The organism is Legionella quinlivanii (assembly GCF_003265995.1).
Lineage (GTDB): Bacteria > Pseudomonadota > Gammaproteobacteria > Legionellales > Legionellaceae > Legionella_C > Legionella_C quinlivanii_A.
The window spans coordinates 173,015-288,357 of sequence record NZ_MVJN01000004.1 but is presented as its reverse complement, the minus strand read 5'-3'; the positions used below and the strand labels follow the sequence as shown (position 1 = coordinate 288,357).

Below are 115,343 nucleotides of genomic sequence, written 5' to 3'. Positions count from 1 at the left end.
GGAATTAATCTTGATAAGATTAGAAAACATGCGGTAGAGTCGGGCTTTTACAGTCAGAATGAAGTAAACAGCCTTGATGAAGAACAGCTTCTTGATTGTCTCTTTTTATCGGGATTTTCTTTACAAAAGCAAATAACAGAATTGTCCGGGCGCGGTGTGGGCCTGGATGTGGTTAAGAATGCCATCGAAAAAATCAAGGGAACGATTCAGGTTAAAACTACACCAGGTCATGGAACCTGTTTTATATTTAACTTGCCGCTAACTCTGGCGACTACCCGTGGTGTGTTTTTTAAAAGTAATGAGCAGACTTTCATGCTGCCTACGCTTTCGTTGGATGCGCTTTTTGAAATTGAGCCGGATAAGCTTCAGCAGGTTGATAACAAATCCGTCCTGATAGTAAATAACCGGCCTATTCCGATCAAAGTGTTGCAGGATCTCCTTTATGCTGAAAAGGCAGTTTTTGACCGCAATAGCATATACTATGGTCTCTTGCTTAATTTTAATAATAAGCCGCTGATTTTATTAGTGGATGCCATTCTCGATGAACAGGATTGTGTAGTCAAACCCCTGCCTTACCCTCTGAGCAAATTGGAACAGTTCATCGGAGTGACTTTAACCGGAGAAAGCGAATTGGTTCTGGTGCTTGATCCGATAAAATTAATGCAGCGAGCTCAGGCCGATGAACAAAGCTGGTTTAAACATGCCCCACAAAGCAAAGAGTCGCGAGAGGTCTCAAAAAAGAGAGTCTTGATAGTTGATGATTCATTAACAACCCGTAGTTTGTGTACTAATGCTCTCGAAGCAGCAGGTTATGAAACTGCTAGTGCGGATAATGGACAGAAAGCATGGCAACTTTTACAGAATAAATCCTTTGATGCAGTGATCACCGACATTGTTATGCCAAAAATGGATGGTTTTAAGCTGACAGAATTAATTAAAAAAAGTGAGAAGCTGTTTCATACCCCGGTAATTATTGTCTCATTACTTCATTCCGAGGAGGACAAGCGGCGAGGACTGGAAGCAGGTGCCAATGCTTTTCTGGTTAAAAGCGAATTTGACACGCATTCACTGATTGACGTCATGGAATCACTCTTATGAAAAAGCCTATCCGGGTTCTGATTGTGGATGATTGCAAAGTGACCACGCAATTATTGTACGCGATTCTCAGCGCTGAAACAGACATTGAGGTGGTTGGTTGCGCTCAAAATGGGCAAATTGCAATCAGACTCGTCAAAGAATTAAAGCCTGATTTAATCACTATGGATATTTATATGCCCGTTATGGATGGGGTTGAGGCAACTCGTGCCATCATGCAGCAATGTCCTACTCCAATCATTATCATCAGCTCTCATGTCAATGAGCACCAGACCGAATTAACATTTAGTGCCCTGCAGGCGGGTGCGCTTTCCATCATTGAAAAGCCGCAGCGGGTTCTCAATGAGGGCTTTGACAAGCTTCAAAAGCATATTGTCAATTCAGTGCGGGCATTATCCGAAGTAAAAGTGGTTTCCCGTCGTTCCCCACCACCTGCAGAGCCCAGAATTCAGTCACCAGGTTCTAATTTATCAGCTATCCGGATTATTGCGCTGGGTTCCTCGACGGGAGGCCCTGAGGCGCTCAATTATATTATTTCCGCGCTTCCTGCAAGTTTCCCTGTTCCATTGGTTATCACTCAGCATATTACTGAAGGATTTTTACCAGGTCTGGTTCATTGGCTGCAACATAAGACGTCACTGGTTTTGGAGATTGCTGAAAATAATCAAAAATTACTTCCAGGTCATGTCTATTTTGCACCGGATAATCATCATTTACTCATTAAGCGAGAAGTGGCACCCATCGCTATTTTAGAAAATTCGCCACCGATAGGGCATTTTCGACCATCCATTACTCCCTTATTTTCGTCTTTGGCAAAGAATTATCCTGAAACTGCCGTTGGCGGGCTATTAACCGGCATGGGAGGTGATGGTGCGCCAGGGCTTTTAGAAATGCGCCAGGCTAACTGTATTACATTTGCTCAATCAAAAGAAACATCTGTAGTATTTGGCATGCCTGCCGTCGCTCTTTCTATCAAGGCCACTGACCTCTCTATCGATTTGGAGAAAATTCCGGAATTTTTAACTAAACTTTTATAAGGGAGGGAAAATGTCATGGGTCAAAAAATTCTGATTGTTGATGACAGTGCCACAGCAAGAGCACTGTTTCGAGCCTGTCTTTTTGGCGATCCTGATTATGAAGTGATTCAGGCCAGCCAATGGGAGGATGCAGTTGAAAAAGCGGAGTCCGAACAGCCGTTTTTGATTGTGCTCGATTATAATATGCCAGAAAAATCCGGTAGTGAAATCGCTAAAATTATGATGGATCGTGGTATCGATACCCATTATGTTTTGCTAAGCGCCAATACCCAACAGGCTATAATTAATGAAGTAAAGGCTTTGGGCTTTTTTGATGTACTGGAAAAGCCTGTTTCAACGGAAGAAGTGCATGCGTTACTAGAGAGATTATCATGATAAGCCTGACAGCAGAGCAGGAAGACGCGCTGATTGAAATTGGTAATATTGGTATGAGTAAAGCAGCGAAACAATTGTCTCTGTTATTGAATTCAACGATTAAAATTTCCATTCCCAAAATTACGTTCATTAATATCAATGAATTAACAGAGGAAAATGATTTTAATGATGAACAAGTACTTTCTTATGTTTACCAAAATATCTCGCAGGATTTGGAAGGCTCTGCCGCTTTAGTATTCCAGCGCGAGCAGGCGAATGTATTGACTGTTACCGTTATAGGGGAAGCGCCCCAACTTACCCAGGAAGAAGTTCGGGCTTGTGAGCAGGAAGCCATGCTGGAAATTGGCAATATTATTATTAGTTCCTGTTTAAGCGTCATTATGAATATGCTGTCACAAACGGTAAAATTAAGTCTGCCTGTTTACAATGAAAATAATCTTTATAATTTATTACAAAATCTTTGCAGGCAAATTTCAAAATCAACTAGTAATATCATTGCAATCTCTACCAAACTGGAAACATCAAATGATAAGTTATCCGGCAGCTTATTTATAATTTTAACCGAAGACTCAGTAATCAAGCTGTTAAGGAGCATCAAGGAGTTGATTAATGATTAGTGAGAACGCAAATCGACTACTATTCAGAGAGGTTTTTGATGCTATTCCCATTGGATTAATTCTGTTTGGCCAGGATCGTCGAATTCATGCCTGGAATCAATGGATGGAACGGAAAACGAATATTGATTCTGAAAAAGCAATTGGCCAGACTCTTGAATCCTTCTATGAGGATCAAATCAGTGTTCGTTTCAATTGGGCCCTGGATCAAGTACTAAATTATGAACATCCCCAGGTTTTATCCAATATTCTTAACAAATTTATTATTCCAATTCCTTTAAATGAAGAGGCCTATCTTGATCTCGATATGATGCAGCAAAATGTTGAAATTTTACCGATTCATCAGGAAGAGGAGCAAATGGCGCTGGTGGTGATTCAGGATGTTTCAGCCAAAGCGCATTTGAATGCAACGCTGATGTCAATGGCCAGTAAATTTGAAAAAAACAGTTTAATTGACCTGCTAACTGGTTGCTACAATCGCCGCTTTCTGTGGAAGCACCTGGCGAACGAACTGGTCAGTGCGCAGCGCGAAAAATACAATGTGATTTGCTGTATTTATGATATCGACCATTTCAAGAGCATTAATGACAAATTCGGTCATCATGGCGGAGATGAGGTATTGCAGTCTTTCGCCAATATTGTTCGCTCAGAACTGCGTGCCAATGATTATTTTTTTCGTTACGGAGGAGAGGAATTCATTACCTTGTCAACGCATGTGCCGATTGATGATGCCGCACTCTTACCTAATCGAGTACGCAGCCGTCTGGCAGATACTCTCACGCATGGCTCGGTCAGGAATGTTGTGACCTGCAGCGGCGGCATTTCGTACTGGCAGCCGGATAATCCAGCCATTTCTCCGGAGAAACTGGTCAAATTGGCGGACATTCAACTCTACCAGGCTAAAGAAAGCGGTCGTAATTGTGTGGTAATGAATAATGCAATTCAGACTGAACGGTTTTAACCAGGCTATTCACACAGTTATCCACAGATTTTGTGGATAAATCAATAATAGGCAGGAGATGGACTCAAGTCCGAAACGCCTTTAAATACAAGGTGTTAAGATGAGAGTAAGCAATTATTGAAGAGCTTGAACCAAGATAGGAAATTAAACTTATCCACATACTTTATCATGGATATTTTTTGCAGAAAACGCATTTTACCTTCTTTTTTCCTGAAGAAACAGTCTTGACATTTAGGCGGTGTTATTTTCAAATCTATTTTTTGTTCTATCTATCTGATAATTAATTGGATTGGCTGTGTGCCGGGCAAAATACTTTTTGCCTGATCACATGATCAGGCATCTACTAGCAGAGGGATCTTCACCTCTTAATTTAAATAAAGTCGCTTCGATTAACTCCTGAGCAGCATCCAGATCATTGTTTTTCAGTTCCTGCTGGTAATTAGAATCTTTCCTGACTGAATTTAAAAACCTGCGGGTTGTTTCCAGATAGGACTGAGCTTCTTTCAGAACGGGCGCTGAAATTGAGTTTATAGTCAGATCATTCACATCCAGCGCAGAGAGGGTGCGAACAATTTCCAGTGCAAAACTGACGCGTCGGATCCGATAATTAAAGCGTTGAGGATCTTGAGAATGAAATCCTTTACTGTTAAATGTTCTTTGCCAATAAAGTTCATTTAATTGTCCGCCTTTTATTAAGCACTCCAGGCGTTCATTAGGCAGGTCCAGATTCTTATAGTAGTATTCGGCACGATCAAACTGCTTGCGCAGGCTCAGAAAATCAATATTTCCCTGGTTTACTTCAAAGGCTGAAAAATCAGCTTTTGATGCCTGCAAAATTTCATCTGCAGTTTTCTTTAAGGCTTCGCTGTTCATTCCCGCTTTAAATTGATGAAGCACGGTTTCATTGTTTCGCAGCACGATAGCGCCAGGAATAAAAGGTTCAGCCAGGACCCGATCTGCCGAAGTCAATGCGATTTTCTCGGTCAATTGGCCAAAAATCGTTAAATGGGCTTGATAGGGTTTCCAGTCAATCATCCGGATTTCGTTATTACCATACTTTTGGCTTAATTCAGCGACTATGTCTTTAAGATGAATGTAAATGGCCTCCAGGGCCTCATTACTGGCCTGCCTAAGTGGGTATCCAAAATAAAAATTATTAAACAATGCCGGCGCCTGAAGCGTTATTCTATCAGGAATCGCATTTTGCAAAACAGCTTCGGTTTTGCTGATAAATTCTGTAATTAATGCCTCATTCGCAGGATTATAATCGATGCAGGCGATCGATATATGCAAATTTTTCTCAGTATATCCCTGCATCAGTTTTACCTGAGCGTGCACATCCGGAGAGATGTTTCCCATGACATATGCTGGAACTTTTATCGACAATAAGGGCATAATATTCTCAAATAAATATTAGTTTTAATTATAGCTTTTTCTTTGATGCATATTAAGCATTTATCTAATTTGAGCCGCTGGGCTGTTTTCTGTTTCAATCTGGGCAGGAGTATTGTTACTGCGCAGACCTGGAAAGAAAAAATGGCAGTTGCCGCTTATAACTGCCTCTGTGTTGGTCAAGCAGTGGTGATCAAGCTAATGATCATGATTTTTATTAGTGCCTAGCTGCTCATTGCTTCGCTTCCGATTGAAAAAACAGCGGATTTAATGATAGATTTTACTGGCGTATCCAGCCCTTATTGAAAGCGGGGGCCCCTCTGATTTTAGCATTTTATGAGGATTCAAATGACAACGCGAATTATCGATTTATCCATTCCCATTGAGAATGATGTGAAATCCGATCCACCGGGATTTGAACCAAAGGTTCAGTACCTGGATCATCAGCAAACAGTAGGCGAGTTGACTCATTTTTTCCCGGGACTTAGCGGAGCTGATTTACCGCAAGGGGAAGCCTGGGCTTATGAGCGGGTTAATCTTATCACCCATAATGGCACTCATTTGGATGCACCCTATCACTTCTCAACACTGATGGATAAGGATAAACGGGCAATCACTATTGACGAGGTGCCTTTGGAATGGTGTTTTAAACCCGGTGTCAGGCTTGATTTCCGACATTTTCCAAATGGGTATGTGGTGAGTGCGAACGATGTGCGGGATGAACTTCGTCGTATTGAGTATGAACTTAAACCCTATGACATTGTGGTAATTAATACTTCTGCCGGCTGCCGTTATGGTTATGACGATTATGTCAGTTCTGGCTGCGGAATGGGGCGGGAAGCCACGCTTTATTTACTTAATCAGGGTGTAAAAATTACCGGCACCGATGGATGGAGTTGGGATGCGCCTTTCGTTCATACGCGCGAAAAGTATTTAGCAACTCAGGATGCCTCTTTAATTTGGGAAGGACATAAAGCAAGCCGGGAAATCAGTTATTGTCATTTGGAAAAATTACATAATCTGGAGGTTTTACCGGATTATGGTTTTCTAATTGCCTGTTTTCCAGTGAAAATCAAAAATGCTTCCGCAGGCTGGACCAGGGCTGTGGCTATATTGAATGAATGATGAGCTGGCTTTCCGTCTTCGCGAAAATGGCACTTGGGTTACGCAGATGCAGTTAATTGGGTCATGCGTATACCAATGTGCTCTATACTTGTAATACAAAAGGAACTTGCTATCTGGGGCATGTATGCTAGTCACTCTCTTAAATCAATCGGCAGCCAAATTTCCTGACAAGATCGCATTAATCACTGAACAGCAACAAGTTACTTATTCTGAATTACATCTATTATCAAATCGGCTGGCTAGCTCATTTCTGGCAGAAAATATAAAGAAAGGGGATTGTATCGCCTTTTTACTACCCAATTGCCTGGAAATCGTATTGAGTTATTATGCCTGTTTTACGATGGGCGCCATCGCACTGCCTGTAAATATTAATTTCGATGATGCGATGATTAATAATGTATTAAATTTCTGCAAGGCGCGGGTCTTAATCACGAACGCAGAATTTTATCAACGACTGATAAATAATAAGGATGCGCTTGAAGGTATTGAGCGCTGTTATCTAATTCGGGGTGCAAGTGATTATCCAGAAACGAAGGACTTCAAAAATCTCCTTATTAAATCACCATCCATTGAGTTTCCTGAGCCCTTGCAAGACGATGCGGCCTTGATATATTACACGTCTGGCACCACTGGCTTACCCAAAGCAGTATTGCACACACATCGAGGGTTGATGCAGGGCACGAACAATCAGATTGAACAGATTCAGATTAATGCCGATGATAGTACTCTGGTCATGTTTCCCTTATGTTATCTGATTGGACTAGGCTCGCAGATTCTTCCATTTCATAAAGTGGGAGCGACTATAGTATTGCTGTCAGCCTTTGAACCACTGCGGGCGTTGAAAAGTATTATAGAAAACAGAATTACTAAAGTGTATGGATTTCCAAAGCTGTATCTGGAATTGCTGGCTCAGGCTGATAAGGACTATGTTGCGAATAATGCTTTAAATTTTTGCTTTTCAGGAGGAGAGGCGATAGCCCCTGCCTTACAGAAACGATTTAAAGACATTTTTAATATTGAACTTACCGAAGGTTGCGGCATGTCTGAACTACAGATTTATTGTATGAATCCACCGTATGGGAAGAAAAAACTCGGCTCAATTGGTTTGCCGATTGTGAATGTTGAAATGCGGCTGATTGATGAAAAAGGGCTTACTGTGGTTGAACCCCATAGCATAGGAGAGATTATTGTTAAGACTGCCAGTATGACCGCCGGCTACTGGCACAATGAAGCACTTACTCAGCAAATGATTAAGCAGGGATGGTTTCACACCGGCGATTTGGCTTATCACGACGCCGATGGTTGCTATTGGTTTGTTAGCCGAAAAGCAGACATTATTAAACGCGGGAGCTTGCTGATATCTCCTCTGGAGATTGAAAATGTGTTTTATCAGAATCCTGAGATTAAAGAAGCGGCTGCAGTTGCTCTGAAAGGAGTCGAAAACGACAAAATTATTGTTTTTGTATTGTTGAAAGCCGGAGTTTCTGAGCATGCTGCCGACTCATTACTTGATTTTGCCAATCAAGGCCTACCCAAAGAAAAACAGGTTGACCATGTTCAGATTTTGAATCAGTTGCCCTATGGGGTTACAGGCAAAATTAATCGCAAAGAGCTGAGGCAGTGGGCTGAGGAATACAACAAGACTTAATTCGATTTCAACATTAAACATTCGCAGGAATAAGCGGTTTGTGTCTTTTTGCTCGCATAAATGTTATAATGACCATATTTTAATCTATATGGACAGAGTAAGTTAATGAAAGATCGCTATGGCAGACTATTTGAAGAGAATGAGATCCGGAATGCGGATTGTATCAGTTTTACAGACTTCAAAAGTTTACATGAGTTTGGCGAAGACGAGTTGGTTTTAATTACTGATACTGATGGAGGTAAAAGGGTTTATCTTTTCTCCGATCTTCAGGAACAGCTCAAATCAGGCCACTATTGCCGTTTGACCGATCCCATGACAAGACAGGATATTCTGAATCAGATTCCCGAGTTTAAGGCAGCGATACATTTTGAAGAAAATGCCGTTCATTATAATGCCTATATTTTGGACCAATATCCTCACTTGATACAGTTGTTAAAAACTTATGTAGAAGAGGTGTTAAATATTCAGGATGAGAAGGCTGGAAAAGGTACTTTATTAAATATAATTCAAGCCAATCATAGCCCGAGGCTTGCAGAGTTTTACCAGGAGGTGGCTGATCTTCCAGTTGAAGAACGAGATGCGCTTTATTCTTTATTCATTACTAACAGAACACTTTATAAAATGCGCAATCGCGATGGAAATTTCTTATATTTTCCAGCTAAATGGATACCCACAGTTGGCAATCCAAGGGAGCAGTTTGATTATAAGTCAATGATTGAGCGGGGTTATTATACTCCTTTCCCTCATAGAAATGTGCGGCTCTCTGATGTGATTAGTAATCCGGAAGATGCCTGCATGCACTCTTGGGGGATGGATATTCTGAATATGTTACTTGAATATCATGTGGGAAGTAATAAAGAATTCAAAATTTTCAATCCTGCAACCAATTGGATAGCGCATAGAATGGAACAGGATTTGCGTCATAGAGTCGAAAAATCTATCACCCAGCCTCTCCACCCCCAAAAAGGAAAATACGTTTTTGAGCAGGCTAAAAAAGTAACGGCTCCAGGTTTTTCCCTATCGTCGATGACTCCCGAGCACAGTACCGCTGAATCAGTTGCGATGCTTACGAAACTGAACAAAGCATGCGAAAAATACATGCAGCATCTTTTAAAGAAGATGAATGTTAATGGACTGTTTATTGATTATCCATTACCCGCTACTTTAGTTGCGCAAAACCGATGTTCGGAGAATAAGCTGATTAATAAATACAAAGCAGTTTATGAGTTGTATGAATCTTTGCACAGCAATGGTCCTGGTATTGATAACAATAGCCGTATTAATCAATTTGCCGAACGCTATAATGAAGAAAACCGGCAGAATACAATTGCTGAGCACAGGGATGGGGCCGGTATACGATTTTTAAATGTTTTATTTTCAATATTGACAGTGGGGATAAAAAATCTTGTAACGCATTGGATTAACGGCAGTTATTATGGATTCTGGGATTCCAGAGGCGCGTCTTTCAATAACGAAGCAGGCGATTGTTTGACGGCATATACTGCGGCTGTCTGACGAAATCGGCTGCAAAATCTATCGGACTGCAGCGGGAAGGAGAAAGCTAATCCGCCAGGTTCCTAAAACGGAGCTTTTGTTTCCTGCCACCATTTATCCATATAATAGGATTTACCATGTTCGAGATGACAGGGCATGGCATGACCCAGTTTGATGAAGACTCTCGCGAATAGATTTACTTTGCTCGGAATTCGGTGATTGACTAATCAAAATTTCTTATCACGTAATTGATTCTTTTCATTATTAGTAAGCGCTCTGATTTGCTTATTATTCTCTGGCGACATAAAAAAACAATAAGGAAAATATAATGGACGCATTTGAAAACAATAGTAATTTAGAAACGATCACCGTTTATAAAACCCTGGATAAAGACTATGGACGGACAAAGTTTGCGGGTCCTGGTTACGGCGAGTTTGATATGGAAAAGTATAAAGAGCTCGAGGAATTGTTAAATCCTGATACGGCTGATGAAACACTGTAAATTGTATATCCCGGGTGGGCCTGTAAGCCGCTGCCATTAAGTTAAGGACTTCTGTCATTCCCGCGAAAGGCGGGAATCTATTCCTCAGTTAGCATTATAGTGAACTCAGAGATGGCTCCCCGCCTTCGCGGGGAGGACAGTTTATATACAACTGCTGCGCGGTGGAGAGGGGATCAGATATTCTTAGCCTGACGGCTATGGGCAAGGGCCCAACCTGCTAATTTTTAGTTTAATGGGAGTACGCCCGTAAGCCAGGCTCACGGGGAATAAGGAAGTTATTATGAATAATTTACAGGTTGAACAGCGTGCTTACAACCTCGATGAGGCGTTATTAATTGGCCTTGATGAAGCCGAGAAAAATGAGATTACGCCGGCTTTTCAATGTATAGGCAATTTGAAACATGAGGGGATTCATTTAAGCACTTATCTTTGTGCTGCCAATAACAATCAGTTGAAACTATCCTCTCTGGGCGGAGCAAGCGGCAGTGAGCCACAGGCTAAAGTAAAAGCCTTGTTTGAATCATTAGAAAAATCAATTGGCATTAGTCTGTATAAAAATAATCTACTCAATCAGTATTTATTTTCCACCGCAAAGTCGCCATCCACAAGTTTTCTGACTAAGCATCAACTAATGCCCAAACTTTTACTGGAAGAAAGCTACCAGACAAAACCTTATCCCTGGGTTAAATTACACCATCTCAGCAACAAAAGCAGACTGTATTACCCATTGGCTTTAATTTATACTTTTATTGATGAGCACATCGCTTCACTTAGTAATGATATCGGGCTTGCTATTGGTGCGACCCGCGAAGAGGCAATCATTCACGGTATTAATCAATGGGTAGAGCGGGATGCCTATTCTTTGTTTCTGTTAAAAACAGTGCTTCATCACAATCCAGTTCCAGCAAGGGTGATCCGAAAGAATACCTTGCCTCCATCCATCACCGAAATCATAGCGGCTATTGAGCAGCATTATGATGAGAATATATTGGTGATGGATATCACAAGCGATAATTCTATTCCAGCCTTCGTTGTCAGTTTTACCCGGCAGACAATGCTGCTGCAACCACAGGGGTTTGGCGCTTCACTTTCCAAAGAGGCGGCATTGAAACAAGCCCTGTATGAATCAGTACAGTATAAAGAGCGATTTAATGACAATGCCAGGGCTTATCGTGAGCAAAATGCCAGATTTTTTGAGAATAGTCCTTTGCTGTTAAAGGCGATGATCGGCGATCTGCAAGTGCTGGTGGATAATAAAATCAGTGTAGAGATGGATTGGGATGAGGTTCCTTCCTATTGCTTGCCGAACAACTTGAGTCAGCAAATTCAATTGATGGTCGAACGTCTGGAGGCCTGTCAGGCGAATATTTATATCGCTGATCTTTACCAGTCATCCACCGGTGTGGCAATTACTTATACCTTAATTCCCGAGCTTGAAAATTTCAGTCTGATACGCGATGCAAAATGTGTGGCGATTAAGGAGCGGGCAAGGAGTATTTTAAATGAATTATGAAAGGCAAATGCCATCCAGAATGGCTTTGGAAAAAGCAAAGTCAACGCTTAATCTATTGAATTTACGAGTGGATTTCCAGCAATATGGGGCTGAGATTAAAACCTCTCATTGCAAATTAATTGATGATCAATCCCATTCCATCTTTTATGGTTGCGGTAAAGGAATCGGGATTCAATCGATGGTAAGCGCCTGTTTTGAGGCACTTGAACATTATGCGGTGTTCGATTTTTGTCAAAAACATCAGAATAACTATTTTTCCTTAAGTGATCCTCTGATTGCAGATCCCTTGAAAACGCATCAACTGTTATCTCCTCCGATATATCAGGAAACAGCAGAGATGCCCTTTGCCAGATTTGAGGAAATTTCAACTGGTGAAATACTGTATTACCCCTTGTATTTAATCGATCCGCGCTATGCCAAAAGCCCGGCTGCCAAGGATACATTTAATTACGAACCTTATTCCTGGCAAGCCTGTGATTCGGGCATCGCTTCGGGAACCAATGAGGAGGAGGCCAGTATTCATGCCCTGAATGAAGCGATAGAGCGTGACGCTTACTCTTTGTTCCTCATCCAGGCGTTTCTATTGCAAGGGCCTGTCTCGATCATCGACAAAAACTCAGTGCCTGAGTATTTAAAAGAAATGATCAATCAGATTGAGCAGGAATATAACGAGGAACTTCTTCTCGTGGACATTACCAGCGACCTAGGTATCCCAAGCGTTCTGGTCAGCCTGACTAAACAATCGATGCCTATTCAACCCATTGGTTGTGGTACTTCGCTTTATAAGGACTATGCTCTGGAGCGTGCGTTGTTGGAATCTTTACAGCCTTTGCATTTATTTAATGATCACTTGCTGGAAAATCAGCAGAAAACCCTGGATAATCTCGCAGAAAAACCATTATTGGCCCAATGTGCGAAGGCGGATATTGCCAGTCTGTCAGCTCAATTTCAAATAAAGCATTTTGATTCGCTTCCTGATTATAAGGGAGCTTCTTCGCTAAACCAGCAATTAGAGACCATTATTCAAAGTATTCGCAAGCAGAATTTTTCTATTTATAAGACTAATCTTGCTGAACTTGATAGCGGATTTCATTGTGTGAAGTATATTATTCCTGGCCTGGAGCAGTTTTATTTGGTAGAAATCGGGAAACATATTCTACCGAATACAAGAGGGATGAATTTTATTCGGAATAGACAAGCGACAATAAGCAAGCTTAAAGAGGTTAATTAAGAGAAAAGTATAAATGAAGTTACTGGATCCTCAACTACAGGTATTCCTTGCTGTCGCCCAGCATAAAAGTATGCATGCAGCAGCCAAGGCGGTGCACTTAAGCCAGACGGCGGTTACTCAACGTATACGCGCTTTGGAAACCAGATTACGGACGACCCTGTTTATACGCAGCCATCATGGCGTCTTGCTGACCTCGGAAGGTGAGGCTTTGCTCCGTTATTGTCAGGCTTCGTCCGAACTCGAAGGCATTGCTTTATCGAATATTCATGGGGCGGGAGTGGAGTCGACTGTTCGATTGTGCATCAGCGGCCCCACCAGTATCATGTCCTCACGGATAATTCCTGCCTGTCGGCCTTTATTAAAAAAGTATCCTCACTTACTTATTACCTTCCATATTAATGATTCTGAGCAGAGAATTGCCTCGCTGCAAACGGGCAGTAGTCATTTTGTAATTATTGAACCACAGCATCTTTTTAAAGAAATGCAAGTAAAAGCAATTCAGCCAGAGCGTTATGTCCTGGTGGCAACTTCGGCCTGGGCTGGACGTGATCTGAAAGATATTCTGAAAACAGAGCGAATTATCGATTTTGATGAGTCAGATCCTATGACGCTCAATTATCTGAAACACTATAATCTGCTTGAATACACACAATCAGAACGCCATTTTGTGAATATTAATGAATCATTGCTCTGTTTATTTACTGAGGGCTATGGTTATGGCGTTTTATCAGCTGAACTTTGTCAGCCTTTTCTGGAGAAAGAACAATTAATCGCTCTGAACTCAGGTCAGTATTATGAGAATAAACTCGTCCTTGCCTGGTATGCGAGGACAGAAGCACCGTCATATTTTGCGGATGTTATCGATTCCATAGTTTAAATTGACCATAATTCTTTCTGGAAACTTTTGTCATTCCTGAGGTGTAGCTGCGTAAATAAGATAGGTGAACAAAAAAACGTCTTTGCGAACGAAGTGAAGCAATCCAGATCCTGGGTTTGTTAAAGTTCCGATCTGGATTGCTTCACTTCGTTCGCAAAGACGACAGGCTAGGTGATTGATTCTATTGCGCAGCAACGCCTGCTTTCACGAGGATGACAGTTTAATATACAATTGAGTCTAACTTAGATTCGGCAAGCTATTCAGCACTGAATTATGAATGATTTGATTGAAAAACAAACAGAAGTGGCGGATGAAGCTATTTCTCCATTACTGCAGCTGCCTCTGGAGTCGTTTTTAATCAATACACCTCTGGATTGGGATGCGGCGCATAGTTTAAGCAGAAGTTGTCAATGGTTTGGGTTCTTCAGAGCGCATAGTCAGGGTGAAAACTCTGTTGGCCATGTTTATGAACTGCTTCATTGTTTTGAGCTTGGTGATTATGTTCGCGCTGATAAAATTGTTCACTCCTGTCCTTCTGCGATATTTCGTTCTGTTAATTACCGGTTTACCCTTTCTCAAAAAGAGCATTGCGTTCTGTATACCAGTCCTCTCCGATATGCTCTGGAAACCAATAATCAACGTATGCTAGCGCTATTTAAGCAAGTAGTAGAACCCGATTTGACTGAACAATTTAAATGCTTTGAGAGACAATATAAGGCAACAGACAGTTATCGGCTGATCGAACTGATTGCCGAATCGGATTACGACGGTGTTGAGAAGATAATTAAAGTCAATCCGGAGTTGATGTTTAAGCATGTGATTTATGACCCTGAGAATCAGCTAATTCTTCCGATAACTGGTGAGAAATACAAAGCAATTTATCAAGAGGTGTGTCCTGAGTATATCAGTCCATTAAAACTGGCGTTTAAAAATTATGACAGCCATATGTGGTCGATGTTTTATGAGCTGATAAAAGAGGATCCCAGGCGTCTGGAATTGTTTAAACGGCAAAAAGAAGAGCAAACCGAATTATATGACATAGGACCGCTCCTGAATGCTTATGATCAGTATTTGCTCATTTGTGAAGAAATACATAATAATCATTCCGAAACAGGGCAGATACAAGAGGATCGCTTAACGCAATCGTTTAATGAGGTGGGTCTGAAACAAAGAAACGCGCCGCGGCATCTTTTATTAGAAATATTTCGCCAGGATCCTCTTTGGGGACAAGTCCCAGATTCAGGGATAAAGACAAGCACAAGGCCCCCTTTGCAATATCTCAGTTATTTTGAGGAAGAAGGGGATATTAATATAAGCCGATTATTTGCCTTCCTTGGCCAGGATTTAAGTATTGTTCGCGGCGAGAGTGCTGTCGGCGCTTTGTTTATGCCCTGGACTCAGGCTTGTAATGCAAAAAAAGACCGCGATACCCTGGAGAATTTATTTCGTTTGAGACAACAGGAATTAGCGGAATTGCTGAACCTTCCTGCGCCGGAATGTAATACTATTAATCCCTAGAAGAGGGTGTAAAAAAAATCGTCTTCACTACGTAATATTTGTAAATTTTTGTAACCAAGTGTTACAGCACGCGGTGATTTTATATTTCCTATCTATACTTTAAAAGCAAATTGTCTTTTTGGAGATCGTGCAATGAGTATTTCTCTCTTGGAAGACAAGGATGTTGAAGTTATTTGTGGCGGAGCCCCAAGTCCTGGTATTATTTGGCAGCTAGAGAACAATGGAAACACACATAACGTCACCGCGTCTGTTCAGACAGCCACAGTTTTTGCAAAAGTAATTCAGCAAATTCCAGGCAATAATATTCCGGGTATTAATCTTACCCCTGTCGGTGTCAATCCCTAATTCAGCTTGAAAGCCAGTCCTGCCTAACTGGCCTTTAACACCCTGAATTTGTTAAACGCCTGCGAACTGCATAATTCCTCAAATCTTCCTGCATTATAAAGTTGTCCTTTCTCAAAAATATAAATTGTATCGGCTCCGCTTAAAAATTCGGGGCGATGGGTTATTACCAAACGGCTTATGCTCAGGGATTCAACACAGTGTTTGAGCAGGCTTAATGTCTCATCATCCATGCCGCTCATTGCCTCATCCAAAATCAAAACCCGTGGTTTTTTGGCTAAAGCGCGGGCAATTAAAATACGCTGCCGTTGGCCCAGGGATACAGCACCGCTGCGATCGGTAATTACGGTTCGCATCCCCATTGGCATTTTTTCTATATCGCTGGCAATATTTGCCAGCTGAGCTGCTCGCCAGGCATCTTCTTCTGTCAGGCTTGAATTAATGCCGATAATATTGCTGAGAATACTGCCAGGCATTAAGGCACTGGTTTGTAATATCACACCAAGCTGGCTGCGTAAATGCTGTAAATTCAAACGGCATAACTCCATATCATCAAACAAAACCTGTCCTTTTTGAGGTTTTTCAAATCCAAGAAGCAAACGCAGCAGGGTTGACTTGCCGACGCCTGATTTTCCCAGAATGCCGACGTATTCACCTTGCTCCATTTTAAAGGACAAGTCGTCACATATAGCGCCCTCATTTTTACTGTATTTAAATTGAATATCACGTAATTCAAGAGAACCTTTAAGATTGAGCTTACAATTTTCTTTTCGATAATTCTCGGTTTCAGTCTGAAAGACAGGCTTGGTTCGTTCAAATACAGGAATGATCCTCACCATTTGATTAATACTATTCCAGAGGCCGATGAATGCAAGGAACAGTTGTGAGAATGCCGCGTTATATAAAATAAAAAGGCCTAAATTTAGTGAACTGTCCATGTTCACCACAAAAAGATAAAGAAAAAAAGTACTGAATAAACTGAAAGCCAGATTAATAATTTTATCAATTACAGTCAATTTACTGCTTTTAAAAAAAAGGGTCATTTTTTCAATGAATTTACGCAGCCAAAGATTGAGAATTAACTCTTCACGATGGGCGCCTCGTATCTTATTGATGCTTGTAAAAATCTGTAACAATAAAGATTGATTTTCACCGCTGACATGAAAATAACCACGCAGAAAACGCAGTTGTTTCAGGGTGATAAAGAAGGAAACAGAGCTTGCTATCACCAGAAAAAGAATAAGCAAAAGGCTGAAAACTGGCAGGAGGTAACATAGAAGAATCAAACTAAAAACGAAAACCAAAGTATTTGAAAGCGAGACAAGCAGGCTAAGAGTTAATTCCTGCTGGATGATATCGATGGACGAGATACGATTGCTTAAATCACCAATCTGAAAGCGGCTAAAAAAATTCGCCGGAAATCGAAGGACGCGATCCCAGATAGCTGCCTGTATATTAGCATTGGCTTTTAATTTAATGCGAAATAAACTGATTATTTCTACGAGTTGTAAACTGGCAGTTATAAAGGCATTTATTATAAAAGCGATAATCACCTGGGTTACAGCCGAGGTATCGGCAAAAGGAATCGCTACAGAAAATAAATAGCCCGTACCCAGCGGAATAATCAAGGCGAGGGCGGCTAATACAATCTGTACCAGCAGCAAGCGTTTGAGATCGGAACCGCTTTGCTGATAGATATACTGAAGCACGTCTTTCACGCCTATCTTGCCGCCCGCCAGTGGCTTATAAAAATAGAAGGCCTGATTCAATACCATCGCTGCATTTTTTTCCTCAATCGCTAAAGCCTCCTGCCCCGGAATATGCAATTGATAACCCTTGCCTGTGGGTATTAGTGCACAGGCATTTCCTTCCACTGTAAACGCCAGCAATGGACCATTATCATATTTCCACCATTCTTCAGGTAACTGAATTTCACGAAAACGAAATTGTGAAAGATTGGCTATTTCAGACAGTAAATCAAACCTGGTTTTGCTTTCATCGCCAGTCTGTGCCGGAAACTTAAGTTTTATGTTGGCACTGTTGGCTACGATGGCGCAAACAGTCAAAAAATCATGCTGAGCGGTTTCGGCTTCTTTGTTTTCCAGCAACACCAGAATTTCTGAAATATCCAGTCTATTATGATCAGTCATATCAACTCTTTATCAATAGGAATCAATGAGCCTTGTTCAAGTTTGTAAATTTGCCTGCAATATTCAAGAGCACTTTCCCGATGAGTAATAATTAAAGTAGTTAAGCCTTTTTCGTGAATATTCTTAAGAATACGTTTTTCAGTTTCCGCCTCAAGATTGGACGTTGCCTCGTCCAGAATAAGAATTTTACTGTTCTGGGCCAGTGCCCTTGCAATTTCAATTCGATGCCGCTGACCACCGCTAAAATTCACGCCATTTTCCGAAACCACATAATCCAGACCGCCGCGTTGCATAATTTCCTCATAAATACAGGCGTCATGAAGCGCTTTTTCGATGGCCAGGTCACTAATCGCCGGGTTCCAGAACGAAATATTTTCTCTGATTGTTCCCGGGAAAAGGAAAACATCCTGCTCGACATAAGCGATTAAGCGGGCGGAGATTTCCGGGCTTATCTGCGATAAGGCAATGCCGCCAATATGAATGCTACCGCTTGCAGGCTGATATAAACCGGTGATTAAGCGGGCGATGGTGGATTTTCCTTCGCCAGATTTACCTAGTATCGCAATCATCTCCCCGGCAGGAATAAAAAGATTCAACTCCTTTAACATGGATTTGTTCGCAGTATAAGCAAAACATACCGAATCCAATCGAATGGACGCTTCCGGGCAGTGCTCGCCAGAGATTATATTAAAACGCGGATCGAGATCGTGATTCTGAATGTCATCCAGACGCGCCAAATCGCCCCTGATTTTTTGTAACTCTCCCCCTAAGCCAAGCAGGGTTTGCAGTGGTGCGAAAAACTGATACCAGAGCATCTGAAAGGCTATCAGACTGCCGATGGTTAATTGCCCATTAATAATCTGCCAACTGCCCAATCCGGTAATAATCGAATAAGCGACTAACTGGGTACAGGCCGGAATAACAGTTAATATTTGATTGTAAATAGCCTGTTTTTGCTGTAATGAAATAATTTCCGCATGTGCCGACGCCCAGCGCTGAAAAAAATCATTCTCCCGGCCATTGGCTTTTAAATCCTCTATTAAACCAAGCCCCTGCATCTGCAAACCAAGCAACTTTCCATTTTTTTGTAAAAAATTACGGCTGACATCTGCGAATTGGCGGCGTACATGACGATAGACAAGAAGGCTGAAACCCATAGCGGTAAAAGCGAACAGAGCCAGTGACCAGCTTAGAATACACATGACCGCAGCATACAAAACAATAGTTACCAGACTGACCAGAGAAGCCATTACTTCACTGGATAAGAGATTGGCTATTCGATCATTGGCAGAAACCCGCTCTGTAATATCCCCGGCAAAACGCTGTTGAAAAAACTGAATGGGAAGATACATAATCCGCCATAGAAAACCAATCGTACTAATCAGCGTTAATTTTAGTTTTATCAGCAACAGGAAATAATTTTGCAGGCTGCTTAATAAAACGATGGATACAATCATAACCAGAAAAATGCTAAAAAAAGGCAGTATCCAGAAGTTTAATTTTTCGACCAGAATATTATCGATAAAAATCTTGGCTAATGCCGTGATCATCAGGTTAGGCACAACTAAAGCAAGACTGGCAATGAACACAAAAAACAATTCTTTCTCCAGACCTTGCAGACGATTTCTTAAAGAAGAATAAAGGGAGGCGGGTCTGCCATGAGCCAGGAAGTCAGTGCCTGGCGATAACAATAAAAGTACGCCGGTAAAGGCGTGATCAAATTGCTGATAGCTGACAGTTCTTGGGCCGCAGGCGGGATCGTTAATATAAATCTTTTCTTTGGAAATTCCTTCAAGAACTACGAAGTGATTAAATTCCCAGAATAAAATAACAGGAGCTTTAAGTTCATGCAGGCTGGCAATAGAATCTACTTTAGCCGCCTGAGCAGTTAAGCCATGCTGGCGGGCTGCGGCTAGCATCATACTTGCATTGCAACCGTCGCGTGATACGCCACAGTCGACACGCATTTTTTCAAGAGGAATATGCCGCCCATAATAGGCAAGTATAATGGCTAAAGCCGCTGCTCCGCATTCGGTGGCTTCCATTTGCAATATGGTAGGGGTTTTTGCGCGCTTCATTCTAATCACTTCCGATTAATTGTTTCAAAGCAGGCAGAAACAAAGTCACCGGCGCTTGCTTGCGAACAATAATATTGATTTCTACCATTGTTCCGGCGGTGATGAGCTGAGGAGGGCCTGAGGCAGAGGTCCATTGAAAACCGCTAAGCGTCTCAGGGTCTTTTTCCAATAAAATTCTGATTTCAATGGGAAGGTTTTTTTCAGTGAGATGCTGTACCAGTTCAGTGTTTTTCAGAACAGCCTTCATGCTGTCTGAATTACTGGGATAGGGTGACACATACTGCACTTTACCGAGTATACTGCCGTATTCTTCTTTTTTAATCACCGTCGGGGTAATCAACGCCTTCATTCCGGTTGAAATTTTTTTACCCTGATCCGCAGGAACATAGGCAATGACCTCAAGCTGGTCTGGCGAAGGTGCGATACTCATAACCGGCATGCCGTCTTTGACCATATCGCCAAGCTGCACCTGGATATTAGTCACTGTTCCCTTCGTTGGACTGTATACGTGCAGGCCTGTTTCATATTGAGATTTCAATACATCGAGTTCCTGCTTTTTGTCCTTGATTTTTAAATCCAGTGCACGGATTTTTTCCTGCCATTCTTCGAGATAGGCTTTCTCGTTCATATCATTTTGTAATAACTCTTTTTTAGTCGTTTCGATATTTTTCTTTGTATCATAAAACTGCTGCCAGCTGGCAACCACTTCCTGCTTGGTGATCAGGCCTTTTTTGAACGCGGCTTTGCGAATTTCCAATAATTCCTGGGCATAAATCAGATTTTCACTCTGCTGTTTAATGACATTTTGTAAATAGTCATTCTGTTTTATAACCTGCTGGTGCCGGTTTTTGGTAGCCGTTTCCGCTTCTTTCAGCAGATTCTGATATTTTCGCTCGATAAGAGAGAGTGTTTGCTGCTGGGTTGCAATTTGCTCTTTTAAAGCGGGATTACTCAATGTAGCCAGCAGCTGACCGCTTGTCACTGAATCTCCCAGTTTGACCAGTAAATCACTGACATAAGCTTCACCGGCAGGTGCGGCAGCATTGTAAAGTCCTTCGTTATTAGGGAGGATAATGCCCTGGCCTTCAACCCGGGTGCTGATCGTTCCAAAAATGGACCAGAGTGCAATACCCAGTGCAAGCAGGCTCAAACTGCCTAATAAAATCCAGGATTTGCTGCCGGTTATTACAATTGCATGATTTAATTGCTCAGGAACTGAGAGATGGGTGAGGGCTTCTTTGCGAAATAAATTCCTGGGATTATCGGATGACACAGCTTGCAATCCTTTATCGATTGATAGACTCACAATTAACTATATCACAAATTTGTATAAAATTTGTTCGTTCTGTTCCTTTCATTGCTTACTGCTGTGAAATGCAATTCCAGGATCGAAAAAACTTCTTTCCAGATTGGTATATTCTCACAACTGCTCAAAATAAGTACAATTGTTTTATTGATTGAACGATGAGGAGTGGTAAATGAAATCTAAGAACACTGTAAGCAATATTGATAACGAATCAAGAAACCTTGCAAGTATTCGTTTGGCCCAAAGTTTATGGAACCGAGGAACGCCAATCACAGGAACACCCGCTGAAAGCTATCTGGTATCAACCAGAAAAATTCCTGCTAGTGTTGCCAGCCGCTTACAGTTTAAGTATGTGCAAGGCAAACTGGGAATCCCAAAGCTGGATCAATACGGCTTTAATGATTACCTTATTGCGCCCGTCTTTAACCTGAAAGATGAACTCATTGGTCTTCAGATTGTTCAGCTCGATGCCGAAGGCAACAAAGCGATGCCTGCTGACGCGGATAAGAGCTACTACTGCAAAATGTATTTGGGTCCGGTAAAGCCTGCTTTACCAGGTAAAGCAGCGGTAATTAATGAGGTTGAAAATCAGGATGCAGTGTTTATTGCCGAAGGAATTGAAACGGCTGCCAGTATTGCAGCAATTCCCGCTATTCGTGAGCAATACAGTATTTTGGCCTCGCTTGGAGTAACCGAATTACCTGCGACACTGAGCTATATCAGGACGCATTATTCCAGAGATACCACTATTATCCTGCTCAAAGATCATGACCAGCCTGGTTCGTCTGCAAGCAATGATTTTCAAAAAGCTCTGGAACTATTTGAAGGGGCAGGTTATCGCGTTATCGTCAAAGAACCTGTACAAATAGACAATGACTGGAATGATGTGCTTGCCCAGCACGGAAGTGTGGAACTTGAGCGGCAGTTGGCGGTTGATATTGATGCGCTGCAATCGCAAGGCCAGGCTATTATCCGCAACGAATTAAAAAATCTTTACGCCAGTTTATTGACCAGCGAAGCAAAAACCGACGAGCAAAATTTACTATTTTCCTTGTCTTTGGTAATTAATCATAAGATAGACAGGATGACTGCAATAATTCCTTCTATTGAAAACAGCATAAAAAGGCTGGCTGAATCAGATCAGCTTGCTCTGCAAGTAGAAACTGCCCATTTTAAGAAAAATGACGCCGAGTTGAAATTAGCCATGAGAGCGCTGGATTCAATTCGTAAGCGAGTCGAGCCTGTTCTGCAACTGCCGCCCCTTCCCGAAGCAGTGAAGGAATACGGAGATCAATGCCTGAAATTAGAAACCAGCAAAAAAAATCTGCCAGCAAATAACCAAAAAGCTCTCAGAGAGGAAATAACCGCTGCTTATGATAAAGCAATGAAGGATTATGTGAGTCTGAGCGCAGGGGCTGGTGCAGAACTTAAAAAGATAGCTTCAGACGATCACTACGCATTTTTCTTTAACCTGATTATTGAGAAGTCCAAAACACAGAGTTTTTCAGAAATGCGCCGTTCGCTTAGTCTCGAAATTAAAAATCGTGAGCAAGCGCAGAGAGAACAGTCTGAGAAAGCTCGGGCCGAAAAAGAGCAGGAGTATAAACACGAACTTCTTGACGCATCAATCAAACAAAACGAGCTGGCGATTGAGTTAGTTTCCTACATGAACAAGCTATCAGTGCTTATTGATTCAAGCAGGCTTAGTGTAGAGCGCGAAATTGAAGATATAGATTACCGCGCTTATCAGGATTTTTATGTCAAATTACATGAAGAAGCTCAGGCGAGCGATGAAGATTTAGAGAGCTTGCAGCACTGGCTTAATAATCTGGGTAATTTTAAAACGCTTTCACCCTTGAAATTTGAGCCTCCTAAAGGTGAAGATGTACGTCCGGTGAAGTTTATATTTGAAGAATATGATGAGCAGGAAACGCTTGAAAATATAACTGATGCGATGATGAATCATTTGCCACCAGCGACGCCTGCTCTGGATCCCCGTGATAAAGGAAAGGAGATTGACGATCAGGAAGCCGCGCCAGAACGGGATGATTTACTAACGCGAAGCATTTATGACTATGTGATTGAGTTGTCAGCAATTCTGTATAAGTCGTTTGAGGTAACTTCTCCAGATGGCAGGTTTACCCAGGAGTTTGACGGCTTGGTGGTTCGTGATAGACAATTAACTATCATGGAAAGAAAAGCGAATGATGGAACGGGCGTTAGTGTATTGCAGCGTAATTTTTGTCAGCAAAAAATTGGTTCAAAAGAACAGTTTGTGGATAAAAACTGGCTTCCCTCAATACTGGGTCATGCACAGCCGGAATCATTTATCAAAATTGATGCTCCAGAGTCTAAGGACTGGTATAGCCCGGCATTTGACGATGCAATGAAAAACCGGCTGATGACCGCTGCAAAGAAAACAGTTGTTGAGGCTTTAAGAGAGCTTCGTCTGGAATTTAACATGAACTTACCCAAACATTTTTCAGATGGTTATCAGGGGGTATTTTTCAGCTCCAGGCTGAACGATGTTAAAGTTCGCTTCTCAAGACAGGGGCTGGGCAATGAAACTATCGCTCACCGCCGGATAGACGATATTAAATCTGATATGGCTACTGAAGCAATGAAGAGGGTTTAACAAATTCCTCTTTAACTCTCACTGTCATTAAGAAAATTCTGTAAATACATAAAGTTGGGCCTTTGGCCCAATTTTCAGTTAAAGGATGTGGGAGTTAATGATAAATATTGTTGAAGTTCTGTTATTAGGTTTGATACTAAGTATTGATTCATTTTCGGCAGCTCTCGCAATGGGCCTCAAGCCCCATCGGACCCGAGATGCTATGAATTTTGCATCATTATCTGCGGGTGCAGAGTTAATTGCCGCTCTCATTGGCGCAATTGCCGGTGAGCAAATTATTCTGGTACTGGGGCCTGTGGCTCGCTGGATCGGATTTATCTTGCTTTCAGCCGTTTCCCTGCACATGTTATATGAGGGATTTATTGAATACAAAAATAGAAATGAAGCAGTCGCCGCTGTCAGGTTTCATGGGTTTTTTAAGTTATTGATCGTTGCCGTTGCAACCAGCCTCGATGCGCTTGCAGTGGGCGTCAGTGTAGGACTCTCGGGAAAAGCTTTATGGCCTTATCTGCTTTCAATCTGCGCCTGGGCCTTCATTATGACTATAATCGGGATGGGAATTGCCAAAAAAGCACCACAGCGATTATCGGCGGTTTTTAACGTGCTTGGGGCGATTATTCTTTTTGTGATTGCGGTGGAGATGTTGTACTGAAAAGTAATGCAGATGTTATGATTTCGAGAACAGATTCTGTTTGCTGAAACACCTCATTATTCCAAAAACGAAATACCCTAAATCCGTGTGCTCGTAACCAATCAGTGCGCTTGATATCATAAATCTGACTGTCCATGTGCTGGCCGCCATCAAGTTCGATAATCAATCGTCTTTCAAAGCAGAGAAAATCGACGATGTATGTACCTATTGGAGCTTGCCTCTTGAATTTAAATCCAAGTCTGTTAGCTCTGAGATAATACCAAAGATGCCTCTCGGCATCGGTGCTGTTTTTACGTAAATTGCGAGCTCGTTGTTTTAGCTTGGATTTGTTCATTTCCCTCTCCCCAACCCTCTCCCGGAAGGCGTCATCATACTATCAAAGTTCCTGGCGCGGGAGAGGGGGTTAATAATGTACCTAATTGCCCCCTCTCCCTCTGGGAGAGGGTTGGGGAGAGGGCTTTTAATTTAAATCTCAGCTGACGCTAATGCGCACCCGCTGCTGCTGAAGCAGAGGCACCTCCACCAACAGGCCGGGTTAACCAGACTAATGGAATCAAACACAGGAAAATGATGGAAGAAATCCAGAACACATCATTCAGACCCAGCATATCGGCCTGTGTGGAAAGGATTCGATTAAAAAGGGCGTAGCGTTGTTCTTCATCAATAGGCAAAATAGTTTTCACCTGAGATAAAAATTCAATGAAGTTAGGGGTATAGGCCGTGGCATGCTCATTGAGCTGAGAATGGTGCAGGATAGATCTGTTGTTCCAAACCGTGGTTGCGATTGATGTACCGATTGCGCCGAAAAAAATCCGCACAAAATTGGATACTCCAGCCGCTGCCGGAATTCGTTCCTGCGGCAATCCGGAAAGAATAATGACCGTCAATGGAATAAAAAACATCGCCATTGGAATTCCCTGCAGCAGAGTAGGGATAACCAATGCCCAGGTATCTACATCCGTGGTATAGAAAGAGCGCAGAAAAAAAACGAAGCTAAACAGAATAAAGGACATCGTTACTACTCTGCGCGGATCGATTTTGGGGAGAAACTTACCTATCAGGGGAGCTAAAATCACTGCGAATACACCCAGTGGAGCCATTACCAGACCCGAATTCAATGAAGGGTAGCCCAGGTCTTGCTGCATCCACTGCGGCAGTAAAACCAGGTTTCCGAAAAATACTCCATAAGCGACACTGATGGCGATAGTGCCATTGCTAAAATTTCGCAGCGTGAATAAACGTAAATCAATGACCGGATTGGGAATAGTTAGCTCCCAGACCAGAAAATAACAGAATGAAATGAAAGCAATTAACCCCAGACTTAAGATAACAGGCGAGTTAAACCAATCGAGATCCTTTCCTTTATCCAGCATAATTTGCAAGGCGCCTACCCATATAATCAATAAAATCAGCCCTGTTTTGTCAATAGGACTCTTTGTGGTCGGCGTTTCACGCTTGCGATAAATAAGCCAGGTAACACCTGCAGCAAACAAGCCAATCGGAACATTAATATTAAAAATCCATGACCAGCTGTAGCTGTCTGTAATCCAGCCGCCTAAACTGGGGCCGGCAATAGGGCCAACCGTCGCGGTCATGCCCCAAAGTGCTAAGGCAAATGAGCTTTTTTCTTTCGGATAGGAGCTGAGCAAAATAGCCTGCGACAAAGGAATGAGCGGTCCCGCCACCAATCCTTGCAGTACGCGAGCGGCTAACAGCATAGGCAGGGTTTCAGCAAATCCGCATAAAAAGGAGGCGAATACGAATAGCAAAATGGCAACCACGAACAAGCGAATCTGACCAAAGCGCTGGGTTAGCCAGCCGGTGAGCGGAATGGAAATCGCATTGGCGGCCGCAAACAGGGTGATGACCCAGGTGCCTTCATCCACAGAAACGCCGAGATCACCCGCTATAGTTGGAATAGCCACATTGGCAATCGAGGAGTCAAGAACAATCATAAAAGTAGCTAAAGCCACGGCAATAGTTGCCAAAACCAGACGACCGCCTGACAAGCACTTCATTCCTGATGGATTATTCATTGGATTGACTTAAGTGATTTACAGGCTCAGTTTGGTTTGGTTGAACGATGTTTTCCTGAATAATACGCTTGATTAATCGCTCAGCCCGTTTTTCCATATTATCGAAGATTGGGGTTCTATAACTGGCTTTATAGACTTCCATGGGTTGCCTCTTTTGCTTATGAGTATCAACAGTCACTTCCATTGACAAGCCGATCATTAAAGGATGGTTTCTGACTTCATCCGGGTTAAGAACTATACGTACTGGCAAGCGCTGGACCACCTTAATCCAGTTTCCCGTGGCATTTTGTGCAGGCAAAAGAGCAAAAGCGCTTCCGGTTCCTGGTGAAAATCCAACCACGCGTCCATGATAAACGACAGAGGAGCCGTAAATATCTGCTGTAACGGTTGCCGGTTGTCCAATGCGCACATCACGAAGCTGTTTTTCCTTAAAATTGGCATCAACCCAGATATCCTCAAGAGGTACTATTGCCATGAGCACCTGCCCGGGGGAAATACGCTCTCCAACCTGTACGGAGCGTTTAGAAATAATACCGCCTGCAGAAGCGCGAATACTGGTTCGCAGGTAGTCAAGATAGGCTTTTCTTAATGTTGCTATCGCCTGCAGAACCTGGGGGTGTTTTATTAATGTGGTATTTTCAGTGAGGCTTCTGTTAGCTTCCCAATTGGCCTGGGCCGTTGTTAGTGCGGCCTGGGCGGCAATATAATCTTCTCGTGCATGATTTAAATCTTCTTTTGAAACGCCGCCAAGCGATATCACCGCTTCGCGCCGCTTCAAATCCTTTTCTGCTTTCTGCAAATCGGATTGCCGGGATTTAACGATCGCCTGCAGGCCATTGTCGCTAATATAAATCTGTTGTGTCTGGCGAAGAGTCAGGGCCAGATTGGCCTTGGCTGCCTGCAAAGCAAGCCAGGTGTCGGTGGGGTCAAGTACAATGATGGGCTGATTGACTTTCACGAGTTCAGTGTTATCAACATTCACGTCCATGACGTTACCCGCGATCTGTGAAGTGACGGGAATGATGTTACCACTGACGTAGGCATTATCGGTGTAAACAAAAAAGCGTAAATCGACCCACCAATAAATCAGGTAGGCGACTGCAAGCAGGACAAACAGGCTTGTCAGCGAAATGAGCAAGCGTTTCTGCCTGGTTTTTGAAGGAGGCACCGGATCAATATCAGATAACGGATTGTCGTTCTTATCCATGTAACACCTTATTTAAATGACAGTGAGGGGTAGCAGTGGTTCTTGGAGTGCTTAAATAACATCCATAGAATCCTCCCCCGAGGGCTTTGATCAGGGCAATTTGCAAATCGCGGCGTGTACGAGCCAATTGCAATCGCTGCTGTTGTTCTTGCAGATAACGGGTTTCCGTATCTAAAACAACCAGTTGCGAGGTTAAACCTACGCTATACTGTTTGCGGGAAAGAGTATAGGCTTTTTCTGCAGAAATTAATGCAAGCTGTTGTTCCTGGAGTTGTTTCTCAATATAGTTGATGGAAGCCAATTGTTTGGCGACATCGCCAAAGGCCTGATTTAAGGTATCGTTGTAATTAGCGATTGATTCATCGAGACTGGCATATTGTTCGCGCAGCTCAGCGCGTAAAGCGCCTGCATCAAAAACAGGCAGGCTGATTGCGGCTTGCACCAGGACCGTTTTGCTGGCGTTACTGAATAACTTGTCCAATCCCAAAGACAGATAGCCATAATTGGCAAGCAAATTAACATCCGGATAAAATTTGGCTTTGACATGTTTTACCCCGTATAGGGCAGCCTCTGCCTGCCAGCGGGCTGCTACAATATCTGGCCGCCTGCCAAGGAGTCCCAGCGGTAAATTGTTGGGAAGTCTCGGAGCAATTGTGGCTTTTAATTGAGGACGGGTAATACTTAAACCGCGATCCGGGCCTGCTCCAAGCAGAATGCCCAATTGCTGTCTTGTAATCAGTAACTGGCCTTCAACATTCACCAGCAGCGTTCTGGCTGTTGCTTCCTGGGTTTGTGCCTGAAAGAGCTGCGTATCGGTATCAAGACCATTATCCACTCGCCTGCGGGTGACTGCAGTTAAGGATTTTCGTTGTTGTACGGTTCGAAGCAGCACATCTCTCAATGCAAATTCATAGGCGAGCTCATTATAAGTGGTTGCCACCGACGTAGCGATCATCAGACGAGAGGCTTGCAGGGCAGCCTCGCTGGCTTTTTCCTGAGATAAGGCTTGCGAGAGCAGCGATAGATTTTTGCCCCAGAAATCCAAATCATAAGAGAAGTTGAATTGCACCTGCCCCTGACTAAACCATCTGCCGCCAAATGGGGGCGGAAAATAGCTGTTGGCGCTGAATCGTTCAAGGGCAGGTACTCCCAGAAAGTCCACATGTGGTAACAGGCTTGAGTTTTGCCCTGCAGCCAAAGCACGTGCCTTATCCACCCGAGCGCCTGCCGCCTGAATCTGAGGGTTATCTCTTAAGGCTTCAGCAATTAGTAGCGGCAGTTGGGGGTCGCCAAACTGCCTGGCCCAACATAAATCAGGCCATTGGCCATTTTTTTCAGGCAGTGATTTTTTTGTTTGAAATGCGGCAGGACTGGCAAGTGTCTGTTTATTACGGATCCCTGAATAGTTGACGCAGCCTGGCATTACTAATGATATAAGCAGAAGCAATAACGACAGGGAAGTGTTAAACAAATTCTTTCTGGTGTACAGCATATTGTTTAATCACTCCTGTGAGGCGGCTGGTCAATTGCGATTAAGTTAAAAAGCACATTGTATTTAAATGTAAATTTATTTTAAAGTCTACTCCGTATTTTACTTGTATCAGACAGAGTAAGCGGGGTTCGCAACTGGATTTTGCAGATTATGCCTTCGGCGAGGTTTATAAAATAAATAACGGATGACTGTCAAAGTGAATGATTCCAGGAGGGTAATTAAAATATTACCATTTACTCATTCTGTTTAATTGTTCACTTTTTTGGAAATTGGCTGAGGCCAAAGGAGTGAAGTATCTGTTACGATAAGAGGCTCTTATTTCTTGCTCCCTGCTTGTTTTATATTCTGATTTAGCCCGTTTGATGTCGTTCATTTCAATTAAATCGAATTGTTTGAGAGTGTTTAGGAAAAGTTTGATATCGCGATAGCTTAAAGGCTTATTGTCTTTTCGTTCAAAATGGTAATGGGCATCATCGGAATAGCTGGAATCAATTCCCTGATGGTAGTGTATCTTATCGCTTTCGGAATCATGATCAAGAACATAAGTTAAAGGATGAGTGTCATCATTATGAATATTGTCTGCCAGATCCATAATGACAAGCAATTGGTCAAACGACTTAAAATACAAGCTGATATTATCTGGCTGGATAACAATATGATTAATTGTGTCAGAGTGGGGATAGGAGATGGGAATACACATTAACGCTTAGCCTTTTGAGTTTCTTCGCCCAAGCTGCAAAGAAGATTAACCCGGGCGATTATAATTGTCTAATTTACTCGTATCGGTATTGATTGTTTTAACTCAGTTATAGGTAAATTATCCTTCAGTTTTTCCAGCGCTATTAACGAGTTGGTTTTAATATCCTCTTTACTGGCGAAGAAGGTTCCATAGTAGCCGTTTTGTGATTTTGCTTTCACAATCAATGCCGGGATTACCGATATTGCTGCCAGAACGCCTGTAATTCGCCGCCAGAAAAGGGAATAGGTATGCCAGCCGCGATGTTCGGCCAACAGTGTTTTTGAGTTGTCAAACGCTTCTTTACATTTTGTTTCAAAGATATTAAATGAATCAATGCTGATCCCTAGTCTGTGATAGAGAAACTCATCTTTCGCTTGTCTTAAGTCGCGGACTAGCTTCAAAACGCATCGACTGTAGTTAATATCTTTGTTTGCATTCGACATGTTTTTTCTAATCTCTCGCGCAAAATCTTCTACTAACCTATCAAAGGGAGCGATGTGCTGTTGTATATTCCTTCGCAATACCATTTGCTGCTGCTGTCTTTCCTGCTCTTGTCTTCTCTGGGCCTCGTCTATTCTCGCTTGTTCTTCTCTTCTTTTCGCCTCTCGTTCCTGCTGTTCCCGCAGCTCAGCTTGTCGTCTTTCTTCTGCACGCTGCTCCCTCGCATTTAGAATTGGTTGTTCCCAGTCAAGCTGTTGCTGACGTTCCTGATCAAGCTGCTGCTGGCGTTCAAGTGCGAGCTGTACCTGGCGTTCACGAGCAAGTCGTTCCTGACGCTCGCGTTCCTCCTGCTCCAGACGTTGACGTTCAAGCTCTGCCTGGCGCTCGCGCTCCAACTGCTCCTGGCGTTCGCGCTCCAATTGTTCCTGGCGCTCTCTTTCCAATTCGTCGCGAAGCTCATTTATAGCGGTGGTAGTCGTATTATCCAGGCTCGCATTTAAGTCTGGATGGTTATCCAATATAAGATTAATTAATCGGAAATCCCTGTTTTCAACAGCCTGCCTGATATGATCACTAGTAAATCGGTCTTTATAAGAGGGATTGGTTCTGAAATTTTCTTCCAGGCGCGAGTAATAATTATCGAATAATGCCAATATGGCTACTGCGGATTCATGTAATTCTGTGTTCAGTACAGTTTCTGTCCATTCTCTGGCGCCTCTTCCGTTCAATGTGGCATAAGATGGATGGGTAGCTCCTAAGCTTGTTTTCGCATGAATATTAGCTCCTGCATCCAATAAATATTTCACAATCTCTGTGTTGCCGGAAATACAAGCAAAGATAAGGGATGGGTGAGCATGGGTGCCCCGAAATTCAATCAAATCCGGTCGATGGGAGACAATAAACTCGACAAGGTTTAAATTTCCTTTTTGAACAGATTTGATTAAAAGATTGCCATCTAAACGCTTGATTACCTCTGGCTTTTCTAATTTTGGTATTAGCAATACTAAAAGCTCGGTATCGTTAGCATCTATCGCAGTTTGAAGTTGTCTGAGGATCATCGAGTCTATATAGGGATCATTAATATTTAGAAATTGATTAATAATTTCTATATTGCGAGGTCTTTGATTTAGTGAAAGCTGGAAGTGCGCCAGGTTAAGAGGGGTATGTATAATTATATACTGGGCACATTGCAAAAAGCCTTTTTCAATCATTTTTGGAAAAAGGCTTGAGCGTTGATCAGGAGTCAAATTTTCCCAATTCTGATCAAGGCACTCAAATATTGAAGCCTCTTCAACGCTACGTTTTTTTAAAAGATCATTAATTGCGGAGAGTATTGAGTCTTGTAGACGAAGTGTTTCGAGATTATTATAAAAAATCTCAAAATGTTCTTCTGAAGCCTTTTTCTGTCCCTGCAAAGTATTGATATTACCTGATTCAGTTATGGGACTTGTACTCCAGCAAAGGCGCCCACCCATGACGAAGTAATGCGAGTTTTCCGGTTGTTGCGGCATGCAGGCGGTGCGCAATTCATCATAATGGTCAGCATGAATATGATAGAGCGAAATCTTATAGGCCGCATCAACCACTGAGTTCCATTCGGCGGGTGAAAGGGGGAGCTCAGGGATTTCGGCTGAGGTTTTACCTTCACATAAGGCCTCAACCAAGGTGTTCAGATTGTTTTGAGAGCGTATGAAATTGAGGAACTGTCTTGCCTGTTCTGTATCCTTCAAATGCAATTGAACGGTGCACAAATAGAGAAAAGTTTGCAAAATGAATAATTGATAACTTGAGGTTTTTCTCATGCGTGTTTCATATCCAGGTTCTTCCTTGATATATTGTTCAAAACAACGCTGAAAAATTTGTAAAAAATTAGTAACCGGCTGCTCTCCGATTTTAATAAAATCCTTTAATAGAGCATACGTCGGCGAGTCGATACCCTCAAGGTCCCATTTGTCAGCCGGATAGTCCTCCTCCGGGTACCCTAATTTAAAAGTTTCTGTCAAAGTTGCAAAGTCAATTGCCTCGCCTATTACCTCAGGATGTCTTTCAAGGATTAGTAAGTAGATGCCTTGAAAGAAAGCTTGGGTATTGCTAGTAATTTCTGAGAGATTATGGGTAATTTCCGGGGGATTATGGGGAGCGGTATAAAGGCGAACAGCCTCTGAAACCAGCGCTTGCACAGGGTCACCCTTGGTAAAGGGGATAATACCGAGACGATCTGAAATGGCATTAGAGGCTAAAATCTTCTCCAGGGGGCTGGCGGTTGGGTTCGACAGGGCCATGATATTAGGGAGGTCAAAATATCTTACGGTGTCGGGATTTTGCTTAACAACGAATTCGCCCTTGGATGCAAAATGCTTTTGTCCGAGCAGCAGATCTCTTCGTATGTTTTCGATGCCTGGATTAGAGGCTTGGAATTTCAGTGCTTTCTCTTTCGCTTCATTCAGGGTGGCTTCTATGATTGTAAGGTAGGAAAGCTCATTTTTTTTCGACTCTACCATCGACTTAATTTGGGATTGACCCAGGGTCTGTTCAAGAATTGAGCTTAGAGTCTGGTATGCGTTGATCTCGGTTTGTACCTTTACCTTGAGTGGCTGTAATTCCTCAATCAGTTTTTCACACTGCTTTTCAAAGGAGAGTTCCTTCTTGCGAGTGTTTGTTTCTGAATCGATTGGACCTTGAAAAAAGGTCTGGCGTTCTAAATCCGATTGGCAGGTATTATCACCAAACAGGTGGAGTGCAACTGGATTGTCGTTGTCTCCTGTGAAGTTTTCTGAAATTTGAGCCGAACCGGTTACTGGAACGATAATCGACAGGTTTCCCATTAAATCAAAGTGAACAAAATTGTATTTTTTGACTATTTGAAGTAATTCAGCTTTCATAACTTCTCACTGATAAATGAACTGTGACTATAGTACCATAATTTGTTCACGATGTGCAATAATTAATCTGTTTGTCAGGGTTTGAATTATTGCATAAAGACTGTCATTTCTAAGCTGGAAGGCGTTGTTGCATACATTAAGCTGGAAGGCGTTGTTGCATACATATAGGTGCACAAAAAAGTCTTTGCGAGCGTCAGCGAAGCAATCCGCCTCCTAACTTTGTTTGAGGTTTGGTCTGGATTGCTTCACTTCGTTCGCAAAGACGGCGGTTTGGGTTATTTGTTTTCAGTTGCAACAAAGCCGCGAGAAAATGACATGAATAATCACATCACTCGGACTTTAATCACATCCTCAATCTTCTGAATTTTATTATGAAGATGGCCGTCCATGCCATTTTGACAGGACACATCGATGAGATTAACCGCGGTCTCCCCCATGGACGTATTGACCATCTGTTCGATGTTATAGCCATCGGTTGACAATACATTGGTGACTTCGGCAATAATCCCTTTGATATTTCGATTGATAATTAAGATGCGTTTAATCCCGGCTTGTCCCAGTGAAGGCATAACGGTGGGAGGAAAATTAACCGCATTTTCAATAATACCCTGTTCAAGATAATGTTTAACACTTTGAACCACCATGCTGGCAGAGTTTTCTTCTGCCTCCACGGTGCTTGCTCCCAGATGCGGGAAGCAAAGAACCCGCGGGTGATTTGCCAGCTCTACCGTAGGAAAATCAGTGACATAACTCATTAATAAATCATTATTCAATTGTTTGAGAATCGCCTGTTCGCAAACCACTTTTTCGCGGGAAAAGTTCATCAGCATTGCGCTTTTCTTAAATAAATGAATATTGCTTTCATTGATTAAATAAGTCGTATTACTCATCAAAGGGACATGTAAAGTCACAATATCGGCAGCGCCCAGCAATTCGGGCAAACTTCTGACGATAGCGACACCCGGCATTAAAGCAAGTGCATTATTCACGGTGATAAAGGGATCGTAGGCAATGACTTTCATCCCTAAAGCAAGTGCCGCATTAGCTACTTTGACACCGATATTGCCTAAACCGACTACGCCCAGTGCTTTTCCATAGATTTCCCGCCCAACAAACTGCTTTTTGCGCGATTCAATTTCCTGGTGCATATCGCTTTGCCGATCATTTGCCAGGCTGCTTAAAAAGGAGTGGCTTTGCTCGAGATTTCGATAGCTGATTAAGAGGGCGGCAAGTACCAGCTCCTTGACTGCGTTTGAATTGGCACCAGGAGCAAAAAATACCGGGATCCCAAGTCTGGTGAGCTTGTCTACAGGAATATTATCCGTGCCTATTCCAGCCCGCCCGACCGCTTTTAGCTGTTCGGAAAATTGATAATCATGCAATTTGCTTGAACGTACCAGCATCGCATCCGGATTGTTAAAATCCTTCCCTAATTCATAGGTTTCCTGATTAAACAGTTCCAGACCCTTGGGGGAGATGTTATCGATAATTTGAATGCTATACATATCAAAACTCCTTAATCGAAATCTCTCCTAGCGCTTGCTGGCAGAGGCTTTCCTGGTAGTAGGTTTCATTGAAATACTTAATTTGCTGATGTTCCTGCACGGTTAAGCAGAGAAGAAGTAGCGGCATTAAATTGGGAGAGGCGAGAAAGAAATCCGCATTCTCTCTGACTCGTTCCTTGATGCTGAATCCGCCATAGCCGATAAAGCGATTAACCGCCTGTTTAGCCTCGAGATCGCTGACCCCATCACCAATGAGCGCACTGGTACCCGGTCGGAGACGATTAACGGCATTAATCTGGCGGCTTTTGCCGTCGGGATATACCATGTAAGATTCTTCATCAAACCACTTATACTGTTCATTCTCATCAAAAAATACGTCAACCGCTAAAATATTGGCTGCGGGAATTCCCAGAAAATGAGCAAAGGGCTGGATGGCGGCTTTAATGCCTGCGGAAATGATATAAACTTCTTTGTTTAAAAAATTCAGGCATTCAATAACTTCTCTGGCTCCAGGCGTAACATGCTCAATATACAGTGAGCCCAGATTGCGTATTTGTGCGGCAGTTGGTTTAACCAGATGCAAACGCTGTCGGTAAGCTTCGGGCAGCATACCGGTTTCGGACATACATTTCAGGGTAATATCTCCGACCTCTTTTCCCACACCGTTGAGTTCAGCGATAACATTAATGCCCTCAATTAATGCCAATGTGCCGTCACAATCAAAAAAAATTTTTTGTATAGGCTGAGCTGGATGCATGGATAATCGTCCTCGCTTAAGCATGATCTTTGGCAAATTGTTTTAAAAACTGAATAAGCTCTTTGACTTCCTCTAAAGTCATGGCGTTATAAATACTTGCCCGTGCGCCTCCCACACTGCGATGCCCCTGAAGATAGAGCAAGCCCTGTTCTTCTGCTGCTTTGAAAAAAGGTTTTTCCAGCTCGGCATTTTTTAAAATAAAAGGGACATTCATTCGGGAGCGGTAGCGTGGATCAATAAAATTTACATAAAAACCGCTGCTATCCAGGTAGTCGTATAATAATCTGGCCTTCTCGTGGTTTCGTTTCCCTATTTCCTCAACGCCGCCTTCTTTTTCCAGCCATTCAAGTACCAGAACGGCGACATACCAGGCGAAAGTGGTGGGGGTGCAAAGCATTGAATTATTTTTTTGCTGCACAGCATAATTGAAAACATCCGGTGTGGCAGGGTGGGCACGATCGAGCAAATCCTTGCGGACTATCACCACACTCATCCCGGCGATACCCAGATTTTTCTGAGCACAGGCATATATCACACCCATCCCTGTAAAATTCAGCGGCCGGGAAAAGAGATTGGAACTCATATCGCTAACCAAAGGCATGCCATCCACAACTGGAATTGCGTCGAACTCCAGACCACCGATAGTTTCATTATCAGTAAAATGTAAATAAGCCCCTTCTGGATTAATCTCCCATGTTTCACGTGCAGGAATGGTACAGAACTGCTGTTCTCTGCTGGAGGCAACGATATTCACCTCGGCATATTTTTTGGCTTCTTTGATTGCAGTGGCCGACCAGTGACCCGTTTCGACATAATTCAGCGTTTTGGCGGAACCAATCAAATTCATAGCGGCGATGGCAAACTGAATTTGAGCCCCACCTGGTAAAAACAGGATGGAATACTCTGCAGGAACCCTTAATAATCGTCGTACCAGGGCTTCCAGCCTCTCGCCTAAGGCTGCAAATTCTACCGTACGATGCCCCAGTTCAAGAATGGATACGCCGGTGTTTTGCCAATTAAAAAAGTGATTTTGAATCTGCTGAAGAACTGGCTGTGGAAGTTTGGCAGGACCCGCTCCGAAGTTTATCATCATAACGCCCTTATTCTATGAAACGCATATTGTCAAATCTTAGTACAAAATATCTGTTTCAAGATGAACTTATGGAATATGTTTCAAAATAATGAAGGAAATTTACTTTAGAGGGAACTGCTTCCTGACAAAATCAGTTGCCTGTGATCGTTTAAAGAGCACCACTATTAAATATAGCCCAAAGCGCAGGGAATATTTGATGACAGGCTTGATTTTATATGTCTCATAAACTAGCTTTTTATAAAAACGCTGTGGAATTTATATGTTTTACACACTTTATTTTTTAAGGCACCTGGCATGGAAATAACAACTATAAAAATAATTCCTGACTATGCTCAAGAATATGAAACGCTTTTAAGCAATGATGTAAAAAAATTCCTTTTTCTTTTAGAAACGGAATTTGGCCAGCAAAGAAAAAATTTATTGGAAATACGGCATAAGAAGCAAGCCGCTTATGATCAAGGGGTACTTCCCAATTTTCTGGATGAAACCAAATCAATACTCGAAGGTACATGGACTGCTGCTCACATCCCTGAAGATTTACTGGATAGACGTGTGGAGATCACAGGGCCTGTCGATCGTAAAATGATAATTAATGCACTCAATAGCGGTGCAAATGTATTCATGGCTGATTTTGAGGACTCCAATTCACCGACCTGGGAGAATTGCATTCAGGGGCAGTTGAATCTAATCGACGCGGTCAATGGAACAATCAACTATAAGGATGCGGTTTCGGGTAAGCAGTATCAACTTAAGGAAAAAACCGCGACCCTCATGGTCAGACCCCGTGGATGGCATTTGGATGAGGCCCATGTTCTGGTTAATAATCAACCCATTTCTGCCTCCTTATTCGATTTTGGCCTGTTTTTCTATCACAACGCCAAAACACTGCTTTCTAAAGGAAGCGGCCCCTATTTCTATTTGCCCAAAATGGAGTCTCATCTTGAGGCCAGGTTATGGAATCAAGTCTTCGTTTTTGCACAGAATTATATGGGTATTCCGCAAGGCAGTATCCGCGCTACGGTATTAATTGAAACCATTAGTGCGGCTTTTGAGATGGATGAAATCATTTATGAGCTTAAAGACCATTCAGCGGGTTTAAACTGTGGACGCTGGGATTATATTTTCAGTTTTATCAAAAAATTCAGAAATCGTCCTGATTTTGTATTGCCTGATCGACAGGAAGTCACCATGACCCAGCATTTCCTTAAATCCTATGTGGATTTGCTGATTGCTACCTGTCACAAGCGCGGGGTGCATGCAATGGGTGGGATGGCTGCGCAAATTCCTATCCGCAATGATGAAAAGGCCAATGAAGAGGCGATGAAAAAAGTGCTGGCGGACAAGCAGCGTGAAGTGCTGGCCGGGCATGATGGTACCTGGGTTGCGCATCCCGGTTTAATCCCGATTGCTTTGGAAGCATTCAATGCACATATGAAAACGCCCAATCAGATTGCCACTGCACAAAAAAAAGCAGACATAAAGCAAGAGGATCTGGTCACTATTCCCAAAGGCAATATTACTGAAAAAGGTATAAGAAATAACATCAGTGTGGGGATCCAATATATCACCGCCTGGTTGACTGGTAATGGCTGTGTGCCAATTAATAATTTAATGGAAGATGCGGCGACAGCGGAGATTTGCCGTGCGCAGTTATGGCAATGGCTGAAGTTTAACGCCTTGATCAATAATAATACTGTTTTTAAGAAAGACTTGTTTTTAAACATGGTTGATGAAGAATTTATCAGCTTGCAACAAACCGGTTTGCCCAGACATGCATTGGAAACGGCGACAAAATTGTTTACGGAAATGGTGTGCAAGCCTCATTTTGACGAGTTTCTAACCCTGCCAGCCTATAAAATCTTGACCGCACAGAAGGAATCCACTTATGAATAAGCATGATCAAATTATCGAACTCGAAACTGATTGGAAAAATAATTCTCGGTGGAAAGGAATTAAACGTCCCTATAGCGCCAAAGATGTCGTACAACTAAGACCATCTCTTCAGATTGAATATACTCTTGCCCGACATGGGGCGAATAAATTATGGGATTTATTGAATAGCAATAAACCAGTGACTGGTTTGGGCTGTCTTACAGGTAATCAGGCCGTGCAGGCCGTGCAGGCGGGGCTCCAGGTCATCTACTGTTCAGGCTGGCAAGTAGCCGGGGATAACAATAGTTCCGGCAGAATGTACCCTGATCAAAGCTTGTATCCTGTGGATTCTGTACCCCGTCTCGTTGAGACAATAAATAATGCCCTGAAACGCACCGACGAAATCCATTGTTTGAATGATGATCATTCTATCGACTGGTATGCCCCCATTATTGCCGATGCCGAGGCTGGCTTTGGCGGCAATCTGAATGCGTTTGAGCTGATGAAACATATGATCAGGGCAGGGGCCTCAGCCGTTCATTTTGAGGATCAGCTCTCTTCGGCTAAAAAATGCGGCCACATGGGCGGCAAGGTGCTGATTCCCAGCAGCGAAGCGGTTAATAAATTAATTGCCGCAAGACTTGCCACGGATGTAAAAGGGGTGCCGACTCTTATTATTGCGCGGACTGATGCCGATGCGGCCTCCTTATTGACCAGTGATCATGATGAGCGTGATATGGTGTTTTTGACGGGCAAGCGTTCAAGTGAGGGATTTTATTATGTTAAAAGCGGTATCGAACAAGCCATAAGCCGTGGTTTAACTTATGCACCCTATGCTGATGTGGTCTGGTGTGAAACCTCCAAACCCAATATTGCCGAAGCCAGAGAGTTTGCACAGGCGATTCATGAAAAATACCCTGGCAAGTTACTTTGCTACAATTGCTCTCCCTCATTTAACTGGAAAGCGAATTTAAGTGAACATGATTTACGCACATTCCGTGAACAGCTCTTCGAAATGGGTTATAAATATCAGTTTATTACCCTTGCTGGCTGGCATAGCCTGAACCTGGGCATGTTTGAAATTGCCAGAGCCTATGCTAAAGAGGGTATGTATGCCTACTCTCAAATGCAGCAGCGAGAAATAGCTCAGGAAGAACATGGGTTTAGAGCAACTAAACACCAGTCTTTTGTCGGAACCGGTTATTTTGATGCGGTACAAAATACCATTATGCAAAATCAGACGTCTACCACAGCGTTGGATGGTAGTACCGAAAAGGATCAGTTCTAAGCGATAATGCCCGCTTTACCCAAGCGGGCAGCTCTTCACTAAACAATCAATACCTTCGCACCAGGATTAGCTTTAACCCACTTCGCCACATATTCGATATAGTTATTTTTGCCAACCGCAATGCATCCGCGCGTTGAGAAAGGTAAGTTACCAAACCAACCCAATGCGCTGGCTGATTGAGCAGGCCCATGAATACCCACGTCACGGCCGGAGTACCCGGCTGCCCGCTGTCTTGAAGTAGGATAAAGAATAGGGATAAATACGTCGTATTTATTGGATTTTCTTGGATAAGCCAAGCCATATAAGCCCACCGGCGTTTTGTTATCTCCGGCTCGTTTTTTTCCTACCCCTTTGAAACCAAGCGCGACTTTAAAGGTTTTGACAACACTGCCATGTTCACAAATATTTAAAACGCGCTTGCTGGTGTTGACATTGATCCCGCTTGCTAAAGGGCAGGTTGAGCTGCCAGCAAATGAAGCAAAAGGAAGTGAGAGAAATATCATTAAAGAAAATGCTTTTATTTTCATATCCATAGACAAAAATTATTGAGTTTGGACAATAATTATTCCATAGTCTGCTTTTAATTCCTAGAGTCTTTCGGTTAAATTTTCACCAAAAGGCATTGCTGCGGGAATAAAGATACTCACAGGCCGCCGTCATCTCGAACGCAGTGAGAGATCTCCGAATGCTGGCACAAACCAAGACTCGGGAGATCTCTCACAGCGTTCGAGATGACGTGGCATGACACAGCTTGGTAAATAAAAAAAATCATAATTTTTCTATGTCAAGACTGTTGCTTCATAAAAAAATTGGTTAAAATGCTCGTCCGCTAAAAAATATCCGCTTATCTAATTTGTGGATAACTTTATTCTAGTTTTACTCACCAATTCGCTCAGCTTTTAATAAACAATTCCGTGCTCCTTGATATATATGGCTTTTTGTCTATTTATATTCGCCGTCGCGTCATTGATTTATTCACAAATTCTGTGGATAACTCTGTGTATAGCCTGTATTGAATGCGATAAATACACTGCTCTATTCAGATGATTGAATAGCTCACAGCCTGCGCTTTCTTATGCAAATTGATTTCAATGCTTTTTTATGTGCTAAATTTATACAAAGCTTGCAAAAGGATCCAATCATGTTAAAAAAGTTGCTTGTTGCTTCAAGTGGTGCTGCTCTGTTATTTGGAAGTGGTGCAGCACTGGCTGAAAATGGAATTATTGAATGTAAGGATTATGATGGAAAACCGCTGATGGTGAAGCCAAAAACGATTACCATATATAATAATACTGATAAAATTATCTACCCTGTACTGGCAACCAGCAAAAATGCAGTGAACGAATGGGTTCAAGGCTGTTTTCGCAGCAGCTCTCCTTATCCCACCAATTATGTTTATAAATTGTATGTCAATGAAAACAGTGGCATACCACCCGATTCCTCAGTGACGATTACTCTTCCCTTATACAGCGAATCCAAAGGAAGCTATATTACCTGGTGGAATGGCGGGCGTGTGGTTTTGGCGGATAGAAATGATCGCTTACACGAGGAGCAGGACAGCCCGATGACGGTTCCCTCAGAGGTAACCTGTGAAGGAAAGAATGTTCAATGTAATTTATATCTTTACTCCAGTAACGTTCAGTTTCCGGAAGATGTCTATGCGCAGTTATCAGAATATACCTTTGGAGATTCAATTGTCCCTCCCAAACAGACGCTTCGCTTACTAAAGCCTGAAAACGTGGGCTATAACATTTCCTATGTCGATCATGTGTACATGCCTATTGCCATTGGACCTAAAAACAATCCTTACATCGGTTACAGCGGTTCTATACAGTCTATCGAAACCTTTCGTGATCACCTGCAGGCTTTTTTGCAAAGCGCGATTGGCAAAGGCTGGCCGGTCTATAACTTAAGTGAATTGAAATTACCTGGGGGATATAATATTTTTGCCCAGCGTTCAGGAACGTTACCGCCTGATGATAATGTGCCGGTTAAACCTCAGGAGGGTTTTCCTCCCGTGCTAACGGTCATGAAATGTATTCAGGGGGGATGTACTGATGAGGAAAAGAGGTCACTGCATTTTGGTGAATCAGTGCAGAACATGCAGAATCTATGGGGATCATGTGTGGGCTGGGACGAAGATGTCAGTAAATATGTCACCGAAACTGTGAGCTGTCCTGATGATTTGAAAAAAGATCTGGAAACGATACAGAAATTTTTCAAACAAAACCATGCCCAGTATCTGCAGATGTATTCCGCTGGAAAATGCACATTAACGCCCAAGTCAGACCCTGTACAGTTTAATTACTGGGAAGCGATTAAACATATTTATGGCTGGGTACCTTTCAATGAAGGCTGTGGTGCTGCTGCGAATCCTTTGTCAGATACCAAAATTTCGGGATGGGATCATGCAAAAATACAATCCATGTACATTCATGATTTACAATATAACTATCAAAAACCCACAACCACAGCGGCTTTCATGTTCAATCCCTATGTCAAACTGATTCATGATGACAGTTATCTCTCAATGGATGCCTATGGTTTTTCAGTCGACGATGCTGTGGGCTTTATGAGTGAGCTTGGCGATGGTTTGATCTTTGCGGTAGGGGGAAGTAATGGTTTGGAAAATCAGCGGCAATTTAATTATCGGGATGGTTTTTCAGTCGCCATCGGTGTGCCGCAATCGATGCTGGATCAGATCAATACGCCCTTAATTAAAAAATACGGGGTTTGCGTGATGAATCAGGATCCTGATGATTTGGACTGTAAAAAAGACAAGCAGGATGTAACTATGCCTGATAACAGTCAGATAGCCGGATTCAGAGTAGGAACAGTCGCTGATTATCCAATCAAGGTTCGTTTTACGGATTTGAAAGATAATGTCTACACCTTCGTAGTCAACACCAAATTCGCGCCTTGCACCGATGATATGGATCCTTCTCAATGCCCAAGCAATAAATCAGACATTGTCAATAAACAATCCTGTCTGGTGACCGATAGCAAAGGGCAGAAACATCCTAAATCGAATGACTGGTGTCAGAATGCAAATCCTAATCAGCAAAAGGAAAAGCAATTGACAAAAAATTTCATCAGCTTTCCGCAACCGGTTGATTTTATGAATTAATCTTGGCATCTAGGTCCCTCGGCTTATCCGAGGGATCCCCTCATTATTTATATAGTCAGCGGATGACTTAACAATTGCTCAAACAGAGCTACTATCGTGTCGTTCCCGCGAAGGCGGGAATCTATTTCTCAAGGTAATTCCTAACTTTGTTTGCAAGATGGATTTCCGCCTACGCGGAAACGACACTATTTAAAGCCAAACAGATAATCCCGGGTTTGATATTCGCATCAGAATTGCGATAGATTAAAAGGATAGGTGTTAATCCGCGAATAAATAAGGGAAGTGATGCGTTTTCTTTTTGGGCTAGGCGTTTCAATAGCTGTTCTGTTCAACCAGACACTGGCTGCATCGACCCTTACCTTCAAGCAGGCTTTGGCGATTGCCTGTCGCAATAATCCAGAGTTACAGGTCGAAATTGATAAAGCCCATGCCATGCGAGGCTATTTTATTCAAAGCGGTTTATATCCCAATCCACAATTAACCCTGACTGCAGAAAATTTTGGCGGTTCTGGCAGTTACAGCAGTTACGAAGCTGCGGAAACCACGGCTTCGATCACCCAGCCTATTCCCTTGGGCGGCAGACTGAGCTATCTCAAGCAGGCAAGTTATGCGGACTATCTGGCTTCACTGGCGCAGATCAAAGTTCAGCAGGCTGTACTCTATGCCGCTGTCGGTGTGGCCTATGTGGATGCGCTCTATGCCAATCAATGGCATCAGGTAACCAAAAAACTGATTCGTCTGAATCAGAATATTGTCGATTCAATTGAACGGCGGGTAAAAGCAGGGGCAGGGGCGGAGCTTGATCTGCGTTTAGCGCAGATTCGCTTAGGAGAAACGATTATCCAGGAAAAAAAAGCCGGGAGGGAAACTTTAATACAGCGGGCCAAACTGGCGCGTTTGCTGGGTGAGCAGTTAAGAGTAGATCAGACTTTGGTGGACAAAGGCTTGCCCGGGATTACCCTGAATTGGGCGGATTTAAAGAAAAAGATCCCCCAGAGTCCGCAAATGATCCAGGTGAGGTTGCAGTTACAGGCCAAACGCGCCGGGATTACCGCGACTAAAAAATCGGTATGGCCTGATTTAAATGTTCAGTTAGGAGGACGTCATTTTTCTGATGACGGCAGCAATGCGGCGGTAATGTCTGTTTTTGCTGAAGCGCCGGTTTATAATCGTAATCAGGGAAAAATTGTCGCAGCGGAAGCGCAATACACGCAGGCGGCTCACCAGTATAAGGGAACGGGCCTGGACCTTCGTCAAAATGTGTACAACGCTTTTCTGCTGGCAGAGCAAAATCAATACGAGGCTGATGTCGTCACCCGCTCATTATTGCCTCTGGCGCGAAAATCGATCAAACTGGCTCAGGAAGGTTATCAGATGGGGCGGTATTCCTATACGGAATTATCCATTGCACTCAATAGCCTGTATGATGAAGAGCGCCATTACCAGCAGGCCCATGCTGAATACCATAAAGCCTTAATTCAACTCACTGGACTGTTGGGATTAAATCCGGTTAAGGAAAGCCAATGAGATTAATTAAAATCAGCCTGCTGATTATTTTTTTTGCATTCAATTCATTGCTATGGGCGAATACGCCACAAAAAGGGCCGCAGGGTGGACATTTGCTGAAGCAGGGAGCCATCACAGTGGAGCTTTTGATTTTTGAAAGAGCGATGCCTCCTCATTTTCGCGCCTATCTTTATGAAAATGGTAAGTTGATTTCCCCAAAGCAAGCGGTCCTTAGTGTGCAATTAACTCGTTTTAACGGCAGGAAAGAGAAAATCCGTTTTGTACCCATCGACAACTTTCTACAAAGCCAGGAAATCATTTCAGAGCCTCATTCATTTGATGTCGCAGTTCAACTGCAATGGCAGGATAAACAGTTCAGCTGGCATTATTCGACCTATGAAGGGCGTATAAAGATTATGCCCGAACTGCTTAAAGCTGCCGAGATTAAGCTTTCTACAGCCCAGGAAAAAACGATAAAAACACGCTTAAAAGTGTATGGGAAAATAGTTCCAAATCGAGATACCCTCGCGCCCATTTATGCGCGTTATTCCGGAATTATCAAGTCCCTGACTAAAAATCTGGGTCAGGAGGTGAAGAAAGACGATACACTGGCTGTTATTGAGAGCAATGAAAGTTTGCAGGAGTACACCATCAAGGCGCCTATTGCCGGAACTGTAGTGCAAAAGTATGCAACCAATGGTGAACTGGCGCAGGATACCAAGCCTATCTATGAAATTGCCAATCTCGCCAATGTCTGGGCGGATTTTACCTTGTACCGAAAGGATGCCCCGCTGGTTAAGCCTGGAATGCAGGTTATTGTCAGCGGCGATGACGGCAATGCCAGTGCAGTCACCACTCTGACTTATATTTCACCTCTGGGGATTGAGGACAGCCAAACCACACTTGCCCGCGCCATACTGCCGAATGAAACTCGCTCCTGGTTACCCGGCATGTATGTGAATGGTGCAATTATTATTAAAGAAAAAAAAGTGCCTGTGGCGGTGGCGCTTTCCGCTATCCAGCAGATGAACGGGCAGGATGTGGTATTTGTGCAACAGGGAAATTATTTTGAAGCCACCCCGATTACGCTGGGAGAAAAGGATGAGCAATGGGTCGAAGTGCTTTCAGGCCTTGATGCGGGTCAGCATTATGTTAGTCAGAACAGCTACTTTCTGAAAGCTGAAATTGGCAAGGAAGGGGCGAGCCATGACCATTAGGCATTTTGAATAAAGGACAGGAATGCTTGAAAGAATTATACAGGGTTCTCTGAAACACCGCTGGTTTGTGTTGTTATTCACATTAACCATCGTGGTTCTTGGAGTTTACAATTTTCAGCGCCTCACTATTGATGCGGTGCCTGACATTACCAATGTTCAGGTGCAGATTAATACCCAGGCATCCGGCTATTCCCCCTACGAAGTTGAGCAGCGCATCACGTTTCCGGTTGAGCTGGCAATGAGCGGCTTGCCTAATCTCGATTATACCCGGTCTTTATCCCGCTATGGCTTATCCCAGGTTACTGTGGTTTTTAAAGAGGGAACCAATATTTATTTCGCGCGTCAATTGATCAATGAGCGGCTGCGCGAAGTTAAAGATAAATTACCGCCCGAGGCAGAAACCACGCTGGGTCCGATTTCCACTGGCCTTGGCGAAATTTTCATGTATACGGTGACGAATAAACCCAATACGTTGCAAAGCCAGCTTTATAATCCCACCGCACTTCGTACCATTCAGGACTGGATCATCAAACCACAGCTGCGTAATGTGGAAGGAGTTGCCGAAGTAAATACTGTCGGAGGCTATGAAAAGCAGTTTCATATCACTCCGGATCCAATGAAGCTGGTTCGTTATCGTCTGAGTTTAAGTGATGTGGTGGAGGCTCTGCAACGCAACAATGCCAATGTCGGTGCAGGCTACATTGAAACCAATGGCGAACAGAATTTAATTCGCGTGCCGGGACAGGTGCAAAGCCTTGCCGATATTGAAAATATTGTAATTGCCAGTTTCGAGGGCACGCCTGTGCGTATTCGTGATGTGGCCGAAGTCGGGTTAGGGAAGGAGTTACGCACCGGCGCTGCGACTGAAAACAGCAAGGAAGTGGTCCTGGGAACTGTGTTTATGCTGATGGGTGAAAACAGCCGCAGTGTTTCCGAGCGAGTTGCTGCGAAGATGGCTGAGATTAACAAATCGCTGCCAGAAGGGGTAGAAGCAGTTACGGTCTATAATCGTACTCTGCTCGTCAATGCGACGATTGACACCGTCAGGAAAAATCTTCTGGAAGGGGCATTGCTGGTTTGCGTCATTCTGTTTTTATTTTTAGGCAACATTCGAGCAGCGCTTATCACCGCGACAGTTATTCCCTTGTCGATGTTACTGACCATCACCGGAATGGTCAGTAACCAAATCAGCGCCAATTTAATGAGTCTTGGGGCTTTGGACTTTGGACTGATTGTGGATGGCGCAGTCATCATTGTTGAAAACTGCATGAAGCATCTGGGTGAAGAACAGCATGCGCTCAATCGCATTCTGACTCTCGATGAGCGGCTTAAGGTCATTGCCACCGCCACAACTGAGGTCATCAGACCCAGTATTTTTGGGGTGTTCATTATCACCATTGTCTATTTGCCTATTTTAACCTTGACCGGCGTGGAAGGAAAAATGTTTTTGCCGATGGCGGAAACGGTCATTATTGCGCTCATGGCCTCCATGCTGTTTGCTTTAACCTTTGTTCCCGCTGCTGTAGCCATATTTCTTCGCGGACGAATTCAGGAAAAAGAAAACTGGCTGGTCCGTCATCTTTCGGGTGCCTATGCCAAAGCGCTTGGCTATTGTTTTGAAGCGAGAAAACTGGTCATAGGCGCTGCGGCAATTCTGGTACTGATCAGTATTATTATTGCTTACCATCTGGGGGGAGAGTTTATTCCGAGCCTTGATGAGGGCGATATTGCCATGCATGCCATGCGAATTCCTGGAACCAGTTTAACCCAGGCTATTGCCATGCAGGATTTGGTTGAAAAACGCATCAAACAGTTTCCTGAAGTCAAAAGAGTATTTTCCAAGCTTGGTACTGCCGAGGTAGCGACTGATCCAATGCCGCCCAGTGTTGCTGATACCTTTATTATGTTAAAACCTCGCAATGAATGGCCTGAGCCTAATAAGACCAAACAGGTTCTGGTAGGCGAAATGGAAAGCGCTTTGAAAAAAATTCCCGGTAATAATTATGAATTTACGCAGCCCATACAAATGCGTTTCAATGAGTTAATCTCCGGGGTTCGTAGTGATGTCGCGGTGAAAGTTTTCGGCGACGATATGCCAACCTTGCTGAAAATTGGTGAGCAAATCAGTTCTGAACTCAAAAAAGTACCCGGTGCCGCAGATGTCAAAGTGGAGCAAGTGAGCGGTTTACCGCTGTTAACCGTAGAAATTAATCGCGATGCGCTCGCTCGGTATGGGTTGCAGATTGGAAGCGTACAGGATGCCATTGTCATAGCGACTGGTGGAAAAAAAGGCGGTGAGTTTTTTGATGGCGATAAACGCTTTGATATTGTCGTTCGTCTACCCGAGACTTTACGTTCAGATCCCGATGTATTGCGGCAAATATTCATCCCCTTACCACTTGCCAAAGACAATGAGCGGCATTTTATTCCCTTAAGTGAAGTAGCTTCCATGAAACGCAGCGAAGGACCCAACCAGATTAGCCGCGAGAGTGGGAAGCGCCGCGTCGTGGTAACTGCCAATGTCAGAAATAGGGATCTGAGTTCCTTTGTTAATGAAGCAAGACTGCGTATTGATGAAAAAGTCAAAATACCCAGTGGATACTGGATTAGCTGGGGAGGTCAGTTTGAACAGTTGCAATCCGCCTCAAGGCGGCTTGAGCTGGTTGTTCCAATCACTTTGCTCGGTATCTTTCTGTTACTATTTATGAGTTTTGGCCGAATCAGCGATGCCTTACTGGTATTTACCGGGATTCCTCTTGCTTTAACCGGCGGTGTGTTTGCCCTGTGGCTGCGCAATATTCCCTTGTCCATTTCAGCGGGTGTTGGATTTATCGCTTTATCCGGGGTTGCGGTGCTTAATGGTTTGGTTATGATTACGTTTATTAATAAACTGCGCGAGCAAAAACACTTCAGTTTAAAAGAAGCCATCCTGCAAGGATCCCTGGCGCGGCTTCGCCCCGTTCTCATGACCGCTCTGGTCGCTTCTCTGGGGTTTGTGCCCATGGCTTTAGCGACCGGAACCGGTTCTGAGGTGCAAAGACCACTGGCGACAGTAGTTATCGGCGGCATTATCTCATCAACCTTTCTAACCTTACTGGTTCTACCCGGCTTGTATTCTATTTTTCACCGGCCGCGTGGGTGTAGGTGACCCATGCCGACCTTCGCGTCTATATGACTCGGTGGATCTGGCGGTTTTTGAGATTGAATTTGCCCTAATCGTTGTCGATAGTTTTCTGTCACTTGAGCTGCAGCATTATTTGGCCTGTTTTTTGTTAAATGTGAAGTAGCAGTTATTCGTCTCTGATAATTTATACATAAATCCATAAGAGTAGAAAGTCGTCCATCACATAGTACATCCAAATATTGCTCCAGGCGAATGCTTCTATTGCCGTTCATTCTGGCGAATAAAGCTGAAGCCGCTTCTACTTTTTCTTTCCTGGAAAATTTTGAAAATAGTTTGGGGTAATCGGGCTCCTTTAAACGGTCTTGAATATAAGTACGGACCGCCTTTAAGATTAAATCTTTTTGAAACTCCAATGGAGCGTTACTAATTGCGGGAAGCAGAACAGCACCTTTGCCCCATCTGATATCAGAGCTGCTCCATGTACTTTGCTGAATTAATAATGGAATGAGTGTTTTGTCTCGTGTGAAATTGGCAATAATGAGCGGCGTTTGCCCTTCATTGTCTTTCAAGTCACAATTGGCTCCGGCTCGAAGCAATAATTCAGTAATGCCTTTATTCTTATTTTCTACTGCATAGTGTAATGCAGTGGATTTAGTATTGGATTGAATATTTGGCTTAGCTCCATAGCGCAGCAGCAATTCAGCCATGGGCTGATTGTTATTCCTGCAAGCGACCATTAAAGGTGTATCTCCCTCATGGTTTTTTAAATTGGGGTTGCCGCCTTTCTTAAGAATATGCTCTGCAATAGCTATGCTTTCTGGAGCATAGGAATAGAAGGCAAGATGATGTAATGGGGTATTCTTATGGGTAACATAATGATTAGGGTTAAAACCGGGGTGTTCGATAATCAGCTCTGTAACCGCCCAGTCACCCAGCATTTCGCAGAAAGCAGATCTGCCATACACTCTTTTATTGACATCAAGTGAGGGAATGGTTAACAGGTATTTGATTATTTCTCTTTGATTTTTATCAATTGCAGCCTGAAGCAAGGGAGTATGAGACCGATTAGTATGATTGACATCGTTTTTTTCAAAGTCAATTCGCTTAATGGTTTCAAGATCACCGTTGTAAATCGCCCAGAACGCAATAAAACCTTTACCATAGATACTATCCAGTAAGTGACTCAATTTAGCTTTAGGTCTAATAGCTTCTATTGTTTCTTGTGTAAGGGATTTGTTATTTGTGGTAATAATGTCAATATGTAAAATGAATTCTTTTTTATTAGCACTCAAGAGACGTGAAAGTTCTTGGCTATTAAGTGGAAATTCAGCGAATTCAATATGATTGACATCAGCCCATTCAAACTTGTCTTTTCCAACGACGCGAATCCCGCGGGAGTGGTTTTCAGTGTCAATTATAATAGCAACATCTCTTCTACCCTCAAGCACCTCACTGAGTAAATAAAGATAGGATTCCAGTGTGTCGTTATTGAATTGCTCCAATGTATTCAGGGCGCGGATGAAACTGTCCTGATTCTCACTTAGCCTTTCAGGAAGAAGAAATGGCGTAATTTCTCCCCACTCAAGCTGATATAAATATTTCTCAAAAATGGATTTAAATGCTCTTGGATCCTGATAAAGAGAAATCCCCTCAAAAAAGGCTGGCATCTCCAGAAATAGCTGCTCGATTTCGGAGAGATTGGTAAATCCAATGTCACGTGATTTTTTACGCAGCTCGTCAATCAGGCATACCAGCTGCTCAGGATTGTCTGAAATATCATTTAAATAAACCAATCGCTTATAGAATCTCGGCAAATCGTTGCAGCATACTGCTTGCGCCCACATTGCTGTAAATCCGCGGCATAATCCGCTCTCATGAAGCGTTGTATAACCAAGAGCACGGCCAATTTTTATAAGTTTATAGTGGCTAATCATGAATCATATAGAATAATTATTATTGGCCAATAATAATTCAGTTGGTGAAACAATTTGCAGGTGATCAATAGTAAAGTAAGTGTAAAATTGACTAAATTAGCTGACCAAAAAATAATCTGAAAATTAAATTTTTGATTACAGCTTTTACAAAATCAGATAAACTAGGCAGTTTTGGTGGCACTTATAGTGCAACTATTGTCTTGTTAATAATTAAAGGGGTAGAAGATGAGTTATCTAAAAATAGAGAAAAAATTTAATGAAAGTACAACTGTAGAAAGTAAAACTGAACAGGAAACACAAGAACAGCCACGTGTTAAACATAAACGGGTAATAGCAGAGCCCGTTGCTGGCAATGTACAGTTTTCCGTTGGTAATATCTCTGGAGTTTCCAAAAAAACTTCCCCCGAGCAAATGGAAAAAATGTTCACAAAAAGGAATGAACTTTTGCAGTCAATGAGCAGTGAAGTCACGATTACTGCTCCTGTAGGCGGCAATATTACAGAGAGTTTTCTTTGCTTTGATTTTGCTGCTGACAGCGACTCTGATGAAGAAAAAGCTGGTTCCACGCTTTCAATGAAATAATTGATACAAATCTTAAGCGTAGGTCGGGCGCTTTCGCCCATAGCGGTCAGGCTAATAAAATATCTGATCCCCTCTCCACCGCGCAGCGGGGGAGAGGGTTAGGGTGAGGGGGCTATAAACAAGGTGGCGTAGCGATTCATTAATCATATTTCTGTGGCGATGGTTTATTGCCACAACAAAATGGAATCACTAACGTGATAAATTTTTTAACCCCCTCACCCTACCCTCTCCCCCACGCTGCGCGCGGTGGAGAGGGGATAACATTACTTCTTATCCTGACCGCTATGGGCGCTTTCGCCCGACATTCAAACTCAGATGAGCGAAAAACCTTAAAGAGTGGGAGATTTTAATTTTCAATGAGTTGTTTGAGAAAGAGACGCTTGTTTATATAATGCTGTAATCGATTTATGCCCGACGTGCACTCTATGAGAAACTTTCGGATTTATCTCTATTTACTGCTTTATTCTTTGTCATTTACTTCAACTGCCAAAACAGAAACCTGTCCCTCTGCAGGTGCAAAAGATCGTTATGTTGTTACCAAGTTGCGCGCCGAACAGCGAAAGGATACTGCGGGTCTGATTCGGGTGTATTATAAGCTCCTTCATTCCTTTGACCCGCAAAAACCCACTCTTTTGGTTATCAATGGCGGGCCTGGCGGCGATCATAATTTGATTGAGCTTTTCTATAACACTAAACTCGACAAAAAAATGAATATTGTCGGTTTTGATCACCGGGGTCTGGGTTGTACTCGACCTCTTTCTGCCTGGAAGGCCTGGTATGAAGAGGGTATCTATTCAATGAGCAGAACTGCTGATGATATAGAGGCTATTCGCAAGGATCTTTTGGGAGAGGACGGTAAATGGTTTGTCTATGGAATTTCATATGGAACCTTCTTAGGGCAGCAGTATGCAATAAAATATCCACAATCCATTGAGGCGATGATATTAGATTCAGCATTTCATGACAGCCAGGCCATTGATATTGCCCGGCAGCAATTTATGCCTTTATATATCCGTAGTGATGAGGCTATCAGTAATTTATATGACCGGGTGATTCAAAAATACAGCGATCTGAGATCCGCAGTTCTTCGTACTATTTTTAGCTACAGTTATGGTTATGATGGACGCACCAGAGCAACGCGCATTTTTCTGGAGCGACTTCTGAATACTGGCTCCAGGGAAGAAGCTGAGAAAATAATAGGGAGTCAGCCTGATTTTCCGATGACGGGTATGTCGCGCCATATTATTTGCGAAGAAATATGGGATTACTCAGCTGACCAGGATGCCAATGCCTATTATTTTTCCTCTTTTGGCGACTGCGGAGCATTTGAAAAACACCGTAAACCGATGGCTTTTGCTGAGGAACTTAGAAAGCTGAATGTTCCTGTCTTTATTTGGGGCGGACGATTTGATCCAGTTACGCCAATTCAGGCGATGCGCGAAATGCATCAGCTTATTCCTCAATCATTATTCTGGGAACATCCCTATGCCGGGCACGGTTTGATAGTGGAAAGCTCGGCTTGTGCGTTTAAGCTGGCGGATATGTTTTTTAGTGGCGGTTCAAAATCAGATATAGAGGCCTTGGCAAATAGTGCTGATTGCCAGAGTGAGCCCTCTGCGAATTTTGCGGACACTCAGAGCCTGCTAAAGAAAATGACTTTGCCAGGGATAAATTTTCCAGGGTTTTAATTATCGATTTGAGCAATCTATGCCCTTCAGGGCGTCTAGCTTTGTCATTTCCGCGCAGGCGGAAATCCATTTTTACATGGCACTGTGCCGAATCAGGAATAGATTTCCGCCTGCGCGGAAATGACAGGTTTGAAGCCGTCTTTGCGAGCGCTAGCGAAGCAATCCAGCTCCTTACTTTGTTCAAGCTTCGATCTGGATCAATTGCTTCACTTTGTTCGCAAAGACAACTTAAAAGCTACCATTGAGGATAAATTTATTTGAGAATCAATGAGTAGCTTGATATAGTCTCTCGCTCGAAATAATCTTAACAGGATGTAAGAGCAATGATACGGACATTAATTACTGCTTTTCTGGTATTATTTTCTGCGACTCTATTTGCGCAATCGACGATTCGCATCGGAGAAGATGTGGATTCTTCCTTAGCGTCTGCTGCGAACCCGGCTATTCATGCCAGACACTATCGTTTAGTTAAAATTGATATACAATCACTTTACTCCGAATTGGCACTTGCTCCGCATCGCGATAATTTATCAAGTAGTAAAGCGCTTGTCATCGAACTCCCTCATCCCAATGGCCAGAACCGGCAGTATAAGCTGGTTGAAAATTCGACTATGGCACCTGATCTGGCTGCCAAATTTCCAGAAATTAAAACCTATGATGCTTATAGCACTGATGATTCAGCTGAGCTGGTTAAACTGGATATTACCCCTAACGGTTTTCACGCCATGATCCTGACTCCCGGTAAGGACAGTATTTTTATTGATCCTTTGGAAAAAGATAATACGCAATATTACATGGTCTACTATAAGAAAGATTTTAGGACAATCAAGCGAACTAAATGCGGTGTGTCAGGGCAGGGTAAGCCACTGCAAACGACTAAGTCTTTTGCCAATTTTTCTACTTGTGAATTAAGGAAATATCGTCTGGCAATGGCAGCAACCGCGCAATACACTGCTTTTTACGGGGGGACAGTCGCTCAGGCACTGGCGGGTGAAGTCACAACGGTGAATCGTGTAAATGGAATTTATGAACGTGACGCTGCTATCACACTACAATTAGTCGCAAATAATTCGGCCATTATTTATACGGATCCGGATAATCAGCCCTATACCAATGGCAATCCTTCTGCTTTGATTGAAGAAAACCAGACCAATGTGGATGCGGTGATTGGGTCAGCCAATTATGATATTGGTCATGTGGTTGATGCCTCTGGCAGTGGATTGGCAAGCCTTGGCAGTGTCTGTGATCCGGCTGAAAAGGCACAGGGCGCAACAGGCCAGGAAAATCCTATTGGTGATCCTTTCGATGTGGACTATGTTGCTCATGAAATAGGCCATCAGTTTGGAGCAAATCATGTGCAGAATAATAGTTGCGAACGCAATATTCCGACAGCAGTCGAGCCAGGAAGCGGCAGCACCATTATGGGTTATGCAGGGATTTGCGCGCCCAATGTGCAGGCGAATTCAAGCGCCTATTTTAATGGCATCAGCTTACAGGAAATCGGCCAGTTCGTTTCACAGCCAACGCATACCTGCGCAGTTAAAACGCCAATTTTTCCTGCACCGCTCATAAGCAATACTAATGGAAATCACATCATTCCAGCCAACACGCCCTTTAGTTTAACTGCTTCAGCCACTAATCCAACGGGTAATTGGTTAACTTATACCTGGGAACAAATGAATAATGAAGTCTCGGTTCAGCCCCCTGTCAGTTCGGCAACCGGTGGTCCCAATTTCAGAAGTATTGATCCCTCAATATCGCCCACTCGATTTTTTCCTAATCTGGTGTCTTTAGCGAATAATGGGCCCTTCACCTGGGAGGTTATTCCCTCTGTATCAAGGATTTTGAAATTCAGAGTTACGGCTCGGGCAAATAATCCCTATGGCTCATGCAATGCCTACACCGATGTGAATGTGACAACCACGACAGCGGCAGGTCCCTTTGTAGTCACTCATCCCACAAACCCCGGTATAAGCTTCCTGGGGGATACGATTGAGCCGGTCATGTGGAGTGTCGCTAATACCAACTTGCCGCCCGTGAATGCTCAGTTTGTGGATATTTTTCTTTCTATTGATGGGGGCGTCACCTATCCCTATCTTTTGGCGCAAAGAACACTTAACATCGGCATAGCTAATGTGTTTGTTCCCAGTCTGGCGACCACAACCGCTCGTATTATGGTTAAGGCGTCCACTGGCAGTTTTTTTAATATTTCATCTAATAATTTTAGCATCGCGACTCATCTTAATTTGGTCCAGGCTGAACGCAATCCAATGAATCGCAGTGAAGCCTTCATTTATTATGCCGGTCTGGATCCACGTTTTATTACAGGCCTGGTTGCCAATGGGTTGCCTAATTCAATTGTTACACTGGATGGCCCGCATCGTCGCTTTATTGTCACAAATATTGTAACGCCGCGAAAAGTGAATGTTTCTATTACGGTGATAAGGCAAGGCGGGGGCATCAGCGAAACCTCCAATCTCATCACAATCCCTGGTATTTTATAAATGAGGTCATTATGAATAAGAAATTTATTTTAGTTGCGTTAAGTTTGTTAAGTTTAAATGCTTATGCTAATTGGTCAGCTGCTTTGAATTTAGGCGTTAACGCAGTCAATATCGACAAAGATTTAACGTATCCTTTGGGCGATCCCTTTACAACGTCTGAGAGTTATCGTCATGCCTATACCGGTTTTCATGGCCAGCTTGCAGTTGCCTATGATTTTTTATTCACTGAAAAGGTCAGTATAGCGATTGAAGGCGATGCGGATTTATTTACAGGGCGGGCAAGGCATGTCATTAATAACTGGTTCATTGATGAGTCAGTGCTGGCAAAGGAAAAGCTAAATTATGGATTTAGCCTCTTCGCCTTACCGGAATATCATTATAATGAAAGTTTCCGTATTTTTGCAGGCCCTGGCGTATCCCGCAGCCAGTTCAAAATCGATTCTACCAACACGGCTGGTAATGCAGGGGTTAGCGGGAATTTTGAGCAATGGTTAACTGGTATAAGTGCCAAAGTGGGAGTGGCTAATAAACTCTCTGCTAATAAGGAACTTCTCTTTACCTATCAATTTACACAATACGATAGTGTGACCAAAAGCGCGGAAGAACCCTTATCCGGTGAATTTCTCCGGGGCCGTTATAAGCCTCAGGCCAATTTATTTATGGTCGGTTTGCGAGTCGCATTCGCTTAATCATTAGCCAGGGAGTGCTTCCTGAAGTTCTGCACTATTTAACTGTGGTGCGTCTTCAACAGGCTCCACATCATCTTCCAGGTCAAGAAGTATCTTGTGGCTCCTCTATGGGAAGCGATTCCTGCCCCAACTTGTGGCTGCTTCTGGAATGCTATAGGCTAAATTTAACTGAAACACTGTTTAGAATAGAGAGCACTGGATTTAAGGATAAGGAATGTTGTATTCACTTGGTGTTGTAATAATATATCTGTTTATTCAAATGAGTCTGATGTGGGGATTGTATCGTATTTTAAAAAACCCCTCTGTTGTTGATGTTGCCTGGTCATTAGGACTAATGGTTACAGGGCTGATTTATCTAAGCTTCAGGTCTTTCAGTTTTCGTACTTTCATTATTAGCTCTTTTCTCATTTTATGGGCATTACGTCTTGCATTTTATTTATGGTACACCCGCATAAGAATAGGCCATATAGACAAGCGTTATACTGAACTCAGCAGTACCTGGAAAATAAACCATTCATTTGGATTCTTTATTAACTTCCAACTTCAGGGGCTTTTAATTCTTATCATTTCAAGTGTGTTTCTGCTGATAAGCGAATCAGAATTAACCCATTTAACCTGGATAGACAGCATTGCTATTTGCATAATTTCATTAGGAATCATGGGGGAAACTCTGGCAGATATACAACTGCAGCGATTTAAGAATCAATACAAAGGAGAGGTCTGTAATGCAGGTTTATGGCGCTATTCTCGCCACCCTAATTATTTTTTTGACTGGTTGGTCTGGATGGGATTCGCATTATTTGCGATACAGTCCAACTTAGGGTATTTGGGCTTACTTTCTCCTTTAATGCTATACATTATTTTTACCCGTATAACGGGCCTGATGACCGAAAAAGGTTCCATACAATCACGGGGTCAAAAATACATTAATTACCAAAAACAAACGCCCATGTTTTTTCCCTGGTTCAAGAAAGAAATCGGTTCTGAATGAAGACTGCAAATAAACTACTCAGTCCGCACAGGACCATTCCCCAGATAAAATCGATTAGCGTTATTTTCCATGGCCAGCCTGCAAGGATTGAATAATTAGTAAAGTCGTAAATCCCATAAGTTACAAGACCAAGCATTACTCCGCCGAGCAATGCTTGCGCGTAATTGCCCTGGGCGTTAGGTATAACAAAATAAAGGATACCCAGAGCGATGCACACATAAACTACAACTGCCGCCCACCAAACCGGCGCCATTTCCCCTCCCAATGTACGCAATAACATGCCGATATTTTTTGCATAAATCGATTTGGCGAGGAACGCCAGCCAAATCATATCCAATACGAAAATACAAAGCATCGTTAAGAAAAAAAGCACTATAAGTTTCATCGCAGTCCTTGAAACAAATTACTCATGAATACTTGAAGTCAAAAAGACTATCCTTCATAGTAGGTGCCTTCCTGGCACTATGGCGCACAAATTCTATGGCCCGATATCTCATTATTGCAGCAAGCAGCGCGATTGGTCAATCAGTAACCGAGCTTTTACAAAAGCAGGGTGATGAGGTTTTTACAACAGCACAAAGCAAAGAAAAGATCACCCCTGACTTTATACTTGATGGCACTGACTTCGGTGCAGTCGATAAAGTGTTTGAGCAGGCAGGGCCTCTGGACGGGGTAGTCAATTGTGCAGGCTCTTTATTAATCAAAAGTGCTCATACGACCAGTTATGAGGAGTTCCAAAAAACAATCAACGCATCCCTGACCACATCATTTGCAGTTGTCCATGCTGCGGGAAAAAGAATGACGCATGGCGGCTCCGTAGTACTTATTGCCTCTGCAGCAGCGTTGACTGGATTGGCCAATCATGAGGCTATTGCAGCGGCCAAAGCAGGGATTATTGGCTTGGCACAATCAGCAGCGGCGACTTATGCCTCTTCAAATCTTCGCATTAATGTCGTGGCACCCGGGATGGTCAAAACGCCATTGACGGAGTCATTACTGAATAACCAATTGATTGCCAGGGCATCGACTGCCATGCATGCTTTGGGGCGAATTGGAGAGTCAGCGGACATAGCCAGGGCTATCTTGTTTTTTTTAAACCCCTCAAACAATTGGATCACCGGGCAGGTGCTCGCAGTAGATGGCGGCTTAAGTTCTGTTCGACCGAAGCTTAAAGTATAAGTTCAGGATATGCTATGACGAGACTGTGTTTTCTTTTGGGCGATCAATTAAGTGAATCGCTTTCTTCTCTCACAGTAATCGACAAGCGCAATGATGTGATTTTTCTTTGCGAAGTGATGGAGGAAGCCACCTATGTTGCTCACCATCCTAAAAAAATTGCTTTCCTGTTTTCAGCGATGCGCCGTTTTTCCAAGCGCTTAAAAGCGCTTGGATACCGCGTTCGGTATACCCAATATGACGATGCTGGCAACACTGGCAATTTTGAGGATGAACTGTATCGAGCCATCAGAGAAGAAAAAATTTCCGAGGTGCATGTGACTTACCCTGGAGAATGGCGTGTTCTTCAAAAATTGGAAACATTAAAAAGGGAAATGCCGATACCCCTCGTCATTCATGAAGATACTCGGTTTCTATGCACACTGGATGAGTTTAAAATATGGGCAAAAGACAAAAAGCAACTGCGCATGGAATACTTCTACCGCATGATGCGTCAAAAGCATGAGATCCTCATTGAAAGTAAGAACAGGCCGGTAGGAGGAAGCTGGAATTACGATGAGCAAAATCGAAAAAATGCAAATCATGTTGAAACATTTCCCAGCAGAATAGTGCATCCTATAGATGAGATGACTTCAGAAGTTTTAAGCCTGGTGGAAAAAGAATTTTCCAATCATTTCGGCCAACTGCAGCCGTTTAATTTTGCCGTGACCCGTGAGCAGGCTCTGGATGAGGCCAGCTACTTCATAGAACATTGTTTAGGGTTTTTTGGTGATTACCAGGACGCCATGCGCTCTGATGAGGTCAATTTATACCATTCCAGATTATCCTTTTATCTGAATGCAGGGCTCCTGTTGCCCTTGGAATTATGCCGCATGGCAGAAGACGCTTTGAAAAATAAAGCAGCTCCTTTGAATGCCGTCGAGGGTTTTATTCGTCAAATTCTGGGATGGCGTGAGTACGTCCGCGGCATCTATTGGCTCTTGATGCCTGACTATGCAGACAAAAACTATTTTAATGCATCCAGGCCGCTGCCCTCTCTATATTGGGGAGAGCACACTCAAATGTTTTGTATGAAAGAAGTCGTTCGGCAGACAAGGGTCGAAGCCTACTCTCATCATATTCAACGTTTGATGATTACCGGTAATTTTGCGCTCTTGGCAGGCATTAATCCGAAAGAAGTCTGTGAGTGGTATTTAGCCGTGTATGCGGATGCTTATGAATGGGTGGAGTTGCCAAACACTCTGGGGATGGCTCTGTATGCTGATGGCGGGGTGATGGCGAGCAAGCCTTATGCCGCCAGTGGCAAATACATTCAAAAAATGAGTAACTTTTGCAAATCATGTGCTTATAATCCGGCAGAGGTGATAGGTGAAAAAGCATGTCCTTTTAATTCCCTTTACTGGAATTTTATAGCTACACACCAAAACGTACTTAAAAACAATCAGCGCCTTCATTATGCTTATCTCAATTGGGATAAAATGGATCCCGAAAAGAAGAAGGGCATTTTAACTAAAGCAACTGAGGTATTGAGCGCATTAGCTAATGGGCGGTTATAAAGAAATACTCTGGTAGTAAAAGAGATTCTAAAAGAAGTCCTGCTCTGGAATCACCACTTGGAGGAGGCCATTCAATAGACCCCCTCAATAAATAAGTTCTTGATTTTTATTATTAATTTAATGATATACCATCAGGTGTATTCAGATTTGTTGCCCCTGAATCCATACAGTCAAAAAAGTTTCCTGTGACAGGGTCGATACGGCATTTTGACACACTTGTGTTATCACTGATGTAAATAAGACTATTAGCCTCATCTATCGCAATATTCTGAGGATTAGTAACTGCCCCACCTGCGGTAAAGCAGCTAGTTAGCATTCCGGTATTGAGAACCACGCATCTGGCAACCGAATTCAAAGAGGTAACTGCTACATAGGCAAAGCTTTCATTGTTAAAAAATGCCATGCTGCCATTAGCAAAAGTAATTGCTGCAGATGGAGGGTTAACACAACCGATTAATTGCCCGGTGCCATCAACGTTACATATAGTCGTCTGGAACTGATTGACAAGATAAGCCCGTGTCCCTGCGGCATTGAAAGTAATTCCACTATGAACTTGACCTGCCGGCGGTGTTGCACCGGAATTGACACAGCCTGCAGTAACAATCATGCCCACTCCATCAATCGGGCATTTTATTAAGGGAGTAGCGCCGGATGAATTAAGAATGTAGAGGAAGGAGCCTGTTGGGTTCAGTGTTAGTCCTGATGAGTTAGTCAGCCCGCCTATAACCGAATCCGTACAATTAGTTAAAGTACCGGTTATGGGAGTTACAGAGCACTGAGTGACGGCGTTACTCGAGGAACTGCTAATGTAAGCCAGTGTGTCAGTTTGATTAAACACAATATTGCTGGGGTTATTGATGGCCGGAAATGGACCCATAACACTACAATTGCTTAATTCACCGGTTAGAGAGTTCCTTAAACATTGGGTTATATTTCCGGATGGGACATTGTTTGTGGCATAGGCAAAAGGGGAGGTGACAGAAATGACCGCATTTACCGCAAGGGTATTCGTTCCGAATATGGGAAAATTTGTAGGCGGCACGACGGTGTTAATGGCGGTATAGGTAACCATGCAGTTAGCCCCAGGCGCTACCACAGCACAGGTATTTCCTGATTCAACCACCTGTCCATCCAAAGCTGTGCCCGTGAAATCCGAATGAATGGCAAAGGCGTTAAAATTTGACGTATTAGTAATAGTTAACGAGCGGTTGTCACCTTTAGGTATGACAAGCGGTGAGCCTGCTACGGCGATACTCAATGTAGTGGGTGGCAGCACCTCCATCGTAACATAAGTTGTGGCAGCATTTGTGCCTATAATGGGTACAGAAACCTGCGGGTAGCTATTCATGCCTGGAAGAAAGCGTAAAGTGCAGCTTGCTAAAGGCGGCAAAATTGCACAACTTGAAGCATCCTGGGTGACACCCATATTTACAGGCAAGACAGCTTGAATCCCATAAGCGGTAACTCGTGTCGAGCGATTAGCTATAGTTAAAACCACTGGAGTATTCGAGCCGGCAATCAGATTCAGGCAAGCGTGATAATTATACTTACCATAGCAGTAAGAGTTTTCCAGTTTAACGGCTAAAAGGGCCTCAGCTTGATCCTCTGCTTCCAGTTCGAGCGAATTTTCTTTATCAGCATACGATGTGTGTATGAAAATCAAAAAAACAAGTGACAGCTTTAATAGCTGCTTAAAGTAAAATCTTTGTATTTTTACCATATTGTTCAAAATCCATTTAAGAATACCGCTCAGAGATTACACAAAGCGAGTTACTGAACGCTAAAAAGTTGCATGCTAGATTTTTACTTAGGGAATACCGAATATAACACCAGGCGCTGGTTACAGACAATCTCATTGAGTCTCTTTAATAGCGATTGCCGGCATTATAGTTTGAATCAATCCTGGACTCTTTTTTCAGATGCGTATTACCTTCAGGTAAAAATTTCTATATTCTTTATTTTGAACCACTGCATAACGCCGGGAATGCCATGCCAGTAGAAGAAGAGAGATTTCGATTTGGATATCAGCTGAACATGCTTAAAGCAGATCAAGATCATAGTTCCAGTGTTAATGTTCCATTAATACTCTAAAACAACAGCTTCTAATTCATTGACTGACCTACGTCTTGGCCAAAGCTAAGATTTTAACCGCTCTTAGCAAAAAAGATATAAAATCACCTTGTTTATGCACATCGCTTCAGTTTAAAAAATATTAAATTTTGAGAATCTGTATGAAGAATAAAATTACAATCAGACAATATAAAGCAAATGATGCGCAGGATTTGGCAGGTATTTATTACAACACCATTCATAACATCAACATCCGCGATTATTCGCCGGAGCAAATCAATGCCTGGGCCCCTTCTACATCCTTGGAATTAAATGGATGGAAGCAGAAATGGGAGAAAATTACTCCTGTCGTTGCCTTGTTAGAAAACACAATAGTCGGATTTGCTGAGTTCGAGCCTGATGGGCATATCGATTGTTTTTATGTTCATCATGAATTCCAAAGTCAAGGGGTTGCCTCTGCATTAATGACTGCAATAGAAAAAAAAGCAAAAGAAAATAACGTACCCCGGATATATGCTGAGGTCAGTATTACCGCCAAACCATTTTTTGAAAAAAGAGGGTTTCAAGTAATTAAGAAGCAAAGTGTTACTATCAGAGGCTGTCAACTCACCAATTTTGTTATGGAGAAAACTCTAAGGCATCGCTCCTTGTCATTAAGGCTGCTAACACCATCTGATATTCCTGTTATCGTTGAGGGCTTTACTCAATCCAATTGGACAGAAAAGCCAGCCTCTATATTTGAGCAATATCTGAATGAGCAAAAGAAACAAAAGCGTATAATTTGGGTGGCCTATCTGGAAGATCATTTTGCAGGTTATGTGACTTTGAAATGGGAGTCACAATATAGTGATTTTAAAGAAAATAATATTCCTGAAATAATGGACTTAAATGTATTACCGGCTTTCAGAAAATTGGGTATTGGCACAGCTCTGATGGAAAAAGCAGAGAAAGAAGCCGCGTCAAAATATAAAATGGTGGGAATTGGTGTAGGTCTGTATGCAGATTATGGTTCTGCACAAAAACTGTATATTAATCGTGGCTACATCCCCGATGGTAAGGGCATAACCTATAATTATCAACCAACTATCCCTGGAAAAAGTTACCCGCTTGATGATGATTTAGTTCTTTGGTTTACAAAAAAATGTAACTCCCCAGGTACGTCATCCTGAGCGTAGCGAAGGATCTCAAACTGCTTAAAACTGAGCCAGATTCAGGAGATCCTTCACTGCGTTCAGGATGACGTTGAAAAGATAATTTATTTGCAATATTGGTTAAGGCATTTTTATGTGGAGTTTTTTTCGTAAATCATTGGGTCCTAAATTTAAAACAAATTTGAACCAAGTCCGGCAGTATCATTCAATTCGTTCCACAAGTGTTTCTGGCAATTTATTAATTGCTACTGCCAACAATAAAAACTCCATTTTTGAAAATGAACAACAATTGATTCAAGCCATTCCAGTAAAAAAACACAGGCAGACTTTGCGCGTGATTATATTGGATCCAACGATTGCCAATTCTTCAGGAGAGGTTAATCCTTTTTCCCCACAAACTCATATTGCCACTGCTTTGTGTGTGGTTGATAAACATATTCAGATCATTGATAAAACCCAGATTGACATGATCTTTGATCGCAGAACAATGCTACTTCAAGGTGATGCAAGAGATGAGCATCTAAATATTACCTATAAGCAACAAGCTTTTCAGGCAAAAGCACTGTTTCGCCCCGCCTTGGTAACTTATGCTTGGATGCTGTCCAACACTTTAAATGTAGATGGTCAGCGCTTTTTTTCCTTTTTACATTCTGAGCGAAGTATTGAGCAAGAAATTCAGCATCTGGCACAGCTTCAATCAGTTTGGAAATATAAATATGCAAAATATAACAGAATGTCGGCTAATTGCAGCCATCCTGTGCTTGAGGTATTGACCAACTCACCCGGTCGCTATGGGTTAACACCCCAAGAGGTATTCTGCCAGGCATTCCTGCATGCCTGTGCTGCAGAGGATAAACTCTTAGCAGAAAAAGCATTGTTGGATTTTGGTATCAGCAAAACTCCTCTTGAGCGTGGAGAAAATTATATTGAGGAGTCAGACAGAGTAAGCTCCACTGCTTGCCTATTAGTTTAACCTTGCTCAAAGTGTTTTCTTTAACCGGAGGAAGACAAGCAGCGTAGCCTGGTTGGCGCATTGCGACAACCGGGTTTGCTACAAGTGCGCGATATCGACGTGATTTTTCTCATCGAAGCAATTTATTTTTTTACTCTTATTTAGAAAGTCGAAATTCCTGTGCCTGTTCTGGCGTTTATCAATCCATCAGGAAGGGGAGTCTTCCGCGAAATTGGGGATTAGGCTATCAGGATTGAAAACCTGGTTGTCGCAATGCGCCAACCAGGCTACATAGCTGATATCAGGCTGAGTATTAATTACTACTTTTCCAAACATTTTTAAACCTTTATTTTTATTACCTTAAAATAATTTTGGATTATTGGTAAAGGGTTGCTTGGTGATTATCTATGACTATTCAGTAAAGGGGTTCTTTCTGAACTTAATTCTTTATTTTGTCTGTTAGAACTAACTTTGATTGTAGAAAAAAAGCTATCCTTTGGCAATTCTTTCTTCTCAGGTAATTCTTTCGCAGGACCCGGTGGTTGATTAGGTTTGTAGTTCTTAATTGCTTCTTTTGTTTTTGGCAGATTTTTATCAATATCACTAGCAAGAGTATTGTCAGGAAATTGAATAATATATTGGTCCCTCTCCACTACCAGCCCTATTTGCTTAAACTTGGTCCCCGGTTGGATTTCTGCCAAAAAGGTCTCATAAATTGGTTCAGGCATGGATAATACAAGGGGAATAGTCTTTTCTTGCTCCGCTTGTTCAATGAGTTCTTGACTATAATTTAGCGTTTGTGGAAAATGCCGCTCAATCCATGACATACCAATACCTGATGGAAATGTAATGATCCGCCAGGGAGAGTTATCTGGAGCCAGATAGGTTGGATCAGAAAAGATGTAAGTTTCTATTTCGCATAAAATGTCCTGATAATGATCAATTAAATCCCCTAAATTTATAAAATAATTCTCAATTATATTGCGGATTTGGGCTAGTGACTGGCCCTTACGTGATAAAACCTTCTCTTGATCTGGAATGCGAACCAATTCTAGCAACGCCACTAGCTTCGATACGGGTATAGCTTGGGGTTGTTGTGCTGACAGTTCTTCCAGCCCCTTTTTTATCTGTTGGTATTCTGACTCATAGTCTTTGAGCATGCATTCGAGTTCATCTTTCTTGTTGTTGAATTTTTTATGTCCTACTTCACTGGTACAAATATGAATTTTGTATTCCCTGAATATTGGCAATCCAAAATAAGCCCTTAAATCCTCAAATTTACCTTTAAATTGATCAACCTGGTTCTGGTTATTAAAAAATGCGCCCTGTGTTAAATCAAATACACCATCGCCGCTAAGAATCTCATCGGTGAATAAATGTAATCTTACTGTTTCCTGACCTTCTATACCGACCTGTTCAAAATCGCCATTATCACCAGGTGCTAGCTGAAGCGGTGTCTTAAAATGTTGATTTTCCTCTCCATAAGCACTTAGCCGCATAGAATATGGATGATCAAATCTTAATTTTAAATAAGAAAGGTTGTGCTTTTTAAAAGGAAGATATCCAATAGGGAAGGAGATGGGAGCACTATACATAAAAAATAAAGAAAACAAGGCCTTAACTTGCTTTAACGGAGGCTCGTCTTTTCTTTGTTCGTTCTGCTTATCTAATGAACTTGCTTTCTTCAATTCTTCATCAGAAAACGCTGTATCCTCTGCATCATCAAAAGAATAAATCACTGTATTTTCTTTCAACCACTTCGCGGATACGGTAGCTACATAATTAGGCATAATTTGTTTTCTTGGTGTTAAAAATGCCTTATTGTATCATTTTTTGGCCATTGGGTGCTGTTTTTTTATTAGAAAGTCTGACACCTGGATCAGCAGTTTTGCCGTTATCTGGATATCGGTTGTCGGAGCCGATATCCAGAGTCATGAATCCGTTTAATTATCCGTAAATCTCATTAATTTCTTCTGCGGCGCGGCGAAATAATTCAAAAACTGTATTTTCATCCGCATTTTTTGAATGTTGAAGAGCTAATTTGGTTAATTCTAATGCGGTAGCCTGAGCTGATTTTAAGGTTTCAGCGGCATGGCACATGAAATCATCCATATCCATCATATCATCTACAAACTCTTCATCAGTAAAATCATATTCGTGGATTTGCTCAATTTCCTGAGGCTTATTGTGTTTTTTGGACATTATATTGTTCTCTTGGTTTTAAAACTGGTGCTAGTTTAGCAGCTATCCTGATTTTTGTATCTATTATTCAGGAATAGTTACGATGCTTTACATGCTCATCGAATTAATTGGTCCGACCCCGTTATTATTAATCAGAGCGTAATAACAGGGTGGCAATTTTACTAGCTGCAGCCAGGACTCTTATCGTTCGACAGATTACCTATTGGGAGTAGAGGGGCAAAACTGCGAAGCGCTTCTGTTCCAGAACGGTAAAAGTTATTTGATGCATGGGAGTGATTTTGGAAGAATGTACTTTTGGGAGCCTCACTAATGCTTAGTTTTTCATGAGCCATTTTGGCGCGTAGTTTAACCCGTGTATTCTGAAGTGTAGTCAAGCCGGATTCTGCCAGCGCAATTCTTAACTCAGGGGATTCCTCAAGCATGGTTTTGCCAAACTCATCAATTTCATTATGAAGCATCTGACTATGGCTCTTGGAAAACGCCAGTTTAGACTCGGTAAACCAGCTGATAATTTTAGACTTCGGATATATATGGTCAGCGAGATCGGCAAGCAGCTCATGCCAGCTGCGTGAATGGATTAGCCACATTTTCGCATCGTTCGGGAAGTCGACATAAATCTTTTCGAGATAATTTTCTCCATAGATTATCAAGTCTTTGAGACGTTTTGACGAGGCATTAAATTGATTTTCAAACGCTTCCAGTCCGCTGTGTACCGTGTTTGCGGAAAGTAATAAATTTCCTTGCTGCCTTAGGGGAGTGGCTCTACGGAACAATTCCTGGCAGGGTGTAGCTCCTTCATCAAACTCTGCCTTAAGCGCATTGACTGATTCAAGATAATCGAAATAGTCCTGGTTTTGAATCGCATCATTATAAAACATACTATAATACAGTTCAGATATTCCCAGGCATGTCCGGTATACACTTAATGCCGCAGCAAATTGTCCCATAAATGCTTGTGCAAAAGGAGTATAGGGTTTCTCTGGTTTGAATGTGTAGCAGGCAGCGTCCTGTAACTGAAAAGGCAAGCCAGAATTGACTATACATTCATCAAGTGCTGATACAAAGCTATTGTAATTGCAGGCTTTTTCAGCCAAGGATTGAGCATCAACGAGGCATTTTCTCATCTTGGGCTCGAGTTCATTGAAGTTTACACCGACTTGCTCACCTCTCGCTATCTCGGTTAGCTTATCGGTTCGGGATTTGTCAAAAAAATAGGCTTCCAGCTTCTTTCTTATTGTTTCCGTGAGATCGCGGTATTCAATAAAGCGTTTTTGAATAATCTCGGAAGTGGTTTCAATTTTTTTCTGATGAGATTCCAGCGTCATAATCCTTTCCTTCACATCCCTGGATAAACTATTTGTACTTAATCCTCTCATCGGTGTCAAGTATGAGACATTTGTATCACGAATCTGGCATCGGAAGCTGTTACGGCATGGAGGAAAGTCATGGTCAGTCATTCATCTTATAGGTAAGATCCGACAAAATCATCGCGACACTAAGTATCAAGCTGATGTCTGATTAGGATTATGAAAAATGAGAACAATACTTTTACTGATTGGATCCAATATTTTTATGACCTTTGCCTGGTATGGTCATTTAAAAACGCTTAATAATAAACCCCTTTATGTTGCCATTTTAATAAGTTGGGGAATTGCTTTTTTTGAATACACCTTGCAAGTTCCAGCCAATCGCATAGGGTTTAGAGAGTTTGATCTAGGGCAGTTAAAAGTGATTCAGGAAATTATCACTATCGGTATTTTTGCTTTGTTTTCCTATTTCTATATGCAAAAGCCGCTGGGCTTAAATTTTCTGTGTGCAGGGCTATGTATGGTAGCGGCGGCTTACTTCATTTTTAAGCAGCCATTCTAAGATAGTAATGTAAATCAGACACATATTGACATTAAAAAAAAAGCCCAGCAGACTAGGTTTTGTTTCACAAGGATGTCATCACCCCAAAATAACGGTAGATGATTTAAGTTTTTTTATGGAGAAATTAAATGAAATTAAAAGGAAAAAGCAGCATTAATTTTTTTCTGCCTTTTACAGGATTAATGCTCGCTTTGACTGGAGCAGGGCATGCTGGAACAATGGGCCCTGTAGTTACTGCCGTTCCTAACACTATTTATTTTGGTGTTTTTGGCGGCGGCGGTGCTTCAACCAAGACAGATATCTATCAATATGGAACCGCTTTTTTTGACGAAGCAGCTGGTGGGCCTTTGGCAGTCGATGCTTTCGGCAGATCGAATAGCCGTTCGGTTGGTATTTTGGGTGGTCAGGTCGGATATCAGTGGGCTGAAATTCTATCAAATCCTTTTAATTCCAACTGGGGCCTGGTGCCTGCTTTTGAACTTGAAGGCTATTATCTTGGCAAGAGCAAGTTTACTGGTCACGAAATAAACAATAATACAACACGACTTCCGGAGCATGACTTTCTGGTTAGTTACCCTATGAAGGCGGGTGTCTTCCTGGCCAATGCCGTTTTAAATTTCAATTCAGCCGAGTGTAAATTCCGTCCTTATGTCGGAGCAGGAATCGGCGGTGCATTAATATCGGTTGACCACGCACGCTCCATTCAGGTAGCGCCTCCAGAGCCAGGCGTCAATCATTACAGTGCCAATACCAGTGACGAAGAATCCGTTTTTGCCGGCCAGGTTAAAGTGGGAACCAGTTACGTATTTAGTGAACACGCAAGTATCTTTGCTGAATATCGATGGCTCCACCTTGCAGCAAGCAATTATACTTTTGGCTCAACAGTCTTCCCCGGACATGCGGCTACCAGCCCCTGGCTGGTGGAGTTAGATTCACAAAATTATAATCTTGGCGCAATCGGTATTCGTTATACGGTTTAGCCTCCGCAGGCGCCTCGAAGGCATTTTAGTACCAAGCCTTCGAGGTTAAAGCTTCGCTTTCAGGACAAGGTGGATAAGCCTATGTGCTGTCACCATATCATAACTCATAAGTATGGCGTGAAGTTATATAAGAGCATTGTCTTACATTTATAATTTTTTGGCTAACATAGTGTGGACTGACTTGTAGATTGGCATAACAATAATTAGCATCATAAACTTTCAAAAGGGACACCATTTTCCGAGCACCTAACCAAGCATTTCTTGATCTCTCTATTTGCAAATTTATCATGCCAATCTATAATGACGCTTTTTGTTGATTATTTTGCTCTTATGAAAAAACCTTTTTCGGAATTACAGCCTTCGATTTTTCCACCTCTTTTAAGACGGTCTTCTGCTCCAAAACTTCTAAATTTTCGAATGTTTAGCTCAAATCACTGGATTCACTCTGTATTAACTTTATTTTCAAGAAACGATTTTCAATCTACCAGAATTCAAACCAATCTATTAAAACAATGGGCTGCCCAACCTGCTCAGATTACCCACCTAATCTCTGCTCGTTATAAAAAAACATTTGCCTCTAAATTGTTAACTTTAATCAAGAAGAGTAATGTGTCTAGCTTATATCGTTTATTAGCTATGATTGTGCTTGCGGCTCTTTATGATGTTAAATTTGAAATTGATGAGCCTTTTTTTGCAGAATTAAAGAATAAAATCCGGGAAGGTTCAAACGATGAATATCTCCCTGCCTTTTTTTTCTGTCTTAACCCTGAGCAACTCGCCGAAATTATACTTATCGTTTCTAACAAGCTAAATGAAACAAATTCAACGATACGCACAATGGACTTACGTTATTTGAATTTTCTTGCATTGAAGCTGAATGAGGATACATTAATTTCATTTAAATCAACCCTGATGAAAGCATTATCTTCAGGCTCCTCTGTTGAAGATGAAGCCATCAAGTGTTTTAAAACTTTTATCCTAAGACTCAGTGCAACAGAACAATTAAAATTTTGTCTGGAAATCCTGGAGCAGTTAGAGAGTTCCAGCGTTGCCTTTAAATGTTTGCAAGCTTGCAAATCATTATTAACTTCCTCCAATGTTCAAAGCATCATTTCCAGACTTTTTATAAAAATGAAAGAGCCTCTCAGAGGCACTGAGCTTACTATTGCAACTCGCTGCATATGCTCATTTTCAGCCAGTATGTCCAGGTTACAGCAAAAAGAATTAATTTCACTTATAGCTGCTAGGTTAAAGGATTCAAGCCATCCTGATACATGGGTCATTAGGGATACACTGCTGGGAGTGGATGTATTGGCCGGTTATTTGCCCAGTGATTTATTATTCGAATTAATGCAAACAATAGCAAAGTGTTTAGCCACGCAGACACATGAAGAACTGGCTGCCGACAGAATCATTCAAATGGCTGATCATCTTGACAGGTCGGATCAAACAAGATTATTTAAAAGCATAGAACAGCATCTAAATAATCTGCCTGATGCCAAATTTGCCGAGAATTTACGCCGTCTATCTTCTGTGTTAAGCGCTGAAAACATGGAGCAGTTGGTTCCCAAGCTAATTGAAACAATTGATATGCCAACGTTGTGCTATGGTTCATTATTAACGTTAGCTGATTGCTTGCCCCAAATGAACTCAACAACATGGCAAGTATTTGTACCTAAATTGAGCCTTTTACTAACGGATTCAAAGGTTTTATTCCCCGTCTTGCTCTGTTTAAAAGCAATGCCTGCAGAACTAATCCAAGATCCTCTGTGGGCCGACATAAGTCAATTTTTAATTAACAATATAAAGCATTCAGATAAGTTAATCCTGGAACAAATACTAAAATGCATCCTTCGATTTTCATCTGGCTTTAAAGAACAAAATGCATTTTTGGTACAGGAACTGGAGAGCATGCTAAATGAGGCTCCCACGGCTGAGGTCATATCATGTCTGGATGCTTTCAGCGCAAGTTTAAGCCTTGATCAAGGCATGGACTTTGTCAGTAAACTTCCCAGTAAATTGAAAGAGGAATGGACATATCCTGAATATGATTTCTCTATGCTAAGCAAACTTCGTTTGAGTGCCTGGAAATGCATTATAAATATGGCTCCTCGTTTTGATAGGCACAATTCTTTTCAGTTATGTATTCAATTAATGGATATGTTGAATCATGATTACACTAATAAATTAGCAATATGCTTATCAATTATGGTACGAAAGTTAAATAGTCATCAAATAGCAGAATTGATTTTAATAGCTATCAACAAAGAAAAAGAGCCTACAAATTATGAGCATTCTCTACTATCACCCCTGGTCCTGGGTTTATTGGCGCCCTTATTAAGAGAGCCAGACTTAGAAAAAATTATGACGGAAATTGAGAATTCAAAAGAAACCAATATACGCTCTTCTATCCTTTTTGCATTGTATCTTACTCGACTTTTACCAATACTGGATCCAGAACAAACAGAGCAGGCCGTTAAACATCTAAGCCAAAACCTTATGGGAAATGACATTTCTCTTTATATTTCCACACTAAAGGCCCTGGTTGCAATCGCTTCAAAAACTGAAGTTGACTTGGATTTAGGCCCCAGCCTTTATCAAAACCTGCAAAAAGCGCTTCACTCTTCAGAAAAGCGCAATCAGGTAATCGATTCGGCAAGTTGTTTAATCCTTTGTAATGTTCAAGGAGTAATGACCGATAGTAATAACTTAAGTCTGGAAGGCTTCTACATCAAATTGTTTACAGAGATTTTTTTGAAACTAAAGCCGTGTTTGCAACAAGTCACTCATGTTGAAAAGCTTGATTCAGATGAAGAGAGAAGGTTTTCAATATCCTGAGAGATGAGGACGCATTTTTTCAGAATTTAAACGTTTCTTCTGTTCGCCATACAATTAAGCCGTTATGAGTTGGACCGCAATTATACCTGATGAGTTGGCAGAACAGTTGGCCATAAGTTATATTGGTTTTTGTAAAACTATGTCCTTACTCACAGGCCCACCGTCATCTCGAACGCAGTGAGAGATCTCCCAAATCCTGGTTTGTGCCAGCATTCGGAGATCTCTCACTGCGTTCGAGATGACATGGCATGACACAGTTTGATGAAGACTCTCGTTATCGGCTGATTAAGATCAAGTTTATTTAATCATATTAACCGCTTCAAAATGACGGGCGAAGAACTCACCTAATTGAAAATGTGTCTTGCAATTTGTTTTCTCTTTAATGTTGGCAATAGTTTTATTCACCGTAATTTCAGCAATATTATTAATGTGAGCGATTTGACTAATAGTATTGCCTGAGTGCAATTCTTTTAGGATACTGATTTCACGTTTCGTTAAAGGTTTGGTGCATTCCGGTAAATCAAATTTCTTTAAAACAAAATCAGGTGTAATGAGTTTATAATCTTCTTCATTAAATGAAAAACCTTGCGCGTCTTTATTTAAGGTGAATTCTAGTTCATAGGCTCTGTTCAAGTGTCTGCTAGATTTCATTGTATCTTTAAAATAAAGTATAAATAATTTTAAAAAATCTAATTGGCTTAAATAAATCTGATTAATTGCCGTGCCTGGCTTATTAGTAGCGAAGTGGAAAAATTGATAAACATGGTCTTCTTTTTCTATTATAGAAAAAGTATGTAATACCCCAAATTGACCTGCTTCAATATGCATTTTCTCACTTAAACCATAGCGAGTAATGCCATCCCACAACACATACGGACCTAAATATGTTGAATTCGCGGTATGAATATCAACATTGTAATAATGTTGCTGTAGATAATGTTCAATAAGTGCTGGATTATTACTGATGGCGGAAAATTTACTCCCAATAACTTTAACATGCGCAAAGTAAGTAATGCCCAGCATCTGTAATGGTCTACAAATGACCTGAATATCCTCTACAAAATTCAATGTAGGGTGCAACTGAATTTTTCTATTATGATTCATAAGGAGGCTAACAGTTTCTTGAATAATGAAAGTACAAATTTAAATAATAAAATTCACTATTTGCATCACTCCATTCCACCCAGTTCAGGAGTGAGTTTCTGTGAATTCATCTCGAGTTTATTTTCTGAGGAAAGGCTTATAACCAAAATCACCATTATCATAATCCTCCATCATTTTGCCTAAATAATTTATTGGATTTGCCGCATTATAACAGATCTTAAGGTATCAGAGGGAAACCTCCCGAAAAGTCTAGCATTACCCATAAAGGAATGGGGGAATGGTTCGCGCCTCGAACCTTGTCAAGTGTTGGGAGGGTAAAGCGGTATCATTTTTATTCAAGACATTACTATATTAATCAACTTTTTTTAACTTAAAAAAGAACCACATCCTAAAAATGTATAGTTTTCTATAATCATTTAAAATTTATATTTAAATTATAATGGGAAAAGATCATAAAATTTCAACACCGTATTCCAAAGCTTTGGTGGGTGTATTTTCAGTTTGATCTGTAATGTTTAAGTTGTTATAAATCTTGTTGAGGTTTTTAATGAAAATTGAGTTAAAAAAAGAAGATATATCTTTTATTAATATCATCATCGATGATAAAAGAAATGGTTTGTTTCATTATCGATTTGCAACATTTCATATGCGTGATGGTTCGCGTCATCAAGTTGATATCGATGAGAGATTTTTTAAGCATTTTTTTAATAATGAAACAGCTAAAAGAGAAATTATATTACTTGACTTGTTAGACTCGTATGGTGAACTATTAAGTGAAGAAACATTTAAAGAGATTAAACGTATAGCTCCTCTTTTAATCTCTAAATACCTTGAAGATAAATGGCTCCAACATTTCACAAAGAAAGAAGCCTTTTTCAAATCCATTATTACTGAAAAAAGAATAAAAGAGGTTAAAATTGGATCTCCTTTTCCATTTAAACCCCCAATATATAAGGTTACCCTTATTCTTGATGATAACACGGAAATATTGGTTGAAAACAGTAAAACAGTAAAAGAAATTGCTCAAGAATATACAGAATTTTTGAATTGCAAACAGCTTTTGCAGAGTTGGAAGTATTTATCCCCTTTAGATGAAGAAAGATTCTTATTTCCTAAGTTTAACGAGCTATCTAGGGAAATAGACTTTATTCACTTAAATAGAGGAAGTAAAAAATCTAATAGTCGATTTATTTTTCATCTTGGAAATAAGACTTGTTTTTTACCTGTACAAAATGAAATAGAAAACGTAATAGTTCATTTAAAAAATAAAGAAGAATTCGCTTTTTTATTTTTTGACGCGCAGAAAATAGCAAGTTTAGGTTTGTATTTCGATAAGGAATCGTTAAATGATCCTGAGGTAGTCAATTACTTGTCAGTTGAAATTAAAGAAAAGCGGCAAGCCGATCTCGTTCCTGCTAATCAGAGGAAACTTTTTTGGAATGAAAAGAAGTTAGAGTTTTTGTGCAAATTTCTTGATTTGTTTCCCACTATCACATTAGCAGACCATAGCATAACTGATCCTAATGCTGTCAGTATAGTCGATGAAAAAAACCAGGTTTGGCAGGTAAATCCAGTTAACGATACGGGGCTGGTACAATTAGTTTATGATACTATTATGAAAAAAATAGAAGGATATGGTGATAGTCAGCGTGACACGCTAACTTTAATAGAAGATATAAATCAACGTTTGCCCAAGACTCGTCAACGGAATGATTTGGAAAATGATTTATTACTTTTACTTCAAAAGGGATTAGCTTCGAGCTTCGGAAGCACGCCAACTTTCAAACAGCTTTCTTTAAAAAGAGGAATTACTCTTTTTACACGGCATGATGACTCAGTTAAACCATCAACTCGTATTGAGCAAAGTTATGGTTGTAACTAAAATGCAGAGTTATGCTCGTCTCTGGTGGATGGAAAAATAAATTAGCAGGCGTATTCCGTTGAAAGTTTCGGGAGAACAAAATCAACAAAAGGAATACGCCATGAAGGATTGTCATCTGAAGTGGTATCAACACCAGCATATAGTCCTGAAAGAAACGGTATGGCAGACGCGTTTGTTACAACCTTTAAATGAGACTACGTAGCTTTGTCATCTATTCGTTACAGAGCAATTTCGGCATTTAGCTAGCCATATTAGTATGGAAGCAATGAATAGAAAAAAAGGTTATGAACATTATGTATAGATTTCTCAAGCATCTCCTTATTTATGCTCAGGCTTTATTTTGGTTAATACTTCTTGTTGCAACTACAATGATTAGTTTACTAAGAGAATATTTGAATGACCCAAGTCGACTGCAGTTAGTGTTTCGTAATGCAACAATAAGGAACGACCTGTTTCGCTATCTATTTTATCAATTGTTCTTATTGACGATGGAAAACTGGATAGAAAATCCCTTTTTAAATAGAATATTTGAGTTTGGATCCAGGTTTCTCTTATCTAGATTTTATATGAATACTACCGTTATCATTTTACTTGTGGCAAGTGCTTCAAGAGTCGGAGTGCAACCGCCCTTGGAACATCAGCTTAGAGCACGTAGAGTTAACACTCCAGACAATCAGGAAGAAATTGGGCTGGCAATACAGCGTTATTGGGCCGAGACTCCATTATCCGTTACCTATCAGTTTCATGATCTTTTAGAAAGTGCAGGCTTTCCTGTTGAATTGATTCCTAAGCACTATCTATGCCCAATCACAAGATGTCTTATTGATAAAACACCTGTATTTACCACAGACACGCCAGACAGATTTAATCGTACTGCTTTAACAAATTGGCTACAGACTAATAAAAATAATCCCATTACTCGCCGCTCATTATCGCTTGCAGCATTACAAGATGATTTCCTCCTTGAAGGAAAAATCAAAGTTTTTGTCCATTGGGCTATAACAAACACCAGGGCTTTAAACTTACTTTCACCGACTAAAGCTCAGCATTATATCAATATAGTTATTGAAAAAGTTGACAAAATTTTTGCAGAGAAGTTAGAAGGCAATTATGAAAATAATGTCGCAATATCTCATTTCGTTGATAAAATAATAGGTTATCTGACTACCATAACAATATCCCAAGACGCTTCAAAAACCTTAGCTTTAAATAAAGAAGAAAATTCTTTCTCTTTTGCTAAACAAAAGCGATTTGTTTTTTTTCAGCGATTAAACCTTTCTCAAGAATCAACGCCTAAAGAGATTGAAAAAGCTTTTCGGCATTTGGCGAGAACCCACCATCCAGATAAAAATCCAAGCCCAGGTGCTGAACAACAATTTAAAGAGCTCTTAGAGGCCAAGAATTTTTTGTTAAATGGAAATAATACTGCCATCATTTTAGATCCTTTATATGTTGAAAATTCACCAGGAGAATCTCCCAATTTTAAACGAAGTTACTCATAATCCTATAATGAACTATGTGACTTTTAAAGCTTAAATGCTGAAAAACAGGCATTAGCCAAAAAATGTATGCCGAACGAGAATTACGGTGGACCAAATCTGCGAAATGATTGGAGTGTCAAAGCCTGACTTATATAGGAATCTTTAAACTTTACCCAATCTATTTCGCACAAAAGAAATATTCTTCACTCTTTACTAAATAGTTGAAGAGTTTAATTAGTAAAAGTATTTTCTTCCTTAGATTCATGCTCCTGCCCATGAGTAAGGATGTCGCTGACATCGACTAAAGGCTCTTGAAAACCAAAAAAATGAAAGCGAGATTTCTTCGTGATTTGAGGTTTAGATACCTTTACTTCTGGTTGAAGCTGTCGAATAGCCTCAGCTTGCTGCTTAAATGAGTGGGCAAGGTTATAGCTATCGATGGCTTTTTTATTACCTTGGCTATGACGTTCTAAGTAATCCTCTGATAATGTGCCTCGCACTAATAACTCAAGCAATTCCGGATAAACATCTGGATGGTCAGCGCTAATACTGTGTTTACTATCAAAATTGATCTCAGTTAATGACTCCGGTAATTGTTCGTACAATAAACTGGCATTTATGCGCGGTTCTGCGACATAGTCTCTTGATCCAGAAACACAGCAAATAGGTAACGCCTGGTATAGGCCTTTATTTGCAGAAATTTTCTCCAGTAAATTAAATTGATTGAAGTGATGACTGAAAAAGTAATTAAGCACATCCAGCGAACAACCGGTTAGTGAATCATACATTCCTGCACAAGAGGAGGAAGCCCAACTGAAACACCATAAGAGATTGCGGGTAAAATCAGGGTGATTCATCATCATTTGACCAACCCACTCTTCTTTCAATTTTTCATATTTATCTGCATATAAAGGAGCCAAGCCGCAAGCAATATGCTGTTGATAATCCAATGCGTTTTGAATAGTGCCTGTCATGAGCTTATTAACTGAGAATTTTAATTCCTCAAAATCAGTGCGATAGGCATAATTCTGCTCAACATAAGTGGTACTTTGTTCAATTGCTTGATGACTTATAGGACCTACAATAGAGACAAGTTGATTTAATCTAATGGTTGAGTCTGGATCATTTATCCACTGATGCCGACAGGGAGGCATCGACATTGCCGTCATACTACCGAAAGAACGTCCCATTAAACGTAAATCCATTTTTGAAAGATTTAATTTTTCTTGTACGGCCTCCACGACCTGGGCAGCAATTTCAGCATAATTTTCAACATTAAACTCAGCCTCAAAATCCTTAGCCTTGTCACTTCGGCCACAATGCAGAGGGTCAAATAATATAAAATGCGGAGGTTGGCGGCCTGCTTTTTTACTTGCCTTGGTCAGGCTTTCAGCCAGTTCTTCCATAGCAACATGAGTAAATCCTGGTCCGCCAGGAATAAGTAGAACATAGGGCCTGTCATCTGCTTTATTGCCTGTAACCTGGCAATAAATTTCATAGCCTTGTTTAATTTTTAATTTCTGTTTGAACAAATAGCCTGTCATCTTTATCCCTAAAAATAATGCCTGCGGACGATTAAATCATACACAAGTTTGAAAACCAAGGATTTCTACTAACAAGCCAGAGCATGCATACCAAAGTGGGTGGGGCTTCATGGCAAGAAATATTTACGTGTATAATTCGCATTTTTGTAGATCAACTGGAATCCAACTGTGATCTTGGCAACTATTATCGCCTACCGAGTTTAATTATGAGAGTCAAAATAATTATCCTCAGATGACGAGACTTTTGTCCCTGGTATATTCTGAACAGCCACTGCATGCCCGGACAGCTTGCTTAATCGAATTGAACGAGCAATTAGGGTCGGAGCATCAAATCTCTAAAATTTTATGGCAGCTACTGAGCTCTGCTGATGGTATAATTTTTGAAACTCCCATTTTTAAAAAAGCTGGTATGACTAGCTCTACCTTCAGGCCATCGAGTGGTTGTCTTAATGGTACTCATGGTAAGGTTGCCAGCGCGCACAGGATTGAAGTCGCGTTTATTCCCTTTCCCCCCGTTATCCGAAAGAGAATCTTCAGGGAGTGAGAGATAAAGGATAATGAGAGTGAAATTTTCAATCCTTCCCCTTTAAAAATGACACCGAAAACATAAGCTTCTTGGTAAGTGCCATCCAATCTGCTAAGGAATCGAATATCAAACTTACCGAAGAACTCTCAAGGATATGTATCAAAATGATTAATCTCTTCGAGTAGTCGCAAGCTATTTCTTTCTTCTGGTAGCGCCTAAGTGTGCTAATTTGAGCATGACAATCATTGGATTCAACCACAATTTTGTGATATCGTCGGGCTTCTTGATCAAGTCTTACCTGGAATAATAATTTAACTTCCATACTTGTTTAAATTTACTAATCCCTTTTATTAACTACTTGAACGATGCTCAGAGATAACAAAGATACCAGCAGCTATTCTTTTTTTAGATTACCTAGACCCGGCTCTCCTCAGCATAAATTTATTGAATCCTTTCCACGGAATTCCTGTTTGGCATTAGCTACTGTTCCAGCAGAAGGATTAACCCTCCGCCGGATTTTTTTCTGCCTTGAAAATCCAGGCAGTAAACCGCCTTCTTACTGGGAAACTATAAAAAATATAGGTTTTAAGGGGCTTTTTGCTGGTCCTGGTTCCAGAATGTCATATTGTCTATTTGGTAATTTTACTACACTTTTAGGTGTTGACTATTTTGGTTCAGATTATAGAGGGTTGTTCCTGACCACTGTGGCAAAAAATACAATTTTGCCTCTTTTTCTTGTAAGTAATGCTCGGCAAATAAACCTTAATTGGGCGCAAACCCATCAATTTGTAGTTAACAGTATAAAAGATCCTGTTGTACATTCATCTTTCTTTTTCAGAAATTTGGTTGCAAATTCTTGCTTATTGCCAGGCTTTATGACAAGAGATTTTTTGTATCAAACAATGGATGAATCAAATACCATAGCTCCCGCCTTGGGAGGGTTGGTTGTTTCTCTTACAGCTTCAACATTAATGAATTCTTTTTTAAAACCCATGTTTACAGGAAAATATACGTTAAGAGTTCGACTCGCAGTAGCAATCCAATTACCAGCCAAACTTTCTCTTTCTATTCGAGAATTAGCCTCTTTGGGATTAATATTTGGTAATACTTCACCAAAAAAGAATTTATCAAGTGAAGCAGTGGAGACACACGCTCCCGAAGCCAATTCAAATCGTGAATTTAGTAAATAGAATTTATTGTAAATTCCTTCAGGTAATTTGATTTCAATGAAAAATCGCTATTGTTGGGTTGACGAGCCTATGTATTTGTAAAATACCTTAATTAGATACTTAGTGTATAGTAAATCCTTGATCATAAGGGGCCTATCTTGTTCATCATCCTTACAAAATTGTTTCCCTGGTTAATAAAGTTAACTTAAGTTGCACCTTCGCTTTTTTCAATCATGGTATCAAATACAGTGGCTTATCGCGGTTTTGCGTCACTCCAGAAGAGCTATTGCAGGCTGCCACTCGGTGATCACGACAGTATTGTTCTGATTAATGTTTAAAAACTTCATGCGATTTGCCTAGTGAACATGGCCATTGAATTTACCAATTAATTTTCTATCTTGCCTCCTGCTCAGGTAACGGTCGTTCTTGAAACGTGACAGGGCAGGGAAGCCACCCCTGATGAAGGTGAGGGGTATGCATTGGAAACTTGTCTCGTAATCAAAAGCCTGAGAACTCATCAAAAAGCCACCTGTCTGACGTTTATCGCCGGCAAGCAGCAATACTAATAGTCACCAATTTTGGTGAAAATTTTATGACATATCGCCATAATTCAGAAGCTGATGAAGCTTGTCCAGAATGGGTGATAGGTCCGAAATCAGGTGCTTCATTGTTAATAATATGTATATTTGTTTTGCCAAACTGCTACAGATATACTTCCTATGCATATTATATCGATATAGGGAGCAAATGATGGCCGCATCTAAGATAGAGGTACCCACATTTGGGCATGTCATGATAATAGGTGAGAACCCCATAGATGGGAGTACCAATACTTTTTTGCTGGCATTAATTCGTAATTTGCAGTTACTTGGCTATACAAGTTTTTGGAATTTGGATCGGCAAGCCCGAACTTTGGATGAGGAAAAACAACATTTAACAAGAAAGGTGGCAGAGCTTGGTGAATTAGTGCCAAAGATTGAAACCATCATTAGACAGTCGAAAGACAAAATCAGGGAATTGGACGCAGCCGGCACATTGCATGATCAGCTTCAGCCTTGGCTGGCAACACTGCAGACTGAATGCGTAAAGGATGATCTGGAAGAGTTTGCGCGTGACATCACTGACATTGTCATGCAGGCAATCCGGAGCTCTTCGGTATTCTCTATTGCAGCATTACTGGATGAGTTAGACAAAATACAGAATGACGTTTCCACAACTGGTGGCCCCTTCTTGACCACCTCCTTGAGCCTGATCAGCGAGCTACAAACCAGGGGATTTAACTATAGAGCATTTCAAGAGAGCGATTATAATCCACTCAGTTTCTATGGGGCCCTAAACTTGTTTCCAAAAAGCGACCCTATTATCCAGGCGCTCAGACAACAGGAAAGATCAGTTATACTTTATTGCTCAACTTCAAAAGGCCTGGAATTTTTGAATGCAATGAAGAAGAAAGATAAATCTCTTATGGAATCCATCTCCGTCTTTCACGTATGCAATATACCCCCTGAAGGTCCCAATTTACCCGTTATGTCACTTGAAATGATGGGTCCCGGTTTCGTAACTATCATTAATGGTCACCGGCGTGAGCTGCGACTGAACTTCGACAGATATGTGAAGAGTCTGGATGGTACCAACCATACTCAGTCAACCCTATCAGAAAAAATTGTGGCCTGCCTTCGGAAAAAGCGACGCGTAGAGTTACCATTGCCATCCCCCACGTCATTGTTTTTTTCAAGAAAAACCTCTGAGTCTGAAATGTTTCAAAACAAAACCCTTATGGAAGAACCTCATTTAAATGGAGTTATCATAGGAAGTCGCGGCGCTGGAAAAACTTCACTGGCATTGCGATTGAGTGGTAAAATTTTCTGCGAAACTCTTGAACCAACCAAAGGCGTCGGTTTTTACTGTATCAAGGGCAAAGACAGAGTAGATATTTGTGATGTTTCCAGTGAAGAAACTCTACTACCTATGTATACAAGGAGGGCACACATTTGTGTTCTTGTTTTTGATGTGCACCAAAAGGACAGCATTGACGTATTAAAAAAATGGCTAAATATCATAAAAAAGAATTGCAAGCCTGACGTAAAAATCCTCTTAGTTAGAACCAAAATGGACTTGTCAAATGACTGTGTCATTTCGCCTGAAGAGATACAGACGTTGGTAAAAGAATGGAATATCGCTGAAGATAACCACTTTCAGATTGACGGGATCCATGAAACCAGTGCTAAGTCATTGAAAGGGATAGCAAATCTGAAAGATTGCCTGACAAATGAGTTGGGCCTGAGCCATACCGCAACAATTGCAGGTCCATGAAGGTGAAGCGCCAAGTATCTTTAAAGTTTGCCCACTTCGGCAGCAGTAGCCGAAATTCGATTGCTGATGAGAAATCATCCAAATGTATGTTCACCCAAGTTCAATGATTTTCAGTTGGCTTTTTGAGATACTACTGTAGATATAATTACCTGAATTACCTCAAAAGTAGCTGTTTGTTTTCCTTAAGGACCTATTGATGTCTACCCTTGAAATGCAGTTATTAAACGATTTAAAACAAAAAGGTTATGTTAATTTCCCATTTCCACTTTCCCCCCAACAACTGAAGCAAGCAATAACCGCTTTTTTTAAATTTTTAGATGAACCGGAAGCTATTAAAAAACATATCAATTTTTCCATAGCCCCGAATCATCGTCGTGGTGATGTGGGTTATAAGCATCGAAGTGCCGACGATCATCTATATAACGACAACAAGGATTTTTTTCATTTTCATCCGGCAATCTTTGATCGCTACGATGACTTCCTTCTTAATAATAAAGTAGTTGCTGATTTGATGAATGAGGCATTACCGATTTGGCAAATGGCCTATGACACGGTACGAACCATACTCCAGATGTTGGAACCCTTTTATCCAGGGGCATTGGATAAGGTTTTCGCCACCGAGACGCCGCATATACAGTTGCGTTTTCTAAGATATTTTTGGCAAAAATCTGGTAAGTATCTTGCCAAGCCTCATTTTGACGCAGGCTCTTTCACCTTAGCTATCGCCGAAAGCAGCCCAGGGTTACGCATAGGGCGAGATCCGCAGACTCTTGATGAAGTAATTCGTAAAGAAGATCATGCAATATTCATGGTTTCCTCAAACTATAAAAAAATCATCAATAGTGATGAATTATTTCCCGGTTGGCATGATGTCATTCAAGTTCATGATGAAACGATTGGGCAACCTTTTGCGCGTTGGGCCCTTGTAGTATTCATAGAGGCGCACGGCGTTAAAGCATTGCCACGAACAGAAACGCATAAATGGTACACTTCAGCCCACTGAAACTGATGATACACTGATAAGTAACGGAATGATTCCCTCTAATTGGTATCTGAGGTTTGATCGAGGATTAACCCGCGGCTGTTAATATCACTTACAAAAGCCCGGAAAAAAGTCATGCCATTTGAGTCTCGCTATGTAGATATTTGTGTATGAAATTTTTTAGAAAAAATAAGCCTGAGCGAGACAATTTTTCACCTCAATAGTCATTTGCTATACTGAGCATTATGCCCTAGTTTTATGCCGGAAAAATAGATGACAATTCAACAAAAACGAGTGGTTGCGCTATTAGATGTAGATGATACTTTGATGTTTGGCCAACCAGAAACTGAAAAATCCTATTTCTATGAGATGTTTGTAAGACACAAACCTAAGTGGGCTGGAGCAGTCATTTTTGTAGATGATGCGAATAGAAATATTAATTCCGTTATGGGTATGCATAATCAATTAGACCCTGAACATAAACTGCTAACACTCCTGAATCGAAATGAACGCAGAGAAGTAAAGAATGCAAAGAATTTTTATCAGGCAGTTATCCAGCCATTTGTAGAGCTAACTTCTGCATTATTTAATGTATTCAATAGTTATAAACTCGGACGTAAGTTAACGCATAGCTCTAAAAAAAATGAAATTCTTGAGCGCTTGGAGTTAGCTTTGGAAAATTGCAAAACAAGTGAAGAGGTGAATGCAGTAAAGCGTGATTTTGTTGAGTATCAACAATTAAATCATCACCGCTTTAAAATATGGAGTAATACTAAAACTCGTTCAGCTACTGTGTCCGAAGAAATGATTGAAAAGCGCGAAGAACAACTTAAATTGCGTTGATTGAGCCTTTCCAATAGTGAGGCGAATATTGCTTCTGTATTCCCCAATTCAACTGATGTAGTTTACAACAACAGCTCCTTGGTACGCTGGCTTACTATTTTAGATAAAATATCCGCAGAACAAGATAAGGCCTTCAAGTCTTTAGAAATTTTATTGAACCAACACAAGAAATATTTCGAGAAACCACGCCAAGAACATGAAGAATTCTTGTCAAATGAGAAATTGAAATTTATTTAGGAACAACAACACTTACTCATTTCAATAGGTGCGATAGTAAATGCATGTATTGTCAATTTGAATTATTCATTCGTCCGTGTTATCATATATGATAACAATAAGAAATAATCGCAATGACTTGGAACATTGAGTTTTATAATGAATCTGTAGAAGAAGCCATTCTGGAAATGCCTCCCAAAATTCAGGCCAGAATGCTTAAGCTTCTAGAATTAATTGAAGAGCACGGAGCAAATTTGGGACCACCGCATACTGAATCTATGGGCGATGGTCTTTTTGAAATTAGAGCAAAAGCAAAAGAAGGAATAGGCCGTTCTCTTTATTGTTACATGAAAGGGCGCCATATTATTGTGTTACTTGCCTTCGTCAAGAAAAGTAATAAAACGCCTAGGTCTGAACTTGAATTAGCGAGAAAGAGAAAATCGGAGGTTGAAAATGAGCATTCAAAACCTAAAAAATAAAGCCCTTAAAAATCCTGAGGTAAAAGCCGAGTACGATTTATTAGAGCAAGAGTTTGCTTTGATAGATACATTACTTTCCATGAGAAGAAAATCCGGACTAACTCAGGAAGAGATAGCCAAAAAAATGGGGACTCAAAAAGGGAATATCTCACGCTTAGAAAAAGGTAATGGAAATCCGAGCTGGAAAACAATTCAAAATTACGCGCACGCCTGTGGGTTTGAAGTTTCTATGAAAGTTAAAACCATGTCTTCACATAAAAATAATGTCCCTAATTGAGCATACCATTACTACATTACTGAGCATCTTGAGGGCTCTTTCTCTTCTTCAATGGTCCATGAAGAGTCGGGAGCAAGAAAACTTGTAATAAGTGCATTAAGTTCAGTCGGTAAATTTTTAGCTTCAAGCGCTTTAAATATAAGTGTTCTATAGGCTAACATCTCCTTGAACTCAAGAAGCAAGAGATTATTATTTGTATGGTCTTGAGAGGTTTGAACTAATACTTGACCATTGGTGCGAACGCTCACGTTGTAAGGATAATGATTGCCAATATCAACAGGTGTTAATAGGTTGGTCTTCAGACTAAATAAAAATAATTTGACACCCCATACCAAAACCAATACATGCTCATTATCAGGCAAAGGAATCATCTTTCTGGTCCAAAATCCTTTCTTATACGTTTCATCAGAGCAGCTAAGTTTAATCTGCTCATTGAGCCACCATCCCCATTTTTTAATACATTTGGTGTCTTGCCAAACTTGAAAGTTTCTTCCAGAACGGTGGTAGGTTAAAATGTCACCATTAGGTAAGGCTGCAAAATCACCCGAGCCATGGCTATCGATTGAATGCTCTTTTAATGGCTCTATTTTACCTTCTAGCTCAAATTGAAACGCGCCGTTAGCCTGTTCTTTTTTATTTAGCAAAAAGATTTTAAAATCATCGCAGTTATAACCTGAGTATTTAAAAATATATTGACCGGTGGCGAGTTTAGTTAGGTTAGAAAAATAACCATCATCTGCGCCCACATCAATTGGCGCGCTGACGGGCCGGCCTTCAGTTGCACAGTAAATATCATGAAGCATTAATGTGCATGATTTATTTTTGGTATCGTGCTCGACAGTTATAAATTGAAAATTAATCAAAGCTGATAGTATAATTATACGATTAATCAGACTTAGGGTTTTAATAGGAGATTAGATAATCTTAAATCGTTCTCTGCTCAAAAAACCATTATCAACACCGTATTTTTACGGAGCTGGATCAAAAAACGACTATAGATCAGGAATTTGGCGCTTGGGAAAGCCGAATTGAGCTAATCGAAAAAGTAGAGGCATCTCTTTTGCCTTCCTTAGACTCAGTTAAATCCGCTGCCAATAAAAGTTTTGCTATTTCATTTGACGTGATAGAAACAGCTTCTTCTCAAAATTCTTGCATGGTGACGCGTTAGCTATCTGTGTTGATGAATTAATTAGTTCAAGTTGTTTGATAAAGGACCATGTTTTCTCGCGAAATTGTCTCTGTGAGAAAAAGGCTGAAACCCTTACTGCATAGGGGATTTCGCCTTTTTAAGAATGTGACTACCTAGGAACGTTATCAATCTAAAAGTCAGAGATTCTTCAGAGGCATTGGGTGGCCATACAGCATAAACAGGAATGGGCTCCGCTTGCCATTCAGATAGAGGTTCAATGAGATATCCTTGATTGATATCTTCTGCCACAAGAAACGCAGGTGGCGTTGCTATTCCTAATCCAGCTTTTGCTAATTGGCAAACAGCATCCATGCTATCCACGATGATTCTTGGTTCAAAATTGATTAAACAGGTTTTACCTTTTTGGTTGATTAACGTCTTGGTATTTGGGCGCATTTTGAGCCCAATCCAGTCCCATTTAAGTAAATCCTTTGGCTGTTTTGGTGGCTTATACTTGTTCATTAGTTCCGGAGCAACTACTAGTTTACGTTTCATAATAAAAAGTAGTTTTGATTTTAAAGTACTGTCTTTTAACTCACCTATTCTAATTGCCAAATCGATGCCATCCCGAATTAAATCCTGTTGTATGTCGCTAAAATTTATCGAAAGCATTACTTTTGGAAACGACTTGGCAAATACAGCAATGTCATCAGCAAGCGGGCTTCTTGTAAGCATTGCAGGAAGTGTCAAGTTTAATTTGCCAGAGGGTTCAGTCGCATGATAGGCAATACTGTTAAGCCCCTTTTCTGCAGCTGATAACATTGCTTTTGCACTGGTAAATAATTTTTCCCCATCATAAGTGAGAGAGAGTCGCCTGGTGGAACGATAAAGAAGAGCAACACATAGTCGCTCCTCCAACTGGGCTACATGATGGCTTACCACGGAAGGGGAAAGTTGCAGGGCAATTGCAGCAGTACGAAATGATCCTGCCTCTACTACTTTCGCAAAAATTGCCAATGCTCTTAGTTCATCAATCATTATATTATCTAATCGAACAATAAATTCTAATTGTAACATCTAATCAAACTATTTGGATAATGATAATATATTTGACAGTTATAAAATAATACACACTTTAGGAGAATGGTGATGACACTTATATTGGCAATGTTTTCATTTGCGTTGGTCATGTCAATTACGCCCGGACCAGTGAACATGATTATTCTTTCCGCAGGTATTAATTATGGAGTGAAAAAAACCATCCCTTATGTATCAGGGGCGACCATAGGGTTTACATTCTTATTACTATTTATTGGATTGGGCTTTTCGCAATTTATTCAAGCCTACCCCTTTTTTCTAAGCTATCTCGCAATAGCAGGATCGCTATACATTATTTATATGGGATATAAAATTGCTTCTTCAAAATCCGAGTTGGAAATAAACAAAAATGATGCACCTAAATTTTACGAAGGATTTTTACTTCAATGGATCAATCCTAAGGCGTGGATTGCCTGTGTGTCTGGAGTTTCTATTTTCTCCAGCGCAACAAGCTATGATTCGTTTTTGAAGTTTGCCATTATTTATTTTATTGTTTGTTACAGTTCACTGGGGATTTGGGCAATTTTGGGAGATAAAGTATCGTATTTATTAAAAGATCACTTTCGTCTTCGATTGTTTAATTGCATTATGGGACTCTTACTGATTTTAACCGCGGTATATTTATGTTTTGGTCAGATTAATTATTAAGAAGATTTTATTATGTATAGCAAAATGATATTCGGAGAGGTTAATTAGTATGAGATTTTTTAATCGTGTATTCAATGCAAAAAGCAGGATGAATTTAGCAGTCATAGCTGCAGGTACAATTGTCTTGGAGGGTTTTAAAGAATGGGACCGAAGCCAAAAAACAATTGCATATAAACAATCTCAGGATGCGGAGATGGATGCATTTCCTCATCTAAAGGACATTGATTCATTGATTAATCAAGCTTTTTACGATATAGGCACAGTTAAACCGGATGTTTACTATAATATCAAACCGCTAAAAATTATCGAGTCTTCAACAAAACCTGTGTCATTTGAAGAAAATGTTTATTACCTTGTTACCCAGCCTGAATCGCTCACAAAGCACCCTGATATACAAGGTTGGCCTTGTCTTTTAAAAAGACCGCAACAATCTCTTGAGGAAAAATATATTGCACTTAAAAAGGGAAATGGAAGCTATCAAGATTCCTATACACCTGAAACCAGCCAGGCAATCAAACAATTTTTATTAGGTATTAATAATTTTTCATCTACCCCAATGAGTATTGAAAGCTCATTATTTGCTGCTAAACCAAGAGTCATTGTCGATGGATTTATGACCATGTTACCCCCTGCACAAATTTATGCAGTTTCCGGACATGAAGCCATACATCATCTGTATAAACATGATTTGTTAACCTCTATATCTTTCTCCGCGCTCTTAAGAGTAAGCTATAATTTTCTCAATACCAGAAATCTGTCCGCCCGTTTTCTTATAATTTTCGCAATCCCTCCCATTCAACTTTTTTTAACACATACTTTACAGCTTGCTCAGGAAATTCAAGCCGATATTGAATCAACCAAAAAACTAAATACAGCAGGACCATTAATAGATAGTCATCGTGTTTTTGCGCCCATGCAATCAAAGCGTTGGCAGGATAAAATACAGGATCCTCATTTAACACCCGAGCGACGAATTAATTATTTATCTTATTTCACTACATCAAAGCCGCCCTTATTATTTCAATCGTCTATATGGCATGAGCAGCAACAACGGCAAGCATTACAGTCAGCTGAAGAGCAGGCTTTAAAAAATGTTACTATTTTTTATGGTACATCTGAGCAACTAGGGAAGCTTGGTTAATGCTTGTCAATATGAACTATAAATCAAAACAACAAATTGCGAAGATACGAAAAAGGGTGGCGATACATAAAAGAGCGCATAATTGTTTTTGAGACGGGCTGTGGATGACCCGCGTTGGGCAGTTCGTGAATACGCACATCCGGACGATGATTAACTTCTATAATGACTCCGCCGGTTTCCACAATGGGCTGGTTGATATCCTCGCATTCAACATCGATTCCTGTCAGCTGCAGATTGAGCTGTTCGGCAACCTGAATCATCAATTGGCGATTTTCGCGGCTTATTTCTTTGCCCAGGGATTCATAGCTTCCTCCTCGGGTGCCGTTAGACGTGTAAGCTAAAACTATCCGCTCATCCTTTGGAGGAATATAATCCAGACTGATACCTCGCTCCTTAAGCCGAATCATGCATTCTTCATCTGCAGTGATTGGCCCCAGATCTGGATTATCTAAAGCCTGCCGTTCGATATTTGCAGCATCAATTAACTCTTTGATAGTAAGACTGCCATTGCCAATAACATTTGCCGGGCGGCACAAAACGACGCCGATGACTTCTTTATTGAAAACCAGCACACGATAGGATTTTAAATTTCCATGGAATTCTTCAATCAAGAGATGATGGTGCAAAGAAAATATGCGAAGCAGATGACGAGTTAATTCCTCAAGAGATTGAATATTACAGAGAACATCCATTCCCAGCGAGCCAGTAAGCGGTTTGACTACCAGTGGAAAATTTAAATCAGCGATTCGCTCATTGAGCAGATTATTTTCAAAATCCTCAAGATTCAAATAAGCGGCTTTGGGGACTGGAATGCCGGCACTTTCCAGCAAAGTGTTTGTGTAAAATTTATTGATTGCGATTCTTGCGCTGCAGCTATTGTTAAAAGGGGATTCATTATAAGAAAAATGGTAGTGGTGTTTTCCCAGTACCACTTCAAAGCCATCAATTTCTTCTCTCAATATTACAGGCAGGCCCAGAGCCTTTGCGCTTAAATAAAAACGCTCCGTATTCGGATGAATGATAGTTCCTTTAATGAAATCAATAGTAATTCCCCAGGTACGTCATCCTGAACGGAGTGAAGGATCTCAAACTGCTTAGAGCTGAGCCAGATTCAGGAGACCCTTCACTGCGTTCAGGATGACGTTGGGACGATTTGATTGACTAAAATCAATATCAATCATCATAATTATAAGAGTTGTCTATTTCAAGCGTCTTTGCTGTTTAATCAGCTCATCAACTACTTCATTAAAACGGCAGGCGATCTCTGCCATGCATTCGGCTGTTAAAGGGCCATTGATTGACAATTGATAGTCTCCCTTGGCATTTCTCGAAAAGTAAATCCATAAATTCTGATTGCCGATGGGGCGGTTGAGCCCTCCAAAATAACTGGGATAGCTGTAATGCAAATCGGCAAATTTTGCGTCTGCCACTTCTTTGCCAAAGACGCTGGCTGTCATATTGATAAGTACTTTCAGACCATCAGGTTTCTGCAACGGCAGCTTCCATTTAAATAATTTATTCAGTTTTATTTTAAGCCGGCTGCTTTTCTTTAATAAGATGCTCTGGCTTAAATAATCCAGATAGTAGGGTACAAGTTTTTCATTGATTACTTCATTAAATGACTTGCCAAGAAACCATTTATTCCACCAAAAAATAAGCTGCTTGCTTATCGAGAAGTTAGATCCATTAATCCCTGTATTTTTAATAAAATACGAACACCTCTGGAAAGGGGCAGTTTTTAAAAGTTCGGTTTCCACCGCTTTGATGCGATCAATAAAAGAAAGATTATCTTCATAACTTAAGTTGATACGTTTGTATTGTGAAAACAGGCCCACAGTGGATTTATATTGACTGCCTTCACGACCGGTATGAATGAGGATAATGGGAATTTTTTGCTGCTGGCTCATTTGATGAAAGACCATCTGACAGATTGCGATAAGCCCTGAACTGATATTCAGATTATTCGCTGCATGCCATTCAACGATTGTACTTATCCCTGGATTGATTGTGTAATGATTCATGTGCTGAGGCCGATATACTGCGGCGTCTGGCAAATGATGATGAGCGCCGAAATACAGGTAATTGCAACCCTGATTGTATTCCTGCCAAAATGAAATTTTATTATCTAAATCCCTCTGATATTGAGAATTATTATTTTTAACATAATCTAAAAAGGATTTTTTCTCAGGTCTTGGAAGCAGCGATTTCCCTTGAGAAAGCGCCTCATAACAAGCTCTGAATTCAGCGAATACAATATCGCAGGATGCATCATCAACAATGATATGCGGTAATACCAGATGAAGTTCATGTAAGTCATTATTCAGCTTATAAAGATAGGCTCGAACCAAGGGCGGATGATCCAGCTCAATAAGCCGCATGGTGTTGTTGTAAAATTCCTGGCTGAGCAGATTGGATTCATTGTTTAAAGAAATATCTTTATAAATCAATCTGAACTCCCCCCGTTTTTCCAGAGTCTGAGTGGGAACTGATTGATTGAACTGAAGCCAGAATGCAGCATGCTGATTAACAACAAAATCCAGCGCACTGCTGACATATTCCTTATTCAACCTGCCATGGAGTTGCAACTGCATGGACGTGTTATAGCCATAATTCAGTTTATTGATTGCCCAGAAACTAAACTGGAAATCGCATAAAGGGACTTCTTCTCTGAGCCATTGCGTATCCTCAGCAGGTGAATCAGTCTGCTCATATATAAGCTGCAATTCCCGGGCGATATTTTCGGCAATTTTTTCAATACTGGGATCATTGATGAAATATTCAATCGGTATACTCAGGTTTGGGCATTGTAATTTATCATGAATACGATTGCGAATTTCAATGGACATCAGCGAGTCTACCCCAAGTGAAAACAGAGCACTCTGAGGCCGAATTTGTCTGGCGTTATCCAGCGCTAATACATCAGCAGTGATTTCACATAATACCCGACTCAGAAGACCAGTGCGCTCAGCATGACTTCTCTGACGTAAGGCATTAAAAAAGTATTGAACAGGTGGTTTGTTTTTAGCAAAATCCGAGAGTTCAGCTTGTCTTACCGAGTGTTTTAAATAAATGTCCCAATGCACACGACAAACGGCGATTTGGGCTAAATCGCTATTTAGCAAACAATCAAGGACATTCAGATTTTCTTTTTCCAGAGGGATGAAGCCAAATTGCTGCAGGCCGGGGGTCAGTTTCGCCGTCATACCTTTCGCGTTAAAGGGACCCCAATTGATGGATAATCCCGGCAGTCCCTGCTGTTTTCGAAAATGAGCCAGGCCATCTAAAAAACCATTGGCAGCGACATAGTTTGCCTGCCCACGTGCGCCCAATAAGGAAGCAGTCGAGGAAAACAATACAAACCATTTCAAGGGCAGTGACTGGGTGAGCTGATGCAAAATCAAAGCGCTGTCCATTTTAGAACTCAACACCGCTTGTAGATCTTCGTCGCTCAAATTGATAATTAAACCATCTCGTACTATACCGGCGAGATGAAATACTGCTGTCAATGGCGGGTATTTTTGCTGAATTTCATTGAACAATGCGTCCATTTGCTGGTAATTGCTGGCATCTGCCTGATAGTGCCTGATAGTAACCTGCTTGAATCGGGCAGCTTCAATTATATTCTCTGTCGCGGGCGGGCAGGGGCTTCTGCTGGTAATAATTATATGTCTGGCGCCTCTTTCAATGAGATAGTCAATCAGATCGGCCGCAATAGCCCCGGTGCCGCCAGTAATCAGGCAACTGCTTTTGTTGTCGAATATCTGTTCTTCATTCTCAATGGGGCTGCTTAATTCTTTTCTTTTGATTCGAGGCACATATACGCCTTCCCGGAGCGCAAACTGATTTTCCTCGCCTGGATTCAGCAGGTGAGGTATAACCGACAATAAATCACTCTCGTCATCTAAATCCACTGTAAAGTTGCGGTTCAAATCCCATTCATTTCTAAAGCTTCGCCAGAATGCGTTCGCCATACTGTGATAAGGATTTACTTTTTCTCCATCGTGAATGGCATGTGCGTTTTCAGTCAGCAAGAGGAAGCTTTGCGGGCGGGATTTAAATAGCTGCTGGCAGCAATGGACGAGTTCATGAAACTGACCTTGCTCATATAGGAAAATGATATTTTTATCAGTCAGGTTCATCAGCTGACTGACATTGGAAAACAATCGGTATTTAATATCGCCCAGCAGTTGGACTGCTTTTTGTGGATCACTGGCAATCACTAAATACTCTGGCAATTCTGGAACAGAGTTTATCGGAGGCAATTGATGCCACTGGGTTTCATAAAGATTTTGCAGCATTACTTCTTGTAAATTCAGATCATTTCGTGAAATGGGCTTTAACACAAGCCCCTCCAGGCGGGCAATCAGCAAACCGGAATGATCATACAATTTGATTTCAATAACGGGGTCTTTCCCGTCAAAGTCTTTTTGTCTGACAAGATGTGCCCAAACACTTTTTGGCGCTTCCTGAAAACTGGTCATGCGCGAAAATGAGCAGGGAAGATAATTTCCTTCGCTAATTAAGAGAAGCCTGGCCGATTGCATGATGCCATCCAGCAATGCAGGATGATAATAATAGCCATCATTGCTTTTATCAAAGCGAATCTCTGCAAGCAGACTGTCCGCGTTGAAGCGCACTTCCTGCAGCACCTGGAAGGACTTACCGTAATTTTGGGATTCCTGCTTAAATTTGTCGTAGATTTGCTCGGGCTGGTAATGCTGAGTATATTGCGATATCAGATGCTCAAGATCAATTTGTTCAGGAGTTTCCGACTCGCTTGCATGCAAGGTCATTGTGGCAAATAACTGCCACTGCTCATCTTTTTTGACGAAATGCCTGATATCAAAAGAATTATTGTCAGCTGGTTTTACCTGGAACTGCAAATCAAGGGTCTGGCCAATGGCCAGATGAGACAGCATATTAAACTGCTCGATACAAAGAGCGGACTCTTTGAAAATCAATTTAGCTGCTGACAGGCCGCATTCGATGCTGGCCGCGGCAGGAAATATCGTTTTGCCAAATAATTGAAATTGATCCAGAAACCCTGAAAACTCCAGACTGGTTTTCTGATTAAAGAGAAATTCATTATCCGGAAGTGTCAGCATTTGCCCCAAAAGTGGATGAATTTGTTCCACATTCAAGGCGCGGTCATTTTTTTTGTCTGCCCAATATTCATTACGTTCAAAGACATAGTGAGGTAATTTAACCTTAATGAACTCAGCGTTCTCACCATGATAAAAAGAAGCCCAATCGATGGTGTTACCCTGAAGATAACTGAGTAACAGATTTTTCAACAGGGGAGTTGTTTCCTCCAAATGCCCGGTCTGATTTTTCCAGGAATACAGCAGCTGATCATCGCTAATCTTTTGAGCGGCTTCAACAGGATCTTTGGCTACCAGAACCAGTCGATAGGCATAATGATCACGGCAAGTCGCTGCTGTGAAGCAGATATCTCTGAATTGAGCTGAGGTGGTTTTCAGAAATTGCTGATAGCGCTCAGTCAACTTCTCAAGTGCTGTAGGAGATTTTGCCGACAAAATCAAAGCATATGACTGTGAACTTTCTGAAGCGCCTACAAAAGCTTTCTCCGGGAATTCCTGAAGAATGACATGGGCATTGGTGCCGCTAAAGCCAAATGAATTAACACCTGCATATCTTAAATGGCCAGAGCTTTTCCAGTCCAATGTCTGCAAAGCGATATAAGGATTCCTGACTTTGATATTCGGGTTTAAATGCTTAAAATTCAGATGCTTGTAAATTTTTTTGTGTTGCAGGCCAATCACGGTTTTAATCATGCCGGCAACGCCTGATGCCGCTTCAAGATGGCCGATGTTCGTCTTGACACTGCCAAGATACAGGGAAGAATCACGGCGCTCCTGGCCATACACGCTATGAATGGCATGCACCTCAATGGGATCACCCAGAGGGGTTCCTGTACCATGCGCTTCAATATAACTGATGTCCTCACTGGCCAGACCTGATTGTTTCAGGGCTTTTAACATTACAGCTTCCTGGCTTTTGCCATTAGGTACGGTTAAACCCGCTGCCTTCCCATCGTTATTGACTGCCGACGCTTTAATCACCGCCAAGATAGTGTCTTTATCGCGAATCGCATCTGCCATACGTTTGAGTAAGAGAACGCCGCAACCCTCGCCGCGGGCATAGCCATCGGCTTCGGCATCAAAAGTCTTGCATTGGCCGTCTGGCGATAAGGCATTGGCTCTGCATAGGGTGACATTGGATTCAGGCATCAATAATACATTTACGCCGCCTGCCAGGGCATAGTCGATTTCACCGTTTTTCAGGCTGGTACAGGCATAATGAATAGCCACCAGCGCCGAGGAACAGGAGGTATCGATACTTAAGGATGGGCCTTTAAAGTCAAAAATATAAGCAACTCGTCCTGGAATCAGGTTTAATACATTTCCGGTAATCGAAAAAGTGCTTAGTTCTTCATTTGAAAAACCGGATTTTTCAAGGCTTGCATAGTATTCATTAGGTCCAACACCCGCAAAGACCCCGGTTAGACTGCCGCGTAAGGATTCAGGGGGATAATTGGCATGTTCCAGTGCTTTATAACTGCATTCCAGAAAAAGACGCTGCTGGGGATCCATCAATTTGGCTTCACGCGGACTAATTCCAAAAAAAGAGGCGTCAAAGCCTTTGATATTCTCAATTAATCCCATTTTACTGACATAGGATTTACCCGGAGCATTTCGATTCGGATCATAATATTTTCGATTATCCCAGCGCTCAACAGGAATATCCTGGATGCCGCTTAAACCCTGCTCGAGCAGGGCTTCAAATGCGTCAAGATCAGTGGCTTTGGGAAAAGAGCAGCTCATGCCAATAATGGCGATATCATCCTCTTGCGGTTTCATCTCAGTTTGAATCAAATGATCAATTGTCCGAGCTCCAAGCTCGCTATGGATGTACTGAGCCAGTTTGCTGATTGATGGATAATCAAAGCCGATGGTCGCTGCAAGTTTCAGCGAAGGTTCCAGCTTTTTCCTTAATAAACTTGCGAGTTCGGTCATCATTAAGGAGTCAAAGCCAATTTCAAAAAAACCTTCATCCTCATCAAGAGGTTCCTGTGCAGAAATTTCCAGAATTTCCCTGCAGACGTCTGTGACCAGGGCTTTACAGCTTTGCAGGCGTTTATCCTCGCTGCATTGAGCATAGTGTTGAAGCCACGATGAGTAGCGGGGTTCTTCTGATGGAGCCCCTTTTTCATCCGCTGCCTGCTCAAGTGATTCCGCCAATGCCTGATAGAATAATGGGCGGGGCTTATGCACAAAATCCAGCATGAATTGCAGGTATTGAGGCGATATAACTGTCAGCTGTTTTAATCCGCTATGGAGCAGGGTTCTGATAAATTCCTGTCCCTGGGCATTGCTGATTAAAGATTCTTTTAATCCCTGATCGCGGGCCCGTTTGATTGACATCCCGGCTTCCCCCCAGGGGCCCCATTGAATGGCTATACCAGGCAATCCCAGCTGCCGCCGATAGCTCATTAAAGCATCCAGAAAACTGTTGGTGGCGCTGTAAACCGATTCTTTATTACTGCCAAAAACGGAGGAGATAGAGGAATATCCAATAAAGAAATCCAGATCAACGTTCTGACTTAGCTCATGCAGATACCAGCTGCCTTCCACTTTAGCGGAAAATAAATAATCGACATCGACATTCTGGTGTTCAAGTAGTGAGGCCTTTACAGCGGCCCCGGCGGCATGAATAATTCCTTTTAACATACCATCTTTATTGAGCTCAACAAGCAATTGTCTCAGTTTTTCCCTGTCGGTGATATCCAGACTGATTGTTTTAATAGTGGCGTCGGGATAATTCAGCTGAATTGTCTTAAGCCTTTCTTCAATACCTGGTTTTTCAGGATTTCTACCCAGTAGAATTAATTCCCTGGCTCCGCTTGCCAGTAAGGCCTTAGCGCTTATGAGACCCAAGCCTCCCAGTCCGCCGCTAATGAGATAGCGAGCCTTAGGATTCAGATTGTTTTTTTCATCCGCCAAGGGTATTTTCTTTAACCGGCTTATCAGACGCTTTCCCTGCCGATAGGCAACCATATGCTCATAGGAGCCGTCATGATTATAATAAATTTCATCCACTATCCGGGGGATATCCAGTTCATCGAAATCGATAAGAATGCTCTCAAATTGCGGTAATTCCAGTGTGAGGGTTTTGCAAAAACCAGCAAGAGGGCTGTTAGCCAGATTGGGAGCGCCTGCAAATTCTGCAATGCCGTTATGACTGAGCACAATCAACTTTAAGTCAGCATGCTTTGCGTCAAGTTCTTTGACTAAATTCAGGAGCTGTTTAATGGTGTTTTTCTGAAATTCTAATAGCGAATGAATGTCATCCATTGGTATCGACTGCAGGCTTGCAGCGAAAATAACCCCATCCAAATCTTCCAGAGAATAATTTTCTTCCGCTTGAATGATATTTAAGCCCTGGTTTTCAAAACCGGAGGCTAATTCAGAGGCTCCTATTAAAAGCCAGCGTTTGCGGTTCTGACCGGCATTCTGTTTATTGAGGGCCTGGGGCTGCCATTGCAGTTGAAAACACCAGTCATCAGGGATTGCTGTGTCTGTTGAAGTGTTCTTATTCTCAAACCAGTATTCCTGCCGATCAAATTCATAAAGCGGTAAATTGACCTTTTCAAATTGAATGTTCAGCGAGTGGTAATACGCTTGCCAGTCGAAGCTCAAACCTTCCTGCCAGGCCGTTTGCAGTTGATCAAGGCTCTGCGGTTGAGAGCGAGTTCCTTCTTCTTTTTTAAGCGGATAAATCAGGTAAAGACGTTTTCTGATAAGGGTTGCCGCCTCAGCAGCGGTACTGGCGCGAAGAATGGTTCTGAATAGATAGTGACCGCGGCAAGTGGCCGCCGTATAACAGATATCGGCAAACTCATCGTCGGTATCCGATAAATATTGTTCATAGCGAGCGATAAGTAATTCGAGTGATTCCTGGCTTTTAGCGGATAAAATCAGGGTAAATTCCTGGGAAAACGCTTTTTTTTCAACAGCGCGTTCCGGAGCTTGTTCAATTACGGCATGCGCATTGGCGCCGCTAAATCCAAAGGAGCTGACGCCTGCCCGTTTTAAATCCGAAGTGTCAGGCCAAGGCATAGTTTCTAAGGGTATAGCAGTATTTTTAAGTTCAATCTCAGGGTTTAGCCTTTTGAAGTTTAAATGCTTAAACAGACGTTCATTCTGTAAACTTAAGACTGTTTTAATGACTCCTGCGACACCGGATGCGCTTTCGCTATGACCAATATTGGTTTTAACCGAGCTCACATACAGCGGATGCGCCTGACTGTGTGAAGAGGAAAAGACTCTGGTCAGTGTATTCATTTCAATGGGATCGGCCAAGGGGGTGCCGGTTCCATGGGCTTCAATGTAATCGATTGACTGAGGATTGAGTTTTGCCTTGGCCAGCGCGCGACGGATAACCTCTTCCTGAGCGATGCCATTGGGAACAGTAAACCCACCACTTTTACCGCTGCTGTTAGTTGCGGTGCCTTTAATCACCGCCAGAATAGTATCATTGTCTTTCAGGGCTGCCTGTAAGGGTTTTAAAATAATCACACCACAGCCTTCACTTCGTGCATAGCCGTCGGCATCCTCGCTAAAGGTTTTACAGCGGCTATCGGGTGACAGCATTTTGGCTTTGGACAAGGTAATATTGGAGTTAGGGGTTAATATGACATTAACACCTCCTGCTATCGCCATGCTGCAGTCGCCCGCCTGCAAGCTAAGACAGGCATTATGGATAGCAGTCATTGAAGACGAGCAGGCGGTATCCACCACCTGAACCGGGCCATGTAAATCAAAGGCATAAGCGACTCGTCCGGCTAAGGCATTCAATACATTGCCTGTAGCGAAATAGATGTTCAAATCTTCGAGCCCAAGGCCTGCGTTTTCCATAATTCGCGGGTATTCGTTGGTACCAATCCCTACGAATACTCCTGTTTTGCTGTTTTTGATGAGGTCAGGAGAGAGGTTGGCATGTTCCAGCGCATGATAGCTGCATTCCATAAAAATACGCAATTGCGGCGACATGAACTTGGCTTCGCGAGGGCTGATATTAAAAAAATTGGCATCAAACTGTTTAATATTATCGAGTAAGCCAAGCTGCTTAACGTAGAGTTTTCCGGGCGTCTCAATATTGGGATCGTAAAATTTGTCATTATCCCAACGATCTAAGGGAATGAAATCCATCCCGCTTTTACCTTGTTCGAGAAGGGCAAGAAATTCATTAAGATTGGGCGCTTTGGGGAAACGGCAACTCATACCAATAATGGCAATGGGTTCATCTTTTGCCAATAATTGGGGTGCAATCGCTTCAATCGCATGCGGTTCATGGTAAAAATGTTTTTTGTCGAAGCAATACAGCGGTAAATTAACCTTGTTATAAGCAATATTTTCCGGGGTTTTGACATTGTGGCCGGCCATAAATTGCTGGTAAATGGCTTTCGGTGTATCAAGAATCAGACGGTCTTTTTTGACAGCAACTTTTTCTATCGCATAATGGGCTGATTCAATCGCACGCACGAGTTCCTGTTTATCGCTCGCCAAAATAGCACAGCGAAATTTATAATGATTGCGGCAGTTTATTAAACTCAGGCAAATATCGTGTAAATTGTCGCTGCTGTTTTTCAGAAAGTCAGGGTATTGTCTGAGCATCTGTTGTAATGAATTTTCGCTGTTGGCGGAAATTACAAAACATTCCTGCTCATTCTCATCAGTGACTCTTTTGGGCTGTTCAGGGGCCTCTTCGATTAAAAGGCTGACATTGGTTCCGCTGAAGCCAAAATTGGTTACCTGAGCGATTCGTTTTTTATGATTCTGTTTCTTATATGAAACGGCGGTTATTGGAAACAGCGCTGGAATTATTTCTGGATGGATTGATTGATTAGGATTTGAAAAATGCAGGTTTGGCGGAATGTGTTCATGTTTTAAGGCAGAAATCACCTTAATCAGCGAGGCAAGTCCTGAACAGGAAATGGTATGGCCGAGATTGCTTTTTAATGCGCCTGCGATTAATGGCTTAGTTTCTGAATGATGGCCTTGATGGACTGTTTCGATTGCTTTGAATTCTACAGTATCACCGGCGGTGGTCCCGGTTCCATGCGTTTCAATGTAATCAATGTCTCCTGGAGTTATTGCCGCGTCAGCGAGAATAGCCTTATGCATGGCGATTTGCGCTTCCACATTGGGAGAAACCATGCTGATGCCCCCTCCATCCTGGTTCATCACCAGGCTTTTTATCACGGCATGGATGGTATCCCCGTCTTTTATCGCATCACTAAGTCGTTTTACAATCACCACCGCAGCACCTTCGCTGCGTACATAACCGTCTGCCTGACTATCAAAACTGCTGCACTGACCGCGCGCAGAGAGCATATTGGCTCGTGATACGCCAATAAAATTTTCCGGACAGAGATTCAGATGGACTCCTCCGACAATCGCCAGCTGACATTGTCCTGTTCGCAGCGCATTCGCCGCGAGATACAAGGCGGACAATGAAGAGGAGCAGGCGGTATCCACGGCCATCGCCGGACCTTTCAGGTTCAGATAATGGCAGAGTCTTCCCACGCTGGCACTTGCTGCCACACCCACCGGAGTGTATTCATTGAACTCGATTTGGTCTTTAATGTTTAACTGATTGTATTCATGGGTAGATAGCCCGCAATACACTCCGGTATCTGAACCCGTGAGAGTATCAGTGCTGATGTTGGCATGATTTAAGGCGCGAATGGCCACTTCTAAAAAAAGACGGTGCTGAGGATCTATTTGCTTCGCCTCAACCGGCGATATTTTAAAAAAATCGGCATCGAAAAGATAGGGATCTTCTAAAAACCCGCCTTTACGGCTGATGATTTTATTAGTTTTATTTCGATCGGCATCATAATAGGCGTCAATATTCCAGCGATTTGGCGGAACCTCTTTTATTGGCGTTTGGGCTTCCATCAACATGGCATGAAACGCCTCACAATCTTCAATATCAGCATTCATGCCTGGAAACAGGCAATTCATCCCGATAATTGCAAGCGGTTCACTTATATTAGAGTTTGATTCCACACTTTTATCCATTTTTACCACTGATTCATGCTCCGAAACGCTGATCAACCGCTATAATCGCAAAGAGATGCGATAAACAAAGTATTCATAATAGGAAAAACTGGTGATAAATTCTATTAAATCAGAGTTCTTCTTTAGCGCTTTATTAAGACTGGTTATGAAAATGACACAAGTTGAAGCTGATTTTATAGTAACTATTTTACACTTATAGCAGATAGCGACAGACTAAGCGGGTTGAGCCCATGTTTGGCCTGCATTTATTTGTCTCTTGTTACACTAAAGGTTAGCTGATGAAGTTTTCTTCACTGAGTATTAAAAATGATCTTTCGAGAAGCATTCTGACGGTTTTTTCTGATCCAGAACAATCAGTGAGCCTGATTGATGAATCAACAATTCTGGATAAAGCTCAATGCTTAGCGAAAGTTGGTGAATATCTGGAATGGATTAACTCATTTAACATTCATTCGGTTATGGTTTTGGGAATGCCTTCTATCGATTATCTTTGCCTCTGCTATGCACTGATAATCAGTAATCGATGCTTTATTCCCTTGCATTCTTCAACCTCTGCAGAATTAATCCACAATTATCAGCAGCGCTATCCCATCGATTTATTGCTGGTGCAGACTGAATTGGGCGGAGAGTTTTCTCAAACGTTCAGGGAAAATAAAGGGTTTTTATATCATCAGCCTGAGATATTCAGAGACGCTTGCTTAGTACCTGGGGAAATCCTGTTCACATCCGGAACGACTGGATTTCCCAAGGCGGTTCATTATCAATTCAATACCCTGTCTGATTATGTCAACTGGTGTGTAGATGAATTTAAGTTGAAGCAGGATGACTGTTTTTTGTGTACCAGTGAGTTTTCATTTGCTGCGTCAATCCGCGCTTTGTTTGTGCCATTGCTCTCAGGCGCTTCTCTCTGTTTTATTGATAGACATTCTAGCAATAAATTGCAGGCGATTATCAACGGATTGTTAACAAAGCGCATCACGGTTCTTAACCTGACCCCCAGTTTATTCAAACAACTGGTCAGGCATTTAAGGGAGCAGCATTTGTCTGAGTATTTAAAGACAGTTCGACTGGTATTATTAAGCGGGGAGCCAATTCACGCTGAAACGATTAATGACTGGTATGAGGATATTAATCCGCAGACTGTTTTTTACAATTTATACGGTACCACTGAATGTTTAATTCCTTTTTACAAAAAAATAAACGCGCCTTTAACGGAAAATGAAGCCCTGCATTTGGGTAACTTAAGACCCGGATGTGATTTTAAATTGATATCAGATTCGACGAAGGGTTATGAGTTATATTTAACAGGAAATATATCCACCGCCTACCTGGACCCTGATCTTAGTCAGGCCAGTTATTTTGAAATCAGCGATCGCCGTTTCGTTAAAAGTAACGACTTTGTGACAATGCAAGCGGCGCAATTGTATTTTAGCGGGCGTTCGCAGCGATTAGTCAAACGATATGGCCAGTTAATCAGTCTGAATCAAATTGAGTTTGTGCTGAAGAAAGCATTTCCTGAAACTGGTTTTGTTGCAGTCCAGGAAGAAAACCGTGTATTGTTATTCATTGAGAGTGTTGAGAATAATCGATTGCTAAAGCAGGTGAAACATCATTTGCAGGCGCATCTTCCAGAGTATATGCACCCGAATGAGTTTATCTTCTCTCAGGAATTCCCTCTGACAACTAGTGGAAAAATCGATTATTTAAGGCTTAAACAGCAATTGGTTTCTGCAGAAGTTAATCATTTATTCGATTACTTCAGGCCTTTTTTTGGTGATCGGGAATTTGATCTTAACACCAGGATAGGGGATTTAGGATTTGAGTCTGTAGATTATCTGGAAATGGCGGAAACTATCCAGAAAATAACCGGTAAATGGCTGGATATCTCAACAATTAAAGACACACTCCCGCTCTCGGAGATAGAGTCTTGTTTAAAAAATGTAGGCGAAATGCCCTCGGAATCCCGGAGTCGAGTCCGGTTAAATCCAATTCAGAAAACCGTTTACAGTCGCGAACTATATGGTTTGGATAAAGAGGGAGTGTATCAAATTGCTTTCTGGTGCCTTAAGCAAAATATCGATGCCGCAAAGTTGCAAATTGCAATAGCAGAAACGCTTGCAAATCATTTTATGTTATCCAGTCAACTGAAATGGCTGGATGAAGATTTCTTCTTTGTGCAATCGCCATTACAAGCGAGCTTTCAGCTCGAGACCCCGGTTTTTTTTGGCAATAAAAAGCTGTTTTCACAATTGAAAACCTTTGTATTCGCTGACCATCTGGTGAGAGTTTATGTCTATAAAAAGAAGAGCCGTCATTTTCTGGTCATGGCGTATCACCATATCGCAATCGACGGTTGGTCCGCATTATTGATGCGCGAAGAAATCTTTCGCCGTTACGAAGGAACCTTCAATCGTAAGCAAAAGAAAAGAGATGAGGTTTTACACTTAAACCAAATCAATGAAATTTCGGCGGATGCAATTGGCAATATTGAAGAGCTTAGAGCTTGTTTGGCGTCAGTCAATTTTGGAGATTATAATCATTTAGGGGCTATTTTTAAGGGAGCATCTGAAAAACGAAATACCTGTTTTATGATTGAGAAAAATACGATCGATGGATTTTCTGACAAACATACACTTCAGGACTCGCCTCATAGTGTGATTTTCGCCTTGCTTCTACAGCAGGCAATCTCAAAACTGGCAAAAACCGATAAGCTTTTCTTTTATATCAGCTTTTCCAATCGCAATCTTCCCATACCACAGGTCCGGGATTTACTGACTAATCTGGCTATCGGCTTGCCTGTATTTCTGGGCAGCAGCCATTTACCACTCAAAGAGCGTGCCCTTGAGTTAAAAAATACCCTTGCTGTTTATTTCAGAATGGCGAATTATACCAGCTATAGCCGCATACTTGAGCATGATCTCATTCCTGAATCGATAGTGGACGCTACAAAGCAGCCTTATATGCTGGTTTACACTTATATCAACAAGCTGGTGCAAGACAGCTACACTCAAAACAATTATATCGATTGGGATAACTCGATCAACTGGATGAACTGTGAAAAAATCCGCATCATTTTTATGCGCATCTATGATATGGGAGATCATTTTGTATTCACTTTGGATACGCAAATGAAAACTGGCCTGCATGAGTGTTTACTGGACGAATTTAACAATCTTTTGAAATAGTAACGATATGAAACTTTTAAAGTGGTTTAAGAAAAAAACAGATGCCATTCCAGGGCGAATACTGAGGGCGGGAAGCAGAAAACGCAATAATGCATTCTATGAAAATTATTTTTCACTGACAGCAGCTGGCGCCAGACTAAAACTGGTGGAAGCGATGTTTAAGCTTAACCTGTTTGCCTTATTTGAAAGTCAGCATACAGTAGAGGAAAATGAAATCATCAAGCGGCTTGGATTGCATCCTGTCAGAGGGAAAAAATGGCTGCATTTACTATCCAGTGAACATTTCTTAATAAAAAAAGTCCACAAAGAACAGGCTAGTTATCAATTGCCGGATAATTTCAGGACACTTCAGGAAAGCGGTGAAAATGGCTGGTGGGGAATGCAGTTTTTTTTCGATATATGGACCGAATCTGCAAGTGAAAATCTAAAAGATGCCTTGCAATTCGGAAAGGTGAAAACCGATGCTCCCTGGCCGCCGAAAACAGCACAGCATGCCGCCTGGCTTGAGCAGTGGATGGCTGGTACATCGGATATCACAATCCGTTGTATTCTGGAGCAGGTTAACTTTAAAAAAGTGAAGCATTTTTTGGATGTAGGCGGGGGGGATGGCACAATGGCTTGCGCTTTTGTGTCAGCTTATCCGCATCTTAAAGCGACAGTGTATAACTTGCCCGCCTCGGCTGAAATCGCAAGACAGAATATTGAATCACGCGGATTAAGCGAGCGGATAAAGGTTGTTGAGGGCAATTTTCTGGAGGATGATGCCTTTCCTGTGGGTTCTGACTTAATTATTTTCGCGCGTGTGCTGTTCGACTGGGATGAAACAGTAGCCCGTAAGCTTTTGAGAATGGCCTATCAGTCCTTACCCCGTGAAGGGCATGTCGCCATATGTGAGGTTTTTAAAGATCACAATAAAGATTTTTGTCTTGCTTGTGAATACCGTTATATTTTTCAGGATGATTTTGGCGTTAATGTGATGAAGTACACCAGGGAGTATATCACCTTGCTGGAACGGATTAATTTTACGGTTCTGCCGCAAAAACAGGAGTCAGTCAGCAAATTTCCCTGCTCGGTGTTACTGGCTAAAAAATAATCGCGAAGCCTGGGCTAACCGGGGCGACGAGGAGAAGGGGAGCGCTCCTTTTCAATTTCCTCTATACAGAATAGGAATTCTTTAAAAATAGCTTCCAATTCCTTAGGATCTGCTTCCTCGAACTCAGCAATGACCTCGGGTATCTGATCTCTGATATTTTTTATATGATCTTCGATAAAGTCTTCGGCTTCATAAGCTTTTTGCAGGAAACCGAGTTCCGCCAAAAACAATTTTAATTGCTGCATATTACTGCAATCAATTCTGGATTTGACCACCATCTTATCCAGGCTGGACATACACTGTTCGAGTTCGCGCAGTTGGGACATACAATCTCCTGCCCTTATAGGCCAGTTTGCGGGTTAAATTCATTCGTTGGCTTGGAAGCCTGCTCTTGCTGCTGTAATTGTTCCATCTGCTGCCGATATTCCTGAGTCGTCACCCGGTTTTGATCCAGAGCTGGTGTTTCATACGCTTTTCTTGGCGGCGGAACAGGCGCTGCTTCTTCCTTAAACAGTGATGATGAAGATAAGGAGAGTCTTAGCGGCGGTTCTGGCGGCTCTTGCAATTTTAAAATCTTGTCCCAGCCTTTTTCCAAATCAGCTTTAGGGTTTACATCAATCTGGTGTTCACGGTAAAAATCTTTTTCGACCAGCAAAACCTGAATCAATTGCTCCTCGCTATCGCCGTAAATAAATTCGCCTTTTGGGGTGATCATTAACCAGGCTCCCTCGATATTGCAGCCGTAGGGATTGCGCATATCAAACCCATGTTGATAAAGGTCATGGATATTCTGATCATGTTGCGGGTGCGGTATCTTATAGTGAGTCGCTCCATTGTTGCAAGCGATTTGCGCATGATGCTTTAAATGTGAGAAATAAATATCAATCCGCCAGGGACTTGTTTCTGAGTCTGCAGGTAGAATTTTCTGTAATTCATTTCTTAAAAATAAATCAAATTCAGCACTCGGCGGACGTGAACCATTTTGTCTGAAGTGTTCAAGTACGCTATCCATTATGGTTTGTAAGGCCTGCAGGTTGTAAGGTTCACCTAAGACATTTTCCTGGTCGCGATAAGCGTAATTAATGAGTTGCTGGAATAAAAACTCATGCGGGGTAATACAACCTGCGCGTGAAATGGTATAGGGCGTAATTAATTGATTAGCATTTACGGATAATATCAGCTTGTCGAAAGGCGACAATTGCTCTGGAGTTTTATTCTCTATTTGCTGCTTTAACTCTTCCAGATATTTTTCGGTTTGCTCTCTCAATTGATTCATATTGGCAAACATCACTGAGGGGAGTGCTGCGCTGGTGTTGCAGGCTTGCTGGTACTCGATTGCCATATTGAGGGGATGGCTTAGTAACAGACCATCCCAGTCACCAGCAACAATCAAGGCAGATTGATCATAGATGGATGCGATGGTTTCTTCATCAAGGATAGCAAGAATTTTTGCAAGCGATTCTGCGGTATTCTGATTAAACTCTTTGACTCGATGGTACTCGGGATGGCTTTCACCCATTGCTGTTAAAAAATCAGTACCTGTACGTGGAGTATTTGCAAATACCATGGCGGGCTTAAGATCTTCCGCTGTTGTTGATTCGCTTAAACTGTAAAATAGTGGAAAGCTGCAATGAAAGAAGCGTTCATAAATCTCATCGGGTATGGCGCTTAACGTTTGGGGCTTATTCAGTATATTTTTATTTTTATCCCAGTCAGGCTGATTGGCAGGGTTATCCCAGGGGCGTGAATAAAATAACTGCTCTTGCACACCATTTTTTAAATGAACCGCAAATTGTCCCTTAAATTCGGCGGCTCCCTTGCCTGCTTTATACCCAAGCCGTAATTGGCCTGATTCGTCATCGTAAGCTAATACCTCTAAATCGCCGCCTGCTCCCGTTTCCCTGATAATATCAAGCATGTTAACAGGAAGTTGGAGCAGATGCTGATAGTCAATAGTTTTAATAGGGCAGTTCAGCCGTTTGGTGTCTTTGGGATCAATGCCGCGCAGAACGTCATTTTCCAGACGGGTAAACAGGACATCAGCTGCCAGAGCACCTTTAAAAAATCCCTGGTTACTGGTTTTTGATGTATTAAGGCCGCTTTTTGGGCTGCGCTGCTTATTATAAACGGGCGGAGAACCTGAGCGTAAAACCACCATGCTATTAAAACTTTGAGCGGCGAGCACATTCACCGTGGCAAATTCAGTCTGAATGCCGGCAGCCTGCATTGCGATTGGACCAGTTTTAATTCCCTGGACTTCATTGGCTACACGTAAAAGAAAAGATTCTTGCTCCAGATTATTTTTACTTGATTTCATCATGCTAATAATTTGTGCGCAGTTTATAGGAATTATAGACACTGAATTCCTGAGGGCAACCACCTGGTTCTTTACTTTTTGCTACTGATTGCGTAAAATTTGGCTCTTTTATACAAGGAATGCACTATGTTGCTTGCTGAATTTGATTATGATTACACTTTTGTATCTAGTACCACCAAACAATTTATTTCATCTCTTTTTGAGGCGGTAGAAACAAATGACGGCCAAGCGTTGACAAATCTGATGGCTGATGGACTTCCTTTAGAAGTCAGCAACCAATTGCTTGTCGGAGGAGGTGTCATTAAGGCCGTTAATCGATTGGATGAGCAAGTCAAAGCGGTAAAAGCCGCCCTGACATTTGCATTACTAAGTGCCGCACAAAAGGATTATTCTAATATTGTCGATATTATTGCCAAGTCATCAATCAGTGGTAAAGCCGCTTCCCATCTTTTTACTCCTATTCAAGTCAATTATGCGCAGAAAGAAGCGGCGTGTAGCATTCTGTTGAATAATAGAGATAAAAAGCAGCAGGAACTTGCCGCTAAATTAGAGAAGAAGAAAGCAGAGCAGCTTAAGAGAGCGCAGGAAATTTTTCTGCTGACTAATACGTTTGTTCTTGCGATGGTTTCAACTGGTTTGATGTGCAATAATGCTACAGAATGTGCAGAGTTAATGTCGATTCAAATGAAAACCTATTTAACCAGTCTGGTTAATCTGCTCGAATCTTATGAGGAAAAGGACAGTAAAGAGTCGCCCGGCAAAGAAATGCAGGAAGAATTTGCAAAACGACAGTCTGGTATTAAATTTTTAAAAGACCTGGCTGCAGAAGCCTCTCCTGCGTTTTTTCAGTCAGCACAGGCTGTCCAGGCCAAGTTAGAACAGGCTAAGACAATAGCCGAGAATTATGGTTACAAATCGTCGTTTTAATTTGTAGATCCAGTATCATCTTCCGCGCAAGCGGAAGTGTTCTGCTGCAGTATTATCTAAGCTTTTTGCAGGTTTATTTCTTTTACCCTAAGCTCTGGCACCAGGCGATAAGTAAATCGCAATATCCTCAAATGATAGTAATAAAGCGAGTTGCTGGTTAAGTCGAGAAGTACATAAAAGCCGGCGGCACCAGAGGGGGTAAATCCCATTGTGGGGAAATGGGGATGAGCGCCGGTGACGCCATACCATGACCAGGTATAGAAAGTGGTTCCAGTCAATTCAACATAATAAACCATTACAAACATGCATAAATAAAACAATTTGTTCTGACGAAACCATAAGACCGTCAAAAATACCAGATAACCAATGAAGCCTGCGACATCGTCGATCATAAATAAGGATAGAAATGCTGCCAGGAAAGCGAACTGGGCGAGGCATTCCTTTATTTTCACATGATTCGAAAGTACCCAGGGATGTTTGCTGGTATAGTAAACGGTAGCGTAGATGAGGGCATGTCCCAAGGGGATATAGATGGGAATATTTTTCAGGCGGTAGTCATAAAGCCCCAGGATCAGCGAGCCTAGAATTTCAGCAAACAGACTGGAAATGGTCATCAGTAAAATCAGCCAATACAATTTGCCGCGCGCATAAAATAGAAAGAGGCTGTAAGTAATCACCGCGATAAAATTGCAGATATCCTGCCCGTTACTAATGTATTGGGTTGCCCAGGGACTGTCGATTAAAAAAAATAAAGGCGTGCCGAGCAATAATGATTTGATGAGTTTATACATCACTTGATTAGAGTGCACAGTGGTATTTACCGACATATCCTATGGTCATTAAAAAAGACTGGTTGACTATAATAGCGTAGCTTCTGTTGGGAAAGCATTATAAAATACTTTTTTTTAAGCCTTGAACTGTTATTGAGTTAAGGAATTATTGTAGGTTGGGCCCTTGGCCCAACAAAAGGGTTGGACCACTCCAGAACTCAATGTTGGGCCAAGGGCCCAACCTACATGCACTACAGAATCTCCTTAGCTTAATGGCAATGTCTCAAACTCTCTCCCTGAGGGAGAGAGGATTTTTAGGGTGGCAGTAAAGGCAGAATGATCCATAAAGGAAATGCTGATGAGCAAGGGAAAAAAAATTATTTCGTTGACGAATTGGGTCGAACGGCTTGTACGTAATCCCTGTCTCTATGTTTCGGGAGTTGTCAGCGCATTACTGGGCGGCGCTAGCGGGGGGATCATTGGTCTCTTTTCGGGTGGATTTATCGCACAATCATTCACGCTTTGTACCAGCACAAGCGGCTGTTTTTTAAATGTAAATCCAGCAATTATCATTGGAGCGCTTATAGGATTAATTGCCGGCACTTTATTGGGTGGGGCAGTGGCTATCGCTATTACTTCATTTAAAATTTATAAAAAAACCAAGAACTACCCGGTATTATCGCAAGACAACATCGCGCAGGTGATATCAGCTTCTCTCTGGATTAATGCGGAAATTATTATTGGTATGGATTTGGGAGCTATTATAGGCAGCCTGAAATCCGGGGGCATTGGAACAATAACAGGAGCCGTATGCGGTCTTCTGATTATCTGGCTAACCTCAGCACTTAAACCCTCCAGAAAAGAAGCGATTAAAATTGATTTGTAAAATCCTCTCTTCCTCAGGGGAGAGAGTTAGAGACACTGCCATTAAGTTAAGCTCAACTGTAGATTAAACTGTCATCCCCGCGAAAGGCGGGGATCCATCTCTGAGCTAGCCGCAATGCCGACTGAGGAATAGATTCCCGCCTTTCGCGGGAATGACAGAAGTCCTTAACTTAATGGCAGTGAGAGTTAGAAAGGGGGCTTTCTCTTTTATTGACCCTATGGGCTCGAGGATACAACAACTTCCTGACTAAGGTTTGAAATAGGAGGCTGCTTCCTCATCAAGTTCCTCTTCAACATCAGCTTTTGCCTCTGCCCGGAGCGCCTTTAAAACACTCTTGTCAAGCTGATCTTTAGCCGTTTGCCGGAGATCATTTTTCTTATCCGCGCGACTGATGGGCTGATAAGGCTCATTGTGCGATTTTCTTGCATTGACGGAATTGCTCAGTTTTAAAAATTCTTTCATTCCTGTACTCGGGGTGATGATAAAAAGAGACATTACACTATATCAATGAAATACACTTGTAAATGCCTGATTAAAAGCAGGCGTATCTTATATACAAGCAATTTATTTTCAATAGCTTATGAGTTATCTTATCGACTGTTTCTGATGGAGTCAGAAACTAAGCGTATTAACTCATTGGATTTGAATATGAAAACCCTCTTCGCTAGATTGATAATCACTCTTTTTTTTACTTTGATAAACATTACCAGTAATGCCCTGCCAATCCCGAAGTTTTCTGTGGATGTGATACAACGGGCGCCGTTGGAAATCACAAACAATGGTGTCGCTGTTGCTGTATACAGGGTAACCAATAACACAGGAATTCCAAGAATTTTAACGACCAAGCCGATTAGAGGCATTGTGCAGATTGCCGGTGGAAGCGGAGTGTGTTCCTCTCCGTTTCTTTTGCACAGAGGCGAGTTTTGCTTTTTGTACCTGCAAATTAATGGCAGCCTTATTGATCCTGTGGTCAAAGGCGGGCCTATTGTCTGTAAAACTAAAGCGCCTGGTGATAATTCACCTGATGAATTTTTATGCTCTCAACCCAGTATACTGGATGGTCTTGATGTAACCCGTATTGAACAAAAAAATACACCTTGTACTGTAGATGCTCAATGCCAGACCAATTTTTGCGATCCCCTGACTCACACCTGCAGTTCATGCCGATCCAACAACGACTGCGCTTCTGGCAGTATCTGTAACAGCTCGGGAACTTGCACGGCCCCCCCGGGAATTCCCTGCAGTGTCAATACCGACTGTCAGAGTAATTTCTGTAGCCCTGTGACCCATCTTTGCAGCAGTTGTACGACTAGTGCCGAATGTGTGGCTGGAAGCTGCAGTAGTGCTGGTATCTGCGTTTCAGGCAATGGCTCAGCCTGTTCGGGTAATCAAAATTGTATTGCCGGAAGTCTGTGTTTTTCTGGTCAATGTGCTTCCCCCAATGGTGCTGTGTGTCTGACCAATGCAACTTGCCAAAGCGGCTCCTGTATTCTTGGACGTTGCCAGGGCTTAACTAATGGCAGCTCCTGCATGTTCAATTCAAATTGCCAAAGCAATTTCTGCTCAGCTGGCGTTTGTGCTACACCCAATAATGGCGCCCCTTGTACATCATCTTCGCAATGTCAAACGGGTTATTGTTCTTTGGCAACGCAGACTTGTGCCCAGCCCAATACCGGCGCTCCCTGTAGTGCGAACTCATCCTGCCAGAGCAATCAATGCGTGAATGGCGCCTGCACTGCACCTGTGCTGATTTGTCTTTCGGCTGCTGACTGCGCTAATGGCGAAAACTGTTTGGCTGGGGTTTGTACCCAAACGTGTACACCACAAACCTGCAACCAGATTCCCGCAAACTGCGGATTGAACAGTGATGGCTGCGGGGGAACAATAAATTGTGGTTCTTGTACGTTTCCGCAGACTTGTGGTGGTGGCGGCTATTCACTATGTGGTAACAATGTCTGCACGCCGCAGACTTGTACACAACTGGGGGCGAACTGCGGACCAATAGCTGATGGTTGTGGTGGTGTTACTAACTGTGGCAGCTGTACACCAGGGCAGTCCTGTATCGGAAATACTTGTCAGTAAGAAGGAAATTAGAGCCCGACCTCTCCTGCAGAGAGGTCAGGCTGAATAAGGATGAAATGGACATTTTGTAGTCACAGTGATATTATTGTGTTCTTTATTGCTGTATGAAATGACCATGTTTAGAACCTTCCGATATATCCCATATACTCCAAAAAAGCAGACGCAGACTACGCAGACTACGCAGACTACGCAGACTTCTCAGACTTCTCAGTCTTCTCAGAATAGCCAAGTTATCCAATCTGATAATAACTCTTTAAAAATTTATATTCCGCAAGTGGACCTTGACCAATATAGTCAGGATCCATTATTTCTGCAGTTAATTGAAATTCCTATAGAACGATTTCAATACCAGAAAGCGGCAGAGATTATTGGAGATTTCATCAAGACTAATGGCCGGAAAAATGATAAATCCTCTTTGGAAGATGCAGTTAAAAAAAGAATAATCGAATGCTTCCACAGGGTGATGCGTTTGCCAAAGGATGTCTTTGTAATCCATGAGAAGCAAGAGGAGCTCAGGATTCATGTCAATCCATTACTGGATATTTTCTTAAGTCAATTTTCAAATGCATTGCGTTTAAACAGCAAGGCGAAAGAACGCCAGTGTAATTTCAACGAAGCTTTTCGTCTTTTCTGCCGCATGATTGCGATAAAGGCCATGTTGGAAGCTCAGAACCTGCCGCTGCCTTTAACCGCATCCCAGGAAGCCTCTTCAAAAGATGTCAGACGCTCGTTCAATGCACTTGAAAAGCGTGCTGCTGAAAAATTAGGAAGCACAAACCCATCTGAAATACCCAGGCTGATATACAACGAGTCTCGTGGTAAGTGTACTAATGGCAAAATGGCTTCAGGCCATTTTATGGATTCCAGGCGATTACAGGCCCGTTATACCGATAAAAAATTATCACCTGCTGATGCCTGGAAGGACAATCAGACCAAACTGTATATATTTGAAAGTTTTTTCAAGCGTCATCTTCGAGAACATGAGAAAACCTGTCGCGAAGGCAGCCAACGCAGATTAGGCGGTAAAACACTGGTCATAGATATCGTCGGACGAAGAGGCTGTGGGCAATTTAGCCCGCAATTGACGATTGATATACTTCAATATCTCCAATGTGTTTATTCCCCGCTGGTAATTCGGAATGTAATAGACAACAGCGCCGGCTGGGGGGATCGTTTCACCGCTTTTATGGCCTGTCCCCAGATTGAGTGGATACTGGCTAATGATATTGCCGACCTGCATCCGATCTATGAACGAATGCGTCAATTTTTCAAACCGCAGAAAAAGATTGCTTATCTGCGTAAGCCTCTGGAGGATATCCAGCCTGAAGATTTACCCTGGAAAAAAGGAGAGGGTCCTATGCGTTTCGACGCGCTTATCAGCAGCCCCCCTACCACTCAGGAAGTTTATGGAAGTACCGAAGGGCAGGCTTGTGAGGTTTATAAGACTCCACAGGACTATATGGACAAGTTTCTGGTTCGTCTTGTTCACTGCGCACAAGTGGTGTTAAAACCCTCTGGTGTAGTGGCTTATGAAATAAAAGGAAATGGTTCCAAGACCAATAACAAAGAATTCAAATATGACTATCCGCGGGTCTTATCTGAATGCTTTAAGCAAAATCCTTCCGTGTTTTCTAATACCAAAATAACATTAATAGAATACACGGGGTTCTCTAAAGCCAGATATGGAACAGAGGGCACCTATCTGGTGAGTGCTCAATATACACCAGTTATGCCGGCGCAGTTATTAGACCTGTTACCTATCCCTGAACCGGCTTCCAATTCAAACAACGCAGATAGTAATGCGTCCGTTCAGCCGACTATCACAGGCGAGAAACGCAAACGTGAGGATGACTCGGAATCTGAGGAAACGATTGCTAAAAAGGCCCGAGTATCTGAAAAAACTGAGCTTGACCATCCTGTTCGCTCTAATGAGCAAATAATTAAACCTGATGAGGAATTCAGACGCAGGATTCTTATTAAATTCGGATTATTCAAGCCGGAACTGGAGTATGAACAATCAGCATGCCCAGCACCTCTTGCACCTGCCTCCTAAGAGTTTCGATTAAAGAGGCGCTGCTGTTATAATACAATGGCATTGTTGCGTAAATGAAACAGATGTGCAAAAGGCCGTCTTTGCGAGCGTCAGCGAAGCAATCCAACATATCACTCTGTTCAAAGGTTGGTCTGGATTGCTTCACTCCGTTCGCAAAGACTGTCTGGTTCTATTTACCCAACAATGCCTAATGCAATTGCCGAATCCTGAAATTGGCAGTAAAGTAAAAAATTGGCTCCGAACGGTATTGGATGGAATAGACGAGTGATGAATATTTTCTCTGTTAAAAAGATTGCATCAATGTTGCTGTTATTGTTTCTCTATACCGGATTAGTCAATGCTTACACGGTTCCCAAAGCGTTCATGGATCTGTATTTTGATTTCACAGGAACGAATGAACCGGATTTTCCTAAAAAGCATAAAACAATCTCACAATATCTGCTGCAATCTGAAACAGCTAAAAATAAAACCAACCCATTTGCCGGGCCGCTGGTATTGGTTCTGGATTCATCCATTTATATCTATGATAAAAACCGTAAATTACTCTTTAAGAAATTGCTGCGCACCAATCGCGCCAGTGGGTTTTATGAATTAACCGCTATTTCGCATATTGGTCCGGCACTTGCCTATCTGGCCAAAATCAAGGATAACGGCGATCCTTCCTGGCAGCCGGCGATGAATTCGCTGCTGACTAATATAAAGCGTGTACGTGCTCTCAATGCCAGCACCAAAAATAACTGGCTTGAGCGGGCAAATATTAAACCCTGGCAGCATCATATTCCGCAAATCAGGGCAATGACCGATTATGCTTTATCGATGGCTGGGAATTATATTGTCTCAGTTCAAAAAGGGGCGCCTTTTGATTTAAGAGCTGTACAGGCCAATTTTCTAAATGGCAATAAAGAATACCCCATTTCCTATAATACGGTGATGGTTGGAACGTTCATGTTAACGGCATTGGAAAGTATGTCGGTGGTGCATGATGAGATTGCCAGACTCAAGCTGGACTGGCCTCATGCAATGGTTATCGTTCGGAATGTGGCAGGTAATAATGTCACCTCGGGCTTGACCGAAGGAA

At 41.8% G+C, this 115,343-nt stretch carries 83 protein-coding genes (2 of these 83 running past the window's edge); 52 read left to right on the top strand and 31 right to left on the bottom strand.

Annotated elements, in window-relative coordinates; genetic code table 11:
- The 5 genes in view from B1207_RS06665 to B1207_RS06645 are tightly spaced (at most 15 nt apart) and all read left to right on the top strand, a layout consistent with a single transcriptional unit that may run on beyond the window.
- Positions 1–1,098: the 3' portion of a hybrid sensor histidine kinase/response regulator gene (locus B1207_RS06665; protein WP_112219217.1), read on the top strand. It extends 969 nt beyond the left edge of the window; only the last 1,098 of its 2,067 coding nucleotides appear in the window; its start codon lies off the left edge, out of view; the stop codon is at positions 1,096–1,098.
- On the top strand, positions 1,095–2,132 hold the full coding sequence (gene cheB, locus B1207_RS06660; RefSeq protein WP_112219216.1) for a chemotaxis-specific protein-glutamate methyltransferase CheB: 1,038 nt from the start codon (positions 1,095–1,097) through the stop codon (positions 2,130–2,132). Before B1207_RS06665 ends, cheB begins: the two co-directional genes overlap by 4 nt.
- 15 nt (positions 2,133–2,147) lie before the next feature.
- Positions 2,148–2,507 (top strand): response regulator, encoded by a 360-nt coding sequence (locus B1207_RS06655; protein WP_112219215.1) that lies wholly within the window; start codon positions 2,148–2,150, stop codon positions 2,505–2,507.
- Positions 2,504–3,124, top strand: coding sequence for a chemotaxis protein CheC (locus B1207_RS06650; protein ID WP_112219214.1), 621 nt, complete (start codon positions 2,504–2,506; stop codon positions 3,122–3,124). The genes B1207_RS06655 and B1207_RS06650 overlap by 4 nt, the downstream gene beginning before the upstream one ends.
- Entirely contained in the window at positions 3,117–4,082 is a 966-nt protein-coding gene (locus B1207_RS06645; RefSeq protein WP_112219213.1) for a sensor domain-containing diguanylate cyclase, read from the top strand. The genes B1207_RS06650 and B1207_RS06645 overlap by 8 nt, the downstream gene beginning before the upstream one ends.
- Before the next feature lie 324 nt (positions 4,083–4,406).
- Here the strand turns inward: B1207_RS06645 and B1207_RS06640 are convergent, their stop codons facing one another.
- Entirely contained in the window at positions 4,407–5,477 is a 1,071-nt protein-coding gene (locus tag B1207_RS06640; RefSeq protein ID WP_172458173.1) for a hypothetical protein, read from the bottom strand.
- Positions 5,478–5,822: 345 nt separating this feature from the next.
- Here B1207_RS06640 and B1207_RS06630 point away from each other — a divergent pair, with 345 nt between their 5' ends.
- The 9 genes from B1207_RS06630 (at position 5,823) to B1207_RS06595 (ending at position 15,727) form a co-directional block, all read left to right on the top strand.
- On the top strand, positions 5,823–6,599 hold the full coding sequence (locus tag B1207_RS06630; RefSeq protein ID WP_112219210.1) for a cyclase family protein: 777 nt from the start codon (positions 5,823–5,825) through the stop codon (positions 6,597–6,599).
- 124 nt (positions 6,600–6,723) lie between these two features.
- Positions 6,724–8,247, top strand: coding sequence for a class I adenylate-forming enzyme family protein (locus B1207_RS06625; protein ID WP_112219209.1), 1,524 nt, complete (start codon positions 6,724–6,726; stop codon positions 8,245–8,247).
- A gap of 105 nt (positions 8,248–8,352) precedes the next feature.
- Positions 8,353–9,762: a hypothetical protein gene (locus B1207_RS06620; RefSeq protein ID WP_112219208.1), complete on the top strand. Its 1,410-nt coding sequence runs from the start codon at positions 8,353–8,355 to the stop codon at positions 9,760–9,762.
- A gap of 307 nt (positions 9,763–10,069) precedes the next feature.
- Positions 10,070–10,243, top strand: a complete 174-nt coding sequence (locus B1207_RS15950) for a hypothetical protein (protein ID WP_172458172.1) — start codon at positions 10,070–10,072, stop codon at positions 10,241–10,243.
- Between the two features lie 280 nt (positions 10,244–10,523).
- Entirely contained in the window at positions 10,524–11,756 is a 1,233-nt protein-coding gene (locus B1207_RS06615) for a YcaO-like family protein (RefSeq protein WP_112219207.1), read from the top strand.
- Entirely contained in the window at positions 11,746–12,987 is a 1,242-nt protein-coding gene (locus B1207_RS06610) for a YcaO-like family protein (RefSeq protein ID WP_112219206.1), read from the top strand. Before B1207_RS06615 ends, B1207_RS06610 begins: the two co-directional genes overlap by 11 nt.
- A gap of 13 nt (positions 12,988–13,000) precedes the next feature.
- Positions 13,001–13,864, top strand: coding sequence for a LysR family transcriptional regulator (locus B1207_RS06605; protein ID WP_112219205.1), 864 nt, complete (start codon positions 13,001–13,003; stop codon positions 13,862–13,864).
- Positions 13,865–14,137: 273 nt separating this feature from the next.
- Positions 14,138–15,382, top strand: a complete 1,245-nt coding sequence (locus B1207_RS06600) for a hypothetical protein (RefSeq protein WP_112219204.1) — start codon at positions 14,138–14,140, stop codon at positions 15,380–15,382.
- Positions 15,383–15,514: 132 nt separating this feature from the next.
- Positions 15,515–15,727, top strand: a complete 213-nt coding sequence (locus B1207_RS06595; RefSeq protein ID WP_112219203.1) for a hypothetical protein — start codon at positions 15,515–15,517, stop codon at positions 15,725–15,727.
- A gap of 23 nt (positions 15,728–15,750) precedes the next feature.
- Here the strand turns inward: B1207_RS06595 and B1207_RS06590 are convergent, their stop codons facing one another.
- From B1207_RS06590 to B1207_RS06580, 3 genes are read right to left on the bottom strand one after another with little or no spacing between them, the layout of a single operon-like run.
- Positions 15,751–17,874, bottom strand: coding sequence for an ATP-binding cassette domain-containing protein (locus B1207_RS06590; protein WP_112219202.1), 2,124 nt, complete (start codon positions 17,872–17,874; stop codon positions 15,751–15,753).
- The gene (locus tag B1207_RS06585) at positions 17,871–19,952 is read right to left on the bottom strand and encodes a cysteine peptidase family C39 domain-containing protein (protein ID WP_112219201.1); all 2,082 of its coding nucleotides are present in this window, start codon (positions 19,950–19,952) and stop codon (positions 17,871–17,873) included. The genes B1207_RS06590 and B1207_RS06585 overlap by 4 nt, the downstream gene beginning before the upstream one ends.
- A gap of 1 nt (position 19,953) precedes the next feature.
- On the bottom strand, positions 19,954–21,225 hold the full coding sequence (locus B1207_RS06580; RefSeq protein ID WP_172458170.1) for an NHLP bacteriocin system secretion protein: 1,272 nt from the start codon (positions 21,223–21,225) through the stop codon (positions 19,954–19,956).
- Positions 21,226–21,430: 205 nt separating this feature from the next.
- On the opposite strand from B1207_RS06580, the gene B1207_RS06575 reads away from it, so the two are divergent.
- Positions 21,431–23,893, top strand: a complete 2,463-nt coding sequence (locus B1207_RS06575; protein WP_112219199.1) for a toprim domain-containing protein — start codon at positions 21,431–21,433, stop codon at positions 23,891–23,893.
- 97 nt (positions 23,894–23,990) lie between these two features.
- On the top strand, positions 23,991–24,545 hold the full coding sequence (locus tag B1207_RS06570; protein ID WP_253255798.1) for a manganese efflux pump MntP: 555 nt from the start codon (positions 23,991–23,993) through the stop codon (positions 24,543–24,545).
- Here the strand turns inward: B1207_RS06570 and B1207_RS06565 are convergent.
- From B1207_RS06565 to serC, 9 genes are all read right to left on the bottom strand, one after another.
- Entirely contained in the window at positions 24,508–24,879 is a 372-nt protein-coding gene (locus B1207_RS06565; protein WP_112219198.1) for an endonuclease domain-containing protein, read from the bottom strand. The genes B1207_RS06570 and B1207_RS06565 overlap by 38 nt on opposite strands.
- Before the next feature lie 148 nt (positions 24,880–25,027).
- A complete protein-coding gene (locus B1207_RS06560) occupies positions 25,028–26,581 on the bottom strand; it encodes a DHA2 family efflux MFS transporter permease subunit (protein ID WP_112219197.1) in 1,554 nt (517 codons plus the stop codon).
- The gene (locus B1207_RS06555) at positions 26,574–27,788 is read right to left on the bottom strand and encodes an HlyD family secretion protein (protein ID WP_112219196.1); all 1,215 of its coding nucleotides are present in this window, start codon (positions 27,786–27,788) and stop codon (positions 26,574–26,576) included. Before B1207_RS06555 ends, B1207_RS06560 begins: the two co-directional genes overlap by 8 nt.
- Positions 27,781–29,280: an efflux transporter outer membrane subunit gene (locus B1207_RS06550; protein WP_112219195.1), complete on the bottom strand. Its 1,500-nt coding sequence runs from the start codon at positions 29,278–29,280 to the stop codon at positions 27,781–27,783. The genes B1207_RS06555 and B1207_RS06550 overlap by 8 nt, the downstream gene beginning before the upstream one ends.
- Before the next feature lie 226 nt (positions 29,281–29,506).
- The gene (locus B1207_RS06545) at positions 29,507–29,980 is read right to left on the bottom strand and encodes a hypothetical protein (RefSeq protein WP_112219194.1); all 474 of its coding nucleotides are present in this window, start codon (positions 29,978–29,980) and stop codon (positions 29,507–29,509) included.
- Positions 29,981–30,048: 68 nt separating this feature from the next.
- Entirely contained in the window at positions 30,049–33,342 is a 3,294-nt protein-coding gene (locus B1207_RS06540; RefSeq protein WP_112219193.1) for an ankyrin repeat domain-containing protein, read from the bottom strand.
- 323 nt (positions 33,343–33,665) lie between these two features.
- A complete protein-coding gene (locus B1207_RS06535; protein WP_112219192.1) occupies positions 33,666–34,847 on the bottom strand; it encodes a 3-phosphoglycerate dehydrogenase family protein in 1,182 nt (393 codons plus the stop codon).
- Position 34,848: 1 nt separating this feature from the next.
- Positions 34,849–35,604 carry an HAD-IB family phosphatase gene (locus B1207_RS06530; RefSeq protein ID WP_172458167.1) on the bottom strand — a complete coding sequence of 252 codons (756 nt, stop codon included), beginning with the start codon at positions 35,602–35,604 and terminating at the stop codon, positions 34,849–34,851.
- A gap of 16 nt (positions 35,605–35,620) precedes the next feature.
- Complete coding sequence (gene serC / locus B1207_RS06525; protein WP_112219190.1) at positions 35,621–36,697, bottom strand: 3-phosphoserine/phosphohydroxythreonine transaminase; 1,077 nt, start codon at positions 36,695–36,697, stop codon at positions 35,621–35,623.
- A gap of 294 nt (positions 36,698–36,991) precedes the next feature.
- On the opposite strand from serC, the gene aceB reads away from it, so the two are divergent.
- A complete protein-coding gene (gene aceB, locus B1207_RS06520) occupies positions 36,992–38,590 on the top strand; it encodes a malate synthase A (protein WP_112219189.1) in 1,599 nt (532 codons plus the stop codon).
- Positions 38,583–39,857, top strand: coding sequence for an isocitrate lyase (aceA, locus tag B1207_RS06515; protein ID WP_112219188.1), 1,275 nt, complete (start codon positions 38,583–38,585; stop codon positions 39,855–39,857). The genes aceB and aceA overlap by 8 nt, the downstream gene beginning before the upstream one ends.
- Before the next feature lie 38 nt (positions 39,858–39,895).
- Here the strand turns inward: aceA and B1207_RS06510 are convergent, their stop codons facing one another.
- Entirely contained in the window at positions 39,896–40,384 is a 489-nt protein-coding gene (locus B1207_RS06510; RefSeq protein ID WP_112219277.1) for a L,D-transpeptidase family protein, read from the bottom strand.
- Between the two features lie 614 nt (positions 40,385–40,998).
- Between B1207_RS06510 and B1207_RS06505 the strand changes: the two genes are divergently transcribed.
- From B1207_RS06505 to B1207_RS06490, 4 genes are all read left to right on the top strand, one after another.
- A complete protein-coding gene (locus B1207_RS06505; RefSeq protein WP_112219187.1) occupies positions 40,999–42,984 on the top strand; it encodes a hypothetical protein in 1,986 nt (661 codons plus the stop codon).
- A gap of 285 nt (positions 42,985–43,269) precedes the next feature.
- On the top strand, positions 43,270–44,511 hold the full coding sequence (locus tag B1207_RS06500; protein WP_112219186.1) for a TolC family protein: 1,242 nt from the start codon (positions 43,270–43,272) through the stop codon (positions 44,509–44,511).
- Positions 44,508–45,707, top strand: a complete 1,200-nt coding sequence (locus tag B1207_RS06495) for an efflux RND transporter periplasmic adaptor subunit (RefSeq protein WP_112219185.1) — start codon at positions 44,508–44,510, stop codon at positions 45,705–45,707. The genes B1207_RS06500 and B1207_RS06495 overlap by 4 nt, the downstream gene beginning before the upstream one ends.
- Positions 45,708–45,729: 22 nt before the next feature.
- Positions 45,730–48,855 carry a CusA/CzcA family heavy metal efflux RND transporter gene (locus B1207_RS06490; protein ID WP_112219184.1) on the top strand — a complete coding sequence of 1,042 codons (3,126 nt, stop codon included), beginning with the start codon at positions 45,730–45,732 and terminating at the stop codon, positions 48,853–48,855.
- On the opposite strand, the gene B1207_RS06485 is transcribed toward B1207_RS06490, so the two are convergent.
- A complete protein-coding gene (locus B1207_RS06485; RefSeq protein WP_112219183.1) occupies positions 48,831–50,765 on the bottom strand; it encodes an ankyrin repeat domain-containing protein in 1,935 nt (644 codons plus the stop codon). The two genes, B1207_RS06490 and B1207_RS06485, sit on opposite strands and share 25 nt — an antisense overlap.
- Positions 50,766–50,990: 225 nt before the next feature.
- On the opposite strand from B1207_RS06485, the gene B1207_RS06480 reads away from it, so the two are divergent.
- From B1207_RS06480 to B1207_RS06460, 5 genes are all read left to right on the top strand, one after another.
- Complete coding sequence (locus B1207_RS06480) at positions 50,991–51,347, top strand: hypothetical protein (protein ID WP_112219182.1); 357 nt, start codon at positions 50,991–50,993, stop codon at positions 51,345–51,347.
- A 425-nt stretch (positions 51,348–51,772) separates the two neighbouring features.
- Entirely contained in the window at positions 51,773–53,035 is a 1,263-nt protein-coding gene (locus tag B1207_RS06475; protein ID WP_172458165.1) for an alpha/beta hydrolase, read from the top strand.
- 323 nt (positions 53,036–53,358) lie between these two features.
- Positions 53,359–55,539 (top strand): reprolysin-like metallopeptidase, encoded by a 2,181-nt coding sequence (locus B1207_RS06470; RefSeq protein WP_112219180.1) that lies wholly within the window; start codon positions 53,359–53,361, stop codon positions 55,537–55,539.
- An 11-nt stretch (positions 55,540–55,550) separates the two neighbouring features.
- On the top strand, positions 55,551–56,228 hold the full coding sequence (locus B1207_RS06465) for an outer membrane beta-barrel protein (RefSeq protein ID WP_112219179.1): 678 nt from the start codon (positions 55,551–55,553) through the stop codon (positions 56,226–56,228).
- A gap of 214 nt (positions 56,229–56,442) precedes the next feature.
- Positions 56,443–57,219, top strand: coding sequence for a DUF1295 domain-containing protein (locus tag B1207_RS06460; protein WP_437178497.1), 777 nt, complete (start codon positions 56,443–56,445; stop codon positions 57,217–57,219).
- Here the strand turns inward: B1207_RS06460 and B1207_RS06455 are convergent.
- Complete coding sequence (locus B1207_RS06455) at positions 57,194–57,604, bottom strand: DUF2177 family protein (RefSeq protein ID WP_112219178.1); 411 nt, start codon at positions 57,602–57,604, stop codon at positions 57,194–57,196. The two genes, B1207_RS06460 and B1207_RS06455, sit on opposite strands and share 26 nt — an antisense overlap.
- A 95-nt stretch (positions 57,605–57,699) precedes the next feature.
- Between B1207_RS06455 and B1207_RS06450 the strand changes: the two genes are divergently transcribed.
- Both B1207_RS06450 and B1207_RS06445 read left to right on the top strand, forming a co-directional pair.
- Complete coding sequence (locus B1207_RS06450) at positions 57,700–58,398, top strand: SDR family oxidoreductase (protein WP_112219177.1); 699 nt, start codon at positions 57,700–57,702, stop codon at positions 58,396–58,398.
- Positions 58,399–58,412: 14 nt separating this feature from the next.
- Complete coding sequence (locus B1207_RS06445) at positions 58,413–59,951, top strand: cryptochrome/photolyase family protein (protein ID WP_112219176.1); 1,539 nt, start codon at positions 58,413–58,415, stop codon at positions 59,949–59,951.
- 112 nt (positions 59,952–60,063) lie between these two features.
- On the opposite strand, the gene B1207_RS06440 is transcribed toward B1207_RS06445, so the two are convergent.
- Positions 60,064–61,614, bottom strand: a complete 1,551-nt coding sequence (locus tag B1207_RS06440) for a hypothetical protein (protein ID WP_172458163.1) — start codon at positions 61,612–61,614, stop codon at positions 60,064–60,066.
- A 568-nt stretch (positions 61,615–62,182) separates the two neighbouring features.
- On the opposite strand from B1207_RS06440, the gene B1207_RS16075 reads away from it, so the two are divergent.
- Together B1207_RS16075 and B1207_RS06430 are read left to right on the top strand one after the other, a co-directional pair.
- On the top strand, positions 62,183–63,190 hold the full coding sequence (locus B1207_RS16075; RefSeq protein WP_253255796.1) for a GNAT family N-acetyltransferase: 1,008 nt from the start codon (positions 62,183–62,185) through the stop codon (positions 63,188–63,190).
- A gap of 115 nt (positions 63,191–63,305) precedes the next feature.
- Positions 63,306–64,145, top strand: a complete 840-nt coding sequence (locus tag B1207_RS06430; RefSeq protein WP_112219174.1) for a hypothetical protein — start codon at positions 63,306–63,308, stop codon at positions 64,143–64,145.
- A 186-nt stretch (positions 64,146–64,331) separates the two neighbouring features.
- On the opposite strand, the gene B1207_RS16140 is transcribed toward B1207_RS06430, so the two are convergent.
- The 4 genes from B1207_RS16140 to B1207_RS06415 form a co-directional block, all read right to left on the bottom strand.
- Positions 64,332–64,460 (bottom strand): hypothetical protein, encoded by a 129-nt coding sequence (locus B1207_RS16140; protein ID WP_301182686.1) that lies wholly within the window; start codon positions 64,458–64,460, stop codon positions 64,332–64,334.
- Positions 64,461–64,525: 65 nt separating this feature from the next.
- Positions 64,526–65,914 (bottom strand): hypothetical protein, encoded by a 1,389-nt coding sequence (locus tag B1207_RS06425; RefSeq protein WP_112219173.1) that lies wholly within the window; start codon positions 65,912–65,914, stop codon positions 64,526–64,528.
- A 157-nt stretch (positions 65,915–66,071) separates the two neighbouring features.
- On the bottom strand, positions 66,072–66,326 hold the full coding sequence (locus B1207_RS06420) for a hypothetical protein (RefSeq protein WP_112219172.1): 255 nt from the start codon (positions 66,324–66,326) through the stop codon (positions 66,072–66,074).
- Positions 66,327–66,487: 161 nt separating this feature from the next.
- Positions 66,488–67,651 carry a hypothetical protein gene (locus tag B1207_RS06415; protein ID WP_112219171.1) on the bottom strand — a complete coding sequence of 388 codons (1,164 nt, stop codon included), beginning with the start codon at positions 67,649–67,651 and terminating at the stop codon, positions 66,488–66,490.
- Between the two features lie 208 nt (positions 67,652–67,859).
- Between B1207_RS06415 and B1207_RS06410 the strand changes: the two genes are divergently transcribed.
- From B1207_RS06410 to B1207_RS15945, 3 genes are all read left to right on the top strand, one after another.
- Complete coding sequence (locus B1207_RS06410; RefSeq protein ID WP_112219170.1) at positions 67,860–68,195, top strand: DMT family protein; 336 nt, start codon at positions 67,860–67,862, stop codon at positions 68,193–68,195.
- 128 nt (positions 68,196–68,323) lie between these two features.
- Positions 68,324–69,175, top strand: coding sequence for an outer membrane protein (locus B1207_RS06405; RefSeq protein WP_112219169.1), 852 nt, complete (start codon positions 68,324–68,326; stop codon positions 69,173–69,175).
- 330 nt (positions 69,176–69,505) lie between these two features.
- Positions 69,506–72,013, top strand: coding sequence for a hypothetical protein (locus B1207_RS15945; protein WP_172458161.1), 2,508 nt, complete (start codon positions 69,506–69,508; stop codon positions 72,011–72,013).
- Between the two features lie 297 nt (positions 72,014–72,310).
- Here B1207_RS15945 and B1207_RS06395 read toward each other — a convergent pair whose 3' ends face one another.
- Complete coding sequence (locus tag B1207_RS06395) at positions 72,311–73,117, bottom strand: helix-turn-helix transcriptional regulator (RefSeq protein ID WP_112219167.1); 807 nt, start codon at positions 73,115–73,117, stop codon at positions 72,311–72,313.
- Positions 73,118–73,664: 547 nt separating this feature from the next.
- On the opposite strand from B1207_RS06395, the gene B1207_RS06390 reads away from it, so the two are divergent.
- Complete coding sequence (locus B1207_RS06390; RefSeq protein ID WP_112219166.1) at positions 73,665–74,999, top strand: hypothetical protein; 1,335 nt, start codon at positions 73,665–73,667, stop codon at positions 74,997–74,999.
- Positions 75,000–75,565: 566 nt separating this feature from the next.
- Complete coding sequence (locus B1207_RS06385; protein WP_172458159.1) at positions 75,566–76,501, top strand: DnaJ domain-containing protein; 936 nt, start codon at positions 75,566–75,568, stop codon at positions 76,499–76,501.
- A 209-nt stretch (positions 76,502–76,710) separates the two neighbouring features.
- On the opposite strand, the gene B1207_RS06380 is transcribed toward B1207_RS06385, so the two are convergent.
- Entirely contained in the window at positions 76,711–78,024 is a 1,314-nt protein-coding gene (locus B1207_RS06380; RefSeq protein WP_112219164.1) for an alpha/beta fold hydrolase, read from the bottom strand.
- 996 nt (positions 78,025–79,020) lie between these two features.
- On the opposite strand from B1207_RS06380, the gene B1207_RS06365 reads away from it, so the two are divergent.
- The 6 genes from B1207_RS06365 (at position 79,021) to B1207_RS06335 (ending at position 84,829) form a co-directional block, all read left to right on the top strand.
- Positions 79,021–79,740 (top strand): hypothetical protein, encoded by a 720-nt coding sequence (locus B1207_RS06365; RefSeq protein ID WP_146740032.1) that lies wholly within the window; start codon positions 79,021–79,023, stop codon positions 79,738–79,740.
- 657 nt (positions 79,741–80,397) lie between these two features.
- A complete protein-coding gene (locus B1207_RS06360; protein ID WP_172458157.1) occupies positions 80,398–82,032 on the top strand; it encodes a Rab family GTPase in 1,635 nt (544 codons plus the stop codon).
- Positions 82,033–82,228: 196 nt separating this feature from the next.
- Positions 82,229–83,035 (top strand): hypothetical protein, encoded by an 807-nt coding sequence (locus B1207_RS06355; protein WP_112219159.1) that lies wholly within the window; start codon positions 82,229–82,231, stop codon positions 83,033–83,035.
- A 252-nt stretch (positions 83,036–83,287) separates the two neighbouring features.
- The gene (locus B1207_RS06350; RefSeq protein ID WP_112219158.1) at positions 83,288–83,857 is read left to right on the top strand and encodes a hypothetical protein; all 570 of its coding nucleotides are present in this window, start codon (positions 83,288–83,290) and stop codon (positions 83,855–83,857) included.
- A gap of 350 nt (positions 83,858–84,207) precedes the next feature.
- On the top strand, positions 84,208–84,552 hold the full coding sequence (locus B1207_RS06340; protein WP_112219156.1) for a type II toxin-antitoxin system RelE/ParE family toxin: 345 nt from the start codon (positions 84,208–84,210) through the stop codon (positions 84,550–84,552).
- A complete protein-coding gene (locus B1207_RS06335; RefSeq protein ID WP_112219155.1) occupies positions 84,527–84,829 on the top strand; it encodes a helix-turn-helix domain-containing protein in 303 nt (100 codons plus the stop codon). The genes B1207_RS06340 and B1207_RS06335 overlap by 26 nt, the downstream gene beginning before the upstream one ends.
- 11 nt (positions 84,830–84,840) lie before the next feature.
- Here the strand turns inward: B1207_RS06335 and B1207_RS06330 are convergent, their stop codons facing one another.
- On the bottom strand, positions 84,841–85,632 hold the full coding sequence (locus B1207_RS06330; protein WP_112219154.1) for a hypothetical protein: 792 nt from the start codon (positions 85,630–85,632) through the stop codon (positions 84,841–84,843).
- Between the two features lie 458 nt (positions 85,633–86,090).
- A complete protein-coding gene (locus B1207_RS06325) occupies positions 86,091–86,996 on the bottom strand; it encodes a LysR family transcriptional regulator (RefSeq protein WP_112219274.1) in 906 nt (301 codons plus the stop codon).
- 111 nt (positions 86,997–87,107) lie between these two features.
- Here B1207_RS06325 and B1207_RS06320 point away from each other — a divergent pair, with 111 nt between their 5' ends.
- Both B1207_RS06320 and B1207_RS06315 read left to right on the top strand, forming a co-directional pair.
- Positions 87,108–87,704, top strand: a complete 597-nt coding sequence (locus B1207_RS06320) for a LysE family translocator (protein WP_112219153.1) — start codon at positions 87,108–87,110, stop codon at positions 87,702–87,704.
- Positions 87,705–87,753: 49 nt separating this feature from the next.
- Positions 87,754–88,845: a M48 family metalloprotease gene (locus B1207_RS06315; protein WP_112219152.1), complete on the top strand. Its 1,092-nt coding sequence runs from the start codon at positions 87,754–87,756 to the stop codon at positions 88,843–88,845.
- 23 nt (positions 88,846–88,868) lie between these two features.
- Here B1207_RS06315 and B1207_RS06310 read toward each other — a convergent pair whose 3' ends face one another.
- Together B1207_RS06310 and B1207_RS06305 are read right to left on the bottom strand one after the other, a co-directional pair.
- Complete coding sequence (locus B1207_RS06310) at positions 88,869–89,804, bottom strand: UDP-N-acetylmuramyl peptide synthase (RefSeq protein ID WP_172458155.1); 936 nt, start codon at positions 89,802–89,804, stop codon at positions 88,869–88,871.
- Positions 89,805–90,044: 240 nt separating this feature from the next.
- Positions 90,045–100,952: an SDR family NAD(P)-dependent oxidoreductase gene (locus B1207_RS06305; protein ID WP_112219150.1), complete on the bottom strand. Its 10,908-nt coding sequence runs from the start codon at positions 100,950–100,952 to the stop codon at positions 90,045–90,047.
- A 278-nt stretch (positions 100,953–101,230) separates the two neighbouring features.
- Between B1207_RS06305 and B1207_RS06300 the strand changes: the two genes are divergently transcribed.
- Positions 101,231–104,137 (top strand): AMP-binding protein, encoded by a 2,907-nt coding sequence (locus B1207_RS06300; RefSeq protein ID WP_112219149.1) that lies wholly within the window; start codon positions 101,231–101,233, stop codon positions 104,135–104,137.
- 7 nt (positions 104,138–104,144) lie between these two features.
- A complete protein-coding gene (locus B1207_RS06295; RefSeq protein ID WP_112219148.1) occupies positions 104,145–105,230 on the top strand; it encodes a methyltransferase in 1,086 nt (361 codons plus the stop codon).
- A gap of 14 nt (positions 105,231–105,244) precedes the next feature.
- Here the strand turns inward: B1207_RS06295 and B1207_RS06290 are convergent, their stop codons facing one another.
- Together B1207_RS06290 and B1207_RS06285 are read right to left on the bottom strand one after the other, a co-directional pair.
- Complete coding sequence (locus tag B1207_RS06290; protein WP_112219147.1) at positions 105,245–105,556, bottom strand: hypothetical protein; 312 nt, start codon at positions 105,554–105,556, stop codon at positions 105,245–105,247.
- 14 nt (positions 105,557–105,570) lie between these two features.
- Entirely contained in the window at positions 105,571–107,550 is a 1,980-nt protein-coding gene (locus B1207_RS06285; protein ID WP_146740031.1) for a hypothetical protein, read from the bottom strand.
- 123 nt (positions 107,551–107,673) lie between these two features.
- Here B1207_RS06285 and B1207_RS06280 point away from each other — a divergent pair, with 123 nt between their 5' ends.
- The gene (locus B1207_RS06280; RefSeq protein ID WP_112219145.1) at positions 107,674–108,474 is read left to right on the top strand and encodes a hypothetical protein; all 801 of its coding nucleotides are present in this window, start codon (positions 107,674–107,676) and stop codon (positions 108,472–108,474) included.
- Between the two features lie 56 nt (positions 108,475–108,530).
- Here B1207_RS06280 and B1207_RS06275 read toward each other — a convergent pair whose 3' ends face one another.
- Positions 108,531–109,301: a hypothetical protein gene (locus B1207_RS06275; protein ID WP_112219144.1), complete on the bottom strand. Its 771-nt coding sequence runs from the start codon at positions 109,299–109,301 to the stop codon at positions 108,531–108,533.
- Positions 109,302–109,602: 301 nt separating this feature from the next.
- Here B1207_RS06275 and B1207_RS06270 point away from each other — a divergent pair, with 301 nt between their 5' ends.
- A complete protein-coding gene (locus B1207_RS06270; RefSeq protein ID WP_112219143.1) occupies positions 109,603–110,130 on the top strand; it encodes a hypothetical protein in 528 nt (175 codons plus the stop codon).
- Positions 110,131–110,376: 246 nt separating this feature from the next.
- Here the strand turns inward: B1207_RS06270 and B1207_RS06265 are convergent, their stop codons facing one another.
- Positions 110,377–110,592, bottom strand: a complete 216-nt coding sequence (locus tag B1207_RS06265) for a hypothetical protein (RefSeq protein ID WP_172458153.1) — start codon at positions 110,590–110,592, stop codon at positions 110,377–110,379.
- Positions 110,593–110,778: 186 nt separating this feature from the next.
- Here B1207_RS06265 and B1207_RS06260 point away from each other — a divergent pair, with 186 nt between their 5' ends.
- The 4 genes from B1207_RS06260 to B1207_RS06245 all read left to right on the top strand — a co-directional run.
- Entirely contained in the window at positions 110,779–112,212 is a 1,434-nt protein-coding gene (locus tag B1207_RS06260; protein ID WP_146740030.1) for a hypothetical protein, read from the top strand.
- Positions 112,213–112,327: 115 nt separating this feature from the next.
- Positions 112,328–114,265 carry a hypothetical protein gene (locus tag B1207_RS06255; RefSeq protein WP_146740029.1) on the top strand — a complete coding sequence of 646 codons (1,938 nt, stop codon included), beginning with the start codon at positions 112,328–112,330 and terminating at the stop codon, positions 114,263–114,265.
- 64 nt (positions 114,266–114,329) lie between these two features.
- Positions 114,330–114,533 (top strand): hypothetical protein, encoded by a 204-nt coding sequence (locus B1207_RS15940; protein WP_112219139.1) that lies wholly within the window; start codon positions 114,330–114,332, stop codon positions 114,531–114,533.
- A protein-coding gene (locus B1207_RS06245; RefSeq protein ID WP_112219138.1) for a DUF5624 domain-containing protein crosses the window boundary here: on the top strand, positions 114,533–115,343 show its 5' portion. The gene runs 476 nt beyond the window's last position; 811 of the gene's 1,287 nt are visible here — the first part of the coding sequence; the start codon lies at positions 114,533–114,535; its stop codon lies off the right edge, out of view. The genes B1207_RS15940 and B1207_RS06245 overlap by 1 nt, the downstream gene beginning before the upstream one ends.

Coding starts and splice junctions, on each gene's coding strand:
- B1207_RS06530 (WP_172458167.1), bottom strand. CDS start 35,604: ATGCATCCAGCTCAGCCTATACAAAAAATTTTTTTTGATTGTGACGGC.
- B1207_RS06315 (WP_112219152.1), top strand. CDS start 87,754: ATGAGATTTTTTAATCGTGTATTCAATGCAAAAAGCAGGATGAATTTA.
- B1207_RS06405 (WP_112219169.1), top strand. CDS start 68,324: ATGAAATTAAAAGGAAAAAGCAGCATTAATTTTTTTCTGCCTTTTACA.
- aceB (WP_112219189.1), top strand. CDS start 36,992: ATGGAAATAACAACTATAAAAATAATTCCTGACTATGCTCAAGAATAT.
- B1207_RS06460 (WP_437178497.1), top strand. CDS start 56,443: ATGTTGTATTCACTTGGTGTTGTAATAATATATCTGTTTATTCAAATG.
- B1207_RS06255 (WP_146740029.1), top strand. CDS start 112,328: ATGTTTAGAACCTTCCGATATATCCCATATACTCCAAAAAAGCAGACG.
- B1207_RS06295 (WP_112219148.1), top strand. CDS start 104,145: ATGAAACTTTTAAAGTGGTTTAAGAAAAAAACAGATGCCATTCCAGGG.
- B1207_RS06300 (WP_112219149.1), top strand. CDS start 101,231: ATGAAGTTTTCTTCACTGAGTATTAAAAATGATCTTTCGAGAAGCATT.
- B1207_RS06625 (WP_112219209.1), top strand. CDS start 6,724: ATGCTAGTCACTCTCTTAAATCAATCGGCAGCCAAATTTCCTGACAAG.
- B1207_RS06290 (WP_112219147.1), bottom strand. CDS start 105,556: ATGTCCCAACTGCGCGAACTCGAACAGTGTATGTCCAGCCTGGATAAG.
- B1207_RS06575 (WP_112219199.1), top strand. CDS start 21,431: ATGAAATCTAAGAACACTGTAAGCAATATTGATAACGAATCAAGAAAC.
- serC (WP_112219190.1), bottom strand. CDS start 36,697: ATGATGATAAACTTCGGAGCGGGTCCTGCCAAACTTCCACAGCCAGTT.
- B1207_RS06610 (WP_112219206.1), top strand. CDS start 11,746: ATGAATTATGAAAGGCAAATGCCATCCAGAATGGCTTTGGAAAAAGCA.
- B1207_RS06390 (WP_112219166.1), top strand. CDS start 73,665: ATGAAAATTGAGTTAAAAAAAGAAGATATATCTTTTATTAATATCATC.
- B1207_RS06545 (WP_112219194.1), bottom strand. CDS start 29,980: ATGTGTATTCCCATCTCCTATCCCCACTCTGACACAATTAATCATATT.
- B1207_RS06470 (WP_112219180.1), top strand. CDS start 53,359: ATGATACGGACATTAATTACTGCTTTTCTGGTATTATTTTCTGCGACT.
- B1207_RS06465 (WP_112219179.1), top strand. CDS start 55,551: ATGAATAAGAAATTTATTTTAGTTGCGTTAAGTTTGTTAAGTTTAAAT.
- B1207_RS06540 (WP_112219193.1), bottom strand. CDS start 33,342: ATGAAAGCTGAATTACTTCAAATAGTCAAAAAATACAATTTTGTTCAC.
- B1207_RS06655 (WP_112219215.1), top strand. CDS start 2,148: ATGGGTCAAAAAATTCTGATTGTTGATGACAGTGCCACAGCAAGAGCA.
- cheB (WP_112219216.1), top strand. CDS start 1,095: ATGAAAAAGCCTATCCGGGTTCTGATTGTGGATGATTGCAAAGTGACC.
- B1207_RS16075 (WP_253255796.1), top strand. CDS start 62,183: ATGAAGAATAAAATTACAATCAGACAATATAAAGCAAATGATGCGCAG.
- B1207_RS16140 (WP_301182686.1), bottom strand. CDS start 64,460: ATGTTTGGAAAAGTAGTAATTAATACTCAGCCTGATATCAGCTATGTA.
- B1207_RS15945 (WP_172458161.1), top strand. CDS start 69,506: ATGAAAAAACCTTTTTCGGAATTACAGCCTTCGATTTTTCCACCTCTT.
- B1207_RS06360 (WP_172458157.1), top strand. CDS start 80,398: ATGTATATTTGTTTTGCCAAACTGCTACAGATATACTTCCTATGCATA.
- B1207_RS06590 (WP_112219202.1), bottom strand. CDS start 17,874: ATGACTGATCATAATAGACTGGATATTTCAGAAATTCTGGTGTTGCTG.
- B1207_RS06640 (WP_172458173.1), bottom strand. CDS start 5,477: ATGCCCTTATTGTCGATAAAAGTTCCAGCATATGTCATGGGAAACATC.
- B1207_RS06480 (WP_112219182.1), top strand. CDS start 50,991: ATGAGTTATCTAAAAATAGAGAAAAAATTTAATGAAAGTACAACTGTA.
- B1207_RS06325 (WP_112219274.1), bottom strand. CDS start 86,996: ATGATTGATGAACTAAGAGCATTGGCAATTTTTGCGAAAGTAGTAGAG.
- B1207_RS06490 (WP_112219184.1), top strand. CDS start 45,730: ATGCTTGAAAGAATTATACAGGGTTCTCTGAAACACCGCTGGTTTGTG.
- B1207_RS06285 (WP_146740031.1), bottom strand. CDS start 107,550: ATGATGAAATCAAGTAAAAATAATCTGGAGCAAGAATCTTTTCTTTTA.
- B1207_RS06320 (WP_112219153.1), top strand. CDS start 87,108: ATGACACTTATATTGGCAATGTTTTCATTTGCGTTGGTCATGTCAATT.
- B1207_RS06445 (WP_112219176.1), top strand. CDS start 58,413: ATGACGAGACTGTGTTTTCTTTTGGGCGATCAATTAAGTGAATCGCTT.
- B1207_RS06385 (WP_172458159.1), top strand. CDS start 75,566: ATGAATACTACCGTTATCATTTTACTTGTGGCAAGTGCTTCAAGAGTC.
- B1207_RS06620 (WP_112219208.1), top strand. CDS start 8,353: ATGAAAGATCGCTATGGCAGACTATTTGAAGAGAATGAGATCCGGAAT.
- B1207_RS06555 (WP_112219196.1), bottom strand. CDS start 27,788: ATGGATAAGAACGACAATCCGTTATCTGATATTGATCCGGTGCCTCCT.
- B1207_RS06335 (WP_112219155.1), top strand. CDS start 84,527: ATGAGCATTCAAAACCTAAAAAATAAAGCCCTTAAAAATCCTGAGGTA.
- B1207_RS06570 (WP_253255798.1), top strand. CDS start 23,991: ATGATAAATATTGTTGAAGTTCTGTTATTAGGTTTGATACTAAGTATT.
- B1207_RS06280 (WP_112219145.1), top strand. CDS start 107,674: ATGTTGCTTGCTGAATTTGATTATGATTACACTTTTGTATCTAGTACC.
- B1207_RS06340 (WP_112219156.1), top strand. CDS start 84,208: ATGACTTGGAACATTGAGTTTTATAATGAATCTGTAGAAGAAGCCATT.
- B1207_RS06430 (WP_112219174.1), top strand. CDS start 63,306: ATGTGGAGTTTTTTTCGTAAATCATTGGGTCCTAAATTTAAAACAAAT.
- B1207_RS06595 (WP_112219203.1), top strand. CDS start 15,515: ATGAGTATTTCTCTCTTGGAAGACAAGGATGTTGAAGTTATTTGTGGC.
- B1207_RS06510 (WP_112219277.1), bottom strand. CDS start 40,384: ATGAAAATAAAAGCATTTTCTTTAATGATATTTCTCTCACTTCCTTTT.
- B1207_RS06270 (WP_112219143.1), top strand. CDS start 109,603: ATGAGCAAGGGAAAAAAAATTATTTCGTTGACGAATTGGGTCGAACGG.
- B1207_RS06410 (WP_112219170.1), top strand. CDS start 67,860: ATGAGAACAATACTTTTACTGATTGGATCCAATATTTTTATGACCTTT.
- B1207_RS06475 (WP_172458165.1), top strand. CDS start 51,773: ATGAGAAACTTTCGGATTTATCTCTATTTACTGCTTTATTCTTTGTCA.
- B1207_RS06495 (WP_112219185.1), top strand. CDS start 44,508: ATGAGATTAATTAAAATCAGCCTGCTGATTATTTTTTTTGCATTCAAT.
- B1207_RS06535 (WP_112219192.1), bottom strand. CDS start 34,847: ATGTATAGCATTCAAATTATCGATAACATCTCCCCCAAGGGTCTGGAA.
- B1207_RS06380 (WP_112219164.1), bottom strand. CDS start 78,024: ATGACAGGCTATTTGTTCAAACAGAAATTAAAAATTAAACAAGGCTAT.
- B1207_RS06505 (WP_112219187.1), top strand. CDS start 40,999: ATGTTAAAAAAGTTGCTTGTTGCTTCAAGTGGTGCTGCTCTGTTATTT.
- B1207_RS06420 (WP_112219172.1), bottom strand. CDS start 66,326: ATGTCCAAAAAACACAATAAGCCTCAGGAAATTGAGCAAATCCACGAA.
- B1207_RS06425 (WP_112219173.1), bottom strand. CDS start 65,914: ATGCCTAATTATGTAGCTACCGTATCCGCGAAGTGGTTGAAAGAAAAT.
- B1207_RS06560 (WP_112219197.1), bottom strand. CDS start 26,581: ATGAATAATCCATCAGGAATGAAGTGCTTGTCAGGCGGTCGTCTGGTT.
- B1207_RS06330 (WP_112219154.1), bottom strand. CDS start 85,632: ATGCTTCATGATATTTACTGTGCAACTGAAGGCCGGCCCGTCAGCGCG.
- B1207_RS06395 (WP_112219167.1), bottom strand. CDS start 73,117: ATGAATCATAATAGAAAAATTCAGTTGCACCCTACATTGAATTTTGTA.
- B1207_RS06265 (WP_172458153.1), bottom strand. CDS start 110,592: ATGAAAGAATTTTTAAAACTGAGCAATTCCGTCAATGCAAGAAAATCG.
- B1207_RS06305 (WP_112219150.1), bottom strand. CDS start 100,952: ATGGATAAAAGTGTGGAATCAAACTCTAATATAAGTGAACCGCTTGCA.
- B1207_RS06500 (WP_112219186.1), top strand. CDS start 43,270: ATGCGTTTTCTTTTTGGGCTAGGCGTTTCAATAGCTGTTCTGTTCAAC.
- B1207_RS15950 (WP_172458172.1), top strand. CDS start 10,070: ATGGACGCATTTGAAAACAATAGTAATTTAGAAACGATCACCGTTTAT.
- B1207_RS06600 (WP_112219204.1), top strand. CDS start 14,138: ATGAATGATTTGATTGAAAAACAAACAGAAGTGGCGGATGAAGCTATT.
- B1207_RS06550 (WP_112219195.1), bottom strand. CDS start 29,280: ATGCTGTACACCAGAAAGAATTTGTTTAACACTTCCCTGTCGTTATTG.
- B1207_RS06585 (WP_112219201.1), bottom strand. CDS start 19,952: ATGAAGCGCGCAAAAACCCCTACCATATTGCAAATGGAAGCCACCGAA.
- B1207_RS06355 (WP_112219159.1), top strand. CDS start 82,229: ATGTCTACCCTTGAAATGCAGTTATTAAACGATTTAAAACAAAAAGGT.
- B1207_RS06455 (WP_112219178.1), bottom strand. CDS start 57,604: ATGAAACTTATAGTGCTTTTTTTCTTAACGATGCTTTGTATTTTCGTA.
- B1207_RS06615 (WP_112219207.1), top strand. CDS start 10,524: ATGAATAATTTACAGGTTGAACAGCGTGCTTACAACCTCGATGAGGCG.
- B1207_RS06645 (WP_112219213.1), top strand. CDS start 3,117: ATGATTAGTGAGAACGCAAATCGACTACTATTCAGAGAGGTTTTTGAT.
- B1207_RS06450 (WP_112219177.1), top strand. CDS start 57,700: ATGGCCCGATATCTCATTATTGCAGCAAGCAGCGCGATTGGTCAATCA.
- B1207_RS06630 (WP_112219210.1), top strand. CDS start 5,823: ATGACAACGCGAATTATCGATTTATCCATTCCCATTGAGAATGATGTG.
- B1207_RS06485 (WP_112219183.1), bottom strand. CDS start 50,765: ATGATTAGCCACTATAAACTTATAAAAATTGGCCGTGCTCTTGGTTAT.
- B1207_RS06605 (WP_112219205.1), top strand. CDS start 13,001: ATGAAGTTACTGGATCCTCAACTACAGGTATTCCTTGCTGTCGCCCAG.
- B1207_RS06650 (WP_112219214.1), top strand. CDS start 2,504: ATGATAAGCCTGACAGCAGAGCAGGAAGACGCGCTGATTGAAATTGGT.
- aceA (WP_112219188.1), top strand. CDS start 38,583: ATGAATAAGCATGATCAAATTATCGAACTCGAAACTGATTGGAAAAAT.
- B1207_RS06260 (WP_146740030.1), top strand. CDS start 110,779: ATGAAAACCCTCTTCGCTAGATTGATAATCACTCTTTTTTTTACTTTG.
- B1207_RS06275 (WP_112219144.1), bottom strand. CDS start 109,301: ATGTCGGTAAATACCACTGTGCACTCTAATCAAGTGATGTATAAACTC.
- B1207_RS06415 (WP_112219171.1), bottom strand. CDS start 67,651: ATGACGCTGGAATCTCATCAGAAAAAAATTGAAACCACTTCCGAGATT.
- B1207_RS06350 (WP_112219158.1), top strand. CDS start 83,288: ATGACAATTCAACAAAAACGAGTGGTTGCGCTATTAGATGTAGATGAT.
- B1207_RS06565 (WP_112219198.1), bottom strand. CDS start 24,879: ATGAACAAATCCAAGCTAAAACAACGAGCTCGCAATTTACGTAAAAAC.